At 60.8% G+C, this 112,124-nt stretch carries 113 protein-coding genes and 3 pseudogenes (2 of these 116 running past the window's edge); 58 read left to right on the top strand and 58 right to left on the bottom strand.

Features of this window, described 5'->3' with window-relative positions; all coding sequences use genetic code 11:
• From ACM6IK_RS23750 to ACM6IK_RS23735, 4 genes are all read right to left on the bottom strand, one after another.
• A protein-coding gene (locus ACM6IK_RS23750; RefSeq protein ID WP_414876252.1) for a DUF3995 domain-containing protein crosses the window boundary here: on the bottom strand, positions 1–42 show its beginning. 396 nt of this gene lie to the left of the window's left edge; only the first 42 of its 438 coding nucleotides appear in the window; the start codon lies at positions 40–42; the stop codon falls past the left edge of the window.
• A 116-nt stretch (positions 43–158) separates the two neighbouring features.
• Positions 159–1,172: an ABC transporter substrate-binding protein gene (locus ACM6IK_RS23745; RefSeq protein ID WP_414876251.1), complete on the bottom strand. Its 1,014-nt coding sequence runs from the start codon at positions 1,170–1,172 to the stop codon at positions 159–161.
• 118 nt (positions 1,173–1,290) lie between these two features.
• On the bottom strand, positions 1,291–1,494 hold the full coding sequence (locus ACM6IK_RS23740) for a hypothetical protein (protein WP_414876250.1): 204 nt from the start codon (positions 1,492–1,494) through the stop codon (positions 1,291–1,293).
• Entirely contained in the window at positions 1,494–1,964 is a 471-nt protein-coding gene (locus tag ACM6IK_RS23735) for a hypothetical protein (RefSeq protein ID WP_414876249.1), read from the bottom strand. The genes ACM6IK_RS23740 and ACM6IK_RS23735 overlap by 1 nt, the downstream gene beginning before the upstream one ends.
• Before the next feature lie 413 nt (positions 1,965–2,377).
• Here ACM6IK_RS23735 and ACM6IK_RS23730 point away from each other — a divergent pair, with 413 nt between their 5' ends.
• Both ACM6IK_RS23730 and ACM6IK_RS23725 read left to right on the top strand, forming a co-directional pair.
• The gene (locus tag ACM6IK_RS23730; protein WP_414876248.1) at positions 2,378–2,626 is read left to right on the top strand and encodes a hypothetical protein; all 249 of its coding nucleotides are present in this window, start codon (positions 2,378–2,380) and stop codon (positions 2,624–2,626) included.
• Positions 2,627–2,787: 161 nt separating this feature from the next.
• Positions 2,788–3,018, top strand: coding sequence for a hypothetical protein (locus ACM6IK_RS23725; protein WP_108217952.1), 231 nt, complete (start codon positions 2,788–2,790; stop codon positions 3,016–3,018).
• Positions 3,019–3,231: 213 nt separating this feature from the next.
• On the opposite strand, the gene ACM6IK_RS23720 is transcribed toward ACM6IK_RS23725, so the two are convergent.
• Both ACM6IK_RS23720 and ACM6IK_RS23715 read right to left on the bottom strand, forming a co-directional pair.
• The gene (locus tag ACM6IK_RS23720; protein WP_414876350.1) at positions 3,232–4,455 is read right to left on the bottom strand and encodes a methyl-accepting chemotaxis protein; all 1,224 of its coding nucleotides are present in this window, start codon (positions 4,453–4,455) and stop codon (positions 3,232–3,234) included.
• A 619-nt stretch (positions 4,456–5,074) separates the two neighbouring features.
• Positions 5,075–5,479: a TraR/DksA family transcriptional regulator gene (locus ACM6IK_RS23715; RefSeq protein ID WP_007907888.1), complete on the bottom strand. Its 405-nt coding sequence runs from the start codon at positions 5,477–5,479 to the stop codon at positions 5,075–5,077.
• 369 nt (positions 5,480–5,848) lie between these two features.
• Here ACM6IK_RS23715 and ACM6IK_RS23710 point away from each other — a divergent pair, with 369 nt between their 5' ends.
• The 3 genes from ACM6IK_RS23710 to ACM6IK_RS23700 all read left to right on the top strand — a co-directional run bounded on the left by ACM6IK_RS23710 (position 5,849) and on the right by ACM6IK_RS23700 (position 8,689).
• Complete coding sequence (locus tag ACM6IK_RS23710; protein WP_414876247.1) at positions 5,849–6,454, top strand: glutathione S-transferase; 606 nt, start codon at positions 5,849–5,851, stop codon at positions 6,452–6,454.
• Between the two features lie 179 nt (positions 6,455–6,633).
• Positions 6,634–7,317, top strand: coding sequence for a response regulator transcription factor (locus ACM6IK_RS23705; protein ID WP_414876246.1), 684 nt, complete (start codon positions 6,634–6,636; stop codon positions 7,315–7,317).
• Positions 7,295–8,689 (top strand): sensor histidine kinase, encoded by a 1,395-nt coding sequence (locus tag ACM6IK_RS23700; RefSeq protein WP_414876245.1) that lies wholly within the window; start codon positions 7,295–7,297, stop codon positions 8,687–8,689. The genes ACM6IK_RS23705 and ACM6IK_RS23700 overlap by 23 nt, the downstream gene beginning before the upstream one ends.
• 129 nt (positions 8,690–8,818) lie before the next feature.
• Here ACM6IK_RS23700 and ACM6IK_RS23695 read toward each other — a convergent pair whose 3' ends face one another.
• The 3 genes and pseudogenes from ACM6IK_RS23695 to ACM6IK_RS23685 form a co-directional block, all read right to left on the bottom strand.
• Positions 8,819–9,229, bottom strand: coding sequence for an SRPBCC family protein (locus tag ACM6IK_RS23695; protein WP_414876244.1), 411 nt, complete (start codon positions 9,227–9,229; stop codon positions 8,819–8,821).
• A gap of 29 nt (positions 9,230–9,258) precedes the next feature.
• The gene (locus ACM6IK_RS23690) at positions 9,259–10,056 is read right to left on the bottom strand and encodes an SDR family NAD(P)-dependent oxidoreductase (protein WP_414876243.1); all 798 of its coding nucleotides are present in this window, start codon (positions 10,054–10,056) and stop codon (positions 9,259–9,261) included.
• A 2-nt stretch (positions 10,057–10,058) separates the two neighbouring features.
• Positions 10,059–10,457 (bottom strand): annotated as a pseudogene (locus tag ACM6IK_RS23685) (aldo/keto reductase); the annotation flags it as partial.
• Positions 10,458–10,868: 411 nt separating this feature from the next.
• Between ACM6IK_RS23685 and ACM6IK_RS23680 the strand changes: the two are divergent.
• Positions 10,869–11,231 carry a DUF6124 family protein gene (locus tag ACM6IK_RS23680; protein WP_414876242.1) on the top strand — a complete coding sequence of 121 codons (363 nt, stop codon included), beginning with the start codon at positions 10,869–10,871 and terminating at the stop codon, positions 11,229–11,231.
• 177 nt (positions 11,232–11,408) lie between these two features.
• Positions 11,409–12,329 carry a LysR substrate-binding domain-containing protein gene (locus tag ACM6IK_RS23675; RefSeq protein ID WP_414876241.1) on the top strand — a complete coding sequence of 307 codons (921 nt, stop codon included), beginning with the start codon at positions 11,409–11,411 and terminating at the stop codon, positions 12,327–12,329.
• On the opposite strand, the gene ACM6IK_RS23670 is transcribed toward ACM6IK_RS23675, so the two are convergent.
• Together ACM6IK_RS23670 and ACM6IK_RS23665 are read right to left on the bottom strand one after the other, a co-directional pair.
• Positions 12,250–12,846: a DinB family protein gene (locus ACM6IK_RS23670; protein WP_414876240.1), complete on the bottom strand. Its 597-nt coding sequence runs from the start codon at positions 12,844–12,846 to the stop codon at positions 12,250–12,252. The genes ACM6IK_RS23675 and ACM6IK_RS23670 overlap by 80 nt on opposite strands.
• A 72-nt stretch (positions 12,847–12,918) precedes the next feature.
• Positions 12,919–14,028: an NAD(P)/FAD-dependent oxidoreductase gene (locus tag ACM6IK_RS23665; protein ID WP_414876239.1), complete on the bottom strand. Its 1,110-nt coding sequence runs from the start codon at positions 14,026–14,028 to the stop codon at positions 12,919–12,921.
• Between the two features lie 189 nt (positions 14,029–14,217).
• On the opposite strand from ACM6IK_RS23665, the gene ACM6IK_RS23660 reads away from it, so the two are divergent.
• A complete protein-coding gene (locus ACM6IK_RS23660) occupies positions 14,218–14,538 on the top strand; it encodes a DUF2388 domain-containing protein (RefSeq protein ID WP_414876238.1) in 321 nt (106 codons plus the stop codon).
• A 53-nt stretch (positions 14,539–14,591) separates the two neighbouring features.
• Here the strand turns inward: ACM6IK_RS23660 and ACM6IK_RS23655 are convergent, their stop codons facing one another.
• On the bottom strand, positions 14,592–15,524 hold the full coding sequence (locus tag ACM6IK_RS23655; RefSeq protein WP_414876237.1) for a pyridoxal-phosphate dependent enzyme: 933 nt from the start codon (positions 15,522–15,524) through the stop codon (positions 14,592–14,594).
• A 215-nt stretch (positions 15,525–15,739) separates the two neighbouring features.
• Between ACM6IK_RS23655 and ACM6IK_RS23650 the strand changes: the two genes are divergently transcribed.
• Positions 15,740–16,399 carry a methyltransferase family protein gene (locus tag ACM6IK_RS23650; RefSeq protein ID WP_414876236.1) on the top strand — a complete coding sequence of 220 codons (660 nt, stop codon included), beginning with the start codon at positions 15,740–15,742 and terminating at the stop codon, positions 16,397–16,399.
• 107 nt (positions 16,400–16,506) lie between these two features.
• Here the strand turns inward: ACM6IK_RS23650 and ACM6IK_RS23645 are convergent, their stop codons facing one another.
• From ACM6IK_RS23645 to ACM6IK_RS23625, 5 genes are all read right to left on the bottom strand, one after another.
• Positions 16,507–17,169 (bottom strand): HAD-IA family hydrolase, encoded by a 663-nt coding sequence (locus tag ACM6IK_RS23645; RefSeq protein WP_414876235.1) that lies wholly within the window; start codon positions 17,167–17,169, stop codon positions 16,507–16,509.
• A gap of 60 nt (positions 17,170–17,229) precedes the next feature.
• Positions 17,230–17,637, bottom strand: a complete 408-nt coding sequence (locus ACM6IK_RS23640) for a response regulator (protein WP_414876234.1) — start codon at positions 17,635–17,637, stop codon at positions 17,230–17,232.
• Between the two features lie 290 nt (positions 17,638–17,927).
• Positions 17,928–18,197 carry a pentapeptide MXKDX repeat protein gene (locus ACM6IK_RS23635; RefSeq protein ID WP_414876233.1) on the bottom strand — a complete coding sequence of 90 codons (270 nt, stop codon included), beginning with the start codon at positions 18,195–18,197 and terminating at the stop codon, positions 17,928–17,930.
• 53 nt (positions 18,198–18,250) lie between these two features.
• Complete coding sequence (locus tag ACM6IK_RS23630) at positions 18,251–19,036, bottom strand: molybdopterin-dependent oxidoreductase (RefSeq protein WP_414876232.1); 786 nt, start codon at positions 19,034–19,036, stop codon at positions 18,251–18,253.
• Positions 19,033–19,650, bottom strand: a complete 618-nt coding sequence (locus ACM6IK_RS23625; RefSeq protein ID WP_414876231.1) for a cytochrome b/b6 domain-containing protein — start codon at positions 19,648–19,650, stop codon at positions 19,033–19,035. The genes ACM6IK_RS23630 and ACM6IK_RS23625 overlap by 4 nt, the downstream gene beginning before the upstream one ends.
• A gap of 279 nt (positions 19,651–19,929) precedes the next feature.
• On the opposite strand from ACM6IK_RS23625, the gene ACM6IK_RS23620 reads away from it, so the two are divergent.
• Positions 19,930–20,871 (top strand): class I SAM-dependent methyltransferase, encoded by a 942-nt coding sequence (locus tag ACM6IK_RS23620; protein ID WP_414876230.1) that lies wholly within the window; start codon positions 19,930–19,932, stop codon positions 20,869–20,871.
• A gap of 46 nt (positions 20,872–20,917) precedes the next feature.
• On the opposite strand, the gene ACM6IK_RS23615 is transcribed toward ACM6IK_RS23620, so the two are convergent.
• Positions 20,918–23,614, bottom strand: a complete 2,697-nt coding sequence (locus tag ACM6IK_RS23615; protein WP_414876229.1) for an RHS repeat domain-containing protein — start codon at positions 23,612–23,614, stop codon at positions 20,918–20,920.
• A gap of 152 nt (positions 23,615–23,766) precedes the next feature.
• Here ACM6IK_RS23615 and ACM6IK_RS23610 point away from each other — a divergent pair.
• Positions 23,767–23,880 (top strand): annotated as a pseudogene (locus ACM6IK_RS23610) (ABC transporter permease); the annotation flags it as partial.
• Positions 23,881–24,349: 469 nt separating this feature from the next.
• Positions 24,350–24,706: a DUF6124 family protein gene (locus ACM6IK_RS23605; RefSeq protein WP_414876228.1), complete on the top strand. Its 357-nt coding sequence runs from the start codon at positions 24,350–24,352 to the stop codon at positions 24,704–24,706.
• 67 nt (positions 24,707–24,773) lie between these two features.
• Here the strand turns inward: ACM6IK_RS23605 and ACM6IK_RS23600 are convergent, their stop codons facing one another.
• Positions 24,774–25,547: a helix-turn-helix transcriptional regulator gene (locus ACM6IK_RS23600; protein ID WP_414876227.1), complete on the bottom strand. Its 774-nt coding sequence runs from the start codon at positions 25,545–25,547 to the stop codon at positions 24,774–24,776.
• Positions 25,548–25,657: 110 nt separating this feature from the next.
• On the opposite strand from ACM6IK_RS23600, the gene ACM6IK_RS23595 reads away from it, so the two are divergent.
• On the top strand, positions 25,658–26,761 hold the full coding sequence (locus ACM6IK_RS23595; RefSeq protein ID WP_414876226.1) for an extracellular solute-binding protein: 1,104 nt from the start codon (positions 25,658–25,660) through the stop codon (positions 26,759–26,761).
• Positions 26,762–26,832: 71 nt separating this feature from the next.
• Positions 26,833–27,963 (top strand): P1 family peptidase, encoded by a 1,131-nt coding sequence (locus ACM6IK_RS23590; protein WP_414876225.1) that lies wholly within the window; start codon positions 26,833–26,835, stop codon positions 27,961–27,963.
• A gap of 229 nt (positions 27,964–28,192) precedes the next feature.
• On the opposite strand, the gene ACM6IK_RS23585 is transcribed toward ACM6IK_RS23590, so the two are convergent.
• Complete coding sequence (locus ACM6IK_RS23585; RefSeq protein WP_414876224.1) at positions 28,193–28,915, bottom strand: GNAT family N-acetyltransferase; 723 nt, start codon at positions 28,913–28,915, stop codon at positions 28,193–28,195.
• Between the two features lie 507 nt (positions 28,916–29,422).
• Here ACM6IK_RS23585 and ACM6IK_RS23580 point away from each other — a divergent pair.
• Positions 29,423–32,821 carry an Ig-like domain-containing protein gene (locus tag ACM6IK_RS23580; protein WP_414876223.1) on the top strand — a complete coding sequence of 1,133 codons (3,399 nt, stop codon included), beginning with the start codon at positions 29,423–29,425 and terminating at the stop codon, positions 32,819–32,821.
• Positions 32,822–33,193: 372 nt separating this feature from the next.
• Here the strand turns inward: ACM6IK_RS23580 and ACM6IK_RS23575 are convergent, their stop codons facing one another.
• The 3 genes from ACM6IK_RS23575 to ACM6IK_RS23565 form a co-directional block, all read right to left on the bottom strand.
• Complete coding sequence (locus ACM6IK_RS23575) at positions 33,194–33,778, bottom strand: YceI family protein (RefSeq protein ID WP_414876222.1); 585 nt, start codon at positions 33,776–33,778, stop codon at positions 33,194–33,196.
• Positions 33,779–33,909: 131 nt separating this feature from the next.
• Positions 33,910–34,578 carry a phosphoribosyltransferase gene (locus ACM6IK_RS23570; RefSeq protein WP_414876221.1) on the bottom strand — a complete coding sequence of 223 codons (669 nt, stop codon included), beginning with the start codon at positions 34,576–34,578 and terminating at the stop codon, positions 33,910–33,912.
• 152 nt (positions 34,579–34,730) lie between these two features.
• Positions 34,731–36,089, bottom strand: coding sequence for an MATE family efflux transporter (locus ACM6IK_RS23565; RefSeq protein ID WP_414876220.1), 1,359 nt, complete (start codon positions 36,087–36,089; stop codon positions 34,731–34,733).
• 297 nt (positions 36,090–36,386) lie between these two features.
• Here ACM6IK_RS23565 and ACM6IK_RS23560 point away from each other — a divergent pair, with 297 nt between their 5' ends.
• The 7 genes and pseudogenes from ACM6IK_RS23560 (at position 36,387) to ACM6IK_RS23530 (ending at position 40,856) form a co-directional block, all read left to right on the top strand.
• Positions 36,387–36,659, top strand: a complete 273-nt coding sequence (locus tag ACM6IK_RS23560; RefSeq protein WP_353741162.1) for a hypothetical protein — start codon at positions 36,387–36,389, stop codon at positions 36,657–36,659.
• Positions 36,660–36,827: 168 nt separating this feature from the next.
• On the top strand, positions 36,828–36,965 hold the full coding sequence (locus ACM6IK_RS23555; protein ID WP_414876219.1) for a hypothetical protein: 138 nt from the start codon (positions 36,828–36,830) through the stop codon (positions 36,963–36,965).
• Between the two features lie 222 nt (positions 36,966–37,187).
• A pseudogene (locus ACM6IK_RS23550) lies at positions 37,188–37,451 on the top strand (methyl-accepting chemotaxis protein); the annotation flags it as partial.
• Positions 37,452–37,767: 316 nt separating this feature from the next.
• Positions 37,768–38,961, top strand: coding sequence for a Fic family protein (locus ACM6IK_RS23545; protein WP_414876218.1), 1,194 nt, complete (start codon positions 37,768–37,770; stop codon positions 38,959–38,961).
• Between the two features lie 127 nt (positions 38,962–39,088).
• On the top strand, positions 39,089–39,493 hold the full coding sequence (locus tag ACM6IK_RS23540; protein WP_414876217.1) for an antitoxin Xre-like helix-turn-helix domain-containing protein: 405 nt from the start codon (positions 39,089–39,091) through the stop codon (positions 39,491–39,493).
• Positions 39,487–40,179 carry an RES family NAD+ phosphorylase gene (locus tag ACM6IK_RS23535; protein WP_414876216.1) on the top strand — a complete coding sequence of 231 codons (693 nt, stop codon included), beginning with the start codon at positions 39,487–39,489 and terminating at the stop codon, positions 40,177–40,179. Before ACM6IK_RS23540 ends, ACM6IK_RS23535 begins: the two co-directional genes overlap by 7 nt.
• A 236-nt stretch (positions 40,180–40,415) precedes the next feature.
• Positions 40,416–40,856, top strand: coding sequence for a hypothetical protein (locus ACM6IK_RS23530; RefSeq protein WP_223547603.1), 441 nt, complete (start codon positions 40,416–40,418; stop codon positions 40,854–40,856).
• A gap of 69 nt (positions 40,857–40,925) precedes the next feature.
• Here ACM6IK_RS23530 and ACM6IK_RS23525 read toward each other — a convergent pair whose 3' ends face one another.
• The 4 genes from ACM6IK_RS23525 to ACM6IK_RS23510 all read right to left on the bottom strand — a co-directional run bounded on the left by ACM6IK_RS23525 (position 40,926) and on the right by ACM6IK_RS23510 (position 44,909).
• A complete protein-coding gene (locus ACM6IK_RS23525; protein WP_414876215.1) occupies positions 40,926–42,509 on the bottom strand; it encodes a DHA2 family efflux MFS transporter permease subunit in 1,584 nt (527 codons plus the stop codon).
• Positions 42,506–43,603 carry an HlyD family secretion protein gene (locus tag ACM6IK_RS23520; protein ID WP_414876214.1) on the bottom strand — a complete coding sequence of 366 codons (1,098 nt, stop codon included), beginning with the start codon at positions 43,601–43,603 and terminating at the stop codon, positions 42,506–42,508. The genes ACM6IK_RS23525 and ACM6IK_RS23520 overlap by 4 nt, the downstream gene beginning before the upstream one ends.
• Before the next feature lie 95 nt (positions 43,604–43,698).
• Positions 43,699–44,112 (bottom strand): cupin domain-containing protein, encoded by a 414-nt coding sequence (locus ACM6IK_RS23515; protein WP_414876213.1) that lies wholly within the window; start codon positions 44,110–44,112, stop codon positions 43,699–43,701.
• A 44-nt stretch (positions 44,113–44,156) separates the two neighbouring features.
• A complete protein-coding gene (locus ACM6IK_RS23510) occupies positions 44,157–44,909 on the bottom strand; it encodes an SDR family oxidoreductase (RefSeq protein WP_414876212.1) in 753 nt (250 codons plus the stop codon).
• A 261-nt stretch (positions 44,910–45,170) separates the two neighbouring features.
• Here ACM6IK_RS23510 and ACM6IK_RS23505 point away from each other — a divergent pair, with 261 nt between their 5' ends.
• The 7 genes from ACM6IK_RS23505 to ACM6IK_RS23475 all read left to right on the top strand — a co-directional run bounded on the left by ACM6IK_RS23505 (position 45,171) and on the right by ACM6IK_RS23475 (position 52,388).
• On the top strand, positions 45,171–46,760 hold the full coding sequence (locus ACM6IK_RS23505) for a winged helix-turn-helix domain-containing tetratricopeptide repeat protein (protein WP_414876349.1): 1,590 nt from the start codon (positions 45,171–45,173) through the stop codon (positions 46,758–46,760).
• 162 nt (positions 46,761–46,922) lie between these two features.
• A complete protein-coding gene (locus ACM6IK_RS23500; protein ID WP_414876211.1) occupies positions 46,923–48,296 on the top strand; it encodes a glutamine synthetase family protein in 1,374 nt (457 codons plus the stop codon).
• A 7-nt stretch (positions 48,297–48,303) separates the two neighbouring features.
• On the top strand, positions 48,304–49,695 hold the full coding sequence (locus ACM6IK_RS23495) for an aldehyde dehydrogenase family protein (protein WP_414876210.1): 1,392 nt from the start codon (positions 48,304–48,306) through the stop codon (positions 49,693–49,695).
• A 3-nt stretch (positions 49,696–49,698) separates the two neighbouring features.
• Positions 49,699–50,859 carry an iron-containing alcohol dehydrogenase gene (locus ACM6IK_RS23490; protein WP_414876209.1) on the top strand — a complete coding sequence of 387 codons (1,161 nt, stop codon included), beginning with the start codon at positions 49,699–49,701 and terminating at the stop codon, positions 50,857–50,859.
• Between the two features lie 79 nt (positions 50,860–50,938).
• The gene (locus ACM6IK_RS23485; RefSeq protein WP_414876208.1) at positions 50,939–51,229 is read left to right on the top strand and encodes a hypothetical protein; all 291 of its coding nucleotides are present in this window, start codon (positions 50,939–50,941) and stop codon (positions 51,227–51,229) included.
• A gap of 80 nt (positions 51,230–51,309) precedes the next feature.
• Complete coding sequence (locus ACM6IK_RS23480; protein WP_414876207.1) at positions 51,310–51,882, top strand: chorismate mutase; 573 nt, start codon at positions 51,310–51,312, stop codon at positions 51,880–51,882.
• A 77-nt stretch (positions 51,883–51,959) separates the two neighbouring features.
• Complete coding sequence (locus ACM6IK_RS23475; protein ID WP_414876206.1) at positions 51,960–52,388, top strand: nuclear transport factor 2 family protein; 429 nt, start codon at positions 51,960–51,962, stop codon at positions 52,386–52,388.
• Positions 52,389–52,773: 385 nt separating this feature from the next.
• Here ACM6IK_RS23475 and ACM6IK_RS23470 read toward each other — a convergent pair whose 3' ends face one another.
• The 6 genes from ACM6IK_RS23470 to ACM6IK_RS23445 all read right to left on the bottom strand — a co-directional run bounded on the left by ACM6IK_RS23470 (position 52,774) and on the right by ACM6IK_RS23445 (position 56,565).
• Positions 52,774–53,163, bottom strand: a complete 390-nt coding sequence (locus ACM6IK_RS23470; RefSeq protein ID WP_414876205.1) for a c-type cytochrome — start codon at positions 53,161–53,163, stop codon at positions 52,774–52,776.
• 193 nt (positions 53,164–53,356) lie between these two features.
• Complete coding sequence (locus tag ACM6IK_RS23465; RefSeq protein WP_414876204.1) at positions 53,357–53,752, bottom strand: DUF1801 domain-containing protein; 396 nt, start codon at positions 53,750–53,752, stop codon at positions 53,357–53,359.
• 62 nt (positions 53,753–53,814) lie between these two features.
• Positions 53,815–54,258, bottom strand: a complete 444-nt coding sequence (locus ACM6IK_RS23460; protein ID WP_414876203.1) for an arsenate reductase ArsC — start codon at positions 54,256–54,258, stop codon at positions 53,815–53,817.
• A gap of 23 nt (positions 54,259–54,281) precedes the next feature.
• Positions 54,282–55,211 carry a Ppx/GppA family phosphatase gene (locus tag ACM6IK_RS23455; protein ID WP_414876202.1) on the bottom strand — a complete coding sequence of 310 codons (930 nt, stop codon included), beginning with the start codon at positions 55,209–55,211 and terminating at the stop codon, positions 54,282–54,284.
• 285 nt (positions 55,212–55,496) lie between these two features.
• Positions 55,497–55,835, bottom strand: a complete 339-nt coding sequence (locus ACM6IK_RS23450; protein WP_414876201.1) for a hypothetical protein — start codon at positions 55,833–55,835, stop codon at positions 55,497–55,499.
• A gap of 67 nt (positions 55,836–55,902) precedes the next feature.
• Positions 55,903–56,565, bottom strand: a complete 663-nt coding sequence (locus tag ACM6IK_RS23445; RefSeq protein ID WP_414876200.1) for an ATPase — start codon at positions 56,563–56,565, stop codon at positions 55,903–55,905.
• Between the two features lie 230 nt (positions 56,566–56,795).
• On the opposite strand from ACM6IK_RS23445, the gene ACM6IK_RS23440 reads away from it, so the two are divergent.
• Positions 56,796–57,113, top strand: coding sequence for an NIPSNAP family protein (locus ACM6IK_RS23440; protein ID WP_414876199.1), 318 nt, complete (start codon positions 56,796–56,798; stop codon positions 57,111–57,113).
• A gap of 1 nt (position 57,114) precedes the next feature.
• Here ACM6IK_RS23440 and ACM6IK_RS23435 read toward each other — a convergent pair whose 3' ends face one another.
• From ACM6IK_RS23435 to speB, 5 genes are all read right to left on the bottom strand, one after another.
• Positions 57,115–57,573 carry a GNAT family N-acetyltransferase gene (locus tag ACM6IK_RS23435; protein ID WP_414876198.1) on the bottom strand — a complete coding sequence of 153 codons (459 nt, stop codon included), beginning with the start codon at positions 57,571–57,573 and terminating at the stop codon, positions 57,115–57,117.
• A gap of 210 nt (positions 57,574–57,783) precedes the next feature.
• A complete protein-coding gene (gene betA / locus ACM6IK_RS23430) occupies positions 57,784–59,472 on the bottom strand; it encodes a choline dehydrogenase (protein WP_414876348.1) in 1,689 nt (562 codons plus the stop codon).
• Positions 59,473–59,504: 32 nt separating this feature from the next.
• Positions 59,505–61,079 (bottom strand): purine-cytosine permease family protein, encoded by a 1,575-nt coding sequence (locus ACM6IK_RS23425; protein WP_414876197.1) that lies wholly within the window; start codon positions 61,077–61,079, stop codon positions 59,505–59,507.
• A gap of 264 nt (positions 61,080–61,343) precedes the next feature.
• Positions 61,344–62,855 carry an aldehyde dehydrogenase family protein gene (locus tag ACM6IK_RS23420; protein WP_414876196.1) on the bottom strand — a complete coding sequence of 504 codons (1,512 nt, stop codon included), beginning with the start codon at positions 62,853–62,855 and terminating at the stop codon, positions 61,344–61,346.
• Between the two features lie 55 nt (positions 62,856–62,910).
• A complete protein-coding gene (speB, locus tag ACM6IK_RS23415; protein ID WP_053164389.1) occupies positions 62,911–63,912 on the bottom strand; it encodes an agmatinase in 1,002 nt (333 codons plus the stop codon).
• Positions 63,913–64,063: 151 nt separating this feature from the next.
• On the opposite strand from speB, the gene ACM6IK_RS23410 reads away from it, so the two are divergent.
• The 7 genes from ACM6IK_RS23410 to ACM6IK_RS23380 all read left to right on the top strand — a co-directional run bounded on the left by ACM6IK_RS23410 (position 64,064) and on the right by ACM6IK_RS23380 (position 71,308).
• Positions 64,064–64,978, top strand: a complete 915-nt coding sequence (locus ACM6IK_RS23410; RefSeq protein ID WP_414876195.1) for a LysR family transcriptional regulator — start codon at positions 64,064–64,066, stop codon at positions 64,976–64,978.
• 68 nt (positions 64,979–65,046) lie between these two features.
• A complete protein-coding gene (locus tag ACM6IK_RS23405; RefSeq protein ID WP_414876194.1) occupies positions 65,047–66,555 on the top strand; it encodes a sigma-54-dependent transcriptional regulator in 1,509 nt (502 codons plus the stop codon).
• Between the two features lie 405 nt (positions 66,556–66,960).
• Positions 66,961–67,344, top strand: a complete 384-nt coding sequence (gene gcvH, locus ACM6IK_RS23400; protein WP_414876193.1) for a glycine cleavage system protein GcvH — start codon at positions 66,961–66,963, stop codon at positions 67,342–67,344.
• Positions 67,345–67,374: 30 nt separating this feature from the next.
• Positions 67,375–68,631 carry a serine hydroxymethyltransferase gene (glyA, locus tag ACM6IK_RS23395; protein WP_414876192.1) on the top strand — a complete coding sequence of 419 codons (1,257 nt, stop codon included), beginning with the start codon at positions 67,375–67,377 and terminating at the stop codon, positions 68,629–68,631.
• Positions 68,632–68,813: 182 nt separating this feature from the next.
• On the top strand, positions 68,814–69,803 hold the full coding sequence (lipA, locus tag ACM6IK_RS23390; RefSeq protein WP_414876191.1) for a lipoyl synthase: 990 nt from the start codon (positions 68,814–68,816) through the stop codon (positions 69,801–69,803).
• A gap of 33 nt (positions 69,804–69,836) precedes the next feature.
• Positions 69,837–70,595, top strand: a complete 759-nt coding sequence (locus ACM6IK_RS23385; protein WP_414876190.1) for a M15 family metallopeptidase — start codon at positions 69,837–69,839, stop codon at positions 70,593–70,595.
• Positions 70,592–71,308 carry a L,D-transpeptidase family protein gene (locus tag ACM6IK_RS23380; RefSeq protein ID WP_414876189.1) on the top strand — a complete coding sequence of 239 codons (717 nt, stop codon included), beginning with the start codon at positions 70,592–70,594 and terminating at the stop codon, positions 71,306–71,308. Before ACM6IK_RS23385 ends, ACM6IK_RS23380 begins: the two co-directional genes overlap by 4 nt.
• Positions 71,309–71,443: 135 nt before the next feature.
• Here ACM6IK_RS23380 and ACM6IK_RS23375 read toward each other — a convergent pair whose 3' ends face one another.
• The 7 genes from ACM6IK_RS23375 to ACM6IK_RS23345 all read right to left on the bottom strand — a co-directional run bounded on the left by ACM6IK_RS23375 (position 71,444) and on the right by ACM6IK_RS23345 (position 80,929).
• Positions 71,444–72,832, bottom strand: a complete 1,389-nt coding sequence (locus ACM6IK_RS23375; protein ID WP_414876188.1) for a purine-cytosine permease family protein — start codon at positions 72,830–72,832, stop codon at positions 71,444–71,446.
• A 46-nt stretch (positions 72,833–72,878) separates the two neighbouring features.
• Positions 72,879–73,619 (bottom strand): TorF family putative porin, encoded by a 741-nt coding sequence (locus tag ACM6IK_RS23370; protein WP_108217888.1) that lies wholly within the window; start codon positions 73,617–73,619, stop codon positions 72,879–72,881.
• Between the two features lie 109 nt (positions 73,620–73,728).
• Positions 73,729–75,468: an amidohydrolase gene (locus tag ACM6IK_RS23365; RefSeq protein WP_414876187.1), complete on the bottom strand. Its 1,740-nt coding sequence runs from the start codon at positions 75,466–75,468 to the stop codon at positions 73,729–73,731.
• 18 nt (positions 75,469–75,486) lie between these two features.
• Entirely contained in the window at positions 75,487–77,283 is a 1,797-nt protein-coding gene (locus ACM6IK_RS23360; RefSeq protein WP_414876347.1) for an amidohydrolase, read from the bottom strand.
• A 201-nt stretch (positions 77,284–77,484) separates the two neighbouring features.
• Positions 77,485–78,504 carry a helix-turn-helix transcriptional regulator gene (locus ACM6IK_RS23355; protein ID WP_414876346.1) on the bottom strand — a complete coding sequence of 340 codons (1,020 nt, stop codon included), beginning with the start codon at positions 78,502–78,504 and terminating at the stop codon, positions 77,485–77,487.
• Positions 78,505–78,605: 101 nt separating this feature from the next.
• Positions 78,606–79,433, bottom strand: a complete 828-nt coding sequence (locus tag ACM6IK_RS23350; protein ID WP_414876186.1) for a nitrilase family protein — start codon at positions 79,431–79,433, stop codon at positions 78,606–78,608.
• Positions 79,430–80,929, bottom strand: coding sequence for a purine-cytosine permease family protein (locus ACM6IK_RS23345; RefSeq protein WP_414876185.1), 1,500 nt, complete (start codon positions 80,927–80,929; stop codon positions 79,430–79,432). Before ACM6IK_RS23345 ends, ACM6IK_RS23350 begins: the two co-directional genes overlap by 4 nt.
• A gap of 200 nt (positions 80,930–81,129) precedes the next feature.
• Here ACM6IK_RS23345 and ACM6IK_RS23340 point away from each other — a divergent pair, with 200 nt between their 5' ends.
• Positions 81,130–82,032, top strand: coding sequence for a LysR family transcriptional regulator (locus tag ACM6IK_RS23340; RefSeq protein ID WP_414876184.1), 903 nt, complete (start codon positions 81,130–81,132; stop codon positions 82,030–82,032).
• Between the two features lie 493 nt (positions 82,033–82,525).
• On the opposite strand, the gene ACM6IK_RS23335 is transcribed toward ACM6IK_RS23340, so the two are convergent.
• Together ACM6IK_RS23335 and ggt are read right to left on the bottom strand one after the other, a co-directional pair.
• Complete coding sequence (locus ACM6IK_RS23335; protein ID WP_414876183.1) at positions 82,526–83,059, bottom strand: cysteine hydrolase family protein; 534 nt, start codon at positions 83,057–83,059, stop codon at positions 82,526–82,528.
• A 69-nt stretch (positions 83,060–83,128) separates the two neighbouring features.
• On the bottom strand, positions 83,129–84,856 hold the full coding sequence (ggt, locus tag ACM6IK_RS23330; RefSeq protein WP_414876182.1) for a gamma-glutamyltransferase: 1,728 nt from the start codon (positions 84,854–84,856) through the stop codon (positions 83,129–83,131).
• A gap of 136 nt (positions 84,857–84,992) precedes the next feature.
• On the opposite strand from ggt, the gene ACM6IK_RS23325 reads away from it, so the two are divergent.
• Positions 84,993–85,508, top strand: a complete 516-nt coding sequence (locus tag ACM6IK_RS23325) for a methylated-DNA--[protein]-cysteine S-methyltransferase (protein WP_414876181.1) — start codon at positions 84,993–84,995, stop codon at positions 85,506–85,508.
• 171 nt (positions 85,509–85,679) lie between these two features.
• On the opposite strand, the gene ACM6IK_RS23320 is transcribed toward ACM6IK_RS23325, so the two are convergent.
• Positions 85,680–86,273, bottom strand: a complete 594-nt coding sequence (locus tag ACM6IK_RS23320) for an NUDIX domain-containing protein (RefSeq protein ID WP_414876180.1) — start codon at positions 86,271–86,273, stop codon at positions 85,680–85,682.
• Positions 86,274–86,440: 167 nt separating this feature from the next.
• Here ACM6IK_RS23320 and ACM6IK_RS23315 point away from each other — a divergent pair, with 167 nt between their 5' ends.
• Positions 86,441–86,866 carry a GNAT family N-acetyltransferase gene (locus ACM6IK_RS23315; protein WP_414876179.1) on the top strand — a complete coding sequence of 142 codons (426 nt, stop codon included), beginning with the start codon at positions 86,441–86,443 and terminating at the stop codon, positions 86,864–86,866.
• 126 nt (positions 86,867–86,992) lie between these two features.
• Here the strand turns inward: ACM6IK_RS23315 and ACM6IK_RS23310 are convergent, their stop codons facing one another.
• Positions 86,993–87,343, bottom strand: coding sequence for a hypothetical protein (locus ACM6IK_RS23310; protein ID WP_414876178.1), 351 nt, complete (start codon positions 87,341–87,343; stop codon positions 86,993–86,995).
• Between the two features lie 148 nt (positions 87,344–87,491).
• Here ACM6IK_RS23310 and ACM6IK_RS23305 point away from each other — a divergent pair, with 148 nt between their 5' ends.
• From ACM6IK_RS23305 to ACM6IK_RS23270, 8 genes are all read left to right on the top strand, one after another.
• Entirely contained in the window at positions 87,492–87,740 is a 249-nt protein-coding gene (locus tag ACM6IK_RS23305; RefSeq protein ID WP_414876177.1) for a hypothetical protein, read from the top strand.
• Between the two features lie 20 nt (positions 87,741–87,760).
• Positions 87,761–88,111, top strand: a complete 351-nt coding sequence (locus tag ACM6IK_RS23300) for a DUF6388 family protein (protein WP_414876176.1) — start codon at positions 87,761–87,763, stop codon at positions 88,109–88,111.
• A gap of 184 nt (positions 88,112–88,295) precedes the next feature.
• Complete coding sequence (gene tusD, locus ACM6IK_RS23295; protein WP_414876345.1) at positions 88,296–88,688, top strand: sulfurtransferase complex subunit TusD; 393 nt, start codon at positions 88,296–88,298, stop codon at positions 88,686–88,688.
• Between the two features lies 1 nt (position 88,689).
• Entirely contained in the window at positions 88,690–89,052 is a 363-nt protein-coding gene (gene tusC / locus ACM6IK_RS23290; RefSeq protein WP_414876175.1) for a sulfurtransferase complex subunit TusC, read from the top strand.
• Positions 89,052–89,345 carry a sulfurtransferase complex subunit TusB gene (gene tusB / locus ACM6IK_RS23285; protein ID WP_223453995.1) on the top strand — a complete coding sequence of 98 codons (294 nt, stop codon included), beginning with the start codon at positions 89,052–89,054 and terminating at the stop codon, positions 89,343–89,345. Before tusC ends, tusB begins: the two co-directional genes overlap by 1 nt.
• Positions 89,342–89,677, top strand: a complete 336-nt coding sequence (locus tag ACM6IK_RS23280; RefSeq protein WP_046037873.1) for a TusE/DsrC/DsvC family sulfur relay protein — start codon at positions 89,342–89,344, stop codon at positions 89,675–89,677. The genes tusB and ACM6IK_RS23280 overlap by 4 nt, the downstream gene beginning before the upstream one ends.
• Positions 89,674–90,675, top strand: a complete 1,002-nt coding sequence (locus ACM6IK_RS23275; protein ID WP_414876174.1) for a glycosyl transferase family protein — start codon at positions 89,674–89,676, stop codon at positions 90,673–90,675. The genes ACM6IK_RS23280 and ACM6IK_RS23275 overlap by 4 nt, the downstream gene beginning before the upstream one ends.
• 91 nt (positions 90,676–90,766) lie before the next feature.
• The gene (locus ACM6IK_RS23270) at positions 90,767–91,768 is read left to right on the top strand and encodes a glutathione S-transferase family protein (protein WP_414876173.1); all 1,002 of its coding nucleotides are present in this window, start codon (positions 90,767–90,769) and stop codon (positions 91,766–91,768) included.
• Between the two features lie 115 nt (positions 91,769–91,883).
• On the opposite strand, the gene cysG is transcribed toward ACM6IK_RS23270, so the two are convergent.
• From cysG to ACM6IK_RS23240, 6 genes are all read right to left on the bottom strand, one after another.
• A complete protein-coding gene (cysG, locus tag ACM6IK_RS23265; RefSeq protein WP_414876172.1) occupies positions 91,884–93,278 on the bottom strand; it encodes a siroheme synthase CysG in 1,395 nt (464 codons plus the stop codon).
• The gene (gene serS, locus ACM6IK_RS23260; RefSeq protein WP_414876171.1) at positions 93,279–94,559 is read right to left on the bottom strand and encodes a serine--tRNA ligase; all 1,281 of its coding nucleotides are present in this window, start codon (positions 94,557–94,559) and stop codon (positions 93,279–93,281) included. It abuts the gene before it with no gap.
• A 16-nt stretch (positions 94,560–94,575) separates the two neighbouring features.
• Entirely contained in the window at positions 94,576–94,950 is a 375-nt protein-coding gene (gene crcB, locus ACM6IK_RS23255; protein WP_223461591.1) for a fluoride efflux transporter CrcB, read from the bottom strand.
• Positions 94,950–96,272, bottom strand: coding sequence for a replication-associated recombination protein A (locus ACM6IK_RS23250; RefSeq protein WP_223549777.1), 1,323 nt, complete (start codon positions 96,270–96,272; stop codon positions 94,950–94,952). The genes crcB and ACM6IK_RS23250 overlap by 1 nt, the downstream gene beginning before the upstream one ends.
• A gap of 174 nt (positions 96,273–96,446) precedes the next feature.
• Positions 96,447–97,070, bottom strand: coding sequence for an outer membrane lipoprotein chaperone LolA (lolA, locus tag ACM6IK_RS23245; RefSeq protein ID WP_414876170.1), 624 nt, complete (start codon positions 97,068–97,070; stop codon positions 96,447–96,449).
• 67 nt (positions 97,071–97,137) lie between these two features.
• Positions 97,138–99,549: a DNA translocase FtsK gene (locus ACM6IK_RS23240; RefSeq protein WP_414876169.1), complete on the bottom strand. Its 2,412-nt coding sequence runs from the start codon at positions 99,547–99,549 to the stop codon at positions 97,138–97,140.
• 306 nt (positions 99,550–99,855) lie between these two features.
• On the opposite strand from ACM6IK_RS23240, the gene trxB reads away from it, so the two are divergent.
• The 4 genes from trxB to infA all read left to right on the top strand — a co-directional run bounded on the left by trxB (position 99,856) and on the right by infA (position 102,652).
• Positions 99,856–100,815 carry a thioredoxin-disulfide reductase gene (gene trxB / locus ACM6IK_RS23235; RefSeq protein WP_414876168.1) on the top strand — a complete coding sequence of 320 codons (960 nt, stop codon included), beginning with the start codon at positions 99,856–99,858 and terminating at the stop codon, positions 100,813–100,815.
• Between the two features lie 62 nt (positions 100,816–100,877).
• Positions 100,878–101,558 (top strand): leucyl/phenylalanyl-tRNA--protein transferase, encoded by a 681-nt coding sequence (gene aat / locus ACM6IK_RS23230; RefSeq protein ID WP_414876167.1) that lies wholly within the window; start codon positions 100,878–100,880, stop codon positions 101,556–101,558.
• A gap of 56 nt (positions 101,559–101,614) precedes the next feature.
• Complete coding sequence (locus ACM6IK_RS23225; RefSeq protein WP_414876166.1) at positions 101,615–102,322, top strand: arginyltransferase; 708 nt, start codon at positions 101,615–101,617, stop codon at positions 102,320–102,322.
• 111 nt (positions 102,323–102,433) lie between these two features.
• Entirely contained in the window at positions 102,434–102,652 is a 219-nt protein-coding gene (infA, locus tag ACM6IK_RS23220; protein ID WP_002553999.1) for a translation initiation factor IF-1, read from the top strand.
• A 235-nt stretch (positions 102,653–102,887) separates the two neighbouring features.
• On the opposite strand, the gene clpA is transcribed toward infA, so the two are convergent.
• Both clpA and clpS read right to left on the bottom strand, forming a co-directional pair.
• Entirely contained in the window at positions 102,888–105,158 is a 2,271-nt protein-coding gene (gene clpA, locus ACM6IK_RS23215; RefSeq protein ID WP_414876165.1) for an ATP-dependent Clp protease ATP-binding subunit ClpA, read from the bottom strand.
• Between the two features lie 30 nt (positions 105,159–105,188).
• A complete protein-coding gene (gene clpS / locus ACM6IK_RS23210) occupies positions 105,189–105,551 on the bottom strand; it encodes an ATP-dependent Clp protease adapter ClpS (RefSeq protein ID WP_032829596.1) in 363 nt (120 codons plus the stop codon).
• A 224-nt stretch (positions 105,552–105,775) separates the two neighbouring features.
• Between clpS and cspD the strand changes: the two genes are divergently transcribed.
• Positions 105,776–106,030: a cold shock domain-containing protein CspD gene (gene cspD, locus ACM6IK_RS23205; RefSeq protein WP_108217859.1), complete on the top strand. Its 255-nt coding sequence runs from the start codon at positions 105,776–105,778 to the stop codon at positions 106,028–106,030.
• Positions 106,031–106,110: 80 nt separating this feature from the next.
• Here cspD and icd read toward each other — a convergent pair whose 3' ends face one another.
• Positions 106,111–107,367: an NADP-dependent isocitrate dehydrogenase gene (gene icd / locus ACM6IK_RS23200; protein ID WP_057399856.1), complete on the bottom strand. Its 1,257-nt coding sequence runs from the start codon at positions 107,365–107,367 to the stop codon at positions 106,111–106,113.
• On the opposite strand from icd, the gene ACM6IK_RS23195 reads away from it, so the two are divergent.
• The 5 genes from ACM6IK_RS23195 to hflD all read left to right on the top strand — a co-directional run.
• Positions 107,366–107,533, top strand: a complete 168-nt coding sequence (locus ACM6IK_RS23195; RefSeq protein ID WP_414876164.1) for a hypothetical protein — start codon at positions 107,366–107,368, stop codon at positions 107,531–107,533. The genes icd and ACM6IK_RS23195 overlap by 2 nt on opposite strands.
• Before the next feature lie 339 nt (positions 107,534–107,872).
• The gene (locus ACM6IK_RS23190; RefSeq protein WP_414876163.1) at positions 107,873–110,098 is read left to right on the top strand and encodes an NADP-dependent isocitrate dehydrogenase; all 2,226 of its coding nucleotides are present in this window, start codon (positions 107,873–107,875) and stop codon (positions 110,096–110,098) included.
• A 216-nt stretch (positions 110,099–110,314) separates the two neighbouring features.
• A complete protein-coding gene (locus ACM6IK_RS23185; protein WP_414876162.1) occupies positions 110,315–110,761 on the top strand; it encodes an NUDIX hydrolase in 447 nt (148 codons plus the stop codon).
• 59 nt (positions 110,762–110,820) lie between these two features.
• Positions 110,821–111,954 (top strand): tRNA 2-thiouridine(34) synthase MnmA, encoded by a 1,134-nt coding sequence (gene mnmA / locus ACM6IK_RS23180; RefSeq protein WP_414876161.1) that lies wholly within the window; start codon positions 110,821–110,823, stop codon positions 111,952–111,954.
• Positions 111,951–112,124, top strand: the start of a protein-coding gene (gene hflD, locus ACM6IK_RS23175; protein ID WP_108217855.1) for a high frequency lysogenization protein HflD. 450 nt of this gene lie beyond the right edge of the window; 174 of the gene's 624 nt are visible here — the first part of the coding sequence; its start codon is at positions 111,951–111,953; its stop codon lies beyond the right edge, outside the window. Before mnmA ends, hflD begins: the two co-directional genes overlap by 4 nt.

Raw genomic sequence — 112,124 nt, 5'->3', positions numbered from 1 at the left:
GGAGAAGATCGTCACCAGCGACTGAGCCAACAACAGGGTCATGGTTCAGAAATCCTTGAAAGGGATATGAACAGAACATTGTAGGAGCTGCCGCAGGCTGCGATCTTTTAATTTTGCTTTTTAAGACAAGATCAAAAGATCGCAGCCGGCGGCAGCGCCTACAGGGCGGCGGAGACTTTATCCGCCACGTCCTTGGGCAGCCAGGCCCTCCAGACGTCCGGATGAGCCTTCATGAACGCCTGCGCCGCCTGACGCGGCGGCGTATGTTTCTCGCTCATCTCGGCCAGCGCCTTGTTCAGCGGGTCGATCGGAAAGTCGACCTTGGCGAAGAACTCGGCAATCTGCGGATACTGCTTCTGGAAGGGAGTGGACACACCGATGGACAGTTTGGAGGCCAGGGAACGGGTCGGCTGTGGGTTGGGGTTGTCGGCGTCGGTCAAGGTCTTCCAGGCTTGCGCGTCGAACGGTGGCTCTTCGAGTTGAATCAGCTTGAAGCGGCCGAGCAACGGCGTGGGCGACCAGTAGTAAAACAGCACCGGCTTGCCACGATGAATGGACGAACTGATCTCGGCATCCAGTGCCGCACCCGAACCGCTGCGGAAGTTCACGTAGCTGTCGTCCAGTCCATACGCCTTGAGCTTCTGCTTGTTGACCACTTCCGAGGTCCAACCGATGGGGCTGTTGAGGAAACGCCCCTTGGTCGGGGCTTCCGGGTCCTTGAACACGTCTTTGTAACGCGGCAGGTCGCTGACGCTGCGCAGGTCCGGCGCCAGCGGCTTGATGCCCTTGGCCGGGTCGCCCTTGATCACATATTCCGGCACCCACCAGCCTTCGGTAGCGCCCTTGACCGTGTCGCCGAGGCTGACGACTTTGCCTTCGGCTTCTGCCTTGACCCACACAGGGCTGCGACCGGCCCACTCTTCGCCAATGACCTGGATGTCATTGTTGGCCAGGGCGGTTTCCAGGGTGATGGTGGTGCCCGGCAAGGTGTCGGTCGGCAGCCCATAGCCCTTCTCGACAATGATGCGCAGGACATCGGTAATCAGGCTGCCGCTTTCCCAGTTCAGGTCGGCGAAGTGGATCGGCGCCTGGGCGGCAAACACCGGAGCGGGTGTCGCCAGTAAACCGAAAGTGGCCAGGACCGCAGCCAGCAACCGTCGAAATCCGTTCATGCTTTTGCACCTCGTGCTGTTCACAGCAATAGCAGGATGGCCTGGCAGTAGACCGCGAAGCCTCTGAATACTCAGTCCAATGACTGTAGTAGAGGTTCCTGCTTTCGAGGTGTGTGGATCAGTTTTCGCAGGTTTGCTGCAAACTCATCAGCTCGCGCCTGACCATGCTGGCGTATGGCGCCGGTTGCAGTTGGTAAAGCTGTGACGCCACCCAATTCAGCCAGGCTCCTTGCAGAATGACCTTCTGCCCGAACAGCCGCCGCGCTTCGTCTTGAGCGCTGGCCAGGTTCTGTTCGTGGAAATCGGCGCGGGTCAGGGTCATCACTCGCTGGCCTTGAAGGTCACCAGCTCACCCTTGCGCCACTTGGCCGCTTTGGCGGTCACGGCTTTGAGGGTCTTGGTCAGGCCTTCTTGCAGCTGTTGATGGGCCGCAAACACCATCACCACGCTGTGACCTTCCTTGAACACTATCCCCTGACCGTCGGCCGTGGTCACGAAGGCGTAATCGCCAATTCCGTAAACCGTCAGTTTGATGTCGCGGAACTTGATGTCCAGCTTGCCGCCTTCACGACTGGGCAGCACGGACGCGCTGAAATGATCGCCGACCTTGAGTTTGAGTCCGGGCTTGTCGTCCACCACCAGGGCTGATTCGGTGTCGATTTCGGCAATGTAGATGCCTTCAGCGTTCTGTTCGGTCATGTAAACGAAACGTGACTGAAACTGCTTGACCAGCTTTGCGCGCAAATCACCCAGTACGAACAAAGCATGCATATCGAGATTACTTACTGCCAAGGAAACATCCCCACATCTGAAAAATGGTGCCGTACGCGAAAAATAAACGCACAGCCAAAAAAGCGGCAATGCCGAAGGTGTCGCCAAAGAACCCGGATTGAAGTCCTGAATGAGCTGTGCGCTCACTCATCACGAAGCTTGAGAAGACTACTGGAACGTCACCCGCGTCGTGCTGCCTGGTGTTCGTCACAGGCTGAAGGAAAACACCCTTCCTGCGGCCAGAAAATCATGGACTATCAACTTCGGGGAAAAATCTCATCAAGAAAAAATCTTTTCCTACATATCGTCCGCAAAAAATTGCATTAGATAAACATCAATCACCCACCAGTGGGGGTGATTCTAGAGCAGCGATGCTCTTGGAGACTAGCCAAAACGACGTACATACGTCGATAAAACCATGAAAAGGACTTCATATGTGCACGCTGACTCACTTTGCCTATCCCTTGGTGCCTGACACGCAAACACCACCGATCTCGCACCCGATACGCTTGCGCCCCCATGAACCGCGTCTCGATGCCCCAGCCCGTCCGCGATTTCAGGTGGTGATGGCAGGCATTGCCTTCTTTCATATCAAGGATATTTCGACAGGCTGCGTAAGAGGTTTCCGAGCGGATCATAATGAAGCCTGTGCCCTCGCCCGGCTTCTTGAATCACATTGTTGACATACCCGCCGCACACATCCCCATTGACGTTTCGTCTGCCCGCCGACTTATCTCAGCCGTCGACGGGCAACTACTGCCATACTGCCAGCCCAATAAAACGGATCCGCAAAAAATCGGGTTGCGTTGACAACAACATTGTATTTCCAGGGGAAGTCTGCAACGTGACGGAATTTGATATCGGCGAGTTTTTTATCCGGGGGGAAGCCAGAGAAATCGACGGTGAATTCCAGGCCGTGATTGTCATGCGAGCCAAACCACCGCTAAAGACCGTGACATATTACCAGGTCGAAAAAGATCGCTGGTTCAAAACCCCGGATGTCGCCGCCATTGCGGCCCAGGAATCGGCCAGGGAGCTGAAGGCGGCGGTCGATGCGGGCGCGCTGAAAGCCTGATTGTCGGGTTGGCGGTGCGCAACGACGCAGATTGGCAGGTACTCCGCTGCCAATCATGACCGCGATATCAACTTTGCCTTGCATGCTGACCCTCCCAACTTAATTAGCAACCTAATTAATAGGTATGCTAATTAGTTTTCCAGCGAGGAAACAGCGAAACCCTGCACAGGTTAATTGCAGAGTTCGTAACAATCGCCCGACAGCCCGGATTTTCTAGCGCGGTTTTTCCGGTTTGTAGCCCAGGCGTAAACCGCCCCAGTGCCGGCCCTTGAGCATGATCGGTACCGAGAGATCGTGCATCAACTCGCCGGTGTCGCGCGTATAGGTCTGCAGCAACACGGCCTTCTGATGGCTGCCACAGCGGATCCCTGTGCGGTCAGCGAACTTGCGTTTGGTCCGGTTCTGCAAGGCATCGACCTGCGCGTCCCCCGTCAACGGCTGACTGAACGCCTTGTTATGGGTCGGCACATAACCCTGCTGGGTGCAGGCGATGGCGAACACCAATCCTTCGTGACGCGGTAACAACGGTTCCTGGATCGTTGGCAGAACCTGATCGGTGTAGCGGTCGAAACGCGTCTGGTACTTGGCCGGGCTGGTATTGGGAATAGTCTGGTAATTGCGGTCGAACAGATCGTCGAGACTGATTCGACCGGCATCGATATCCGCCTCGAATCGCGCGGCAATCTGCGTAGCGCCATCGCGCGCCAGGTCATAGATCCGCTGGTGATAGTCATCCAGCCCCACCTCGGCAAGACGCTCGCTGATGGTTTCGGCCTGCCCTTCCATTTGCACTGCCGCATGGGCCAGGCGTTGAGTCTGCTGGTCGCTGACCGCCAGGTCGCTGCGCATCTGTTCGATGGCGTGGAACAGGCTGTCGAGTTGTTCACGGTTGGTGTCTGCCCCTTGGGCGATTTCCCCGACCTGGGACTCGACACTCGCCGCCAGACGGGCAATGTTCTCCAGGTGCTGCCCCGTCTGTTCGACCTGCTCGACACCGGTATCGAGGTCGCTGGACAGTTGGCGGATCTGCTCCACCACCTGCGCGGTGCGTTGCTGGATGTCGGCTACCATTTCGCCCACTTCGCCCGTGGCAGTCGCCGTGCGTGCGGCAAGCCCACGCACCTCGTCGGCCACCACTGCAAACCCGCGACCGTGCTCCCCCGCCCGCGCCGCTTCTATCGCTGCGTTCAACGCCAACAGGTTGGTCTGGCTGGCGATGGACTGAATCACCAGGGTCACGCGCTGGATATCATCGCTGCGCAGGCTCAAGGCTTCGATCAGTTCACGGCTGTTGTTGGCGCGCTGGCTGAGTTGATGCATGCGCGCAATGGACTCGATCAGTTGCGTACGCCCCACCGCGCCACTTTGATGAGCCTCGCTGGCAGCACTGAGCGCCTGGCGACTGAGCGTCGAGGTGGCCTGTTCGGTGGTGATCATGACCTCGGCGTTGCTGACGATCTGTGCCGCCGCCGCGAGCTGCGATTGCAGTTTGTCCGCCAGCTGCCGAACCGAGAACGCCACGCCAGCAGCTGACAGCGCGTTATGGCTGGTGGTGTAGGAAAGGTCGCGAGTCAACTCGCCGATGGCATCGGGGTTGGCGGGGCAAGCCGCCTGCGGGGTCGCGCGCGAACGCAGGCGAGGCAGCCAGACAATCAATATGGCCAGGGGCAGCCCAAGGTAGAGCGACCATCCGCCCAGCGTCATGCCACTTAACAACAGCATCAGGGCGATGCTTTGCAGCGTCGGTGTCAGCCAGCGGTTTTTCGGCAACAGCACGGGTGCGGGCACTGCCGCAACCAGAGACCCGTCTCTCGTCATCATCGTTACCCCGGAAAGCTTCTAATTGTTGTCTTCGCATTAAACGCCACTATAAAGCCATTATCCATGAGCCTTTAGTCGTGAGCGTTGCAGCAGATCAATAGAACAACCGGGAAATCGAAGACGGCAGAAAACGAAGATCGCAGCCTGCAACAGCGCCCTACTTCAATTGCGTAGGAGCTGCCGCAGGCTGCGATCTTTTCAAAGGCAGTCCATCTTGATGGACTGCCTCGCAGAATCAGGCCTGACGCTGGTGCTTGTCGATTTGCTCGTGACGCTCTTGAGCTTCGATGCAGTACTTGGTGGTCGGGCTGATCAGCAGGCGCTTGAGGCCAATCGCCTCGCCGCTGTCGTCGCACCAGCCAAAGCTGTCTTCCTTGATGCGCTCAAGGGCTTGTTCCAACTGAGGCAGCATGCGCTGGTCGCGATCGATCGCGTTCACCAGCCAGGTGCGCTCTTCTTCGACCGAAGCCGCGTCTGCCGGATCGGCCGGGGTGTCCAGGCTTTCGATGGCGATGCGGTTCTGTTCGATGCGCTCATGGGTTTCGACTTTCATGTTCTGCAACAGCTCGGAGAAAAAAGCATGTTGCTCGGCATTCATGTAGTCATCCGCCGGCATGGCCAGCAACTTGTCCTTTGTCATTGATATCTCTATAAAAAAACGTGCATTAAGGCGAATTAGGGAGCGTTCCGGCAGACCTGGGCAGGCCATCGGAAAGGCGCCGTTTGTTCCAAGCGCCACCCGGCACTCAATTTACGAGGGGCGGCAGTCTACGGCCGACTTGAGGCCTCAGCAACTGAAAAGACAGCGAATTTGTCCGACAAAGCCCTGAAAATGCTCTACCGCAAGCTTTGAGGTGGTAATCGGAGTGCGTTTATAGCAAGAAATTCAACCGAGCGGCTGTATATAGATGACAAACGGCCTGCACCGGGCATATTCACGGTCATTTGCAGGGCTGCGAACCTCAGCTAAGGTTGTCCCTCCCGAAATGGCCATATAAAGGAAAGGACCATGAAGCTGATCGGTATGCTGGATTCGCCCTATGTCAGGCGCGCCGCCATTTCTGCCAAATGCCTGGGAATCGCCCTGGAACACCGATCGGTCTCGGTGTTCCGCCACGTCGAACAATTCCAGCAGATCAACCCGGTGGTCAAGGCGCCCACGCTGGTGCTGGATGACGGTGAGGTGTTGATGGATTCGACGCTGATCATCGACTACCTGGAAACCCTGACCGATAACAGCCTGATGCCCGTCGAACCGGGTCAGCGTCTGCGCGCGTTACGCCTGATCGGCCTGGCGCTGGCCGCCAGCGAAAAGTCCGTGCAGCTTTACTACGAGCGCAGCTTGCGGCCGGCGGAGATTCAATTCGAGCCCTGGGTGCAGCGCGTCGAAGGACAGCTGACGGCGGCCTATTCGGCGCTGGAGCGGGAGCTGGAAAAACAGCCGCTGAAGACTGACGGTTCGATTGGGCAGGATGGCATTACCCTCGCCGTAGCCTGGAGCTTCACCAATCTGGTAGTGCCGGATCAGGTGAGTGCGGCGCAGTTTCCGCGGGTTGCAGCGTTTACTGCATATGCCGAGGGGCTTGAGGTGTTTGTGGATACACCGATCGAATAGCTGGATTCGCTTCGCCTGACCTGCCGTCTTCGCGAGCTTTTGCGGCGAACGGGTATGTTCAGCGGGATCGGCGCATTGACCGAACCCCGGAATTTCCATGAACTTTTATTTAGAAAGCCTGCGATCATTTCTTGGCAAAATGCCGCACAACGTTGTGAACATTTAATCAGGCCAGCCCTATGACCCGCATCTTGACCATCGAAGACGACGCCGTGACCGCCCGGGAAATTGTCGCCGAACTGAGTAGCCACGGCCTCGACGTCGACTGGGTCGACAATGGCCGTGAAGGGTTGGAACGTGCGGTCAGCGGCGACTATGACCTGATCACCCTCGACCGCATGCTGCCCGAGCTCGATGGCCTGGCGATCGTCACCACGTTGCGGACCATGGGCGTGACCACGCCGATCCTGATGATCAGCGCGCTGTCCGACGTCGATGAGCGCGTGCGCGGCTTGCGTGCCGGCGGCGACGACTACCTGACTAAACCCTTCGCCACCGATGAAATGGCTGCCCGGGTCGAAGTCCTGCTGCGCCGGCAGAATACCGTGACCGCCCGAGCCACCACGCTGCGGGTGGCGGATCTGGAACTGAACCTGATCAGCCATGAAGCCAGCCGCGACGGCCAACTGCTGACGCTATTGCCCACCGAATACAAACTGCTGGAATTCCTGATGCGCAATACCGGGCAAATCCTCTCGCGGATGATGATTTTCGAAGAAGTCTGGGGTTACCACTTCGACCCCGGCACCAACCTGATCGACGTCCACATCGGCCGTCTGCGCAAGAAGATCGACCCGCCTGGCAATGCCCCACTGATTCGGACCGTGCGAGGCTCGGGTTATGTCATTGCCGAACCCGTCTAAAGGCTGGCGCTCTTCCAGCAGCCGTTTGCTGGCGCTCTACAGTTCGCTGTTCGTGATCTGGAGCGGGATTCTCATGGGGGTCATGTACTACGAGGTTTCCGCTTACCTGGATAACCTGGCCAAGCATTCGCTGATGCAACGCCAGCACCTGTTTTCACGCTTCTCGGGCGAACAACTGGTGGACGCCCTCGCCGTCAGCATGACCTTCGATATCCGTGGCATCGACGCCTACGGCCTGTTCGATGCCCGGCACCGTTACCTCAGCGGCGCCCTGCGCTACATTCCGGACGGCTTGCCGCTCGATGGCAAGATCCACACGCTCAGCGACTGCGCCGAGTCCGACGACCCGACCCTGCCCAACGACAGCTGCGACGCCGTGGCGACCCAGACCCGCGACGGTTGGTGGCTGATTCTGGTTCGCGACAACGGCTCGCTGTTCGCCGTCACCCGGATCATCCTTCACGCCCTGTTCTGGGGTGTGACCCTGACCATCGTGCCGGGCATTGTCGGCTGGTCTTTGCTGCGGCGCCGGCCGTTGCGACGCATTCGCGGGATTCAGGCCAGTGCCGAAGCCATCGTCGCAGGCGATCTGAGCCGACGTTTGCCGCTGTCCAACCGGCGTGACGAACTGGACATGCTCGCCGCCATCGTCAACGCCATGCTCGAACGCATCGAGCGTTTGATGAACGAGGTCAAGGGCGTGTGCGACAACATCGCCCATGACCTGCGCACGCCCCTGACCCGTCTGCGTGCGCAGCTTTACCGCATGCAGCAGCAAGCCGGCGAAAGCTCGCCACAGGCCATGCAACTGGACCTGGTGCTGGCCGAGGCCGACACGTTGATGGCGCGTTTCCGTGGCTTGTTGCGGATTTCCGAACTGGAAGATCGCCAGCGTCGTTCCGGTTTCGTGCAACTGGACCCGGTGTCGTTGTTGCAAGAGCTGCATGAGTTCTATCTGCCCCTGGCGGAAGACGACGGCCTGGTGTTCCAACTGCACCTGCCCGCGTCATTGCCCCCCCTCCATGGCGACCGCGCACTGCTGTTCGAAGCCGTGGCGAACCTGCTCAGCAACTCGATCAAATTCACTCCGCCCGGTGGCGCGGTGATCTTGCGCGGGATCAATGCTGGCGGGCACACGCGGATCGAAGTGCTCGACTCCGGCCCGGGCATTCCCGAGGCGGAACGTGAAGCGGTGTTCCAGCGTTTCTACCGCGCCGAGGCGGGCAATCAAAAGAGCGGCTTCGGGCTAGGGCTGTCCATCGTCGCGGCGATTGTCAGCCTGCACGGGTTTACCCTGGAGGTGGGCACCAGCGAACTGGGTGGTGCGCGGCTGGTGCTCGATTGTCGGGAGAGTTTGATTCCTCAAGCCTGATACCGATCACCTGTAGGAGCGAGCCTGCTCGCGATGGACGTCAACGATAACGCGTGCAGTCTGATTCGACGCGTCGACCTTGCGTCCATCGCGAGCAGGCTCGCTCCTACAAGGGATTGCTGGTGTTTATCAAACCGGGTAATTGGCCCGCAACGCCTCAAGCCCCCCCTGATAGATGCCGTTAAACAACGCCTCCACTTCCTCGTTGCTCACACCCACCGGCTCGAACCGCCCGGACCAGGTCACCCGCGCGCCCTCGCCTTGCGCTTGAACCTTGATTGTCGCCAGATAACCAGTCGCCGGAAACGGTGCCTGTAAAATCGAGTAGCTGTAGGTTTTGCCGGCGTTGTCGAACACTTGCAAACGCTCGACCACCACCGTGCCATCGCTGGTTTCCAGCCGGCGTACCCGCCCGCCTTCACTGAGCTCGCTCTTGGGAATGAACGGCAGCCAATCCGGCAGCGAGTTGAAACCGCCAATCAATTGCCAGACCTGATCGGCCGAGGCCGGGACTTCGATAGTTGCTGATGCAGTTGCCATGTCGGGTGCTCTCTCAAAGTTTTTGGGGTTCAGATGGCCAGGCTGTCGACGACACCGCCGTCGACCCGCAAGGCAGCGCCGGTGGTGGCCGAGGATAACGGCGAAGCGATGTAGGCCACCAGATTGGCGACCTCCTCGACATCCGCTACGCGCTGGATGATCGACGTCGGCCGGGCCTTGCGCACGAACGCATCGGCTTCGTCCCGGGCGCTGCGTCCGGATTCGGCGGTGGCGTCCTTGAGCATGTCTTCCAGGCCATCGGTAAAGGTCGGGCCGGGCAGGATCGCATTGACCGTCACGCCGGTGCCGGCCAGGCGCTTGGCCAGGCCATGGGACACGGCCAGATTGGCGCTTTTGGTCACGCCATAGTTGATCATGTCCGCCGGGGTCGCCACGCCGGATTCCGAAGACAGGAAGATCACCCGCCCCCAACCCTGCTTGACCATGTCCGGCGTGTAATGCCGGGACAGGCGCACGCCGGAGATCACGTTGACCTCGTAGAAGCGTGTCCACTCACTGTCCGGCGCGTCGAAGAAATCCACGGTGTTGAAGATCCCGAGGTTGTTCACCAGGATGTCCGCCCGTGGTTCGGCGGCGAACAATATTTCGGCGCCTTCGGCGGTGCCGAGGTCGGCGGTCACGCCGCGCAATTGCGCGCCGGGTACGCGTTGGCGAATGCTCGCCAGCGCCTGCTCGACCTTAGCCGTGTCGCGGCCGATCACCACCACCGTGGCACCCGCCTCGGCCAGTGCCTGGCTGATGCCCAGGCCAATGCCGGCGGTGCTACCGCTGACGATTGCGAGTTTTCCGCTCAAATCAATCTTCATGTTCAAGCTCCAATGAGGGGCAAGGGTGCGCGCTCGGAAACCAGCTTTGCCTCACGCATCGCCTGCCAGAATGCAGCGGGAATTACCGCCGACAACGCGGCCACGTCTTCAGCGATCCGATCCGGGCGGCTGGAACCCGGAATCACTGCGGCCACTGCCGGGTTGGCCAACGAGAACTGCAATGCAGCGGCTTTGATGTCGACACCGTGGGCCGCTGCAATACGTTTGATCTGCTCGACCTTGTTGATGATCGCCGGGCTGGCCTTCTGGTATTCGAAGTGCACACCACCGGCGAGGATGCCCGAGCTGTACGGGCCACCGACCACGATTTCGACGTTCTGCGCCAGGGCCGCGTCCATCAAACGTTGCAAGGCGCGATCATGGTCGAGAAGAGTGTAGCGGCAGCATTTGTGCTCGCTGAAGATCCAGTGTGGGAGCAAGCTTGCTCACGATGGCGGCGCCTGTTTAAAGCGCATGTTTAACGGCTGTCAGCGTAACTTGATGAAAGCTACAACGCCTTGCGTCATTGCCTACGGGTACGCCAGAATCCGCCGGCTTACGCGTCTTGAGCCCGGGCATTATCGTTAGCCGGTCGCTGAAAAACAGCGATCGGGTTTGGTAGCCCGGACTAATTAGGCGCATAGCGCACCGTTTGCAGACCTTTCAGGTCTCTGTTTTATGGTGGCCATGCGCAGGGCTCTCTCGGGAGCGCCGGGTTCCTAATTACCGGTCTACCAACCCGCGTATGGCCGCCACCCCTCGTTTGGTAGCGAGGGCTGAAGGCTCCGTGATTTCAATTAGGAGTTCCATCAATGATCAAGCCCACACCCAATCCCCCGGAAACAAATCCAGCCTCCCCCTACGAAAGCCCCGATTCCAAGCAATTCCACGAAGCCGCCGAACGCGCCCTCAATCACTACTTAAACCCCGCCGCCAACATCATGGCCACGCCCCACAAACCGTCCACGATGTTCACTATCAACCCCGACATCGATACCGAAACCCTGCTGGCCCACGCCTGCGAATCACCGGCCTCGGCCAACGTCATGACCAACGATCTGGCGGGTTTTCTGGACGGATCGCACCGCAACACACTGCTGGGCATTGCACAGGTCATCATGCTGGGTGAGTTGGCGGTGAATCGGGCGCTGGATCGGCTCGATCCACCTGAATAAAGCACCGAACGCGTGGGAGCGAGCCTGCTCGCGATGAGGGAGTGTCAGTAAACGATGATGTGCCTGATACACCGCTATCGCGAGCAGGCTCACTCCCACAGGTCATCAGCGAATTCCAGGTTCCGCAGGGTTTGGTGCTTTACTGAAAAGACCCCCAACCCCAGCGAGCCCTCCACCATGAACCGCAACGACCTGCGCCGCGTGGACATGAACCTGCTGGTGATTTTCGAAACCCTGATGTTCGAGAAGAACCTGACCCGGGCCGGGGAAAAACTGTTCCTCGGCCAGCCCGCTGTCAGCGCGGCGCTGGCAAAGTTGCGCGATCTGTTCGACGACCCGTTGCTGGTGCGCAACGGACGCACCCTGGAGCCGACCCTGCGGGCATTGCAGATTCTCAAGGAATTGCAGCCGGCGATGGACACCATTTCCGGGGCAGTCAGCCGGGCCAAGGATTTCGAGCCCTCCACCAGTCGCGACGTGTTTCGAATCGGACTGTCCGACGACGCCGAGTTCGGGCTGTTTCCGCCGCTGCTCAAGCAGATTCGTGAAGAGGCGCAGAACGTTGTGGTGGTGGTGCGCCGAGTGAATTTCCTGCTGATGCCATCGATGCTGGCCAGCGGCGAGATTTCCGTCGGCATCAGCTACACCACCGAATTGCCAGCCAATGCCAAGCGCAAGAAGTTGCGCGACTTGAGTGTGAAGATCCTGCGTGGCGATGACCGCCCAGGCCCCTTGACCCTGGACGAGTTCTGCGAACGCCCTCACGCGCTGGTGTCGTTTTCCGGGGATCTGAGCGGCGCCATCGACAACGACCTGGCACGGATCGGCCGTTCGCGCCGAGTGGTGCTGGCGGTGCCGCAGTTCGCGGGGTTGCGGGCCTTGCTGGCGGGTACTGACATGCTCGCCACCGTGCCGGATTACGCAGCCAGTGCGTTGATCGAAGGCAGCAGTCAGCTGCGGGCAGACGACGCCCCGTTTGATATCAAGCTCTCCGAGCTGTCGATGGTCTGGAACGGGGTCAACGATAACGATCCGGCAGAACGCTGGTTGCGCTCGAAAATTGCACAGCACATGGCGGCGCCACTATCGGGGCATTGATCGACTGCAGGACTAACGACTCGGACTCGCGCAAATACACCGGCATGTCGGTCACCGGTGGCATGGCCGGAATCTCGAAGTACATCTGCACCACCCAGCCACGGTGATAGCTGGCGTGGTTGACCACGTGCATCAGCATCGCGCCGGCGCTCATGGTGCCGCTTTCACCCGAGACAAAGGTGAATTCCAGGAGCTTGTCCAGGGAGGCATCGGTTTGCCGGGCGCTCCAGTCGCAGTACCAGCGATCGATCTCTTTTTGCGCCATGCGCAGTTCGCACAGATCGGCATGCAGCAGGTCGTGTGAGGTCTTGAAGCCATGCCCCCGGCCTTCGAGGTGCGCCTGCCAGATGCAATCGACCACGTAGACATGATTGAGGGTGCCGATCATGTTTTTGAACACCGACACCCGTTCTTTTTTGACTTCCCCCGGAGGGAGCGCTGCGAGGCTGTCAAAAAGGCGCTGATTGGCCCAGCGTTTGTAATCGGCCAGCAGACAGGCAGTGCGTACGGTGATCATCAGAGTTCTCCGATGGCAGTAAGCGCATCCCCTAGCATAGACCCGATGACGGCAAAGCAGTGCCAGCCCTGATCATCGGTCGTCCAGGCGTTTTACTGCGTGTTCGGCGAGCGCCAGGCAACTGGTCAGCCCCGGTGATTCGATGCCGAACAGATTCACCAGCCCCGCCACCCCATGCTCGGCCCGACCGCTGATGAGAAAGTCGGCAGCCGGTTCAGTCGGCCCGCTGATTTTCGGGCGAATACCGCTGTAGGCCGGTTGCAGGCTGTTGTCCGGCAACCCCGGCCAATACCGGCGGATCGCCTGATAGAACCCTTCGGCCCGGCGGGGTTCGACGCGGTAGTCGATGTGTTCGACCCATTCGACATCCGGCCCGAAGCGCGCCTGCCCGCCCAGGTCGAGCGTCATGTGCACACCCAGTCCCGCACCCTCCGGGGCCGGATACACCAGGTGCCGAAACGGCGCCCGGCCGCTGAAACTGAAATAGCTGCCCTTGCACAAATGCGCCCGGGGAATGAATTGCCCAGGCAGACCAACGATAGCGCGCGCCACCTCGGGCGCGGACAGCCCCGCGCAGTTGATCAATTCGCGGCAACACAGGGTCATGGGTTCAATACCGCCCATGCGCAGCTCGAAGCCCTGCTCCATGCAACGGGCCGACAGCAGCGGTGTGCGCAAGGCCAGCGTCGCGGCGAACCGCTCGGCATCGCCCTGAAGCGCCAGCATCAGAGCGTGGGAGTCGACGATGCCGGTGGACGGCGACCACAGCGCCGCGACGCAGGACAACGCCGGTTCAAGCGCCCCGGCCTGTGCGCCATCCAGCCATTGCAGGTCATCGACACCATTGAGACGCCCCTGCGCCAACAGACGCTGCAAAGCCAAGCGCTGCGGCTCATCGGTGGCCACGATCAGCTTGCCGACGCGCCGGCAATCAATACCGTGCTCATCGCAATAAGCATAAAGACGCTGCTTGCCCTCCACGCACAACCGCGCCTTGAGGCTGCCGCCCGGGTAATAGATACCGGCGTGAATCACTTGCGAGTTACGCGAGCTGATGCCCGTGCCGATGCCCTCGCCCGCGTCAACCACCAGCACATCGCGCCCGCTCATGGCCAAAGCCCTGGCCACTGCCAATCCGACGACGCCAGCCCCGATCACCACGCTTTGAATATCGACGTTCAACGACCCTGCCCCCTCACACCCGTTCACGCTGCCGATAGTCGGTCAGGCTGGAGAAAATCGCCAGTGACAAGGCCATGAAGTCCCCGTCCATATGCACAGTCGGCAGTGCCAGGGAACTCTCGGCGATTGCCACGCATCCTAAATTATGTGGTATTTCCCTTATGCTCCATGCTGTTGGAGGACACCATCATGCGCCGCATGTTTATCCTTTCTTCCCTGCTACTTTGTTTGCCCGTCGGTTCCGCTCTGGCCAAAGTGGATGCTGGTGATGTCGCCACTTCCGCCGGGGTTTCCGCTTCGCTGTACTCAACGTTCAAAGACGACAAACTCATGATTCCCGCCCGGGATGACGCTTCCAGCTTCGTCGCCAGTGGCGGTGCGATTCGTGGTGCCTATCTGGAGGCACTGTTGAAAAAAGTCCGTCAGGACAATCCCGCCCTCAACAATGCAAGCGACGAAGACCTGGCCCGCGCCATCCTGGTCCAGGAAGGCGTTGCCGCCGATCACTGAAGATCGTCATCGCCAGTGGTGGGGCTTGTGACACCGGGATAGCGTTTGCGGCCCTACCTCGCGTGCGTGCCAGTGGACAAGCGTGCCCACCCGGCCACGAGTTGCGCGTTGATACTCACCCCGCCGCACACTACGATCACCACGTCATTGGCGTCGGCAATCGCCGGGTGATCCAGGTAGGCAATCGCCAATGAAACCCCGCATGCCGGTTCGACCAGCTGACGCAAATCATTGGCGTAACGCACCACGCCCATGATCGCCTCATCATCACTGAGCACCACGCACTCATGGGAGAAATCGCCGATGTGCCTGACCGGCCAGGCCGCCACTTGCGCGGCGCCCAGGGACGTGGCGACGGTGTCGATTTTCGGCAGTTTGACCGGGTGCCCGGCCGCCACCGCTGCGGCGAACGACGCCGCGCCTTCGGTTTCGCAGGCCACGATGCGGCAATCGGTGTGCCGATGACGAATCAGGCCGGTGAGCAGCCCCGCCAGCAAGCCACCGCCGCCCACCGAGGTCACCAGCACATCCACTGGCGGGCAGTCTTCAAGGATTTCATCGACCAGGGTGCTGTGCCCTTCCCACAACACCGGGTGGTCGAAGGCGGGCACGAATTCACTGCGTGGGTCCTGGGCGAGCTCCCGTGCCTGTAGATTGGCTTCGTCCCAGACCTTGCCGTGCACGATCACCTCGGCGCCGGTATTGCTGATCCGCGCCCGGGTGCTTAGCGGGGTGGTGTGCGGCACCACGATGCATGCCTTGAGCCCCAGGCATGCAGCGGCCATGGCCGTGGCCAGTCCCGCGTTACCGCCGGAGGGACAGACCACCTTGCGCTTGCCCTGCTGCGCCGCCCGGCTGCACAGCAACCCGATGCCGCGTATTTTGAACGAGCCGCCAGGTTGCAGATTTTCCAGTTTCAGCCAGATACGGCGGGTCGGAGTCGACAGACCAGGGTGCAGGATCAAAGGCGTGCGGATGTGAAGCATACAGGCTCCTGTTTCACGCCACCGGCTCGTCGAACTCGTGCGAGTCGGCGGTGAACGGTCCTCTCTGTCAAGCTTAGTTCACCAGGCCTGCGGGCGACCGTCCCGGCGGTCCGGCGCAGGTTGCGATCTTTTACCCATGGAAACTCGAAGGCCAAAGAACGATCAAAAGATCGCAGCCTACGGCAGCTCCTTGTAAGCCTGTTCGTGGAGGGATCATGAAAATTTCGGCCAAACTGGCATTTTTCGCCGTCGTCAGCACCCTCGCCTACCTCGCCCTGGCGATCTGGGGACTGGGTGGTTTCGCAGCCTATTTCAGCCACGGTTCACTGGTCGTCGTTGCCCTGGCCACTCTGATCATGGCTGTCGCTTCTCTGTTCACCGAGGTCAACCTGAGTTCGGGGGAACGCGAAGACCGGGCCAACCGCTGGGTCATTCCGGCCTTCGGCGTGATCGGCTTACTGAGCGGCTATGTACCGGCTTATACCGACCGCATCGATTTCTGGACGTTTGGCGGTGAAGGCGTGCGCTGGCTCGGCGCACTCTTGTTCGTTGTCGGCGGCGCGCTGCGGTTGTGGCCGGTGTTTGTGCTGGGCAAGCGCTTCAGCGGACTGGTGGCCATTCAGCCGGGGCATCGGCTGGTCACCGATGGTATCTACCGCAACCTGCGCAACCCCAGTTACCTGGGGATGATGGTCATCGGCATGGGTTGGGCATTGGCCTTTCGTTCTGGTGTCGGGCTGATACTGGTGGCGCTGACGCTGATCCCGCTGATCGCGCGCATTCACTCGGAAGAAGCCTTGCTCCGGGCGCAGTTCGGCAGCGAATACGAGGCCTATTGCGCCCGCTCCTGGCGGCTGATTCCCGGGCTTTACTGACAGGAACACTGTTCCCCTGTGGGAGCGGGCTTGCTCGCGAAAGCGGTTCATCATTCAACAAACATGTCGACTGAAAGGACGCTTTCGCGAGCAAGCCCGCTCCCACATTAGACTGCGTGCAGGCGTAGACCATCGGCATCCACCTGAACCCGGACCGATTCATAACTTGCCAACGTCGCATGCGGCGTCTCAACAGGCTGTTCATGAGTCGCCGTCACGATCATCAAATCCGCCCCCGCCGCCTCGGCCGCCAGAATCCCCACCGTGGCGTCTTCAAAAACCAGACATTGTGCAGGCTCGACCCCCAGGCGCCGGGCCGCGAGGCGGTAACCGGCGGGGTCCGGCTTGCCGGCAGTCACATCCTCGGCGGTGATCATGACGGCAGGCTCCGGAATCCCCGCCGCCGCCAACCGCCGCAACGCCAGTTCCCGCGGGGCGGAAGTGACGATGGCCCATTGGCTGGCAGGCAACGACCGCAAGAACTTCGCCGCGCCAGCCACTTCGAATACCCCGTCGACATCGTCGATTTCCGCTTCGGTAATCCATGCGGCTTCGGCCTCGGCATCCACCCCGGGCAAGCCCAGGCGCCTGATGGTGTCGACGGCGCGGGCGCCGTGGATGGAGGGCAGGAAGGTGTCGACATCGACGCCATGGCGCACCGCCCAGGTTGTCCAGACCCGCTCGGCGGCGGCAATGGATGTCAGCACGGTGCCATCCATGTCGAACAGAAAGGCACGGTAAGTCGAGTTGAATACAGAGTGATCGGACAAGAAAAAGAACCTCGCAGGTGCCGGACGGATTTGCCCGGCAATGTAACACCTGCGCGCAAGTCAGTTGAGTCGTTTGGACTTGAACGTCTGGCCCACGCAATCGAGCAGCCCGCCAATCATCCAGGGTTTCTTGATGAAGGAGACCTCATGCCGCACGCCTGCGCTTTCAGGGGTTTCGAAACCGGACATGATCATGATCGGCTTGTCCGGCCAGCGATCGCCGAACTGGTTCGCCAGGTCCGCGCCATTGAGCGTGCCGGGCATGGTGATGTCTGTCAGCAGCATGCCCACCTCCGGCGCATGCTGTTCCAGATAGTTCGCCGCTGCGTCCGCACTGATTTTCGGCTCGACGACAAACCCCTCCTCCTGAAGAATCTCACAGAGAAACTCCAGGATCATCGGGTCGTCCTCAACCACCAGAATCAACCCGCCAGGAAGATCTCCACCCGCCGTCGGTACTCGACTCATGACCGTGCTGCCCCCTGATAGCCTCAATGATTTCGCGGGCTCTGACCCGCTACCTTAAAGGTATGAGCAGCGGACTCAGCGGAAATTCATTTTTGATGCAACCAGGTGACCGGCATCAAGCGTACTGATCAATTTTGCCCATCAGGCGGCACGCTTTCCCTGAAGCCCTGCGGAAAAAACCTGTGGGAGCGAGCCTGCTCGCGATGGCGGCGGATCAGTCAACATCGATGTCGACTGTCAGGCCCTCATCGCGAGCAGGCTCGCTCCCACATGTACCGCGGTGGCTGGACTTACTGCGACATTTCGCTTTTTTTCATCGCATCCTTGGACATGGCGTCTTTTTTCATGCCGTCCTTGCTCATGGAGTCTTTGGACATGCTGTCTTTGGACATGGCGTCCTTGGACATGGAATCGGTCTTCTTCATCGCGTCTTTTTTCATCGCATCCTTGGACATCGAATCCTTGCTCATGCTGTCGTTGCTCATCGTGTCGGCTGCGAACACAGAGGCAGCGCCAACGGCCAGGCACATGGACAGAACTACAGTGGTCAACTTTTTCATGATGAAACTCCTCGAAGCGTGGGTTGTGGACGTATGAAATGGCCAGGCATCCATCAGCTGCCACCGAACCAGTTATAGCCCTGGTCTTCCCAGTAGCCGCCGCTGTAGGTGTTGCTGACGAAAATCGCCTGAATGTGTTTGGGGTTCTTGTAGCCAAGCTTGGTGGGCATGCGCAGCTTCATCGGGAAGCCGTATTCGCGCGGCAGCACCGCGCCGTCATACGTCAGCGTCAGCAGGGTTTGCGCGTGCAACGCGGTGGCCATGTCGATGCTGGTGTAGTAGTCGTCGGCGCATTTGAAACCGACGTATTTGGCATCGGTGTCAGCGCCGACTCGCTTGAGGAAGTCACTGAAGCGCACCCCACCCCAACGCCCGATGGCGCTCCAGCCTTCGACGCAAATGTGTCGGGTGATCTGCTCGGTCTGGGCCATGGCGCGCAGCTCTTCGAGGCGCCAGCTGCGTTTGTCGGCGACCAGACCGGTGATTTCCAGGCGATAGCCCTCCTCCTCCACCGTCGGCGCCTCGTCGATGCCGTAAAAGGCATTGAAGGGAAACGGCCGGGTGATCATCGACGCCGGATAGGTCGGCGCCATCGCATGGGGGTTGAACAGCCAGCCCTGCACCCGATCGTTGAATCGCGACATGGACGACAACGCAGTCTCGACGCTTTCGTTGTCGGTGATGTTGCAACCGGACAGCATGGCTACGCCTCCGAGGGTCAGGCCACGCAGCAGAAACGAGCGGCGCGAGCGGTCTTCGATTTGCGGGGCGAGGATCTTGCGGGCGTCGGCGAGGATCGAAGCCTCGTCCAGCCCGGGGACCTGAATGCGCTTTTTCATACCTGCTCCTTGCGGCCGACGATCATGGCCAACAGCGTTTTCGGAACCAGCGCGACCATCAGCAGATGCACTGCGACGAAGGCCACCAACAGCGCCATGGCGAAAAAGTGCACACGGCGCGCGCCTTCATAACCAAACAGCCATTCACGCAACAGCGGGAACTGCACCGACTTCCACAACACCAGCCCGGAGAGCACCAGCAGCGTGATGTCGACCATCACGAACAGGTAAGCCAGCCGTTGCACCTGGTTGTAATGACTGGGGTCGGCATGCCCGAGTTTTCCGCGCAAGGCGGCCCACAGGTCCTGCAGCACGCCTTTGGGTGAAACCGGGAAGAAACGCCGTTTCAGGCGTCCGCTGAACAGGTTGAAGGCCAGGTAGACCAAGCCGTTGATCGCCAGGAACCACATCGCCGCGAAATGCCATTGCAGCGCGCCACCGAGCCAGCCGCCGAGGGTGATCGACTTGGGAAAACTGAATTCATAGATCGGCGAAGCGTTGTAGATGCGCCAGCCGCTGGTGACCATCACCAGCACTGCCAGAGCGTTGAGCCAATGGGTCAGGCGTAGCCAGCGTGGATGAGTGGACGTGGGTGAAGCAGTGGTCTGCGACATGTCCGGCTCCGGTTTGTTGTTCGTTGGAGCCGAGTATGGGAGCGCGGAGATCGCCAAATCCTCACGTAAAGTTAAATTAAACGTGATAACTGCTCATTCACTACCGACCAAAACCCTGTAGGAGTGAGCCTGCTCGCGATGACGGTTCATCAGTCGACATCAATGTTGAATGACAGACCGCTATCGCGAGCAGGCTCACTCCTACAGGGTTCTGTGGTGGTCCGCCGGTTGCGCAATTATGGTTAAATGCCGCCCCCCACAAATGACCGACCCGACCCGATGAACCCTGAAGCCCTCGCCACCCTCAACCAGCACCTGCTGACCGCCCTGGCGGCCGCCCCCGCCGAAACCCGCCGCCTGTTCCACGGCCGTGGCCGCTGCTGGCCGGGGCTGGAACAAGTGACTGTGGACTGGTTGCAGGGCGTGGTGCTGGTGGCGCTGTTCAAGGAGCCGGATGCAGCGCAACTGGAAGACTTGAAACAGTTGCTGATGGCGATCACCCAGTCTGAACAGTGGGCAAAATCCGGTGCCCACACACTGCTGTTGCAACATCGCTACCTGCTGCAAAGCACCACCGAGTGGCTGCTCGGGGAAGAGATCGACGAACTGACGATCATCGAAGGCGGGTTGAAGTACCGGGTCGACCTGGGCCGCAAGCAGAACACCGGTCTGTTCCTCGACATGCGCTACGGCCGCGAGTGGGTCCGCGCCAATGCCGAGGACAAGCGGGTATTGAACCTGTTCGCTTACACCTGCGGTTTCTCGGTGGCCGCCATCGAAGGCGGCGCGAGCCACGTGGTCAACCTCGACATGTCGAGCCCCGCCTTGAACCGTGGCCGCGACAATCATCGGCTCAACGGCCACGACATGAGCAAGGTGAGTTTCCTCGGTCACGACCTGTTCAAATCCTGGGGGAAGGTGATTGGCAAGGGGCCGTACGACCTGGTGATCATCGACCCGCCGTCGTTCCAGAAAGGCAGCTTCCTGCTGACCAAGGATTACCAGCGTGTGCTGCGCCGGTTACCGGAATTGCTCAGCCCTCAAGGCACCGTATTGGCCTGCATGAACGACCCGGCGTTTGGTGCCGACTTCCTGATCGACGGCGTGACCCGTGAGGCGCCAAGCCTGCGGTTCGAGCAGCGGCTGGAGAATCCGCCGGAGTTTCCGGATGCTGATGTTGAATGTGGGTTGAAGGCGTTGGTGTTCAAGCTGGAAGGATGAGATTAATTCTGTCTATTGAGAGCTTGTTTACTAGGGGGGGGACTGATTAGCGTTTCATACCCGTTACCGATAAGTTGCGCGCAACTTGAAGTGGCTTGTTTTCAAGTTTTGAATTTACTCTGCGGCTCATTACCTGACCAACACCGCGAGCATCTACAATCGAAGCACGAATTGAGAACCTCACATCAACATAAAAATCAACTGCGCGAAAAAACTTTTCTCCATCTTCAATAAAATACGGTATCACTTCAGGATCCTGCCTAAAGCCTGTAGCGACAAGCTTGAAATCATCCATGATCCTTTTGGTTGACTTCCCATTAGGGGTTCCATTTAAAAAAACCTCCATCCTCTCTTCGGAAGTCCCTTCCGTCTCATGCATCACTCTGAGCGTGTCTTGATTGATGACATAATCTCTTTTCAAAACAAAAGGAAGAAATCCAAAAAAATCATTTTTCCGAGAAACAGCAGCGTACTGAAACTTCGCTACATCACTTGCAAAATACTCACGCGTTGCACTTTCCTTAAAGTTGTACTTCATAATCCATTCATACTTATCGTATAAATTCCTAAACTCATCTTCTTCACCATACACCGACTCAATTGCTCTCTCGCCATAATCAGATGAGTGCTGCATCTTATTAGCAACAAAATCGAGCCGTCTTTTTTCCTGCTCATCCGCAGGGTCATAACGCATATATAAATCAGGATCAAAATTTTTAGTTTCCTCTCCGGTAGCCACAATAACTCTGAAAGCAAACTTCCATAATTTTATGGCGTTTTCCCTGTCCAGGCCTTTCTGATCAAAAAATACTACCGGATTATTTTTTACCATCAGGTACCTGTTAGGTCCGGAAATATCACCCGCTGGATCCGGACAAATCCAGCGCTGCAACCACGGCGCGTAATACCGGTAGCCATAGTAATAAAGCCCGGTCGCATCCCGCTCCTTGCCCGAATAGCGAATGGTTTTGTACTGCGTCACCAATGCACTTCTACCCGCCCAGCACGCCGTACCGCCAAAGGGGTAATAGTGTTCCTGGGTCCGCACGCCCGCCTCATCGTCCAGCTCCAGGGTGCTGGAGCCGAGGTGGTCGCCGAGGCTGTAACGCAGTTGGTCACTGTGCGCACCTTCGGGCCAGTGCAGCGCCCGCACCTTGCTGCGCCCAGCCTCGAGGCTGATGACGTGATGCTCTTCGCCATCGGCCTGGCGGTGGATTTCCAGACCGGGGAGGTACCGGACTTCGGTGCGCAGGGTGCGGCCGCTGCTGTGGGTGAGTCCCGTTTTGCGCAAGCGATGACCGGGGTGGTCGTAGCGGTAGCACTCGTAGTCGTCGGGCTCGGTTTCGCGTTTCACCAAGGTGACTTGGTGTAGTTGATTGCGACTGTCCCAGAGCATGGCTTGCCCGCGTTGCAGTTCCAACTGGTTGCCGCAGGCATCGAAACCCGAGGCGATTTCAGACTCGCCTGGCAGCGAGCCGTCGCCCCGTTGCGCGAGGCTGCGGTTGCTTCGCGCCGAGGTGAACATCGAAAACCCCGGCGCGCCGCTGTGGTGGCGGGTGGTCAGGTTGCCGCTCCGGTCGTAGTCGAAGTGCTGGGTGTAATTGCGCCGTTGGTTGGGGTCCAGCGGCGTGGGCAACAGTGTCGGCAGAGCCGGGCCATGGCTCGGCTGGCTGACCTCCCAGCCCTGGGCTTCGACCAGTTGATAGAGGCTGTCGTAGCGGTAGCGGTTGATCGGGTCGATGCGCTGGTTGTTGAAATGGGTCACGGGCTGGGACCGGTCGTGCAGTTCGACGATGTTGCCCACCGGGTCGTAGACGTAGTGCAGGTCCTGCAAGGGCTTCTGGTTGCCGACTGCCGCCACCAGCCGGATCAGCCGTCCGTCATCGGCGGCGTACTCGGCGTGGGTCAACACACCATTGCCGGCGGTTTCCCGTTCGATCTGCTCCTGGGCGTTGTAGCGGATCTCGCTGACCAGGCGTTGTAGTCGCCTGCCCTCGCCGGCCATGTGCAGCCAGGCCTCACTCAACTTGCCGGCCACGTCGTAGCCAAAGGTTTTGACGTTGCCCATGGCATCGGTTTGCTGCTGAAGCTCGCCAGCAGGAGTCAAACCATGGCGGGTGATGAAGGACTGAGCTTCCAGATGCTCATCCCGCGCACCGGGTTCGACGGGCCAGTCGGGTGTTTCAAGTTCGAGGAGCAAGCGTTGCTCTTCAACCAGCGCTGAACCGGCGAGCCCGTAGTCGGCCACCCATTGCGTGCCGGCCGGATGGTCATGGCGGATCATCTGTCCGCACTGGTTGTGCGCTGCGTACGCGGGTTCGGAGCCGCCATAGGTCAAGCGTTCCACCACGCGAGTTCGTTCGCCCACGGCCTGTTCCGTGACGGTGACGGGCCGCTGTTGTTCGTCGAACACCGTGTGCCGCTGACTGCCTCGTGCATCCCAGAATGAACAGGGCGAACCCGCCTGATCCAGCACACTCAACTGCCACCCGGCATCGACGCTGTCCGTCAACAACGGTTGCCCGTTCAAGCCGTAGAGCGTGGTCAGGTTCGGCATCGGCGCCGTGCCCCACAACCGTGGGTCCCACGACTCGAACAACCGCCCCGCCGCGTCGAAGCGTTGCCGAGTGATGCGTGGATCAATCTCCGGGCTGTCGGGATGGCGGCAATAGCCGACGTTGCGAACCGCCAAGGCGCGCGGATCGATGACGGACAGCGTCGGGGTCGCGGTGTGGGGGGTCATTGCATTGGCGGTCCTTTGCGTTGATGGAGGACAGACTGGGCCCTTTTTGGCCGGGCCGAAACTGTAAGAAGTTACAGATCGACGCCTGTGAATTCGCCATCATCGGAGCGCCGCCCGGAGCAGGCTCGCTTCCACAATGAATCGTGTCGAATGGATATCAGTGGTTTGTCAGCCAGCTAATGCTGACGGTGGTTGTGCTGCTGGTGGTGTTGGTCGCGGTGATTCAGTTGGGGGGACCGGTTGGCGCGGGGGTGAACAAGCGCTAGCCCTGTAGGAGCGAGCCTGCTAGCGATGGAGGTCAACGATAACGCGGGAAACCAGATTCCCCGTGGCGCCCTCAGGTTTTTCGCGAGCAAGCTCGCTCCTACACGAGTGGCGATCTTGATGATATTTCTTACAGGAAAATCAGCGGTTTTGCAGGCCCGCTCCCTTTCTTTTGCAGGACATTTCCTAGATCATTTCGCTCGCTTGCGCCTGCCGAATTCCGTGGCTAGGCTCGGTCCGTCACTGCTCATCAGTGATCGGGTTTAGTAGCCCGGAACAATAGGCGCATAGCGATTCCATGCTCATGTCCGGTAATTTTTGCCGCATGCAGAATATGGTGGCTGTGCGTGGGGCACCTTCGGGTGCACCGGTTTTTCCTATTGACCGGCCTACTAACCTGCGTACAGCCGCCACCCAACCGTTTAGTAGGCGATAAGTGATGGCTCCCATGCAGAAATAGGAGTAACACTCATGAAAAAATCAGTACCCGATCCACCTCCCGAAAACCCTACCAACGAAACCGTCACCGACGATTTGCTCAGAGATCGTTCCGCGCTTTACCGAGCCATCGATTTCCACCTCACCGGCAAGCAACCCGCACCAACCGATGAAATGCGCTTCTACAACGTCAGCAAAGACGTGAGTTTTGAAGACACCCAGCTCTATGTCGCCGACCTGCTGCGCTGTGCGTCGGTCACGGCGTATCAGTGTGGCGATCAACTCAAGGGCGCCGACCGGGCGATGGTGTACTCGATCTGGCATTTGCTGGAGATTGCCAAGGCGATGGTGGATCACTCCATTGAGTGTTTGGGGATGAAAAAGGGCTGAGCAATCGGTTATCAGTGTTATCGCCATCGCGAGCCTGCTCACGATGGCTCGGGCCGCGGCTGACGGCTCAACGCGGCTTCAACACCAGCGCAAACAACTCGCCATGCCCGTTCACGTTGAGTTTGTGATAAAGGTTGCGCCGGTGCACTTTCACCGTCTCCGGGGAGATGCCCATTTGCTGGGCGATGGCCTTGCTGGAGAAGCCCTGGAGAATCAGGCGCGCGGTTTCGATCTCGCGCACTGTCAGGCGTGCGTCGAAGCGATCGAGCAAGGTCGCCAGATCACCCGCCGGAGGTTCGGCGACCGACCCTTGCGGCGGCAGCAAATCCAGGTGTCGGCGCATCGCCGCCAGCACCCAGTCACGCACGCAAACAAGGCGGCCCTGCTCCTCGAGACTGAAGCGCGTCGCACGCCCCAGGGACAGGCCGAGCACGGCGCCGTCGACGTTGACCATGAACTGCAACTCGTCCCCACCGACCACGGTGCTGAAGTAACTCAGGTAGTACTCGCTGTGCTGGAACTGGTCGGGGGCCACCGATTCGAGGCTGTGCAAGCCGTCGGCGATGCCGGCGCAGGCGGCTTGATAGAACGGGTCGAGCAGGTACATGCCAGCGCTGTAATCCGCCAGTTCTTCATGTTCGTCGGGGCTGCCCTTGGCATCGAAGTCAATCAGCAGGCGCGGCACATGGCCCGGGCGCATCAGCGCTACCAGCGCGTTGTCCATCGGCACCAGCAAGCGCAGGGTATCGACCAGCGCACGCCAGAAACTGTCCCGCCCCACTGCCGTAAAGACCCGCGCCAGCCCCTGGTGCACCGGCAACTCTTTCAACAACGCGTCCACGCACTACCCCTTTCGAGTAACCCATGATGGGAATGGGTGAAGGCCACCCCGGTCGATACGCTGCAAACTCCTGATTACCACCGGCCGCAACAGGCCAGGAGTGCCGCATCATGAGTCGTCACCGCTTGTATTTCAATCTGGGGTTTGGCGCCTGTCTGGCGGTTTCGCTGTCGGCTTTTGCGGTCGAAGCCCCGACCGTGCACGTGTACAACTGGTACGACTACATCGGCCCGACCACCCTGCAGGACTTCAAGCGTGACACCGGAATTGCGCCGGTCTACGACACCTTCGACAGCGCCGAAGTGCTCGAAGGCAAACTGCTCACCAGCCGCAGCGGCTACGACGTGGTGGTTGCCAGCAACTTCAGCTTGCCCACGCTGATCAAGGCCGGTGCCCTGGCGCCATTGCCCCGGGCGCAGATGCCGGACTTCAAGAACATGGACACCGAACTGCTGGCGAAACTGGCCAACAACGATCCGGGCAACCAGTACGCCGTGCCCTACCTGTGGGGCACCAACGGCATCGGCTACAACGTCGACAAAGTGCGCGCTGCGCTGGGTGACAAGGCGCCGGTGGATTCCTGGGATCTGGTGTTCAAGGAAGAGAACCTGGCCAAACTCGGCGAATGCGGCGTGGCCATGCTCGACTCGCCGTCGGAAATGCTGCCGGTCGCCCTGCACTACCTCGGCCTGCCGCCCAACAGCACCAACCCCGAGGACTACAAGAAGGCCGAAGCGCTGCTTCTGAAACTGCGCCCGCACATCGCCTACTTCAATTCGTCGAAGTTCATCAGCGACCTGTCCAACGGCAACATCTGCGTGGCGGTCGGCTGGTCCGGCGCGATGCTCGAAGCCAAGACCACCGCCGAACAGGCCGGCAACGGCGTGAGGATCGCCTACAGCCTGCCGAAGGAAGGTGCGCCGGTGTGGTTCGACACGCTGGTGCTGCTCAAGGACGCACCGCACCCGGAACAAGGATTGGCCTTCATCACCTACCTGATGCGCCCCGAAGTGATCGCCCCGGTCAGCGACCACCTCAACTACCCCAACGGCAACCGCAGCGCGACCACGCTGGTGGCCGAAGCGACCCGCAGCAACCCGGCCGTGTATCCGCCAGCCGAAGCCATGGCCACCCTGTTCACCCTCCAGCCCCTGCCGCCGGCCACCGAACGGGTGCGCACGCGGATCTGGAGCAAGGTCAAAAACGGTCAATAAATACACCGCATGCCCCTGTGGTGCCCAACAAATATTCTTTTTTCTGCCACGAATCGAAAATGAGAAAGCCCATGAAACCACGTGCCCGCGACCTGAACATCCAGTTCGGCCAACTGCAACCCGGACCGCTCAACGCCATCACCGACGTCCCCGGCGTGCGGGTCGGCCACAGCAATGTACGAGGACGCACTGCCACCGGCCGCGACATCCTCACCGGCGTCACCGTCATCGAACCGCGTGCCGGTTCCACCAGCCAGCAGCCGTGCTTTGCCGGCGTGCATGTGCTCAACGGCAACGGCGATGCCACGGGGCTGGAGTGGATTCGCGAAGCGGGCTTGCTGACCAGCCCCATCGCCTTCACCAACACCCACAGCCTGGGCGTGGTGCGCGATGCGCTGATCGTGCTCGACCGCGAGCAGCAACCGGCTGACGGGCGCCTCTACTGGAACATGCCGGTGGTGCTGGAAACCTTCGACGGCCTGCTCAACGATATCAACGGCTTTCACGTCAAGCCGGAACACGTGGCCCAGGCCATTCATTCGGCGGCGGGCGGCCCAGTGACCGAAGGCAATGTCGGCGGTGGCAGCGGCATGATCTGCCACGAATTCAAGGGAGGCATCGGCACCGCATCGCGACGCTTGAGCAGCGCCCAGGGTGGCTGGACGGTCGGCGCGATTGTCCAGGCCAACCATGGCATTCGCAATGAACTGCGCGTTGACGGGTATCCGGTCGGGCGTTACATGGAACAGGTCGATTCGCCGTTCCTCAAGGCCTCGCTGCCCCACCCGGGGATGGGCTCGATCGTGGTCTGCCTGGCCACCGATGCGCCGTTGCTGCCGCACCAGTGCACTCGCCTGGCCCAGCGCGCCAGCCTCGGCCTGGCCCGCACCGGCGGCGGCAATGAAGACCACAGCGGCGACATCTTCATCGCCTTCGCCACCGGCAATGAACACGTGCCGCCGGCCGCCTATGAGAGCAAGAAAGCACCGACCACCGTCAACCTGAGCATGGTCAACAACGATCACATCAGCGAGCTGTTCCTGGCCGCCACCGAAGCCGTGGAAGAAGCCATCATCAACGCCTTGCTCGCCGCCGACACTGCCGAAGGCAATGGGCATGGGGTACCGGGGCTGGATGTCGAAACCTTGCTCAAGGCGTTGCGTCGCGCCGGTTGGCCGGGGGATGCGACTAGCGGTACTTGAGTGCAACACTCGGTCTTTTTAGGATGAACTTGCGCAGCCGCTTGCTTGCTCAAGCCGCTGCGTAGGTGGTGAGTGCACTGAACTCCTACCAAGCTCACCGCCTGCTTCACGCGCATCTTGAGCCTCTCGGCTCCACTTCCTCCCCATCAAGAGCTTTGAGGCTCTTTTTTTACCTCTGAAAACCACATATTTCTCCTACAGGGGACTTTTGGTGTTTGGGCGAGTGCGGTCAGACCAGGCGTAACCGAGGGCCGGCGGCCGGTACGGCATCATCACCCAACCGTCCCCGCACACATTCATTGGCCTTGCGCGTCAACTGGTCCAGATGCCGGTCGCGCTGTTTTTCCGCGTCGGTCATGGCCCGCTTGCCATGCTTTTGCAGCAGATAGGTGTGAATCTGCCGCACTTCCAGCGAGCTGTAGATCGACGCCACATCCAGCAGCGCCATCAAGCCATCGGTGGCGTGGTCGCGGGTGTTCATCAACACCTGGGTCGCACGCACCCCCAGCACCTCAAAGCCCATCGCCTCGAAATACGGCACCTTGGCCACCGCGCAGGTCAGTTCGGCATGGGGATAGCGGCCGACCATTTCCCGCAGCATCCGCCGGGCCACGCCCTGGCGCCGATACTCGGCCTGCACCGCCATGTACGCGACGCCACACGCCTCGGGGTCGTCCTGCACCGGCAGGTACAGTACAAAGCCGATCACCTTTTGCGGATCGTCTTCGTCGGTGGCGACGATCAGCTCCACGGCAATGCCCTTTTCACCGTTCAGCGCCTCCAGATACAGGTGCACCTCATAGCCGATCGCGTATTGATAGAGGTTGTACAGCAGGTTGCTGGGCGGGATCGCGACCATGCTGATGTCGGTCAGGTTGTCGACCACCATCTGCAGGATCTGGCTATTGATGTGCTCGGGGCACGGGGTCTTGAAGTGGCTGATCAGGGGCATTGCGGTGACGGGCTCCGAGGGCAAGGGCCGCCTATCATAGCGCGCCTGACACCTGCGGTCCGAAGGGTGATGAACAGACATTCCCCATTCAGGCGCCATGAGCGTCGCCGGCGTTTGCTTTATGGCGGGTGGCGTTGCGTTTTCGAGGCTCGCAGCAGAGTCCGGCACACTTTGTGCTGGACTGACTGAGCTTTTCGTGAGCCGGCTCGTCCCCACAGAGGGACAACGGTTTGCCCACAACTGGTTTTTCTGTGGGATCGAGCCTGCTCGCGAGAGCGTCCACCATCACACCGGCCTGTGGTGTGAGTGGGGGGGAATGGGTGGGTGAAGCGCCCCCAACATTGAGGCTTCCCGCCCGCTGCTCCACTACGACCAAAGTCCAATCCATCAAGCGATTGATATCAAACAGCTATTTGCCTCCCCCCGGACTCCCCCGCGATTGGCGCACCTCTTGCATCGAGCGAATTGCGAGTATCAGCCACACCAGCGCGCGCCAAGGGAAACAAGATGAAAAACACACCAGACCTCAAGTCGCTCGGCTTTTTCCTGAAACCGAGTATCGCCGCTGTGATGCTGATCAACATCAGCCTCGGCACCGTCAATGCCGTGCCGCTGGATGACTTCGGCCCGCCCCCCCCGACGGACCCCTCGGCGTTTAGCAACCCGCCGGCCGACCTCGATGCCGCGGCGGCGGCCTTGCGGGCCATGCCACCCGTCTACCAGGGCGCCATCGCCCTGCCCAATGGCGCTTTTGGTGCCCGCCTCACCACGCCAACGACCGACAACGTGCTGCCGCCAGCCCTGCAGACATCCTTCAAAATCCCCACCAATGGCAAACCCAGCCCATTGTTCGGGGCCCAGCCGTACACGCAGCAACTGCTGCTGTTCGAAGAATTCGGCACGGAAAAACTCGACCCGACACTGCCGGCACCGCCCCTGACCTTCCCGGTTCCGCTCGTCGGCCCGGCGCCCACGCAGGACCCGAACAACATCGCCCGCAGCGGCCCTTCGCCCACGGCGCTGGTAGCCTTCATGCGCCAGCCGGGGCTGTTCCCGTTTCCGTCGCAATTTTCCAACGTGCTGGACCGCAACCCGTGGAAAGCGCAGATCGAAGCCTTCCTCAACCGCCATCCGGTCGGCTCGCCGGCCGAAGGCCGGCCGCCAGGAAAAGGCTGGTCGCACCAGCGCTGGAACGAATTCTTCCCGCAGGTCGGCTTCAAAACCGTACAAGCGGGTGCCCAGATCAACAGCGGCATGCGCGACCGCCGACAGTTGCACAACTACGCCGTCGGTGAGTTCGGGCCGGGCGGGCTGTACAACCAGACCTCGACTACCCCGGTCATTGCCGGCACCACCAAAGGCATCAATGTCCGTTTTCACCCCAACATGCCGATTCAGAACCACAAGGCGCTCTGGACCTTCGACGGCACCTTTCCACCAAAACTGTTGATGGTGCGTTACGGTCAAGCCGCGCTGATGCGCCACTACAACGCCCTGCCGATCGATCCGGCGGCCAACATGGGGTTTGGCCTGCACACCCTCACCACCCACGAACACAATGGCCACTCCCCGGCCGAAAGCGATGGGTTTTCCGGTGCGTTTTTCTTTCCGGGGCAGTACTACGACTATCGCTGGCCGATCCAGTTGGCCGGTTACGACACCATCAACACCAGCGCCCAGGATCCGCGCGCGGCGTTCCCCTGCGCCCCGGACGAAACCCTGTTCGTCAACGATGCCACCCCGGGCCTCAAGACGTGTAACAACGGCAGCATCAAGATCCGTGGCGACTGGCGCGAAACCATGAGCACCCACTGGTTCCATGACCACATGGTCGATTTCACCGCGCAGAACGTCTACAAGGGCAACGCGGTGATGATGAATTACTACAGCGCCCTGGATCGCGGTAACGAAGCCTTCGAAGACGGCGTCAACCTGCGCCTGCCCAGCGGCTCGGCATTGCCCTGGGGCAACCGCGACTACGATGTGAACCTGATGATTGCCGACAAGGCCTGGGATCAGAATGGCCAGCTGTGGTTCAACCCGTTCAACACCGACGGCTTCCTCGGCGATCAGGTCCTGGTCAACTGGCAGTACCAGCCGCGCCTGAACGTGCGGGCGCGCAGCTATCGCTTCCGCATCCTCAACGGCTCGGTATCGCGCTACTTCAGGATCGCGCTGGTGCGTGAAGTCGCCGGCACCGGCGGCGAATTCCCCGGCCCGGCAGGTTCCGGTCTGTCTTATAGCCGCGTGCCGTTCCACTTGATCGCCAACGACGGCAACCTGATGGAACACGCCGTGCCGTTCGACGGCAGCATGGACCTGGAAGGTGATGGCAACACTCAGAACCACAACGCCATCCTGCCCACCATAGGGATCGCCGAGCGTTACGACATCATCGTCAACTTCGCGAAAAACGGGATCAACACCGGCGACAAACTGTACTTCGTCAACCTGATGGAGCACCACGACGGCAAGGGGCCGGAGGCTACACTGCTGAGCCTGGCCGACGTGCTGTCCGGGACGTACAAGGCGGTGCTCCAGCTGGGCAGCAAAGGGCTGGAATGGACCGGCGGCGACCCGGGGGTGGGCAAGTTCATGCAAATGGTAGTCCAGCCTTATGCCGGCCAGGACGTGAGCATGAACCCCGCCGACTACGAACCCGCCAAACCGGGCAAGCCAGCCGGCAAGACCATGATCCCGCTGACCCTCAACCGTGACGATCCGGTGGTACAGGCCAAGCTCAAGGTGGCACGGCATCGCGAGTTCATCTTCGGCCGCTCCGACGGCACCGACGAAGCACCCTGGACGATCAAGACCGACGGTGGTCAATTCGGCTTCCCCATGGACCCTCGAATCATCAGCGCCGCTCCGCAACTGGCCAACGGCCCGACCCCTGCCGGGTTCTCCGGTGACGGCACCCTGGAAGTGTGGAGAATCAAGAGCGGCGGCAACGGTTGGAACCACCCGGTGCACGTGCACTTCGAAGAGGGGATCGTCCTCCACCGCGATGGCAACCCACCACCCGAATGGGAAAAATGGGCGCGCAAGGACGTCTATCGCATCGGCGAAGGCATCGACAGCTCGGTAGACGTGGAAATGGCGATCCATTTCCGGGAATTCGCCGGGACCTACATGGAGCACTGCCACAACACCCAGCACGAGGACACGTCCATGCTGCTGCGCTGGGATGTCGAGCACCCCGGCCAGTTCCAGTTGATGCCAGCGCCCCTGCCCGGCTGGGACGGCGTCACCTACGTCAACTCCTCCGCGCTGCCAACTTTCCGCACTGGCGATACCCGTGCCAATAACGATGGCGATAACCAAAAACCGATCGCCAACCCAGACAGCGCCATCAGCAGCACCGGCCAACCGGTGATCATCAACGTCCTGGCCAACGACTCCGACCCCGACGGTAACGTGCCACTCAAAGTGGTGGGGCTGGAGCAACCGAACTCCGGCACGGGCGTGGTCAGCACCGATGGTACGCGCGTGACCTACACACCACCGGCCACGGTCGCCGCGCCGTTCACCGCGACCTTTACCTATAAGGCAGCCGATGCCAAGGGCGCGGAGTCGGCATCGGCGACGGTGTCCGTGGCGGTCTCGGCAGCGGTCGTCGAGAACCTGATCGTCACCAGCGCTACCGTCACCGCTCGCAGCAATAGCCGCTGGTATTGGGTCCTGTCCGGCACCACCTCGCGTGGCACGGGCAACACCATCACGGCGACTGCCACGGTCACAACCGGTACGGCGAACCTTGGCACCGCCACCCTGACGCCTACGGCGACGGGCGCGCGCTGGAATATAGCGGTGACGACCGTCGGCAGTGGCCCGGCGCCCAACCCGACGGCGACCGTCAAATCAGCCTTCGGCAAAACCGTGACGGTGCCAATAGTGGCGCAGTAGAGCGGTTTGATCGGCGCCCGGTCCATGCAATGTGGATCGGGCGCTTTTTTTGTGCGGCGCTCCCACCATTGAATCGGCGTCGTACACAGATTTGGCATTCACCAAGGATCAATTGTAGGAGCGAGCCTGCTCGCGATGGCGGAGTGTCAGGCGACATCACTTCGACAGTTCTGCCGTCTTCGCGAGCAGGCTCGCTCCCACAGGGGATCTCCAGCGAGCAAAAATGCTGCGTACGACACCAATCAACTGTGGGAGCGAGCTTGCTCGCGATGACGGTGGGTCAGCCACTCGGATGTTGGATGTGCTGCCGCCATCGCGAGCAGACTCCCACAGGAGGAATGTCGTCGACCGGCAGTTAACGTTCAGCCCGTGTCACCGCTGCGGCGCCACCATCCGAAAGCGGATATTGATCTCATTGGACACCACACTGTCCGCCCACTCGCCCTCGCCGATCTTGAAGTCGTCACGCTTGAGCACCAGTTGGCCCTCGAAGATGCCAATGGAGCTCTCCGATTTCAGCAGCACCGGCACACTCACCTCCCGAGTGAGCCCCCGCAGGGACAGTTTTCCAGTGATGGTGTAGCGGTTATTGCCCTGGGCTTTGATGGAGGTCGACTCGAACGTCGCCACCGGATACTTCGCCGTGTCGAACCACGCCGGTTTTTGCAACTCGGTGTTGGCGTCGCTGCTGCCGGCGTCGATGCTGTTGAGGTCGATGGTCAGCGTGGCGTGGGCGGCGCCAGGGTTATCGGTGTCGAAGTCGAGATTGGCCTCGAACTTGCCGAAAGTGCCGTAGCTTCGCGAACCCATCTGCTGATAGGTGAAACTCAAGGTGCTGGCCTTGGCGTTCACTTTCTTGTATTCCACGGCTTCAGCGAACGGAGCCAGGCTGAACTGCACCAGGCTGAACATCAACGTACCGGCCAGAACGACGCAACGCGCGGATCGAAGGTTCATGGCACTCTCCGGGAGGGCTCCCGTCTTGAATTGGGGTGCCGCACAGGTCGGGTGGCATCAAAATGACTTAAGCAAACAACCGGCGTTTATTCCACCTCACGCGGTGATTTGCGACCACCTGCAGATGGCCGTCACCACTCCCCGCGCTGCCACGCCCGCTGCAACAGCTCGATCACCTCGGCATCCGAGGTCTGGGTAAAATCCATGTACCAATGCCCAATCGACGTGAACCATTCAGGCAGCAGCGGGCAGATCAGTTCATCCACCTCTCTGCTCAGCGCCTGCACCGTCTCGATCGGCGCCACCGGCACCGCCACCACGATGCGCGAAGGCGCCTGCACCCGCAGCGCCTGGATCGCCGCCCTCATTGAAGCGCCGGTGGCCAGGCCGTCGTCGATCAGGATCACCACCTGATCCTTGAGCAGCACCGGCGGCCGCGTACCGCGGTAGACCTTCTCGCGGCGCAACAGTTCGCGGCTTTCCCGTTCGACCACGGCGTCGAAAGCGGCGCGGTCGATCGGGTGCACCCGCAGCGCCTCTTCATTACGAATCTGGATACCGCCGCTGGCAATTGCGCCCATGGCGTACTCCGGGTGGGACGGCACGCCGAGCTTGCGCACCAACATCAGGTCCAGGCGAACCTTCAGCGCCGTGGCCACCTCATAAGCCACCGGCACACCGCCACGGGGCAAGGCCAGAACGATCACATCGGAGCGGTTAGCGTAAGGCAGCAGCGGCTCTACCAAACGCCGCCCGGCCGCTGGCCGGTCTTGCAGGATGGAATGGGACAAGGGGTTCATGTGAAAACCTCCCCAGGCAGGCATGCCTGTCGTGCACAAGTACTACGAACACCACTACCCTGTGGGAGCGAGCCTGCTCGCGAAAGCGTCAGCACAGTCAACATCTACACCACTGAACCACCACAATCGCGAACAGGCAATCAAAAAACCAACTAAACCAACCGCTCAATCTTCTGATGCTGCCACACCAGCTTGTAATACAGCGTCTGCAACACCAGCATCCCCAGATACGCCACCGGAAACGCCATCCACACCCCTTGCAGCCCGAACTTCGCATCCAGCAGATACGCCGCCGGCAACTGCACGCCCACCACGCACACAATGGAAATCGCCACCGGCACCATCACCGTACCGCTGGCGCGCATGATGCCGCCGATGATCGCCTGGAAGCCGAACACCAACAGGCTCCAGAGCATGATGTGCAACAGATGCCGGGCCATGGTCCGCGTTGCCTCTTCGGTGAGGAACGACGCCAGCAACCAGTGCGACAGCAAATACCCCAACACCACCAGACCACCGGTCAGGCACACATTGATCATCAGCCCGGTCTTCAAAATCGGTCCCATGCGCTCGATGCGCCCGGCCCCGATCGCCTGCGCCCCGAGGATCGACGCGGTGATTGCAATCGACAGCGCCGGGAACTGCACGTAATTGACGATCTGCGTCACCGCCCCGTAAGCCGCCGTCGCCTGGGAACCGTGCTGGTTCACCAGCGCCAGAATCACCAGCTCCGACAGCGACAACACCACCATCTGCAACCCGGTGGGCAAACCGATGCGCAGCACCTTGCCGAGAATCGCCACGTCCAGCTTCATCGCCGCAAAGAACTCGCGGTCAGGCGCCAGCGGATGGCCCTTGCCAAGCAAGCGCCACGCCAGCAACCCCATCGCCACCAGGTTACCCACCAACCCGGCAACCGCCGCGCTCTGAATCCCCATCGGCGCAAAACCCAACCACCCACGAATCAACGCCGGTGTCAGCGCCAACCCCACCATGGTCGACACCACCAGCGCCAACAACGGCGACAACGTATCGCTCACCCCGCGCAGCAACTGCGTGAACAGCACAAACACCAACAGCGACGGCATGATCCACAACATCACATGGGCATACGCCACCGCATCGTCCAGCACATCCGCCGGCGTCCCCAACCCCACCAACGCCGACCGCGCAAACACACTGCCCACCACCGCCGCCACCAACCCGATCAATACCCCCAACAACAACGTCGCCCCGGCAATCGCCTTCACCAGATGCGCCTCCCGCGCCCCCCACGCCTGCCCGATCAACACCCCCGCGCCAGCGCCAAGGCCGATCACCAGGGCGATGAAGAAAAACACGATGGGGAACATCCCCGACACCGCCGCCAGGGCTTGAGTGCCGAGCATCTGGCCGATGTAGATGCTGTTGACCGTGCCGGACATGGATTGCAGGAAGTTCGACAGGACCATAGGGGCGAGGAACAGGAGGTAGGTTTTCCAGAGGGGGCGTTGGGGGGTTGAGGTTTGCATTCGGGAAGGTCCATCTCGACGGTGAGAGCGATGATTAAGGATAGCGTTGGTGGCTGAAACCAAGGGGCGGTGAACATCTCAGGTCTGTGTTTATATTTCCAGCGACGGGAGGGGAAAGGTCTGAAGTTTCATCGTCAGAGGTCCTACACAAAGCTCGGAATCCCTCACCTTCCCGCGCTGATCCCGTGCGGCTTATAGTCGGCGCCGTCGCCCATTATGGCGATTCGGGTTTGGCGACCTGACAACAGAGAATGACCGGCTGACGGCCTTGAGCCCAACAAACAGAGATCATTCAAAATGAATCGATATATGCCTCTCACCGGAATCGACCTGATTCCGGCCTCCCTGCTCATCGACACCCAAGCCCCACTCGACGTCCTGCAAGCCATGGCGGATTACCGCATTCGTACGGTCACGCAGGTGCTGGAAAACATTGCCTACCGATCCGAACTCGGTTGCGACACGGTGGTGCTGGAGGACTTTTCCAAGTTGCTGGTCATTCCGTTGCGCGATGGGTGTGATTTGATGGATGTGATTGGGCGGCGGTTGCGGGCGCAGGCTGCGGAGTGAATGAAAACGGGCGCCTCATCAAGCGCCCGTTTTGTTTGCGCTGCGTACAGCGGGTTTTGGTCGCTCACAACACATTCCCCAAGTGCCAAACGACCCAGCCCACAGTCAATTAGCTAAACTTCATCAGTAAGCCACTTCGCGAATCCCTGAAAAATCAGGAGGCGAGCCATGAGCAAACAACCTCAACCCCAAAGCCGCTCCAACCCCCAGCCCAGATCCCGTCCGTTGGTGCCGAACCTGCCGAGCAAAAACACCGGCAAAAAGTCCGGTCGCTTGCGCAGCAACTATCCGCCGAAGAAATCGTAAGGACCTCGGGTGCACGACAGGCTTTGCAACGGAGCCTGTCGTACTCCCCGTCACTTCGGCATTACTTGCCTCTATATCGGACATTGTTTTTCCACAAGCGACGTCGTACCCGCCCGGAATGATGGCCAAGGGCTATGCCCCCCCCCCCCCCCACGACTTCTCGAATACACCTCGGCCATGCTGGCAATCGATTTGCCTCAATGGCTCAAGCGATAAAGGACCTGTGTCGAGGACAGTCAACTGGCGGCGGCGACGTTGCAGGCGGTGGGCAGCGACATCTCGCAGATCGATGAGCTCAATGGGCGAATTGTCACTACCACCCGCGAACAATCCATGGCGAGTTTCGAGATTGTCGGGCGCTTGCAGTCGGTGCAGAGCATTGCGCAGAACACGGCGGATGACGTGGAAACGCTGGCGCTGAGCAGTCGGCGCTTGCCGCCGATTGTCACTCGGCTGGATGCGTTGGGGCGGACGTTTCATCAGTGATGCGGCCGTGGGCGCGCGTTTATTCTCAATGGGGAAACGGAAGGCAACCCGCAGGCCGGGCAAGTTGCAGACGCTACTTGAGGGCGTCGCAGCGAAGTAATTGAATACGAACGCCTGATAGGCGCCCGATTTGTATTCGCTGGCCATTGGCATTTCAGAATCCTGGAGCCTTTCAAATAAATGTGTGAAATAAAATGTGAAGGGAGCTCAGTTAAAAAGCTTCATAAGCCCACATAAAGCCCAACAAAATAAGGCTTGTTAAACGATTACCTATGTGAAATAAAATGTGAAGATAACTCTGACGACAGGAACCGCCATGTCCTTAATCACATCGAAATCCTGGCTGGACCCTGTTCTTCCGGAGTCGTTGCCCCCATCGATCATTGACCTTGCGGATGCGTTGCCCAGAAAGACCCGGTTTCTAGCCGGGCGACTACCGCCTGAAACCGCCGCACGACTCGGCCGTCTCCTGCAAATCACCAATACGTACTACTCGAACCTGATCGAAGGGCAATACACCGAGCCTGCCGATATGCAGAAAGCACAAACAGCGCTGGTCAAAGATCGCAAGCGGCTCAAAAGCCTTGCAGTTGAACAAATGGCGGTGCAAGCCTTGTTTGAGCGGACGTTGCGCCAGCGAGGCCCCTTTACCTGGGGCGACATGTTCGCACCCGAGTTCGTGAGCGCCACTCATCACCGGCTTTTTCGCGGGGCCAGTGACGCAGAACGTACGCTGTCAGATGGCTCAATAATGCAGCCCGGCATACTTCGGTCGGTCACGGGTCAAAACGTGATCGTCGGCAATCATGATGCGCCGGACGCTTCAGCTGTCGAGGCGATGCTAAGACACCTTCAGTCAGGGTTTGGCCGGCAGACGGATCCTCGCCGTCAGCTGATTGCTTCGCTTGCCTACCACCATCGCCTCGCCTGGGTTCACCCTTTTACCGACGGCAATGGTCGAGTTGCTCGGCTAATCACTCATTTGCAATTGGTACACTTGGGGCTGGAGCCTACCCTCTGGTCACTGTCACGCGGCCTTGCACGTCGACATCAGGATTATTACAGCGCCCTGACCATGGCCGACCGCCCACGAGAAGGTGATTTGGACGGACGGGGTCAGCTATCCCAACGACGTTACTTCGAATTCATTGAGTTCATGTTGCAGGTGTGTCACGACCAGGTCGACTACATGATTGCCGCGGTGGACCCATCCCAATTGCGGGAGCGCGTGATACGCGCCTTTCGCTACAACGAGAGACTTCTACAACAAGGTATCCGCCCGGAAAGTGCACCCGCGATCATCGCGCTGATCACGCAGGGCAGTTTGCCGCGCAATGAAATCAAGACATTCACCGGCCTGACACCGCGCCCGGCAATCGACGAGTTATCCAGGCTTATAAAAGTCGGTCTGGTTGAAAGCCGGACGCCAAAATCCAGAGTCGTGACCCCCGGCCTGCCCGCCTGGTTTGCCCAGGATGTCTTTCCAGACCTGCATCGTCGGTTTCAGTAGCACATAGCCTCAGCAAGATAGCGGCTCTATTGCATTGGCACGCCAGGCCCACCCGTCGCACGAACATTGCTCTACAGATTCATTAAATCTACATTTGAATCTATAGATGCAACTCAAGGACACGAACATGGCCGTCCCACTGCAACCCCAATCCTTCAGCAAAAACCAGTGTGTCACCGGCCTGCGTGCCGCCGTGGGTATTCTGGAAAAGTGGAAAGCCACCAGCGACCAGGCCTGTCGCATCCTGCGTATTTCCCGCAGCACCTACACCCGCGCTCGTCAGCGTGACCCGGATTGGGCGGTGGCGCTGGATGCGGACCAGATGCAGCGCATCAGTTTTGTGCTGAACATTCACGCGACGTTGCGGCTGGTGTTCGACAACCCGGACAACGTCTACGGCTTTGCCTCGATGGCCAATGACAACGAGTTTTTCAACGGGCGTTCGCCGCTGGAGATCATGGCTCAGGGCGACATGATTGCGTTGTACGAAACTTTCCGCCGCATCGACATGCTGCGGGGTGCGCAATGGTGATGGCCAGTGAGCTGGCGGTGTTTGCCGGTCAGTCGTTGCAGGCTTATCGCCTGGTCAATTCGAAGTTTCCGCCGATTGCGTTGTTCGATGATGTGGCGGACGCGGATGAGTTCGAGCTGTTGTTCGAGATTCAGGCGCTGACCAATCCGCGGTTGAAGAATGAGCTGGGACAGCTTGAGTTGATTGCGCGCAGCGAGATTCCGTTCGGGATTGCGGGCTGCTCGTACGCCATTGCGCCCTTTACCCATGTCAACCCGGCGGGTTCGCGCTTCAGTGACGGCAGTTTTGGCGTGTTGTACCTGGCGGATTCGATGGAAGCGGCGCTGGCCGAGGTCCGGCATCACCAGGCGCTGTATTGGTCGAAGGTGCCGAGCCTGAACTATGAGCGGTTTGTGTTTCGGGGGTTGGCGTGTGCCTTTGGCGATGGCGGGATGAAGGACGCCACCGCCCTGCCGCTGACTGATCCGGTGTATGCACCGGACAATTACAGCGACGCCCGGCGCCTTGGCCTGGATGTTCGCAGGTCAGCTTGCCCGGGGCTGCGTTATCACTCGGTGCGCATGCCGGGCAGTCATTGTTGGGCGTTGATGACACCGAGGTCGGTGTCGTCGATCGTTCAAGCGGCGCATTACGAGATGGTCTGGAATGGGCAGATCACCAGTGTCAGCCAGATCAGTGAGGCTTGAGCCCCGTTGTCAGGCACATGAAAACCTGTGGGAGCGAGCTTGCTCGCGATGGCAGTCTCACATTCAACAGATGTGTCGATTGACACACAGCAATCGCGAGCAAGCTCGCTCCCACAGGGATCTGCGATCCATTGACTGCATCGATAGTCACCATCATTTCAATGAAGTTCTCTAAAAAAATCCCCGGCGTAACATCTGCTCCATACCAACCCATAACACCCCCGGAGCACACCATCATGAAACGCCAAACCCTCCTCAGCATCGCTTTCTCGGTTTTCGCAGTTAACGCTTTCGCCGCTACCTCTGCTCAACCTGTGGTCGCTGAAGGCGGCTCGGATCGTCTGATTGAAAGCCGTGTGGCCGAGGGTGGTTCCGATCGCCTGATCGAGAATCGTGTGGCTGAAGGTGGCTCCGATCGTTTGATCGAAAAACGCGTCGCTGCCGATGGTTCTGATCACCTGAATGGCAATCGTGTTGCTGCTGACGGCTCCGATCACCTGAATGGCAATCGTGTTGCTGCTGACGGCTCCGATCACCTGAATGGCAATCGTGTTGCTGCTGACGGCTCCGATCACCTGAATGGCAATCGTGTTGCTGCTGACGGCTCCGATCATCTGAATGGCAACCGCGTCGCCGAAGGCGGCTCCGACCGTCTGATCGAAAGCCGCGCTGTCTGAATGCAGTGCTTTACCGCAGGACTCAACGAAAAGCCCGGCCTCACCCGCCGGGCTTTTTCGTGCGGGTCATCAATTCGTCGGTTGTCCGTGCACTTTCGCGTGTCGCGAGAGACCGATCTTGATGCCGACCAGAATGGGCGCGGCAAAGACGAACAGCAGGGCCACGGCGAAGAACGCCGTATCGAAGGTCATCACCGTGGCCTGACCTGACACTGCTTTGCCCAGCAGGCTGGTAGCTGCCCGGCCAGCGGCCACCTGATCCATGCCCTTCCCCGCCAGCATCGCGGTGGTGGTCATCAGCCGTTCGATGACCGCATGCCCCCCAGGGGTGACGTTGGCGCCAAGGACCACGCCATTGCTGACAACCTGATGGTCGATCAAGGTCTGCAGCCCCGCGACGCCCATCAAGCCACCCAGTTGCCGCCCCGTATTGAACAGGCCGATGCCGCTGGCCAGGTTGCGGCTGTTGAGGTGACTGAAGGCGATCAGGGTGATCGACAGAAACAGGAAGCCAAGGCCCAGGCCGCGCAACAGGATGGCCGCCATCATGTCGCCGGCGCCGCTTTCGCTGGTGGAGCCGGACAGCATCCACATCGCCGCCATGATCAGCAGGATGCCCAAGGGCACGGTCGCCACCGGCGGCAGGCGGCGGACTTTGATCAACCAGGCAGCGATGAGCAACGAGCCGACAAAAAAACCGCCACTGGGCAACAGGAGCCAACCTGCATCGGTCGGTGTGAACGCGAGTACCGACAGGGCGAACGCCGGGATCAGGTAGGCGCTGCCGAACAGGGCGGCACCGGCGACGAAACTGACGATAAAGGCAAAGGTGAAATCGCTTGTTTTGAACAGGCTGAAATCGAGCAGCCCTTGGTCGTTGGCCAAGACCTGTTGGCCGAGAAAGGCCAGCAGCGCGGCACCGCCGAGCATCGTCAGTATCAGGATCCGCGGCTCCTCGAACCAATCCCAGCGGCTGCCCCGGCTGAGCACGTAGGTGAAACACAACAGCGCAGCACCGATCAGTGCACAGCCGAGCCAGTCAAACGAATGTTGCCGGACCCTGGCAGGCATGGGGTGGTCGGCGATGAGCAAGAGCCCCGTCGCCGCCAGGGCCAGCGGCACCACGCTGAAGAAAATCCAGGTCCAGGACTGGCTGTCGATCAACCACCCTTGCAGGGCCGGTGCGAGGGTCGCCGACGCGACCACGGCCGCCATGGCGAACAGGGCTTGCAGGATCGGCTGAAGGGCGCGTGGATAACCGCGAAAAATCAGCGCCTGACCCGCCACCAACAAAGTACCGCCAGCGAAGCCTTGCAGGATGCGCAGTGCGATCAGCAGTTCCAACCGGGCGGTAATGGCGGCCACGCAGCATGCCAGGCCCATGACCAGGGTGGCGTCGATGATCACGTTGCGCGCGGAAAACCGCTGCATCAGCCAAGGGGCAAGCATGAACCCGATCAGTTTGAACGCGATGTAGCCGACATCCAGCCAGGCGAACTCGTCAGGCGTGGCATAGGTGTCGCCGATGATGTCACTGCGGCCGAGGGCCAGCACGGTGCTGGCGATCGCTTCCGTCAACGTCGCCAGCACGATGCCCACCATGAGCAGGACGCCATTCGTTGCCCTGACGCGGCTCAGTCTGGCGCTTTTCATGAACCGGCCCCTTGCGCAACCTCCACCCGCGCGGACAGGCCCGGCACGATGCGCCCCGGCAGCGGATTGTGGGCCAGACGGATCTTCACCGGCACGCGCTGCACGACACGCACAAAGTTCCCGGTGGCGTTGTCGGGCGGCAGCAGGCTGAACGCCGAGCCACTGCCCGGTGCAAAACTGTCGACCACGCCATCGAGTGCCGCATCGGGGTAGCCATCGACCGTGACGCGCACGGACTGACCGGGGCGAATATGTTCAAGCTGGGTTTCCTTGAAGTTCGCCACCACCCACACATCGTTGACCGGCACGATATCGAGCAGGGAGACACCCGGCGTGACGAAACGACCGAGGCGAACCTGACGGTTGCCGACCACGCCATCCACCGGCGCGTGTACCACGGTGTGATCGAGATCGATCCGGGCGAGATCGCGCACGGCCTGTGCCTGGGTCACGGCGGCCACGGCAGCCTCGCGCTCGGCCACAAACACCGCGATGCGTTGCTGTTGCGCCTCGACCGTGGCCGAGGCGGCCGACACCGAGGCCACGGCTCTGGATTGCGCCGTGCCGGTTTCATCGACCAGGGCCTGGCTGACCGCATTGCTGACGATCAGTTTGCGGCTGCGGTCGTGGGTCTTGGCCGCCAGGCTCATGTCGGCGGTGGCCGAGCGCCTTTGTGCTTCGGCCTGCCTGATCAGCGCGTGCTGAAGCTGGATCTGTGCGTCGACATGGGTCAGGCGCGCCTGGGCGGCGCTGACATTGGCCTCGGCTTGCGCAAGTTTGGCGCGATAGTCGCGGTCATCGATACGAAACAGCACATCACCGGCACGCACGGCCTGGTTGTCCCGGACCTCGACCGCCGTGACATAGCCGGCCACCTTGGCGGCGAGCGAGGTGACATCCCCGCGGACATAGGCATTGTCGGTCGAGGTCACGCCATTGGAAAATGCCAGGGCTCCCCAAGCCGCCACGACCATCAAGGCCGCGACGCACAGCAACAGGCCGATGGTCTTGCGCTTGCTGCGCCGCACCACGACCACAGGCGTTGCGCTACTTGCGCCGGTGGCAATGGCGGCCTTGTCCTGGAGCGAGTTCATTTTTTGATTTCCTGTGCAGTGCCAAGAACCAGGCAGCCACTGGTCGGCAGGGTCTGCCGCCCAGCTGTCGAGCCTTCATGAGCGAGTTGATCGGCTCACTGTTTGATCGGTGTCACGAGCACATTTTCTTCGGTGTCGAGGACGAACACCGCCAACAGGCGCGCCGGTTGGGTGTCGCTGGCGTTGGCGCTGACCAGGTGCACGGAACCCGGCTCCTCTACGAAGTTTTCGCCGACCTTGTAGATCTTTTCCGGCTGGCCTTTGACCTGGATGCGAAACGCGCCCTCCAGCACCGTTGCATAGATGAAGGCGGTTTTCGGATGGGTGTGGGCCGGCGACGCTGCACCCGGCCCATACTCGACGACCACGCCCCTCATGCTCTTGCCAGGGATGTTGGGAATGGGACGGTCGAACACCACCGTCACCTTGCCGGGGGGCGGCTCGGCGGCCGATGCGGCGCTGATCGAGAGTGCTGCAAAGACAGCGGCCATTAGCAATCGGGTAACCATGGGGTTTCTCCTGGATGCGTAGGGAAATGCGAGGGTGCGAGCCGTTACTGCGCTGTCGACCGGGCCAGCCAGTCGTCGAAGCGGATCGTGCCCAGGCGTGCGTTCTTGCCGGTGACCAGCGATTGATCGTTGAGCACGGCGCCGAAGTAACGCGCGTGCACGTCCGGTACGACCTTGCGGTTGTCCTGCGTCGCTCGCAGAAAGCGCCTGGCCATCTCGTCGATCGGCATGGTTTCCGGGCCGCCGACTTCAACGGTGCCATTGACCGGTGCAGCCAGTACGACATCGGCCAACGCCGCCACCACGTCGTCGGACGCAATCGGCTGGATCAGCGCCGGCGAAGCATGAATTTCATCGCCAACGGTGAACGACTGGACAATGCCGCCGGCAAACTCGGAGAACTGCGTGGCACGCAAAATGGTGTAAGGCATGCCGGACGCCTTGATAAGGGCTTCCTGCGCGACCTTGGCTCGGAAATAGCCGGTATCGGGAAGCCGTTCGCTGCCGACAATCGACAGGGCAACATGATGACGGACCCCGGCAGCGGCTTCGGCGGCCAGCAGGTTACGGCTCGACGTTTCAAAGAAATCGAGAACGGCCTGGTCCTCCCACGACGGCGCGTTCGCCACGTCGACCACCACATCAGCGCCATCCATCGCGGCGGCCAGGCCTTCGCGGGTGATGCTGTTCACGCCCGTGCCGGGGCTAGCGGCGAACGCATCATGGCCGCGCTCGCGCAGGGTGTTCACAAGTTTCGATCCGATGAGGCCGGAGCCTCCGATGACGACGATCTTCATGACTTTTCTCCACTTGTCGACTGCAACCATTGCGTCGGTGTAGAGAAAGATTGCCTGCACCGGTGAGACAAGTCCTTGCGTCGGGCTTGGGTTTGCCTTGGCGAACGCTTGGATTTATGTCCAAAGCTGCTGACGTTCTTCCAGCCTCCCTTGCCGCTGACGGTGCAGCGGGTATCGAGCTGCCGTATCATCTGGCTCAATTACCAACCATCAGCCGCCTGGGACACGGAGTTGAGGGCGCTTCGCCAGGGGATGCACAACTTGCCATTCGCGTTTGAAGACTACGTACTCGATCAGGAGCGCCGGGAGCTGACCTTGCGCGGGCAGGTCGTGGCCGTCGGCCCGCAGGTCTTCGATCTGTTGCTGCTGTTCGTCAACAATCCCGATCGGGTCCTCAGCAAGGACGAATTGCTCAAGGCGGTGTGGAGCGGCCGGATCGTTTCCGAATCGACGATCACCAGCCACATCAATGCGGTGCGCAAGGCCATCGGTGATACCGGTGAAGAGCAGCGCCTGGTGCGCACCGTCGCCCGCAAGGGCTACCGCTTCGTTGGCCAGATCAACGGCAACATGACCGGGCAAGCGCGACAGCCTGACATCGATGAACGCTCGAGCGCTGCCCCGAAGCAAATCCCCTCCTCGACGCTCGTCCTGCCGGAAAAACCCTCGATTACCGTCCTGCCCTTCCAGAACCTGAGCGGCGATCCGGAGCAGGAATACTTCGCCGATGGCGTCGTGGAGGACATCATCGCCGCCCTGTCGCGTATTCGCTGGCTGTTCGTCATCGCGCGCAATTCGAGCTTCACCTACAAGGGCCAGGCGGTGGACGCCCAGGGCGTCGGCCAGGAGCTGGGCGTTCGCTACGTGCTCGAAGGCAGCGTGCGCAAGTGCGGGAACAGGCTGCGCATTACCGGGCAACTGATCGACGCGACGAGCGGGACGCACATCTGGGCGGAGCGCTTCGAAGGCCTGCTCGACGACATCTTCGAGCTGCAGGACCAAATCACCGAGAGCGTCGTCGGCGCGATCGCGCCGCAACTGGAACGGGCGGAAATCGAACGCGCCAAGCGCAAGCCGACGGAAAGCCTGGACGCCTACGACTACTATCTGCGCGGCATGGCAAAACTGCACAGCGGCAGCCAGGAAGCCATCGAGCAGGCGCTGCCGATGTTCTACCAGGCCATCGAACTCGATGCGGAGTTTGCCTCGGCCTATGGCATGGCCGCCTGGTGCCATTTCTGGCGCAAGCTCAATGGCTGGATGACCGACCGGCCTGCGGAAATCGCCGAGGGCATACGGCTGGCGCGTCTGGCGGTAACCCTTGGCCGCGATGATGCGGTTGCACTGACGCGCGGCGGACATGCCCTGAGCCATCTCGCCGGCGAAGTCGACGCCGGCATTGCACTGCTCGACCGGGCGCGCCTGCTCAATCCCAACCTCGCCCCCGCCTGGTTTCTGGGCGGTATCCTGCGGGCACTGCGCGGTGAAACAGACGCTGCCATCGAGCATTTGCAGCATGCCGTTCGCTTGAGTCCGCTGGATCCGGAAATGTTCAGGATGCAGGTCGGGATGGCGCTCGCGCATTTCTTCGCCGGGCACTTCGATGCTGCGGCGGACTGGGCGGAAAAGGCCCTGGGCAACCTGCCCAGCCTGCTGATCGCGGCGGCGCTGGTGGCGGCCAGTCATGCGCTCGGCGGTCGAATGGATAAAGCGAAGTGGGCGATGCAACGTCTGCAAAAGCTGGATTCGTCTTTGCGCCTGGGCACCCTCAAGGACTGGCTGCCCATTCAACGGCCCGAGGATTTCGCCCGTTTCGTCGATGGACTGCGGCTGGCGGGATTGCCCGAGTGAAGACGACGCCCCTGTAGGAGCGAGCTTGCTCCTACAGGGTAGGCTAAGCTTTGAGCAACTCGTTGCTCACGATGCTCGGTTCTGCAGGTTTTGGGTTTTTCTGGAGAGCGTCTGCAACAGCTATCCCAGACTGGCCCAAACCTTTCACGCAGGATTGCCGTGATGACCGAGCCCCTTCTCAGCTTTGATGCACTCAAGCGCGCCGCGGCTGCCGGCGAAATCGATACCGTACTGGTCTGCATGGTCGACATGCAGGGACGCCTGGTCGGCAAGCGCTTCCAGGTCGAGTTTTTCATCGACAGCGGCCACGAAGAAACCCACTGCTGCAACTACCTGTTGGCCGATGACATCGATATGGAACCGGTGCCGGGTTACGCCGCGGCCAGTTGGAGCAAGGGTTACGGCGATTTCGTGCTCAAGCCCGACATGTCCACCCTGCGGCGCGTGCCCTGGCTTGAATGCACGGCACTGGTGCTGTGCGACGTGCTCGATCATCACCATCGCCAGGACCTGCCCCACAGCCCTCGGGCGATTCTGAAAAAGCAGGTCGAGCGCCTGCGCGAGCGCGGCTATACCGGCATGTTTGCCTCGGAACTCGAGTTCTATCTGTTCGACGAGAGTTACGAGTCGATCCACGAGCGCAACTATCACAAACCGAAAACCGCCGGCCATTACATCGAGGATTACAACATCCTCCAGACCACCCGCGAAGAGCCGGTGCTGCGGGCGATTCGCAAGCATTTGCAGGCCTCGGGCATTCCCGTGGAAAACTCCAAGGGTGAATGGGGCCCGGGGCAGGAAGAGATCAACATCCGCTACGCCGATGCCATGACCATGGCCGACCACCACGTCATCATCAAGCACGCCTGCAAGGAGATCGCGCAGTTGCAGGGCAAGGCGATCACCTTCATGGCCAAGTGGCGCTACGACGCCGCAGGTTCCAGCAGCCATATCCATAATTCGTTGTGGGACAAGAACGCCAAAAAGCCGCTGTTCTTCGACGCCAAAGCCGAGTTCGGCATGTCGAAACTGATGCGGGCCTGGGTCGCCGGGCAGCTCAGGTACGCCAACGACATCACCTGTTTTCTCGCGCCCTATATCAACTCCTACAAGCGCTTCCAGGCTGGCACTTTTGCGCCGACGCGGGCGGTGTGGAGCCGCGACAATCGCACCGCCGGCTTTCGCCTGTGTGCCGAAGGCAGCAAGGCCATCCGCATCGAATGCCGCATCGGCGGTGCCGACCTCAACCCCTATCTGGCCTTCGCTGCGTTGATCGCGGCAGGTTTGGCGGGTATCGACGAGAAGCTCGACCTGGCGCCACCGTTCGAAGGCGACGCCTACCTCGATGAGCATTTGCCGGAAGTGTCCAAGACCCTGCGCGAGGCGAGCGCCGCCCTCAAAACCTCCAGTATGTTGCGCGAGGCGTTCGGCGATGAGGTGGTCGACCATTACGTGCACACCGCCGAGTGGGAGCAGAAGGAGTACGACCGGCGAATCACCGACTGGGAATTGCAGCGCGGTTTCGAGCGCTACTGAGAACATCATGACTGAAAAGGTACAACTGATCTCCCCGGTCGATGGCCGGGTGTACGTCGAACGCGAGGTGGCCGATGCGCAGCAGGTCGAGCAGGCACTGACGGCCGCTGCCAATGCACAGGCGTCATGGCAACGCCGCTCACTGAGCGAACGTGCGGCTTATTGCAGTGCCGCGGTGGACGCGATGCTGTCGATGCAGGCGGACATCGTGCCGGAGCTGGCCTGGCAGATGGGCCGCCCGGTGCGTTACGGCGCCGGCGAGCTGCGCGGTTTTGCCGAACGCGCCCGACACATGATCGCCATCGCTCCACGGGCCCTGGCCGCTGTAGAGCCTGCGCCCAAGGCGGGTTTTCGACGCTACATCAAACGCGAGCCGCTGGGCACGGTGCTGGTGGTCGCCCCGTGGAACTACCCCTACCTGACGGCGGTGAACACGATCATCCCGGCGTTGATGGCCGGCAACAGCGTGATCCTCAAGCACGCGTCGCAAACCCTGCTGGTGGGCGAGCGTTTCGCCGAGGCCATGCGTCGCGCAAAACTGCCCGAAGGGCTGTTCCAGAATCTGCTGCTCAATCATGTGTCGACCGGGGTGATCATTGCTGGCGGGCGCGTGCAGCAAGTGAACTTCACCGGTTCCGTGGAGGCCGGCAAAGTCATGGAAAGCGTCGCCAGCGGACGATTTATCGGCATGGGCCTGGAGCTTGGCGGAAAAGACCCGGCCTATGTCCGGGCAGACGCCAACCTTGAACAGGCGGTGGAAAATCTGGTGGACGGCAGCTTCTTCAATTCCGGGCAGAGTTGCTGTGCCGTGGAGCGCATTTATGTCGACCAGAAAATCTTCCCGGTGTTTGTCGAGCGCTTCGCCGAATTGACCCGCCAGTACGTACTGGGCAACCCGCTGGACGAAGCCACCACCCTCGGCCCGCTGGTGACACCGGGCGCCGCCTTTTTCGTTCGTGGCCAGATCGCCGAAGCGCTGGCCCAGGGCGCGACGGCGATGGTCGATCCGCAGGCATTTGCCGCCGACGTACCGGGCAGCGCCTACCTCGCGCCGCAGGTCCTGGTCGATGTCAGCCATCAAATGTCGGTCATGCGCGACGAAAGCTTTGGCCCGGTGGTCGGCATCATGCCGGTGACCAGCGATGAAGAAGCCATCGCCTTGATGAACGACAGCGAGTTCGGGCTCAGCGCTTCCATCTGGACCCGGGACCTCGCGGCGGCCGAACGCCTGGGCAACGAGATCGCCACCGGCACGGTTTTCATGAACCGCTGCGATTACCTGGACCCGGCTCTGGCCTGGACCGGCGTGAAAAACAGCGGGCGCGGCGTCACCCTGTCGCCACTGGGCTACGAGCACCTGACCCGCGCCAAATCCTTTCATCTGCGTCACGAGGTGTAGACCATGAACCTGACAGGAAACTGGAGCTACCCCACGAGCGTTCGGTTCGGTGTCGGGCGCATCGCCGAGCTGGCCGAGGTCTGTCGCAGCCAGGGCATCCAGCGCCCCTTGCTGGTGACCGACAGCGGCCTGGCGCGCGCGCCCATCACCACGGCGGCACTGGACGCGTTGCGCGCCGCCGGTCTTGGCGTGGCGCTGTTCTGTGATCTCAAACCCAACCCGGTGGAAGCCAACCTGGCCGGCGGGCTCGACGCCTGGCGTGCCGGCCAGCACGACGGCGTGATCGCGTTCGGCGGCGGCAGTGGCCTGGACATGGGCAAGCTGATTGCCTTCATGAGCGGCCAGACCCGCCCGGTCTGGGATTTCGAGGACATCGGCGACTACTGGACCCGCGCCGACGACAGCCGCATCGCCCCGATCATTGCCGTGCCGACTACGGCGGGAACCGGTTCCGAAGTCGGTCGTGCGGCGGTGATCATCGACGAGAGCACCCACACCAAACGCATCATCTTCCACCCGAAAATGATGCCGCGCGTGGTGATCAGCGATGCGGCCCTCACGGTCGGCATGCCCGCCAAGGTCACCGCCGGCACTGGCATGGACGCGTTATCCCATTGCCTGGAAGCCTACTGCGCCCCCGGTTTTCACCCCCTGGCCGATGGCATTGCCGTGGAAGGCATGCGCCTGGTGGCCAATTCGCTGGTGAAGGCGGTACACACGCCGTCGGACCTCGAGGCGCGCGCGCATATGCTCGCGGCGGCGGCGATGGGCGCCACGGCATTCCAGAAAGGCCTGGGCGGGATGCATGCGCTCTCGCATCCGGTGGGGGCGTTGTACGACACCCATCACGGCATGACCAATGCCACCTTCATGCCCTATGTCCTGCAGTTCAATCGCACGGCCATCGAGGAGCGCATCACCCGCCTGGCGGCGTACCTGCGCCTGCCCTCCCCCGGCTTCGACAGTTTCATGGCCTTCGTGCTCAAGCTGCGCAAGGACATCGGCGTACCCCATACCCTGGTTGAACTGGGCGTGGATGACCGGCAGGCCGACCTGATCGCCGACATGGCGATTGTCGACCCCTGCGCCGGCGGCAACCCGTTGCCATTGACCCGGGACGGTGTGGCAAGGATTTTCGACGCGGCATTTCACGGCCGCCTGTAGGAGCGAGCCTTATCAGCCGGGCTTTTTTGCACGCAGATGAATTATCCTGTGCCTCCCCGATTTCACCCCGGAGACACCTGTGTCCGCCCTCACCGCCCGCGAGGTTTACCAGCCGTTGCGCAATGCCGCCCAAGGCATTTGCACCTTCAAGCGAGTCGATGACGCTGGCGAGTCCGACCATGTACGGGTCGACATCGACGGCTGGCGCCTGACGCTCGACGTCGACGCTGGTCACTTGCGTCACTGCCTGCACGGCCAAAGCCCCGATGGCCGTGAATATGTGTTCGACAGCGGGCAACGCTTCGGTACCGACCCGGTCAGTTTGCTCAGCACCTGGGAGCTGGCGCAGATTGAACGGCTGCTGGCCTGAATCCTTCGCAAGCTGTCGTTCCCTGGCCGCACTTGTGATAAACAAGCCGGAGTGATTTCAGCGTCCAAGGAGGTTCTGCCATGCCCCGTTCCACTCGCTTGCCGTACTGGCTGGCCTGCACCCTGCTCGGCTCGTTCGCTGGCTGTGTGCAAGCGGACACTCCGCCCCCCGCGCCCGATGCCTTGCAACCCTTGCTAGCGACGATGAATGAGCGGTTGGACATCAGTGAGCGGGTGGCGCTGACCAAGTGGGACAGCGGCAAACCGGTCCAGGACAACGCCCGGGAAGCGCAAGTCATCGCCAACGCCCGCCAGCAAGCCACTCAGCGCCAGCTCGATCCCGACGATGTCGCCGACCTCATCGCCGCCCAGATCGAAGCCAGCAAATGGGTGCAATACGGCCGGCTCGCGCAATGGCAAGCGGAGCACAAGGCACCGGACACGCCACGGCCGGACCTCATTAACGACATCCGGCCCAAGCTCGACAAATTGCAAAACCTGCTGCTCCTGCAGTACGCCGATTTCCTACCCTACCGCAAAGACCCGAACTGCCCGCAATGGCTGGCCACCGAACGCTACGCGCTGATCAAGGATTACCTGCATGACCAGGCGATGATTCGTGCGACCGGGGAGCTGTGTATCGCTGGGCGATAACGTCAATGGGCGACGATGTCGCCAGGGTGATCGACCAACGCTTTCGCACCACCACAATAAAAAAACAGGAGTTGAAGATGTCCGAGCTGAACCTGAACCCCAATGTCGCAGCGTCCCTGAAGCAGTGGCACGGGATGATCGGCAACCGCGACTTGAGCGGCTTGCCTGAATTGCTCGATCCGCAGGCGGTGTTCCGTTCGCCGATGGCACACACGCCGTATCCCGGGGCGCCAGTGGTGGCGATGATCCTCAACACGGTCATGAACGTATTCGAGGAGTTTGCCTACCACCGCGAACTGGCGACGGCGGATGGCTTGAACGTGATCCTCGAATTCAGCGCCAGGGTCGGCGGGAAAGAGCTCAAGGGCATCGACATGATCCGCTTCAACGAACAGGGCAAGATTGTCGAGTTTGAAGTGATGGTGCGGCCGCTGAGTGGCTTGCAGGCGTTGGGTGAGGAAATGGGGCGGCGCCTTGGGGCTTATCTGAAGGCCAGCAAGGCCTGACTTATCTGACTCACCAAAAATCCCTGTGGAAGCGAGCTTGCTCGCGATGAGGGAGTGTCAGCCAACGTCTTGTTCACTGACCCACCGCTATCGCGAGCAAGCTCGCTCCCACAGTTGTTCTGCGTCCGGCGTTGCAGGCTCTGCAAACCATCAAATGGCCGGGTTCCTGTCTGAACTGATCAGCAGCGTATTTTTTTGTGGGAGCGAGCTTGCTCGCGATGAGGGAGTGTCAGCCAACGTCTTGTTCACTGACCCACCGCAATCGCGAGCAGGCTCGCTCCTACAAGTTTGTGTACAACCTGGAATCGTCACACCATCGGCGGAGATTACGTCGATGTCGAACTGCCCCCCTTGCGCTACGGGTAGAGTTCGGACGGCAGGTCGATCATTGCGCCGGGAAGGTTTGCAGGTAGGCGAGCAGGTCTTCGATTTTTTCCGGATCACTGAGGCCCCAGAAAATCATGCGGGTGCCGGGCACGACTTTCTTTGGCGCTTCGAGGTAGGCGATCAGGGTTTCGCGGTCCCAGACCAGATTGGCGGATTTCATCGCATCGGAATACACATAGTCCGTGGTGACGGCGGAGTGGCGACCGATCACGCCATTGAGTTGCGGGCCAAAGGAAGCACGGGCCGATTCGCCGATCTGATGGCAGCCGCTGCAGAGGCGCTTGAACAGTTTTTCCCCGGCCTGGACATCGCCTGCGGCAAGGGTGGGCGGGCTAAACAGGCCAACGGTGAGTGCCAGGGCGAGGGTCAGGGCAGCGATGTTCTTCATGTTCCGTTTCCAGTCGGGTGTTGCCGGACAGCTATTGGAACATGCAGGCCGGGGATATCCCAAGTGGTCAAATGGACGCAATCCCTGTGGGAGCGAGCTTGCTCGCGATGGCGCCGGGTCAGTCGACACATGCATTGCCTGGCAGCCCGCTATCGCGAGCAAGCTCGCTCCCACAGGGGTTCTGTGTACTGAGTTACTTTTTGGTTCGGGAGGTATTGAGCTCAATGGCTGCCTGAATCAACGCCGTCAGCGCCGTGCCATCGATCAGCTCACCCTCGCGGATATCGATGGCGCGCCGCGTGTTGCCTTCAAGGCTTGAGTTGAACAGCTCCGACGGATCGTCCAGCGAAGCGCCCTTGGCGAAGGTCATCTTCACCACTTGCTTGTAGGTTTCACCGGTGCAAATGATGCCGGCATGGGACCACACCGGCACGCCGCGCCACTTCCACTCTTCGATCACTTCGGGGTCGGCCTGGTGGATGATCTTGCGGACGTGGGCCAGGGTTTCGCCACGCCAGTCGGCCAGTTCCCGGATTCGCTCGTCGATCAGCGCCGAGGCTTCGCTTGAGTCAACCTTGTCCGTTTTCATCACTGTCTGCACCCTCATCATGATGGCTGTGACCGATGAGGGTAGACGGTGCTCGAAGGCTTTCAAGAGTCGCTGACTGACGGCGCCTGGGGCACGGGGCGGGTTTTCACGGTGACGAACATTTTGATGCGATCGCCGATTTCCTGGAGGGTATGGCGGAACGGGTCGTGCCTTTCGCTGGTGGTCGGGTCTTCGAAGCTCCAGACCATCACTTCACCGGTAAACGGCATGCGCGCGGCCTCTTCAGAGGACTTGTCGCACAGGGTGATGACGTAGTCGAATGCCTGGCCTTCGAAATCTTCGAGGGACTTGCTGCGCAAGCCGCTGGCATCGACACCGATGTGATCGAGGGATTCGAACGTGCGCGGGTCGATCTCGCTGGCCTCGAGCCCGGCACTGAAGGCCTGGAAATCGGCAGGATCGATATGGCGCAGCAGGGCTTCGGCCATGGGTGAGCGGACATCGTTTCTGGCGCAGACGAACAGCACGCGACGGGGGTCGGTCATGGGTTTACCTCGGCTGGCGGACTTTAGTGTTTGCTCATCAATCCATGCAGCACGCCAAACCGCAAACCCGGTTCCGACGCAATCATATGTGTGATGCCGAACACCTTGAACGCTGCCAGCATCAACACCAGGCCGCCGGGCAAAATGCTCAGGCGATGGGTGGGCAACCCCGCCAGCTTGAGGTGTTTCACATGTTTGACTTCCAGCAGGCGCAACGACAGGCGCAACAGGCCACCGTAGGTGATACCGCTCTGGTCGTCATCATTGAGGCCATTGGCCTTGAGCACCTTGGCCAGCATCCGCGCGGTCCCGGAAGAACCGATCGCCTGCTGCCAGCCCATGGTGCGGTAACGGCGGGCAATGCGTTCGAATTGCACGGTGGCCGCGCGTTCGGCCTCCAATAGCGCTTCGGCCACGATCCGTCCGCCGTGGAAGTAATGCGCACCGAAGGTGCCGCTGCCGATGGCAATGCTCTCGGTGACCAGCAGCTGGTCGCCACGGCCGATGATCATCTCCGTGGAGCCACCGCCGATATCCACCACCAGCCGCGCGGTTTGCGCCGGCAAGGTGTGGGCCACGCCGGCGTAGACCAGTTGCGCCTCTTCGTGACCGGAAATGACGTCGATGCGAAAGCCCAGGTGGCGCTCGGCACTGGCCAGGAACAGCGGCGCGTTGTCCGCTTCGCGCACGGCGCTGGTGGCCACCGCCCGCACGCGCCCGGCCTCGAAACCGCGCAGTTTCTTGCCGAATCGCGCCAGCGCCTGCCAGCCACGGTCCAGCGCCAACTCATCGAGCGCCCCGCCCTGCAGGCCTTCGGCCAGACGCACCGGCTCGCGCAGGGTCTTCACTTCCTGGATGACCATCTGCTGGTTCCGTCTCACCGACTGGCCAATCATCAGGCGAAACGCATTGGAGCCCAGGTCGATGGCGGCAAACAGTGGGGCGTCTTTCATAGGGAGTTCCTTGCACATTCATCTGCCGGCGGACTGGCGGCCGTCGGGCACTCAAGACGGATTGCGAGGATCTTGCCATTACTTCGATGACACCCAGATGACACCGCCTGGAGATCTGACCCACACCACAGTTAATCACTCGCAACAGGACTTTCGGCATCCGGATGAATGGCCATCAAGCCGTCATCGAAACGTCATGAACCGGGCGGCATAATCAAGTCATTCAATGCGTGCTTTAACTTTCTGCTGCCAATTCTGGTGGCTTTTTTTTGCCTGAAATTCTGCTTACAGACACTCCTGCGCCGCACGCTCGAACGTCGACGGCACGAACGCCGACGCCAGCAGCTTGCGCTCGTACAGGAACACCTTGCCGCCATTCGAGGCTTTGTAGGTTTCAAGCACGTTGTCCGCCGCCACTTTGCTCGATACGACGATCCGGTAGCTGCGTTGGGTTTGCGATACCGTGGGCGCCAGTGCATCGTCCTGCAACTTCGGCACCACGCAATGGGTGTACTCCTCGGGCGACTTTGACGTCTGCAAGGTCATGGTCGGATCGTTTGGCGTGGCACAACCGGCCAGCAGCAGTGAAGCGAAGGCCAGGGTCGGGGCAAGAAAAGTGCGCATGAATCAGGTCCTGAAAAGAAATCAACAGTGAATTGGGTTGCCCACCGGTCAATGGACGCAGGGCTAATTAATGGGTTGCTGCGGTCAATCCGGCGGTTACCAGCGCCTTCAACGACGCATCGAACTGTTTCAGCGCGGTCAGTTGCAGGTCGCGTTGCTGATCGATTTGCGCGGCGATCTCGGGGGCGGTCTTGTCATGTACCCACACCGACGGCAGTTGTTTTTCCACCGCGCCTTCGGCCTTGCCGATGTACTGCAGGCTGGCGTCGTAGAACCGCGCGGCGAAACGCGCCTCGACCCGATCGTTACGCTGGGTCAGCAACTGGTTGTGGGTGTCGAGCATCACCACTACATCCGGATGGGCCTGCACCAGGGCATCGAGGTTGTCGTAGACCGTTACCGACACAAAGGTGTGGTGCAACGAAGTCATCAGCCAGTCGATGGCCAGGTCCGGATCGGAGCTGTTGACGAACGCCCGGCGAATCCGCGCATCCAGTGCGTTTTTCGCGCCATTCACGGCCACCGAGTGGTATTGCTCAAGGTATTGCAGGTTTTCCACGGTGTTCTCGCTGTAGAGCACCCCCACCGTCTGCCCGTATTGCAATCCGCCCTGGCTCCCGGTGATGGGCGGCAGATGGCAGGCGCGTGCGTCCTCGGCATAGGCCGATGCGGTGGATGCAACACTGCCCAGCAACAGGGCAATCACAGCCAGTCGGGTCAAGATTCTCATCGCGCAGGTTCCTTGAGCAGCGTCTTCAATGCAGGCGATTTTCCGCCTTTGCGCAAAAAACAGAACTTGCGATTCCTGATGGTGACTATTGACTGAACCGATAGTGCGGGGGCGCCAGTGCATGCCTCTGGCGTAAACTTACCGGTCAATGTCGAACAAGCGCCTGTGCCGGGCGCCCACGGTTGATTACAGTGGCGCCTGCACTCCAAACCTGATCAAGGAACGAAACAATGGTGACCTGCTACCTCAAATACGTACTCGACCCCTACCAGCTCGACGCATTCGAGCACTACGGCAAGCTGTGGATGCCCCTGGTGGAAAAATTCGGCGGCCAGCACCACGGCTACTTCTTACCTTCGGAAGGCGCCAACAACATCGCCCTGGCGCTGTTCACCTTTCCGAGCCTGGCGGCGTACGAACATTACCGGCAGCAGTCGATGAACGATCCGGAGTGCATCGCTGCATTCAAGTACGCCGAAGAGCGGAAATTCATCCTCAGCTACGAGCGTTCGTTCATGCGGCCGGTGTTTGGCGAGCAGGATCGCTGAGTCAGTCTTTTTTCAGATCCAGGCAATAGGTGTAGTAGCCAGTGTCGCGCACCCAGCCCTGGGATTCATACAGGCGTTGCGCAGTGAAGTTGTCGGTGGCGGTTTCCAGGGTCATGCCTTTGCCGCCGGCCAGCTTCGCAAAATCCCGGGCGGTGTTCATCAGCAACTTACCGACCCCTTTGCCCCGGGCGGCGGGCGTGGTGAACAGATCACCGAGCAGCCAGGTGCGATGGGCATTGATCGAGGAGAAAGTCGGGAACAGTTGGACGAAGCCGAGGTTTTCACCGTCGCTGTCACGGGCAAGAAAAATCACCGATTCATCCCGGGCGAGTCGCTCGGCGATGAAGGCGCGCGATTGCGCAAGGTTCGACGGCTGCTGGTAGAACATCCGGTAGGCGTCAAACAAAGGGGTGATCTGATCGATGTGCGATGCGTCGGCGCGCAGGGCCTGAATAGCCATGAGGGTGCTCCATTGCGGTCTCAAGGAATTACAGACTAGCAATGGCGAAGGACCAGCGACGTAAAAAATTCTGAAAGCACCGAGATCTACTGTGGGAGCGAGCTTGCTCGCGATGGCGGCGTGTCAGTCAGCATTAATGTCGACTGATCCACCGTCATCGCGAGCAAGCTCGCTCCCACATAAGATTTCCACATTGGATTGCGGGAGCGGTCAGACCCGCACGTTACGCCCTGGCAAGGAGGTCCGCTGGCTGCTCTCCCAGCCCTCCACCAGCCCCACCGGCACATTCGCTGACGGCAGCATCTGCATCCCACGCACCAGATCCGAGGCGCGCTCGGCGAGCATGATGGTCGGCGCATTGAGGTTGCCGTTCGGCTCGGTCGGGAACACCGACGAATCGATCACCCGCAGACCGGCGATACCGCGCACACGCAACTCGGAATCGACCACCGCCATGTCGTCCTCGCCCATGCGGCACGAACCGCATGGATGGTAGGTGCTTTCCAGGTTGTCGCGCACGAAGGCGTCGAGGTCTTCATCGCTGGTCACCTGCGCGCCCGGGGCGATTTCGCCGTCGCGGAAGCGGTCCATGGCTTTCTGGCCGATGATCTCGCGGGTCAGGCGAATGCAGCGGCGGAAACCTTCGCGGTCCTCTTCCCGCTCCAGGTAGTTGAAGCGGATTTCCGGATGCTCGTAGGGGTCGGCCGAGCGCACCCGCACATAACCACGGCTTTTCGGCTTGTTCGGCCCGGTGAGCACCATGAAGCCGTGGCCCTTGATCGGCTTGTTGCCGTCGTAGCGCATCGCCGCCGGCAGAAAGTGGAACTGGATGTCCGGCCAGCGCAAGCCCTTCTCGGAGCGGATGAAACCACCGGCCTCGAAATGGTTGGTGGCGCCCAGGCCGTCCTTGAACAGCAGCCAGCGCAGACCGATCATCAGCTTGCTCAGCGGGTCCATCTTGCTGTTGAGGGTCACCGGCTCCTTGCAGCCGAACTGGATGTACACCTCGGCGTGATCCTGCAGGTTCTCCCCGACGCCCGGCAGGTCATGACGCACGCCGATCCCGGCCTTGCGCAGCACGTCCGCCGGGCCGATGCCCGAGCGTTGCAGCAGGTGCGGCGAACCGATCGGGCCGGACGAGATCAGCACTTCGCGGTTGCAATACACCTGGTGAGTCTGGCCACCGTGGTCATACATGACCCCCACCGCACGCTTACCTTCAAGAATGATCTGGCGGGTCATCGCATGGGTGATCACCGTCAGGTTCGGACGGCCCATGGCCGGACGCAGATAGGCGTTGGCCGTGGAGCAGCGCACGCCGTTCTTCACGGTCATGTGCATGGCACCGAAACCTTCCTGCATGTAGCCATTGCAGTCTTCGGTCTTGATGTAGCCCGCCTCCGCGCCGGCTTCGACCCAGGCACCGTACAGCGGGTTTTTCATGTGGTTGCCGTTGGTGGTGTGCAGCGGCCCGGTCTGCCCGCGATAGCTGTCGCCGCCCGACTCGTAGCTCTCGGCACGCTTGAAGTACGGCAGGCAGTTGCGATAGCCCCAGCCTTCGGCACCCAGGGATTCCCACTCGTCGAAGTCCAGCGCGTGGCCACGGATGTACACCAGGCCGTTGATCGAAGACGAACCGCCCAGCACCTTGCCCCGTGGGCAGTGAATGCGTCGGCCGTTGAGGTGGGTCTCCGGCTCGGTTTCGTAGCGCCAGTTGTACTTCTTGGTGTTCATCGGGATCGAGAATGCGCTCGGCATCTGGATCACGACGCTCTTGTCGCTGCCGCCGAACTCCAGGACCAGCACCGAGGTGGCCGGGTCTTCGCTCAGGCGGTTGGCCAACACACAACCTGCCGAGCCTGCGCCAATGATGATGTAGTCGTATTTTTGCGTAGCCATTTTTTGCGTGGTCATTCTTTGCGTGGTCATAGTTATCTCCCGACCGTCGATTCAGTGAATACCCGCAGTGGCTGCTGTTTGTGCGTCAGCGTGTCGCCGGTGGTGTATTGCGGGGAGTTTTTCTCGATCTGCTGGATCACCGCTTCTTCGCGTTTCAGATCAATCGAGCGGCTCAGCCAGTAGTACGCCACGCCCGATACGATCAACCCGACCAGCCAGGCGATGTCGATGCTACCCAGCGCCTTGGCGAGCGGGCCGACATACACTTCGCGCTGTTCAACGCCGTCGAAGATGTAGAAGAACGGGATCATCGAGACAAAACCGATGGCATAGGCGGCGATACCGCGCAGTCCCCAGCTGCCGTAGATGTTGCCGTGGGGCATGAAGAAGTGCGGGATGGCGTAGCGGCCCTTGCGCACGAAGAAGTAGTCAGTGAGGTTGACCGAGGTCCAGGGCACCAGGAAGTACAGCATCACCACCAGGTAGATCCCCAGCACCGACAGGCCTTTGCCCGAACTCTGGATGCTCAGGGCCACGCCCAGTTGCAGCAGGATCACGAAGCCGATGGCCAGGATGCGTGCCCTGCGGGTTGGTTCGATGTGCTTGATCGAGTCGACGCAGGTCAGCGTGGTCAGCTTGGCGCTGTAGATGTTCATCGCGATCACCGGCAGGAACGCCAGGATGGTGACCACCACCACCGCCGTGCCCACCAGCGGCGACACGGTGTTGCCGACTTGCCCCAGGGCCACCAGCACGTCAGTGGAGTGCAGGTGATCGGCCAGCCAGCCACCCACGGAAATCATCCACGCACCGGACAGCGACGCCCCGAGGAACACCACGGCAATCAGCTTGCCGCTGGAGGTGTTTTTCGGCAGGTAGCGCGAGTAGTCCGACACATAAGGCGCATAGGCGATGTTGTAGCTGGCGGCCGCTGCAAACTGCGCGATGAAACCGGTCCAGTTGAAACCCAGCGGCTCCCGGGCCACTTCGCCTTCCGCGAGTGCCGGCAGTACTGCATCCGGCACCCAGCCCATCACCACCGCCAAGGTCACCAGGCCATACAGCGGCAACGACAGGTACAACGCCCATTTGAAGCTGCGGTGCATCCAGTCATGACCAAGTATCGCCAGCACCGCCGCCGGGATGGTCACCGCCACCGCGATTACCGCGGGGTTGAACCCGAACAGCGTGTGCAGCCCCTGCATCATCAGCACCAGGTTGACGATGTTGAAGCCGGCGAATACGAACAGCGTGGCGAGCAGTACCAAAATCACCCCGCGATAGCCGAACTGCGCGCGGGACTGGATCATCTGCGGCAGGCCAAGGTGCGGGCCCTGGGAGCCGTGAAACGCCATGAACAGCGTGCCGAACATGATGCCCAGCGTACCGGCCAGCGTGGTCCAGAGCGCGGTCAGGCCGACGCTTGGGCCAACGAAGCCGATGGTCATGGTGAAGAAGGTGAAATTGCCGAGGAACCAGAACGGGCCCTGGCTCGACAGTTTGTCGGTGCGCTCGCTCTCGGGTATGAAGTCAATCGAGTGCCCCTCGACGACGGATTTTTCGTCGAGGCTGGACACGCTCGTGGCGGACTTGGCGTTAGTGTTCATGATGGACTCTTATTGTTGGAAGATCATGACGAGATAACCGCGTTCTTTCGGGTGAACGACTCCCGGGGGGCCTCCATGCCGTTCCCGAATTCAAAGGTGCAATTGCTTTCAACCTTGATGCAAAACCTGTGGGAGCGAGCTTGCTCGCGATAGCGGTAGGTCTGGCAACACAGATGTTGAATGTGCAACCGTCATCGCGAGCAAGCTCGCTCCCACAGGGATTGCATTGTTCCTTGTCTTATCTGATCAGCATCAGCATCAGCATCAGCCCGGCAGCGTGATCCACACCGCCTTGGTTTCGAGCAGGTAATCGAGCTGCTCGGCGCCCAGGTCCTTGCCGAACCCGGACTGCTTGTAGCCACCGAACGGCATCGACGGATCGAGGGTGCCGTGGGCGTTGACATAGACCGAGCCTGCTTTCAAGCGTGGAATCAGACTGTGCACCTTGCCCAGGTCGTTGGAATACAGTGCCGCCGCCAAACCGTAGGGCGAGTCATTGGCCAGGGCCAGCGCCTCTTCCTCGTCGTCGAACGATGCGGTGACCAGCACCGGGCCGAAGATCTCTTCCTGGACAATACGCATATCGTTGCGGCAATTGGCGAAGATGGTCGGCTCAACGAAGAAGCCAGGGCCATCGATCGGTTGGCCGCCGTAGACCAGCTCGGCGCCTTCGGCCTTGCCGGTCTCGATGTATTCGGTCACACGCTGCTTTTGCAGGGCCGAAACCAGCGGGCCGATGAAGCAGTCCGGGTCCAGGCCCGGGGCCATTTTCAGGGTGCGTGTGTAGGCGATCAGCTCACGCAGGAATTCGTCGTAGACGCTGCTATGAATATAGGCCCGTGTACCGGCGTCGCATACCTGCCCGGAGTTGAAAAACACCCCATTGGCGACCGCTTGGGCGGCGGCCGGGATGTCGGCGTCGGCGCAGACGATGACCGGTGATTTACCACCGAGTTCGAGGGTCAGGCGCTTCATGTCATCCAGCGCTGCACGACCGACAGTCTGGCCGACCGGGGTCGAGCCGGTGAAGGTCAGTTTGTCGATACCGGGGTGGGTGGCCATGGCCGCACCGACCACGCTGCCACGCCCGGTAACGATGTTGATCACGCCGTCGGGGATGCCCGCTTCCTGCACCAGTTCAGCAAAACGCAGGGCCGACAACGAAGTCAGTTCGGCGGGCTTGACCACCACGGTGCAACCGGTCGCCAGCGCCGCGCCAAGCTTCCAGGCCATGGTTTGCAGCGGGAAGTTCCACGGCACGATGGCGCCGACCACGCCGACCGCTTCCTTGCGGGTATAGGCCAGGTAATTGCCCGGCAGCGAAGGTTCGACGGTACGGCCGTGCAGCTTGGTGGCCCAGCCGGCGAAGTAACGCAGGGTATCGACGGTGCCCTGGATGTCCACGTCCTTGGCGAAGGCAACCGATTTGCCCATGTCGATCGATTCGATTTCCGCCAGCTCCGCGGCGTTCTGCTCGATCAGGTCGGCCAGGCGTTGCATCATGCGCTCGCGCTCGGCCGGTTTGGCCTGGCGCCAGGCGCCGCCGTCGAACTGGGCGCGTGCAGCTTGCACGGCGCGGTCCAGGTCATCGGTAGTGCCCATGGGAATGCGGGTGATCAGGCCTTCGGTCGAGGGTTCTATAACATCGGAGGTCTGGCCGTCGCTGGCTTCGACCCAGGCGCCGCCGATGAACATTTTCTGGACCTTGCTGAGGAAGGTCTGGGTGGCTTCGCTGACGCCGAATTTTTGCAGGTAACTTTTGACGATCGTGTCCATTTTTGTTCTCTCTGCCCGGCAGTCAGAACCTGCCGGGCTTTTGTGGTTTCGATGATCAGGCTGGAGTCGATTCGCTCTCGGCGGCGGCCCGCACCTTGCCTCGCTCGTGGAAGATGAAACCGATGCTGTTGAGCAGCAGTTGCGCGGCGAGGATCGAGGTCATGCCGGTCGGGTCGTAGACCGGTGCAACCTCCACCAGGTCCATGCCGACGATATTGCCTTTGCTGCGCTTGGCCAGGGCCTGGATGATTTCCAGCACTTCGTAGTAGAGGAAGCCGCCGTGGCTCGGGGTGCCGGTGCCGGGGGCGATGGACGGGTCGAAACCGTCGATGTCGATGGTGATGTAGTAGTTGATGTTCTGCGGGATCAGCGCCAGCACACCCTCGACGCCAAGGCGACGCACGTCACGCACCGAGAGGATTTTCGAGCCGGCTTCGTGGGCCGCTTCGTAATCGTCGCGGTTGGACGACGACACGTTGCGAATGCCCATCTGGGTCATGCCGACGATGTGGTTCATTTCCGAGGCGCGGCGCAGCGGGTTGCCGTGGCCGTAGCGCACGCCGTGGCGTTCGTCGACGAAATCCAGGTGCGCATCGAAGTGAATGATGTGGATCGGACCGCGGCCTTCGAAGGCCTTGATCACTGGCGCGTGTACCGAGTGGTCGCCGCCGAGCACCACCGGCATCACGCCGGCATCGAGGATCTTGCGCACGGCGTATTCGGTGTTCTTGTTGCTGGTGACCATGTCGGTGTGGACGATGTCGGCATCACCGACGTCGACCATGCGCACGTCCGATGCGGTGAGGTACATCACGTCATCTTCGTGGTCGTAGGCGCCGGCGTGGCCGAAGGAAAACAGCGTCGATGCTTCGCGAATCCCGCGTGGCCCGAAGCGTGCACCGGAGCGCCACTGGGTGCCCATGTCGTTGGGCACGCCGAGCACCGCGACGTCGGCATCCAGGGCATCCCAATCGGTGCACACCGGGGATTTGCCAAAGGTGCAATGACCCACGAATGGCAGGTTCAGGCGACCGGATTCATAACCGTTGTTCGACATTTCTAGCCTCTCCACTTCTTGTTATCGGCTTGACGGACTGCAAGGCGACCGCCGTTGGAAAGACTATGGGCGCAGGTTTTCGTGGAAAAAATGCTAAACATCAGATACTCATATCGGCATTCCCGATGCATCCACAGGCCGGAGGTTCAAGATGATCCAGCTGCACGATGTCGACCTGAAACTGCTCAGGGTGTTTGCCACGATTGTCCGCTGCGGCGGTTTTTCGGCCGCACAGGCAGCGCTCAATGCCGGGCAATCGACCATCAGCGAACAGATGACCCACCTTGAAACCCGCCTGGGGGTCAAACTCTGCCAGCGCGGGCGCAGTGGCTTCCGCCTGACCGAACAAGGGGTGGCCATCCATGAAGCCACCCAGCGCCTGCTGTCGGCGGTGGAAAATTTCTGCATGGACGCCGACGTGCTCAAGCAGCACATCAGCGGCAAGCTCAACCTGGGGATCATCGACACCACGATCACCGACCCCGATTCGCCGATCCCGCGCACTACCCAGCGCTTCGTTTCGCGGGGGCATGACGTGCACCTGAACGTGTACGTCGGCACCCCGGCGGAACTTGAAGAACGGGTGCTCGACGGTCGCCTGCACCTGGCCATCGGGCACTTCCCGATCCATGTGCCGGGGTTGCTGCAATCGCCGCTGTACCAGGAAGCCCTGGGCTTGTATTGCGGGCGGCGTCACCCGTTGTATGGCAGCCACGCCGAAGGTGAGGAGCTGCTCGAAGAGGTCGCTGCCGGGCGCATCGTCGTGCGCGGCTACATGCAGCAATACGACCTCGAACACCTGGGCGTGAGCAAGGCGGCCGCCACCGTGGACAACATCGAAGCCACGGCGATCCTGATCATTTCCGGCGCCTACCTGGGTTTTCTGCCGGAGCACTTCGCCGCCCAGTGGGTCAAGAGCGGCGAGATGCACCAGTTGGCCCCGGGGAGTTTGCGTTTGAAATCGCCGTTCGATGTGATCACCCGGCGTGGTACGGCACCGCCACCGATCCTGCAAGCGTTCCTTGAAGACCTGGCCGCCAGCACCCGTAAAACCGGCAAGCCGTGATGCGACACTCGCCAAATTCAAATTTTGCCGGGCATACTGATTCGGTTCGCCAACCTTGCAGGTCCGTCATGCGCATCCACGTCACTTTCATCGACCGCGTCGGCATCACCCAGGAAGTGCTGGCCCTGCTCGGTGGTCGCAGTTTCAACCTGGACGCAGTGGAGATGGTGCCGCCGAACGTCTACATCGATGCGCCGACCCTCGGTGCCGAAGTGCTGGAAGAGTTGCGCGAGGCGCTTTTCGGTGTGCACGGCGTGCAGGCCGTGACCCTGGTCGACATCCTTCCGGGGCAACGGCGGCGCCTGCAACTGGACGCCTTGCTGGCCGCCAGTTCCGATCCGGTGCTGGCGGTGGATGATCGCGGCCATGTGTTGCTGGCCAACCCGGCGCTGATCGCCCTCTGCGGCCGCGAACCGGCTGGTGAGTCGCTGACCACGCTGTTCGACGATGCCGATTTGCAGCGCACCCTGATCGCTCAGCATTTCCGCCTGCCGATGCACGAGGTCAGCCTCGGCGGCCAGACGCTGCTGCTCGACGCGATGCCGATCACCGACGCCGGCGCCCTGCTCACCCTGTATCAACCCAATCGCATTGGCGAGCGTCTGTCGGCGCTGCACCATGACCATGCCGAAGGCTTCGATGCGCTGCTCGGCGAATCGCCACCGATCCGTGCGCTCAAGGCCCGCGCCCAACGGGTGGCCGCCCTCGATGCGCCGCTGTTGATCCAGGGTGAAACCGGCACCGGCAAGGAGCTGGTGGCCCGCGCCTGCCATGCCATCAGCCCCCGGCACGATGCGCCGTTTCTCGCCCTGAACTGCGCGGCACTGCCGGAGAGCCTCGCCGAAAGCGAGCTGTTCGGCTACGCCCCCGGCGCCTTCACCGGCGCGCAACGGGGCGGCAAGCTCGGCCTGCTGGAACTGGCCGATCAGGGCACGGTATTCCTCGATGAAGTGGGGGAAATGTCGCCCTATCTGCAAGCCAAGTTGCTGCGTTTTTTGAGCGATGGCTGTTTCCGCCGGGTCGGTGGCGACAAGGAAGTGCGGGTCAATGTGCGGGTGCTCAGCGCCACCCACCGTGACCTGGAAAAAATGGTCGCCGAAGGGCGTTTTCGCGAAGACCTGTTCTACCGTCTCAACGTGCTCAACCTGCAAGTGCCGCCGCTGCGCGAGCGCGGTCACGACATCCTGCTGATGGCCAATCACTTCATGCAGCAGGCCTGTGCGCAGATCCAGCGACCGGCGTGTCGTTTGGCACCGAGCACCTTCAGCGCCCTGCTCGGCAACCGCTGGCCGGGCAACGTGCGGCAACTGCAAAACGTGATCTTTCGCGCGGCGGCGATTTGCGAAAACCCGCTGGTGGACATCGATGACCTGGACATTGCGCGCACGGCGGTAGAGCGGCAAAACGACGGCGAAGTCGGCAGCCTGGAAGAGGCGGTTGGCGACTTTGAGAAGAACCTGCTGGAACAGCTGTATCGCAGCTATCCGTCCAGCCGGTTGCTGGCGGCGCGGTTGCAGACTTCCCATAGCGCGATTGCGATTCGCTTGCGCAAGTATGGGATTCCCAGCAAGACCTGAGCTATCTGTCGGAACACATTTTCACCGACAACACATTCCCCTGTGGGAGCGAGCTTGCTCGCGATGAGGCCGTGTCAGTCGATATCAATTTTGCCTGTCACACCGCAATCGCGAGCAAGCTCGCTCCCACAGGGGATCAGTGTTGTTGCTGAATTCTTTGTCTGCAAATCGATACAGCGTAGCGAAATCAAGACAAAACCTTTCCCATCCCGCATTTACGGCGTCTGCGCCCACAGCCCTGCTTGTCTGTACTGATTTCAATACGGATGAAATCTCTCGCACTTCACATAATCACGCCAAACCATTGATTTAAAACAACTAATAAACCTTGGCACCGCCCTTGCTATCACTCCTGCAACCCAGCTCGTCGCCCCGCCACGAGCCTAAAAACAATAAGGAGTTGATATGAGCGAATTGCGTTTTACCGTCGATCACGAATGGTTGCGCCTTGAGAGCAACGGCCTGGTCACCGTCGGCATCACCGAGTTTGCCCAGCAGGCGCTGGGGGATGTGGTGTTTGTTCAGGTACCTGAATTGGGCACTTTCGACGCAAGCGCTGAAGTGTCGGTACTGGAATCGGTGAAAGCCGCCAGCAGTATCGGCATGCCGCTGGACGGTGAAGTGGTCGAGATCAACACGACACTGGAGAGCACCCCGGAACTGGTCAACGAAGACCCATTGGGCGAAGGCTGGTTCTTTCGCTTCAAACCGGTCGATGCCTTGGCGTTGAGCGATCTGCTGGATCAAGACGCCTACGAACGCCTGACCGCAGAACACGCCGACGCTTGAAGCCCAAACCTTCCACACAAGGACCACACCATGTTCAGCAAGCACGACCAGATCAAAGGCTATGACGACGAACTGCTGGCGGCGATGAACGCCGAGGATGCGCGGCAGGAACACCACATCGAACTGATCGCCTCGGAAAACTACACCAGCCAGCGGGTGATGGAGGCACAAGGCAGCGGCCTGACCAACAAGTACGCCGAAGGGTATCCGGGCAAGCGTTACTACGGCGGCTGCGAGCACGTCGATGTGGTCGAGCAACTGGCCATCGACCGCGCCAAACAACTGTTCGGTGCCGATTATGCCAACGTCCAGCCGCACTCCGGCAGCCAGGCCAACGCGGCGGTTTACCTGGCCCTGCTGCAAGCCGGCGACACCATCCTCGGCATGAGCCTGGCCCACGGCGGTCACCTGACCCACGGCGCTAAAGTGTCGTCCTCGGGCAAGCTGTACAACGCCGTGCAGTACGGCATCGACACCAACACCGGCCTGATCGATTACGACGAAGTCGAGCGCCTGGCCGTCGAGCACCAGCCGAAGATGATCATCGCCGGATTCTCGGCCTATTCGAAGACCCTGGACTTCCCGCGCTTCCGCCAGATCGCCGACAAGGTCGGTGCGCTGCTGTTCGTCGACATGGCCCACGTCGCCGGCCTGGTGGCGACCGGTCTGTACCCGAACCCGCTGCCCTACGCCGACGTGGTCACCACCACCACGCACAAGACCCTGCGCGGTCCGCGTGGTGGTCTGATTCTGGCCAAGGCCAACCCGGAGCTGGAGAAGAAGCTCAATGCCGCGGTATTCCCCGGCGGTCAGGGTGGCCCGCTGATGCACGTGATCGCCGCCAAGGCCGTGTGCTTCAAGGAAGCGCTGGAGCCGGCGTTCAAGACCTATCAGGCGCAAGTGATCCGCAACGCCCAGGCCATGGCGCAGGTATTTATCGAACGCGGTTACGACGTGGTGTCCGGCGGCACCGACAACCACCTGTTTCTGGTCAGCCTGATCCGCCAGGGCCTGACCGGCAAGGACGCCGACGCCGCTCTCGGGCGTGCCGGCATCACCGTGAACAAGAACGCCGTGCCCAACGATCCGCAATCGCCGTTCGTGACCTCGGGCTTGCGCATCGGTACGCCGGCGATCACCAGCCGTGGCTTCAAGGAAGCGCAGAGCATTGCCCTGGCTGGATGGATTTGCGACATCCTCGATCACCTCGGCGATGCCGATATCGAGGCCAATGTCGCGCGCCAGGCGGCCGCCCTGTGCGCCGACTTCCCGGTTTACCGCGACTGAGCACACACAACAAAAACCCTGTGGGGAAAACCCTGTGGGAGCGAGCTTGCTCCGGGCGGCGTTCCGACGATGAGGCCAGTACATCCAGCATTGATGTTGAATGTAAGTCCGCCATCGCGAGCAAGCTCGCTCCCACAGGGGTCTCCCACAGGTTCAGTACCCTGCTGCACAAGGAAAGCATCATGAATGCCATTGTCGAATCAACCGGCAAGAGCCCGGCCAAAGTGGAGGTCGGCACCAAACTGCGCGGTGCGGAAAAGGTCGCGCGGATTCCGGTGAAGATCATTCCCACGGATGAATTCCCGCGCAAACCCGACTGGATTCGCGTGCGCATGCCGATCTCTCCCGAGGTCGACCGCATCAAGCAACTGCTGCGCAAGCACAAGCTGCACAGTGTCTGCGAAGAAGCCTCGTGCCCGAACCTCGGTGAATGTTTCTCCGGTGGCACCGCGACCTTCATGATCATGGGCGACATCTGCACCCGGCGCTGCCCGTTCTGCGATGTCGGCCATGGCCGCCCCAAACCACTGGACACCAACGAGCCAATGAACCTGGCCGTGGCCATCGCCGAACTGCGCCTGAAGTACGTGGTGATCACCTCGGTGGACCGCGACGATTTGCGCGACGGCGGCGCCCAACACTTCGTCGATTGCCTGCGGGAAATCCGCAAGCTGTCGCCCGGTGTGCAACTGGAAACCCTGGTGCCGGATTATCGTGGCCGCATGGACGTGGCCCTGGCGATCACCGCCAACGAGCCACCGGATGTGTTCAACCACAACCTGGAAACCGTACCGCGCCTGTACAAGGCCGCGCGGCCGGGGTCGGACTTCGAGTGGTCGCTGGACCTGCTGCAGAAATTCAAGCAATCGGTGCCGCATGTGCCGACCAAGTCCGGCCTGATGCTGGGCCTGGGCGAAACCGACGAGGAAGTCATCGAGGTCATGCAGCGCATGCGCGAGCACGAGATCGACATGCTGACCCTCGGCCAATACCTGCAACCCTCGCGCAACCACTTGCCGGTGCAGCGCTTCGTGCACCCGGACACCTTTGCCTGGTTCGCCGAGGAAGGTACACGCATGGGTTTCAAGAACGTGGCGTCCGGGCCGCTGGTGCGGTCGTCCTATCACGCCGATCAACAACTTCATGGAGGTACGGACGGTTTCAAGCCATGATGGAATGACTGGTCATGCATGGAGCCGTTCCCGATGTCGCGTTCACCCTGCCTGTTGTTGCTGTGCCTGAGCCTTGCAACGCCGTGCATGGCCGACGAGCCGAAACCCGGGCACATGGTGTATGTGCACAGTGTCGCCCCGGGTATCGAGCAGGACATCCGCTACGCCAGCGCGCACAATTTCACCGGGCACCCGCTCGACGGCTACCAGGCGGCAGAGTGTCTGCTGTCGCAGGACGCTGCAAAGGCATTGGCCCGAGTGCAAAGCGCACTGCAAGCCGAAGGCTACGGCTTGAAAGTATTCGACTGCTATCGCCCGACCCGCGCGGTGGCGGACATGGGCCGCTTCGCCAGCGAACCCGGCGACCCGCTCAAGACCGAATTCTATCCACGGGTCGACAAGCAAAACTTCTGGCGCCTGGGTTATGTGGCCCGGGTGTCCAATCACTCCCGGGGCAACACCGTCGACCTGACCCTGACCGGCCCCGATGCCCTGCCTGCCGATACCTGGACGCCTTCGGTCACGCCAGTGGATTGCACGGCGCCTTATGGCGAGCGCTGGCACGACGGCGCGCTCGACATGGGCACCGGTTTCGATTGCTTCGATGAGCGGGCGCACACCGACTCGGCACTGATCAACGCCACGGCCAAAGCCAATCGCCAGCGCCTGACCAGTGCCATGGCCAAGGAAGGTTTTGTGGGTTATTCGGCCGAGTGGTGGCACTTCACGTACAGCGGGAATCCGCAGAAGCCGGACGTCATGGACTTCCCCATCACGCCGCTTGCACCATGAACATTCCGCTCAAAACCCTGTTGGTAGCGTTTTTTCCGCTGGCCGCAATGGCCCAGGGACTCGATGGCAGCGACCAACTGATCGTGGTCACCAGTAAAAGCTGGGATGACATCCAGGGTACTGCCCAGCGCTATGAACGGCGCGGGCAGACCTTCCAGAAATTCGAAGCGCCCTTCGCAGTGGTGCTCGGCAAGAACGGCTTGGGCTGGGGCAAGGGGCTGCTCGATATCGGGCAGCCTGAAGGGCCGGTCAAACAGGAAGGCGACGGCAAGGCGCCGGCTGGAATGTTCAAGCTGGGCACAGCGTTTGGCTACGAGCCTTCGGCCGAAACCCGCCTGCCTTATCTCCCGTTGACGCCAACCATCGAATGCGTGGATGACAGCCAGTCCACGCGTTACAACGAACTGGTCGACGCAGCGGTCGTGGAAAAAGGCTGGAGCAGCTCCGAACGGATGCGCCGCTCGGATGAGCTGTACCGCCAAGGCATCGTCATCCAGCACAACACCCCGGCCACGCCCGCTGCCGGGTCATGCATTTTCTTCCACATCTGGCGCAGCCCCACGGCGCCAACCCGTGGCTGTACGGCCATGGACCCGGCGAACATTGCGCGGTTGCTCGACTGGCTGGACCCGGGCAAATCCCCGGTGCTGGTGCAACTGCCGCAAGCGCAGTACGAGCGGTTGCGTGAGCGCTGGAAACTGCCGAAGCGCTAACTGGTAAACGCTGAACCTGTGGCGAGGGGGCTTGCCCCCGTTGGGGCGCGAAGCGGCCCTAAAAGATGGGCCTGCTGCGCAGTCCAACGGGGCGATGCGGCGTTCCGACAAGCCCCCTCGCCACAAATACGGGTATTAACCCCGCTCAACCACCACCGCACTCATCGACGGCTTGGCCAGCGCGTAATAGATAACCCCCGGCACCAACAGCCCGACGATCCAGGAAATATCCACCCCGCCCAGTTGCGCAACCATCGGCCCGGAGTAGAAATGGGTATCGACAAAGGGCAACTGGATCAACACGCCGATCACGTACACGCTGACCCCCAGCACGTTCCAGCGACCATAGCGCCCGTTCGGGTCGGACAGCGCAGGAATGTCGTAACGCTCCTTGTTGATGAAGTAGTAATCCACCAGGTTGATCGCGCTCCACGGGGTGAAGAACGTCAGCAAAAACAGGATGAAGTACTTGAACGAGTTGAGGAACGAGTACTGCCCCAGCAATGCCAGCGTGGTGGACGCCGCGACGATCAGCAGCACGAACAGCATGCGCTGGCGGGCGGTGATTTCCAGGCGACGACGAAAGCCACTGATGATGGTGGCGATGCACATGAAACTGCCGTAGGCGTTGAGGGTGGATACCGTGACCTTGCCGAAGACAATGCTCAGGTACAGCAAGGACGCGATCACCCCGGTGCTGCCCAGGCCGACAATGGTCGCCACTTCGTGCCCACGGAAATTGGCCCCGGCCAGTGCGGCGGCGAACACCCCCAGCACCATCGAAGTCTGCGCTCCCAGCACCGTGCCGAGGCCGACAGCGGCGAAGGTTTTCCACGACGAAGTCTTGCTCGGCAGGTAGCGCGAGTAGTCCGCCACGTAGGGGCCGAAAGCGATCTGCCAGGACGCCGAGAGCGACACCGCCAGCAGGAAGGTGCTCCAGCCAAAATGACGATTGTCGAGCAGCAGGCCGATGTCGTTGAGGGTCATCAACCGGGTGAACAGGTACGCGAAGGCGATGATGCCCAGCACGCTGGCCACCCGCCCGACCAGGTGAATCACCCGATACCCGAAGATCGTCAGGAACGCGATGCACGCGGCGAAAATCAGGATGCCGGTGCTGTCGCTGACACTGATCAATTGCGCGATCGCCTGCCCCGACAACACCGCGCCGGTGGCGCTGAAACCCAGGTACATCAGGCACACCAGGACAATCGGAATCGCCGCGCCATACACCCCGAACTGCACTCGGCTGGAGATCATCTGCGGTAAGCCTAGCTTCGGCCCTTGCGCCGCGTGCAGCGCCACCACGGCACCGCCCAGCACTTGCCCGATCAGCAAGCCGATCAGTGACCAGAACACATCGCCACCGAGCACCACGGCCAGGGCGCCGGTGACGATGGCGGTGATCTGCAGGTTGGCGCCAAGCCACAGGGTGAACTGGCTGTAGAGACTGCCGTGGCGCTCAGCCTCGGGAATGAAATCGATCGAGCGGGTCTCGATCAGGGGACTGCGTTGCGCACTCATGACGGTGTTTCCTTTGAGGAACTGTTTTTGTTGTCAGGGACGAAATTCAAAAAGCTTTGGTTGCGCTGGCTACAACCGTCGCCGAGCAGAGGTCGTCATAGCCGTACCAACTGCTGCACTCGCTTTTCGACAAGTCGGTGTCGACATAGCTCAGCCCCCAGGTGACGCCGACAAAGTCGCGGGTCAGCTTGGCTTCCCACTCGTAGTAAGACTCACGACTATCGCCATTGGCGGACCAGAACGCGGGGTCATTCACATCGTTGCGCCCAAAGCGCAAGTCCAGGCCGACTTCGGCCGGCAAGTCGATTTTGTAGCCCAGGTAGGTGTAAAGGGTGTCCTGGTCCTCGCCGAAGAAGTTCGGCGTGTCCTTGGAGTAATAGGCACCCAGCTTCACGCCGTACAGGTCGAGGACGGCGTAGACCTCGCTGAGGTTGAATTCGGAGTTCTTCGGGTAGTCGTACTTGATGTAGCCCAGATCGAGGCTGATTGCGTCGGTCGCCTGCCAGTAGTAACCGGCGTAGTACTCACGCTCCTGGCGGGTGTCGAAACCACCGCCGAAATCGACGTTGGAGGTCCAGGCGCCGATGTACAGGCCGCTGCTGTGCAGCAGCGTCGCGCCGCCCTGCACCGCCGGATCGCCCTGGGTTTGCGAGATGCCCCGGGTACGGTAGTCGCTGACGACGCCCAGGGTCATGTCCAGGCTGAAATCATCGTTGAGGGTCAGGGCCTGGCTGGTCAGGGGGATCAATGCCAGTGTCGCGAGGGTCAATGCTGAAAATGCGTTCATACAGTTCTCTTGTTGTTATGGCGTACGGTGAATTCCAGGCATGGCGATGCCCGGCCCCTCGCGCTACGAGGGGCTGGCGGTTTTTTTGCGTGTGTCGGGTGTACGCAGGTCAGGACGCGGGGGCGTAGACCTGCTTGCCGGCGAAGAAGGTGTTCAGGACTTTGGTTTCGAACAGGTCGTCATCACTGACCTTGAACACATCACGGTCGAGGATGATCAGGTCGGCCTGCTTGCCCGGTGCCAGCGAACCGATCTGCTGCTCCAGGCGCAGGGTTTTCGCCGCGTTGAGGGTGTAGGCATAGAACATGGTCTGGCGGTCGATGCTTTCCTTGGCATTGAGTACGCCCAATGGCCCTTTGCGCGTGCTGGCCTGGGCAATGGCGTTGAACGGATTGGCGCTCGACACCGGCCAGTCGCTGCCACCGGCAATCGTCGCGCCGGCGTTATGCAGGGACCGCGCGGGATACTGGTAGCCGTAGGCAAAGGCGCTGATGTAAGGCTTGACCAGTTCGACGGTGTAGGACTCGCCGGTGGCCCACAGCAGTTGCATCGAGGCAATCACGCCCAGTTCTTTGAAGCGTGGAAACTCCTTGGGATTGACCAGTTGCAGGTGCGCGATGCTGTGGGGCACGGGCGGCGGGCTCAGCTTGCGCGCATAGGCCACGCCATTGAGCGCTTCACGCACCGCGCGGTCACCGACGGCATGCATGTGTACGATCCAGCCACGCTTTTCCGCCGCCACCACCAGTTCACCGAAGTGCGCCGGGTCGGTCAGCAACTGACCATTTTTATGGCTGTTCTTGAACGGCACGATGACCGCGGCGGTCTGCCCCGGGAATTCGAGAATGCCGTCGACAAACACCTTGATGCCGGGGAACGTCAGGTTAGGCACGCCCTCGAATTGCTTCATCACCGTGGCGATCACTTCCAGGTCGGCGGGTTTGCTCTTCGGGTTGGTGACCATCAACGCGGCGACGTGGGCGCTGAGTTCGCCGTTCTGCGCCAGTTCCTTGTACAGCGGCAGCACGCCGACACTTTCGGCGGTGGCATGGAAATCGAACAGCGAATCTTCACTGCCGCCGTTCGCCGCCGCGTCCATCCAGGCCGTGACGCCGTATTGATTGTTGATCTTCACCGCCTCGCGAGCAGCCTTGAGCATGGCTTCCGGGCTGGCCGCCGGAATACCGTTGCGCACCACGTCCCAGCGGGATTCGGCGAAGTAGCCGTTCGGCGTGAAGTCTGCTTCATGGCCGATGTAGCCGCGTTCTTTCTCCGGCAGGCTTTTCACCAGTGCCGCGTCGATCTTCAGACGCTTGAGCATCGCGGTGTTGGCCCAACCGGTGTGGCCGTCGATGCCGCTGAAGACGATGGGCTGATCGGCCCAGCGTCCCTGGTTGAACAGCTTGCCCAGTTCACGACTCTTTTCCCAGTAGGCCGAACTGACCCCGGCCACGCTGATCACATCACCGGACCGGGCACGTCCGGCCTTGTCCTCGTCGATCAACCATTGCTCCAGTTCCGGCAAGGCTTTGACCTCGTCCAGCAGGTTGGCCTTCATGCTGTCGAACGCCGCCACCACCGGGTGGCTGTGGGTGTCGATCATGCCCGGCATCAACACCTTGCCGGCCAGGTCGATGCGTTGGGTCTTGGCGTCGGCCAGGGCATTGATTTCGGCATCGCTGCCCACTTTCAGAATCTTGCCGTCTTGCACCGCAACAGCCTGCACCAGCGCCTGGCCGGGTTCGGCGGTAAAGACCTTGCCGTTGAACAACACAAGGTCAGCGGCGGCCATCGCTTGTACCGAGGACAAAGCCAGCGCGGCGGCTAACAGGTTTGGAATGAATCGCATCGGAACGCTCTCTGGTTTTTATTGGGCGGATCGGGAAGTGACGACTTGGGAAGCAACCTGCGGCGCCAGCCCAAGGAACGGCGCCTTGGCCCACACGACCTTGCCGCCGACCAGCGTCAGCAGCACGTCGTTGCGGCCCAGTTCCTCCTCGGGCACCTGCATGAAGTTCTTGTCGAGCACGATCAGGTCAGCGAACTTGCCGACTTCGACCGAACCCAGCACCGCGTCCAGCTTCAGCTGTTCGGCGGAACTGAGGGTGATGCTGCGCAGCGCTTCGGCTCGCGACAGCGCCGGATCGGTGTTGAGTCGCCCGGCATACTTGGGGCCATAGCTGTGCGGATTGGTGGGGTCGCCGGAACGGGTGACACCGACTTTCAACGCCAGGAACTCATCGAGGGGATCGACCGGCCAGTCGCTGCCAAACGCTACTCGGCCGCCGGCATGGGCGATGCTGCCCGAGGGTTCCATGCGCGCAAAACGCGCGGCACCGAGGTGATCACGGGTGCCGTCTACCGTGGACGGTGCCTGCTGCGCCCACTGGAACGACATGGTCGCGGTCACGTCCAGTGCCTTGAAACGTGAATAGTCGGCAGGGTCGACCGACTCGGCGTGCGCGATGGCCGGGCGGAAATCAGTACCGGGCAGTTCCTTGCGCACATAGGCGACGCTGTCCAGTGCATCGCGCACCGCGCGCTCGCCGGTTGCGTGCAGGTGCGGATCGAGACCGGCCTTGACCGCTTGCAGCAACAATGGATTGAGCACTGACGGCGGGAAGTACAGTTCGCCCAGGTTCTTGCCCGGCGTCCACTTCGGCGCCTGGTCGGTGCCGCTGTTGTGCAGGTACGGGGTCAACATGGCGCCGGTGTCCGCCGGGGCATTGATGATGCCGTCCATGAACAGTTTGACGTGACGCATGTTCACGCCCGGTGCGACGTTCATGTCGCCCTGGTCATAGGTGCTGGCCAGGGCCTTGGCCTCGGCGATGGTTTTCACCGGGTCGGCGGCAGCGGCGGCCGGGTCCAGTTTGATCGCCAGCAAGGCCCGGGCGGTCAGCTCGCCGGTTTTTTGCAGGCTGGTGAAGGCCTTACCGTTTTCCGGGCCGGACAGCGCATCGAAGAAACTGGTGATGCCTTGCTGGCGCATGGCGTCGAGGGCTGCGCGAACCTGATTGAGTTTTTCCGCGTCGGTGGCAGGCGGCACCACGGCGGCCAACGATTCGGCGGCGCCGTCTTCACAGATGCCGTTTGGATTGCCGGCGCTGTCACGTCGGTATTTGCCATCTTCGGGGTCGGCGGTGTTCTTGTTGATCCCGGCCAGCTCCAGGCCGCGAGAGTTGGTCAGCACGGTGTGGAAATCGGTGGAGCGCACCTGGATCGGGCGCTTCGTATTGAGCGCGTCCAGGGTCGATTTGTCGGCGTCGCCATCGAGCCCGGTCATGCCGATGCGATCCCAACTGCCCACTTCCAGCCACACATCCGGCCCCTTGTCCTTGTCGGCATCGAGGCAGGCCTGGATGCTCGCCTGAAACTGCGCGCGGGTCAGGGTCTGGTATTTCAGGTCGCACAAGGTCATGGCCCGACCGCCATCCCCCGGGTGCATGTGCGCATCGACGAAGCCCGGCATCAGCATGCGCCCGGCCAGGTCGATCAGTTGTGTTTGCTTGCCGATGTAGCCGTCGACCCCGGCATCGCTGCCGACATAGACGATCTTGCCGCCCGAAATGGCAATGGCCTGCTGTATGGAATTCTGGCCATCGACGGTGTAGACGTAGCCATTGCGCATGACCGTGTCGGCGGGTGTCGCCGCCAACGCCATGCCGGAAAATGCCGTCGTCGCCGCAACGGCGACAAAAAGCCTGGAAAGTCTCAAATGCCTCACCCCTGTTCTTATTGTTTTGAAGCGGCCCGAAGCGATTGCGCCAGCCCCTGATAGACAGGGCCTACCCTATAGGGCGCAGCGTTCGAATGGACCTCTGCAAATGAGGAGGGGTCAGGCAAATAGTTGAAACGGCTGTGGTTAATCCCGGCGCACGGACTCCGTCAAAGCATTCGGTGAACGCAGGACAGAACCCAGCTCCACCTTGCTTTTCACACCGAGCTGCAAGTAGCAATTGCGCAAGTACGTACGCACGGTTGCCGGGCTCAAAGCGAGCATTTTGGCGATCTCCTTGTAGGAGTGGCCGGCCGCGAACAGCATCGCCGCCGTGCGTTCCCGTGGTGCCAGGCCATCTCCGCCTGATGGCGCATCGAGGGAAAGGATGACGTGTTCGGCGTTAGGGGTGAGGGTCAGGGCGCAACGGCCCAGACGAATCACACAGGGCGCCTTCGGCAGCTGCACGATCACCTCGTCCGGCAGCATTGAACCGCTCCAGCCGGGCAGTTCGCGTTGAATGGCGGCGCACAACCTGGCACCTACATACAGCAGGCTGCCGTCCATGCGCGCCACGCCAGAATCACTCGCGCCGTTTTCACTATCGAAGCGAATCATGTCTTGCACCTGGAACCGCCACAGCTGGAACAGGTGATCGCAAAACGCCGAAAACAGCTCGGCTTCGTTCTCCTCGAACGCCTGCTCATCCAGGCCACGGTAGAGACAGACGAAAAACATCAGGCCGCTTTCGGGCAGCTCGTAGGTGATGCTCATCAAGTGGTAGAGATCGTAGCGCCGGGCAAAATCGTTGACCGCCTCGCACGGGTCGTTGAAACCCTTGTCGCGCACCACCTCGCCGGGGCGGGTCAGCGTGGCATGGGAGAACTGATCGTTGGCCGCCACCGGATGCCACTCGGCGGCAAAGGATTCGGGGAGATTGATGCTGCCATGCATCCAGCTCTGGGGGGGCACATCAGGACCTGGCGTCGACATCTCGCCCCACCAGGCAGACGCGAAGGGCACCAGGGGACCGAATGCCCGCAGGCCATCGGCGATGAACCGCGACGCCCCGCTCTCCCGCGCCAGCCGGCCAAGGTGCAATACGCAATGATTGAACGCCTTCAGCGTGGTCAGCGACGTATCGTCGACTTTCTTTCCCTCCTCCATCATGGCGATCCCGTTCACTGCATGGTCTGTTGTTTCGACGATGCCATAGGGCCGGGAATGGCGTCCAGTTCGCCGTGACATCAGCGGTTACAAACAGCCGCTCAACCGTACAACTGCGGCCTGCGGTCCCGATGCAAGTCATTACGCGCGCTGATGCGTTTGTTGCGCGCTTCTGCGAGGTTCAGGGTGGCCAGTAACATCTGCTCGCCACCCTGCTCCGCCGGCCCGGCCAACGGGTAGCCGTCGGCATCGACGATGACCGAACCCTGGACCCAGCCGACCCCACGTTCATGGCCATAACGATCGCAGGCGGCGATGAACATGCGGTTGACCGAGGCGTTGGCCTGCACCCGCAGCACTTCGGCCGGGCGCTCGGTCTGCGGCCGCGGACCGTCGGGCCAGTTGACCGGCGCGCACAACAGATCGGCCCCGGCCAGCGCCGGTAGACGCACCCACTCGGGGAATTCCAGGTCGTAGCAAATCAGCATGCCGAAGCGTCCATGCACCGTTTCGACCACCGGCGGTGGCGCATCGCCGGCCGTGAAGATGTCCTTCTCGGCATCCCACAGATGCGCCTTGCGGTACACCGCGCGCAGGCCGTTGGCGTCTATCATCGCCGCGCTGTTGGCCAGCTCATCACCGGGCAGGCGCTCGCAGAATCCGCCGACGATCACCAGGTTCAGCTCACGGGCCAACACCTGCCAAAGCTGCAATGCCGGGCCATCAGTGGTTTCCGCCAGCGACAGCGCCTCAAAGCGGTCGGTGAACAGGTAACCGCTCTGCACCAGCTCGGGCAGCACCACGACCTGGGCGCCCTGTAAGGCTGCCTGGCGAATCGCACGTTCGGTGAGCGTGCGGTTGTAGGCCAGGTCGCCGATTTTCGGTGCCAGTTGGCAACAGGCGACCACGGTATTTTTTACACGGCTCAACGCCCTGCCTCCGCAGATGAATGGGTCATGGCGACGATGTCGCTTTCACTCAGCGCATCGATCACCCGGCGTTCGGCGGCCAGATCAAGCGAGCGACTGAGCAGGTAATAGGTCAGGCCCGAAACCACCAGGCCCACCAGCCAGGCGATGTCCACGCCTTCCAGCACCCGCGCCAGCGGGCCAACGAAAACCTCTTTGCCGGCGGCGGCATCGAAGATGTAGAAGAACGGCACCATGGCGGCGAAGCCGATCAGGTACGAGACGATGCCGCGAAATTGCCAGGCGCCGTAGATGCCCTTCGGCGTGAAGAAGTGCGGGATCGCATAACGGCCCTTGCGCACGAAGAAGTAGTCCACCAGGTTGACGGCGGTCCACGGCACGAGGAAGTACAGCAACAGCACCAGGAAGGTGTTCAACAGCGCGATGCCGTCACCTTTGATCGACAGCACGCAGGTCAACACAATGACGCTGATCACACTGATCGACAGCACACGGGCACGGGGTGTCGGGGTGATTTTTTTGATCGAGTCGACACCGGTCAGCAGTGTCAGCATGGCGCTGTAGGTGTTGAGCGCGATGATCGGCAGGAAACCCGCCACCGAGACGATCACCAGCAGATTGCCCAGCCCCGGCACCATCGAGGAGCCGACCTGATTCAGCGCCACCAGCGCATCCGCCGCTTTCAGCTCCTGCGCCAGCCAGGCACCGAGGCCGATCATCCAGCTGCCGGACAACGAGGCGCCGATGAACACCGCCGCGATCAGTTTCGCCCGGCTGGTGTTTTTCGGCAGGTAACGGGAATAGTCAGACACGTAGGGCGCATAGGAGATGTTGTAGCTGGCACCGATGGCGAACAGCGTGGCGAAGGCCACCCAGTTGAAGCCCAGGTCGGTCGCCGGCGTGACGCCTTCCTGACCCGCACCGAACATCAGGGCGATGGTCACCAGTGCGTACAGCGGCAAGGTCGCCAGCAAGGCCCACTTGAAGGCCTTGTGCATCAAGTCGTGGCCGTAGATCGACAACAGCGCGCCGATCAGCACCACGGCCACGGCGACAAGGGTCGGATCAATACCGAACACATGTTCAAGGCCGTTCATGATCAGCGAAATGTTCACCACGTTGAAACCGACGAACACAAACATCGTCGCCATCAGCGCCAGGATCACCCCGCGATAGCCGAACTGGGCGCGGGACTGGATCATCTGCGGCAGGCCCATTTCCGGGCCCTGGGAGCCGTGGAACGCCATGAAGATGGTGCCGAACATGATGCCCAGGGCACCGGCGAGCATGGTCCACAGCGCCGACAAGCCGAGGCTCGGGCCGACAAAGCCGATGGAGATGGTGAAGAAGTGGAAGTTGCCGAGAAACCAGAATGGCCCCTGGCTGCTGAGTTTGGCGTGACGTTCGTTTTCCGGGATGTAGTCGATGGAGTGGCCTTCGATGGCCAACCCGCCGCTCGCCTCGGTGGCGTGCGCAGACACTGGGGAACCTGACATACGATTGTTCCTATGCTGTTGATTGTTATTTTTGTGGGTACAGCGCTCGCTACGACGTCCAGATCAGGTGAAACTCCAGAAATAAGCTGACGATGACGCTGGTTTCACAGCAATGTAGGGCGTGAGTTCCGGCAATAAAATATCGCAGGCACACTGTTCACATAGATCAGTATCTATGTAAGCGAGAATCGGGAGCCCCCATGCTGGGAACTGTAACGGAGCTGGATCTGCGTCTGATCCGGGTATTTCTGACCGTCGTCGAGGCGGGCGGCATCTCGGCGGCGCAAACCGCCCTCAACACCACGCAACCCACGATCAGCGCGCAGTTGGCGACGCTGGAAGCGCGGGTCGGTTTCCGTCTGTGCGAACGCGGGCGCGGCGGGTTTTCGGTAACGCCCAAAGGCACTCAGTTCATCGAGGCGGCCCGGCGCTTGCTGGCGGCGGCCGAAGGTTTCCGGGTCGAGGTGCAACACATCAACCGCAAAGTCTCGGGCAGCATCAACATCGGCCTGCTGGGGCAAATCGACCCGGTGGCGAACAAGAAAATCGGCCAGGCCATTGCCCGTTTGCGGGCGCGACACGAGGGGCTGTACTTCCATTTCACCGAACTGTCGTCGTCGCTGCTGGAAGAAAAAATCATCAACGGCCATATCGACCTGGCCATCGGTTACTTCTGGCATCGCTTGCCCGGCATCGATTATTTCCCGCTGTTCCCGGAAACCCAGATTGCCTACTGCGCGCCCTCGCATCCGCTGTTCGGGCAAGTCGGTGCACTGACCCGGGAGGATGTCAGCGGGTTTGACTGGGTCTGGCCGAGCCATCCACTGCCGGAAATGCCGGCCCCCACGTCCATCGAACGCCTGACCGTGCTCACCGACAGCATGGACGGCGCGGCCCTGCTGATCCTGTCCGGCCAGCACCTGGGGTTTCTGCCGCAGCACTACGCGACCCGTCATGAACAACTGGGGCAGTTGCATCCGCTGAATCCGGACCTGTTGCGCTATGAGGTGAGCTTTCATGCGGCCGTGCGGCATTCGGCGCGGCAGCGGGACCTGGTGAGTGCATTCCTGAATGAGCTGACGGAGATTTTCGGAGCGGTTTAGGTCCTGTGTGAGCGGTGGGTCAGCCAACCCGGTGCCGGCTGTAACGACGCCATCGCGAGCAAGCTCGCTCCCACAGGGGTTGGTGGGTGTACGCGACATCTGCAAGCGACCGAAATTACTGTGGGAGCGAGCTTGCTCGCGATAGCGGTGGGTCAGACGATATCAATGTTGAATGTGCTGGCCTCATCGCGAGCAGGCTCGCTCCCACAGGGGTTGGTGGGTGTACGCGACATCTGCAAGCGACCGAAATTACTGTGGGAGCGAGCTTGCTCGCGATGGCGGTGGGTCAGACGATATCAATGTTGAATGTGCTGGCCTCATCGCGAGCAAGCTCGCTCCCACAGGGGGTGGTGGGTGTACGCAAAATCTGCAAGCGACCGAAATTACTGTGGGAGCGAGCTTGCTCGCGATGGCGGTGGGTCAGACGATATCAATGTTGAATGTGCTGGCCTCATCGCGAGCAGGCTCGCTCCCACAGGGAAACAGGGTGGTTTCAGAAATGGATGTCTTTGGCCGGTATCACATCGATCCGCGCCACGGAACCGGTCAGGTGCGCCAGGTCCTTGTTGTGCTCGGCAATGATGTCTTCGGCGTTGAGGTTGCCGTTGTCGACGGTGGAATGGGCGTCGCCCGCCAGCACCACGTCGTAGCCCAGTTTCAGCGCCTGGCGCACGGTGGCATTGACGCAGTAATCAGTCTGCAGGCCGCAGATGACCAGGCGCTCGAAGTCCTCTTCCGGTAACAGTTTTTGCAGATTGGTCTGGTAGAACGAGTCCCCGGTGGTCTTGCGCACGCGATGGTCCTTGGGCGAGGTTTGCAGCCCTTCGGCCAGTTGCCAGCCGGCAGCGCCATGCGCCAGCGGGCTGCCGGTTTCTTCGTGCTGGATCAGTACCACGGGCGCTCCCGCCTTGCGCGCCCGGGCAGAAAGGTCATTGATGGTGTCGATAACCCGTCCGATCTCGAAACACTCATATTCACCGGAACACAAAGCCTGTTGAACGTCGATGATTAACAACGCAGTGGTCATGATGTCCTTCCTTGATATGCCGAGTGATCAGGGGACGAACATAAGCTCGTCCCCCTCCAGACACAACCCTCAATAACCCAGCGACAACCCGGTGTTACGCCGTGGGTCATTCGCCCCGTAGAAACGGTTCTTGCCGACCGGTTTGCCGCCCAGGGATGGCGCGCCGACCAGGATCGCCGCCAGGTGGTTGGGATCCTGTGGACCGGCGAACTTGTGCCCCCAGCTTTCGAGGATTTTCACCGTGTCCGGGCTGGTGGTGAAAGCTTCCAGGTTGGTTTCCTCCGGCAGCCACTGCTGGTGGAACCGCGGTGCATCCACCGCTTCCTGGATGTTCATGCCGTAGTCGATCACGTTGAGCATGGTCTGCAAGGTCGCGGTGATGATCCGGCTGCCACCCGGCGTACCGACCACCATCACCACTTTGCCGTCCTTGGTGACGATGGTCGGGCTCATGGACGACAACGGCGCCTTGCCGGGCGCGATGGCGTTGGCCTCGCCCTGCACCAGGCCGTACATGTTCGGCACGCCGATTTTCGAGGTGAAGTCGTCCATTTCATCGTTGAGGATGACCCCGGTCTTGCTCGCCATCACGCCGGCACCGAACCAGTCGTTGAGGGTATAGGTCACCGACACCGCGTTACCCCATTTGTCGACGATGGAGTAATGGGTGGTGTTGTTGCCTTCATGGGGCGCTACACCGGGCTTGAGTTCGCTGGATACCGCGGCTTTTTGTGGTTTGATCGCTTCGCGCAGCTTGGTCGCGTAGTTCTTGTCCAGCAGATGGGCAATCGGGTTCTTCACGAAATCCGGGTCACCCAGGTAGCTGTTGCGGTCCACATAGGCGTGGCGCATCGCTTCGATCTGATAGTGCATGCCCTGGGCCGAGTGGTAGCCCAGATCCTTCATCGGATAGCCTTCGAGGATGTTCATGATCTCGCAGATCACCACGCCGCCGGAGCTCGGCGGCGGTGCCGAGACCACGTGGTAGCCACGGTAGTCGCACTCGATGGGCGCCAGTTCGCGGGTCTTGTATTTGTCGAGGTCGGCCTGGGTGATGATGCCCTTGTTGGCCTGGCTTGAGGTGACGATGGCATCGGCCACCCAACCTTTATAGAAACCGTCGGTGCCTTTCTCGGAGATCTCCCGCAGGGTCTTGCTCAGGTCCTTTTGCACCAGTTTCTGGCCGACCTGCATCGGCTCGCCTTTGCTCAGGAAGATCGAGCCGGAATCCTTCATGTCCTTTTTGAACATGTCGGTGGCGTAGTCCAGCAGATCGACGTCGCCCTGCTCCAGCACAAAGCCGTCTTCAGCCAGCTTGATGGCCGGGGCGATGATTTCCTTGCGCGGTTTGGTGCCGTATTTGGACAGCGCCAGTTCCATGCCCGAAACGGTGCCCGGCACGCCCACGGCCAGGTGGCCACGGGTACTCAGATCGGGAACGACGTTGCCCTCCTTGTCCAGGTACATGTTGGCGGTAGCGGCCAGCGGGGCTTTTTCACGGAAGTCGAGGAAGGTCTTGCGCCCGTCCGCCAGTTGAATGGTCATGAAACCGCCGCCGCCGAGGTTGCCTGCCGCGGGGTACACCACCGCCAGTGCATAGCCGACCGCGACCGCCGCATCCACGGCGTTGCCGCCTTTCTTCAGCACATCTACGCCCACATGGCTGGCCAGGTGCTGGGCCGTGACCACCATGCCGTTTTCCCCGGTAGCCGGAGCCACAGAGGCGGCGTGAGCAGTCAGGCAGCTGAGTGCCAATGAGGTCGCAATCAGCGACTTGGCAAAAGGTTCGTACTTCATCAGTCGGTCTCTTCTTGTTATTGAACAGGGGAACGTTTCGAAAACCGTAGGCAAGTATGGTCGGGTTTACGTATTGCGCCTCCCCGTCGAGGCAGTATCCTTAACGCCTGTTCAGCAATTTTGCGCGAGCCCTGGCATGACCTATACCTGCACCACCGTGGCTTCACCCGTGGGCCAGTTGAAGCTGGTGGCGAACGGCTCGCGACTGGCGGCCATCCTCTGGGAAAACGACAAACCCGGCCGGGTGCGCCTCGGTCCGATGAACGAAGCGCCGGACAACCCGATCCTGGTGCGCACGGCTGCGCAGTTGCGAGAATATTTTTCCGGCACTCGCGATCGCTTCGAACTGGAACTGGATTTTGCCGGTACGGAATTTCAGAAGAAGGTCTGGACGGCGCTGCTGACCATCCCGTTCGGCGAGACCCGCAGCTACAGCCAGATCGCCGAACAGATCGGCAACCCGGCGGCGGTCAGGGCGGTGGGTGCGGCGAATGGCAAGAACCCGATCTCGATCGTGGCGCCGTGTCACCGGGTGATTGGTGCGTCGGGCAAGCTCACCGGGTTTGCCGGGGGGCTTGAGGCGAAGGAGTTGTTGCTGACGCTCGAAGGTGGTGAGTGGTCAGGGGCGAGCCGTATGGATGACCTGTTTTAACGGAACACCGCTTTTGTGGCGAGGGGGCTTGCCCCCGTTGGACCGCGAAGCGGTCCCAAATCCATACATCCCCTGTATTCCAGAAAGGTCGCGTTCTCCGTTTTTTACGACTGCTACGCAGCCGGACGGGGGCAAGCCCCCTCGCCACAAGGGAATGTCTGCACCATAGAGTCAGGTTGGGGCGAAGAGGTTTTTCATCGCCGCATACTGCAACAGCATGATGGTCTTGGCGTCGCAGATTTCGCCACGGTAAAACGCTTCAAGCGCATCCTCGAACGCCCACTCCAGCACTTCCAGCTCTTCGGTTTCCGCCTCCAGCCCGCCGCCGGCGCTGACTTTCGAGGTCGCATCGTATTCAGCGATGAAAAAGTGCAGCTTTTCCGTCACCGAACCCGGGCTCATGTAGGCCTCGAACACCTTCTGCACATGGTGCACGCGGTAACCGGTCTCTTCCTCGGCTTCATCGCGGATGCGGTCTTCAGGCGCCGCGCCTTCCAGCAGCCCCGCCGCCACTTCGATCAACAGGCCATCGTGACCATTGACGAACACCGGCAAGCGAAACTGCCGGGTCAGTACCACGGTTTTCTTTTTGCGGTTGTACAAGAGAATCGCCACGCCGTTGCCCCGGTCGTAGACCTCCCGCGTCTGGCGTTGCCACTCGCCGTTATTGCGGCGGTAATCGAAGGTGACTTTCCTGAGCAGGTACCAGTCGTGGGACAACACCTGAGACTCAAGGATGTTGACTCGCTCGGCTGTGTTCGACATGACAACGCGTCCTGTTATTAGTCTGAGGGTCCACATGTTAAGTGAAAACGGACGGCCTTTGCCCCCCTCAGGCAAGCTGCGCGTTGGCGACGGTTCAACTTTTCCGGGGATGGAACAATCGCTGCGACCGGGATAGGCTGCGGTTTCAATGCCATATGGATATAGCCATGAACCTGCGTATCGAACTGTCGCAAAACCCCACGGAAGAACAACGCCTGGCCATCCTCCAGCCATTGCGCGCGTACAACGGCTCGAAAGCCGAAGGCAACGTGCCTGAGCACATCGCCTTGCTGGTGCGCGACGACAACGACGAGATCCTTGGCGGCCTGCATGGCCGATTGTTTTACCAGTGGCTGTACATCGACTTGCTGGTGGTGCCGGAACAGGCCCGGGGACAGGGCCTGGGTTCGAAACTGATGCAGATGGCCGAGGACCTGGCGCGGGAACGACGCTGCGTCGGGCTGTGGCTCGACACCTTTGAATTCCAGGCGCCGGACTTCTACAAGAAATGCGGCTACAGCGAGATCGGCCACATTGCCGATTACCCGCCGGGGCACAAGCACTTCTTCTTCCAGAAGCGCCTGAATTACTGACTCGACACAAAACCTGTGGGAGCGAGCTTGCTCGCGATGGCGTCAGGTCAGTCGACATCTATGTTGAAGACATTCCGCTATCGCGAGCAAGCTCGCTCCCACAGGGGGGTTGCGCTAGCCATCAGATCACAGGCAAGTCGCCAACGCCGCCAACCGGCGCTTGGCCACGAAGTCGTCCTTCTGTGCGTAGTAGCTCAACACCGTGCCTGAGGCATCGGTGGTCACGTCGACGAAAGACTCCGCCGAACGGGTGTAAACGGTCGTGCCGCCCTTATCCCCTGGTTGCAAATAGGCAGCGGCATCGACGCCGAACACGGCCTCGTCCTGCCAGGAAAACTGCACGCACTGGGCGACGTCTTTGGCCGGTTTTTCCGAGTTCAGGGTCTTGTATGGGGCCTTGGTGCGGGCGTCGTTCATCGCCGAGCCGGCGCATCCCGCCAGCAACGTCACGGCCAGCGCCACCATCAGAATTCGCATTGCATTCACTCATCAGGAAAAAGCGGACTTTATCACCCTGGCAGGCCGTATCGTTCTGCTTTACTGCATTTATACCGCGACAGCGCGCAACGATTCGCGCACCCTGTCGCGCCAATAACGCCGCATCGCCCCCCTGACTGGAAATCTGATGACACCTAATGCCGAGTTCTACAAACCGAGCACTGAATATGCCGACAAGCTGATCAGCCAGATCGGTCAGACGCCTTCCTGGATCGCCAAGAGAATCGGCGTCACCGACAAGCGGATTCGCTACATCCTCGACGGCGAAAGAACCGTCAAAGGCGAAACCACGCCGATCCAGATGACCTACACCGAACAGTTTGCCCTCGAATGCCTGGCAGCTGCGGCCAAGGCCAGCAAGAAGCAGTCTTTGTAACCCCCACTCAAGGAGTGACCATGGCGGCAACCGAGCAACAATATGAACAGGCACTGAAGCGGTTTCTCGACGAACGCCCCGAGTTGCGCCACGACCTCGATCATCTCAACCCGTTGCTGGCCCAGGTCAAGGGCGAAACCCCGGCGCAGTACCGTGACGAACGCTTGCATGAGGCCTTCGAAGCCGAGGCAGAACGGCTAGGATTGTTCGCCTGGGAACTGACCCTCAAATTGACCGCCGCCACCCCTCTGGACTATGAGGCCCAGCGCCTTGAAGTACACCGAGAAGTCGCGGAAATGGCCGGGATGGATTGGCTGGAGTATTGCGACCTGTACGGGATAGAACCGCAACCGCGTTCAAGTCCGCACTGAGCGGTGTCCTCCAGGCCGTCATCGCGGGCAAGCCCGCTCCCACAGTTGATCGTGTTTATCTGGAAAGACTCGGTCCCCTGTGGGAGCGGGCTTGCCCGCGAAGAGGCCCGCACAGACAACATCACTTTAGCCGCCCCGCCGATAAAGCATTATCATGGCCGCAGTTTCGCTGATCGAGTGCACCATGAAGTTCGCCATCGCCGTGTTTTGTGCCGCCCATGCGCCCTCCTCGCGCCGCGCCTTGCTGTTCGCCCAAGCGGCGCTGGCCGGCGGGCATGAGATTGTCCGGCTGTTTTTCTACCAGGATGGCGTCTACAACGCGTCCGGCAGCGTGGTCACGCCCCAGGATGAACTGGACTTGCCCAGGCACTGGCGCACCTTTGTCAGCGACCATCGACTCGATGGCGTGGTGTGCATCGCCGCCGCGCTGCGTCGTGGCGTGTTGAACGAGGAAGAGGCCAGGCGCTATCAGCGCGAGGCGGTTGCCGTCGGTGCACCGTGGGAGTTGTCCGGCCTGGGCCAATTGCATGATGCAACGCAGGATGCCGACCGCTTGATCTGTTTCGGAGGCGCATGACATGGCCAAATCCTTGTTGATCATCAGCCGCCAGTCGCCCTGGTCCGGCCCGGGCGCGCGGGAAGCACTGGATATCGTGCTGGCCGGGGGTGCCTTCGATCTGCCGATTGGCCTGTTGTTTCTCGATGACGGCGTATTCCAGCTGGCCGCCGGTCAGAACGCCAAGGCCTTGCAACAGAAAGACCTGAGCGCCAATCTGCAAGCCCTGCCGATGTTCGGTGTCGAGGAACTGTTCGCCTGCGGCGACAGCATCACCCAGCGCGGCCTCGACCCCAGCGGCCTGTCGCTGGAAGAAGCCCAGGTGTTGGCCACCCATGAAATCACCGCCCTCATTGACCGTTACGACCAGGTGATCACCCTCTGATGTCGACTTTGCATGTGTTGTCTCATTCCCCGTTCGGCGACGAACGCCTGACCAGTTGCCTGCGCGTGATCGGGGCCAACGACGGGTTGCTGCTGTCCGGAGATGCCGCCTATGCGTTGCAGCCAGGCACCGCACCGTTCACGACACTCAGCGCACGCGGCCTGAAGCTGTTCGTCCTGGCTGAAGATGCCCAGGCCCGTGCGCTTGCGGTTCCAGACTGGGCCCGCGCCATCGATTACCCGGCCTTCGTCGAACTGTCGATTCACTACGACAAGGTCAACAGTTGGCTATGAATGCATTGACGGTCGGCGCCCGCGCCATCGAACTGGACAAGGACGGTTTCCTGGTCGAACTGAGTGACTGGTCAGCCGATGTCGCCAGCGCCCTGGCGGCTGCCGAAGACATTGAGTTGACGCCCGAACACTGGGAAGTCCTCGAATTGCTGCGCAGTTTCTACGCCGAGTTCCAGCTGTCGCCGGCCACCCGTCCGCTGATCAAGTACACCGCCCTGAAACTCGGCCCGGAAAAAGGCAACAGCCTGCACCTGAACCGACTGTTCAAAGGCACTCCCGCCAAACTCGCCGCGAAACTGGCGGGCCTGCCCAAACCGACGAATTGCTTATGACTGATTACCCAGCATTGACACTCGAAACACCCGCCGAGCATCCGTTCGCCCAGTTCGTGCGGATCCTTGGCAAAGGCAAACGCGGCGCCCGTGACCTGACCCGGGTCGAGGCCCGCGAGGCCATGGGCATGGTGCTCGATGAAAAGATCGAGCAAACCCAACTCGGCGCATTCCTGATGCTGTTGCGGCACAAGGAAGAAAGCGCGCAAGAGATGGCGGGCTTCACCGAGGCCTTGCGCGAACGCCTGAATCCTCCGGCGCTGGCGGTGGATCTGGATTGGCCGACCTACGCCGGCAAAAAACGCCATCTGCCGTGGTATCTGCTGGCCGCGAAGTGCCTGGCGCAAAACGGCGTGCGGATTTTCATGCACGGCGGCGGTGCCCACACGGCCGGCCGCTTGTACAGCGAGCAACTGCTGGGCGAATTGAACATCCCGCTGTGCCGCAACTGGCAACAGGTCGGCTCGGCACTGGATAACGGCGGGCTGGCGTTCATGCCACTGATGGACTGGGCGCCACAACTGCAACGCATGATCGACCTGCGCAACACCCTGGGCCTGCGCTCGCCAATCCACTCGCTGGCGCGGATTCTCAATCCGCTGGGCGCGCGTTGCGGCCTGCAGAGCATTTTCCACCCTGGCTATCAGGCCGTGCATCGCGACGCCAGTGGACTGCTCGGTGATACCGCCATCGTGATCAAGGGCGATGGCGGCGAAATCGAGATCAACCCGGACGCCGACAGTCACCTGTACGGTACGAGCGGGGGCGAGAGCTGGGATGAGGAATGGCCGCAGCTGTCCGCGCAGCGTCACGTCAAACCCGCATCGCTCGATCCCGAGCACTTGAAAGCGGTGTGGCGTGGCGACGCGGTCGACAGCTACCCGCAAATGGCCCTGATCTCGACCATGGCCTTGGCCCTGCGTGGCCTGGGCCAGAGCCGCGAACAGGCCTTCGAAACCGCTGAAAAATACTGGGCCGCGCGGGACAAATCGATTTAATCGATAATTTACGCCCGATCTTTGCGCTTTTTGTTCGAACTCATCGGAATAGACTCAACCCCAACGATTATGGGTTTCGGGAGTCTTGAACATGGGTTTGTTAGTGGATGGCCGCTGGCAGGACAAGTGGTACGAAAGCAGCAAGGACGGTGCGTTCCAGCGTGAACAGGCGCAGCGTCGCAACTGGTTGACCGCTGACGGAAAGCCCGGACCGACCGGCGTCGGCGGTTTTGCGGCCGAACCGGGGCGCTATCACCTGTACGTGTCCCTGGCCTGTCCGTGGGCCCATCGCACGCTGATCCTGCGTAAACTCAAAGGCCTCGAAAACCTGATCGACGTTTCGGTGGTCAGTTGGTTGATGCTGGAAAACGGCTGGACCTTCGACCAGAACCTGGGTTCGACCGGCGACAAGCTCGATCACTTCGACTTCATGCACCAGCGCTACACCGCCGACACCGCCGACTACACCGGCCGCGTCACCGTACCGGTACTGTGGGACAAACAGCAAAAGCGCATCGTCAGCAATGAATCATCGGAAATCATCCGCATGTTCAATAGTGCCTTCGACGATTTGACCGGTAACGACCTGGACTTCTACCCGGCGCCGCTGGGCGGTGAGATCGATGCGTTGAACGAGCGGATTTATCCGGCGGTGAACAATGGCGTGTACCGCGCCGGGTTTGCCACATCACAACTGGCTTATGAAGAAGCGTTCGATGATGTGTTTGCCGAGCTGGACCGACTGGAGCTGCTGCTGGGTGCCAACCGTTACCTGGCGGGCGAGTACCTGACCGAAGCGGACATTCGCCTGTTCACCACGCTGATTCGCTTCGATGCGGTGTACTACGGGCACTTCAAGTGCAACCTGCGGCGGATTGCCGATTATCCGAATCTGTCGAACTGGCTACGCGAGATCTATCAGTGGCCGGGGGTGGCCGAGACGGTGGACTTCACCCACATCAAGAACCACTACTACGCCAGCCACCGCACCATCAACCCGACGGGTGTGGTGCCGAAAGGGCCGGCCCAGGACTTCACCGCGGCCCATGATCGGGAGCGGTTGAGCGGGAAAGGGGTTTGGCGCAAGGCCTGAGCACTTCAGTGTCATTGAAGGCCCCATCGCGAGCAGGCTCGCTCCCACATTGGATCTGTGTCGCACACAAATCCCTGTGGGAGCGAGCCTGCTCGCGAAGGGGGCAACTCGATCTTCAGACCTGCCCCTGAGCCCCTTCAAACCACGCCAGTTTCTCGCGCAGTTGCACCACTTCACCCACGATCACCAATGTCGGCGCATGCACTTCATGCTCCGCCACCAGTCGTGGCAGGTCCGCCAGGGTGCCGGTAAACACTCGCTGATTGACCGTGGTGCCCTGCTGGATCAACGCTGCCGGGGTATCGGCACCGCGACCATGCTTGATCAACTGCTCGCAGATGATCGGCAAGCCCACCAGCCCCATGTAGAACACCAGGGTTTGCGCCGGGGCCACCAGATCAGCCCAGGGCAAATCGGTGGAGCCGTCCTTCAGGTGCCCGGTGACAAAGCGTACCGACTGCGCATAATCGCGGTGAGTCAGCGGAATCCCGGCGTAGGCCGCACAACCGCTGGCCGCCGTGATCCCCGGCACGACCTGGAACGGGATGCCCTGGGCCGCCAGCTCTTCGATCTCTTCACCACCACGACCGAAGATGAACGGGTCACCGCCCTTCAATCGCACCACACGCTTGCCTTGCCTGGCCAGATCCACCAATTGCTGGTTGATCTGATCCTGTGGCACCGCGTGATCGGCACGGCGCTTGCCGACGTAAACCCGCTCGGCGTCGCGACGGCACAGTTCGATAATCGCCGGCGCCACCAGGCGGTCGTACAGCACCACGTCGGCTTGCTGCATCAGACGCAGTGCCTTGAACGTCAGCAGATCGGGGTCACCCGGCCCCGCGCCCACCAGATAGACCTCACCGGTAGCCACTGGTGCTTCGCCATCGATTTTCGCCTGCAACAACCGCTCGGCTTCACCGCCCTGTCCGGCCAGTTGCCGGTCGGCAATCGGGCCCTGGAAAACATCTTCCCAGAACGCCCGACGCTGCTGCACATCGGGAAACAGGCCTTTGACCTGATGACGGAAACGCGCCGCCAGACCAGCCAGGTGACCGTAGGTGGAAGGAATCCAGGTTTCGATCCTGGCGCGGATCAAGCGTGCCAGCACCGGCGCATCGCCGCCGCTGGACACTGCAATGATCAGCGGAGAACGGTCGACGATGGCCGGGAAGATCACGCTGCACAGGGCCGGCGCGTCCACCACGTTGACCGGCACGCAACGCCGATGGGCATCGGCGGAGACTTGTGCGTTCAGCGCCTCGTCGTCGGTGGCGGCAATGATCAGCCCGCAACCGTCCAGGTCCGTTTCGGCGTAGCCACGCAACAGGCACTCGCCACCGCTGCCGGCAACCAGTTCGCGCAGTTGTGCTTCGATTTCAGGTGCAACCACCCGCAGCAGCGCACCGGCATCGGCCAGCAGACGGGATTTGCGCAAGGCAATCTCCCCCCCACCGACGACCAACACACGACTGCCGCGAAGGTTGTGAAACAGCGGCAGATACTTCATTTAGCCGATGACCTCAAGGCCGCCCATGTACGGCTTCAGCACGTCCGGTACGCGGATCGAACCGTCAGCCTGCTGGTAGTTTTCCAGCACCGCGACCAGGGTACGACCCACGGCCAGGCCGGAGCCGTTCAGGGTGTGCACCAGTTCCGGCTTGCCGGTTTCCGGGTTGCGGAAACGCGCTTGCATGCGACGGGCCTGGAAGTCGCCGCAGTTGGAGCACGACGAGATTTCGCGGTACTTGTCCTGGCTCGGGATCCACACTTCCAGGTCGTAGGTCTTGACCGCGCTGAAGCCCATGTCGCCGGTGCACAACGCCAGGGTGCGGTAAGGCAGTTCCAGCAGTTGCAGGACTTTCTCGGCGTTGGCGGTCAGGCCTTCCAGCGCTTGCATCGACTGCGACGGCTCGACGATCTGCACCATCTCGACTTTGTCGAACTGGTGCTGGCGGATCATGCCGCGGGTGTCGCGACCCGATGCGCCGGCTTCACTGCGGAAGCACGGCGTGTGGGCGACGAATTTGATCGGCAGCAGTTTCGAGTCGACGATTTCGCCGGCGACGATGTTGGTCAGCGACACTTCGGCGGTCGGGATCAGGTACAGATCAGCCTCGCCTTCGCGCGCGATCTTGAACAGGTCTTCTTCGAACTTCGGCAACTGACCGGTGCCTTGCAGCGCTGGGGCCTGGACCAGATAAGGCGTGTAGGCCTCTTCGTAGCCGTGCTCGGTGACGTGCAGGTTGATCATGAACTGCGCCAGGGCACGGTGCAGACGGGCAATCGGACCGCGCAGCAGGGCAAAACGGGCGCCGGACAGCTTGGCGGCGGTTTCGAAGTCCAGCCAGCCGAACTTCTCGCCCAGGGCCACGTGGTCCTGAACCGGGAAATCGAAGGCCGTCGGCGTGCCCCAGCGGCGCACTTCGACGTTGCCGTCTTCGTCTTCGCCGACCGGCACGGATTCGTGCGGCAAGTTAGGAATACCCAGCAGGATCGAGTCCAGCTCGCTCTGGATCGCGTCCAGTTCGACTTTGCCAGTGCTCAATTCGCCCGCCATGCGCTCGACGTCCGCCATCAGCGGCGCGATGTCCTCACCGCGCTGCTTGGCCTGACCGATGGATTTGGAACGCGCATTACGTTCAGCCTGCAGTGCTTCGGTGCGGGTCTGGACGGTCTTGCGCTGTTCTTCCAGCGCTTCGATGCGCGCAACATCCAGGGCATAGCCACGGGATGCCAGGCGGTCCGCTACGTCCTGAAGGTTGCTACGTAACAGTTTGGAATCGAGCATGTCGGTTTCTCGTTTATCAAAGTTTGGTCAAGGACAGGCCGGCCCAGGTGGCAAGCAGCCCGCCGAATACGCTGAGCGCCGCATAGCCCAGGGCCAGCGGCACCTGCCCGCTTTCCAGCAGGCGCACCGTATCCAGTGAAAAGGATGAAAAAGTCGTCAGCCCCCCGAGGAAGCCAACGATCAACCCGGCGCGAATCTCAAAAGGCACCTCCGGGCGTATCAAAAACAGACCGTATAGAACACCGATCAGCAAACAGCCCACGATATTAACGGCCAGCGTCGCGGTATAGAAGTGCCGTGGCCAATTCGCGTTGATCCAGTTGCCCGCGGCAAAGCGCAACAGAGTGCCGGCCATCCCGCCGACGGAAACCGCAACGATCGCTGGAAGCACTATTTTCTCCGCTGCCGGGGGCTTGAACGGTCGAGTTTCGCCAGGTGATTGAGCTTTTCGCCGATCTTCAATTCCAGGCCACGGGGCACGGGCTGATAGAACGGGATCGGGTCGAGTTCTTCCGGGAAATAGTCTTCTCCGGCAGCGTAGGCATCCGGCTCATCGTGGGCATAACGGTATTCATCGCCGTAGCCCAGTTGTTTCATAAGCTTGGTCGGCGCGTTGCGCAGGTGCAGCGGCACTTCCAGCGAGCCGTGTTCGGCGGCGGCGCGCAGTGCGGTCTTGAAGCCCATGTACACCGCGTTGCTTTTCGGCGCGCAAGCCAGATAGGTGATGGCCTGGGCCACTGCCAGTTCGCCTTCGGGGCTGCCGAGGCGCTCCTGCACTTCCCAGGCCGCCAGGCACAGGCTCAGGGCGCGCGGGTCGGCATTGCCGATGTCTTCGCTGGCCATGCGCACCACGCGCCGGGCCAGGTACAACGGGTCGCAACCGCCGTCGATCATTCGCGCAAACCAGTACAGCGCTCCATCGGGGTTGGAGCCACGCACCGATTTATGCAACGCGGAGATCTGGTCATAGAACGCTTCGCCGCCCTTGTCGAACCGCCGGCGAGTATCGCCGAGCAGGCTTTGCAGCAGATCAGTGCCGATCTCGCTGTTGTCCTCGGCCAGGTCCGAGGCGTTTTCCAGCAAGTTGAGCAAACGCCGACCGTCGCCATCGGCGGCCGACAGCAGCATCTGGAAGCCTTCGTCGCTGAGGGTCAGGTTGCGCTTGCCCAGGCCACGCTCTTCGGTCAGTGCGCGCTGTACCAGTTTGCGCAGGGCCGCTTCGTCGAGGCTCTTGAGCACATAGACGCGCGCCCGGGAGAGCAAGGCGTTGTTGAGTTCGAACGAGGGGTTTTCCGTGGTCGCGCCGATGAAAATCAGCGTGCCGTCCTCGACATAGGGCAGAAAAGCATCCTGTTGGGACTTGTTGAAGCGATGCACTTCGTCGACGAACAGGATGGTACGGCGGCCGTACTGCGCCGCCTGCTGCTTGGCGATTTCCACCGCCTGACGGATCTCCTTGACCCCGGCCAGCACCGCCGAGACCGTTTCGAAGTGCGCATCCGAAACTTCCGCGAGCAACCGCGCCAGGGTGGTTTTGCCCACGCCCGGCGGGCCCCAGAAAATCATCGAATGCAGGGCACCCTGCTCCAGCGCTTCGCGCAAGGGCTTGCCGCGAGCGAGCACGTGTTCCTGACCGACGTACTCGTCCAGGTTGGCCGCGCGCAGACGGGCGGCCAAGGGCTGGGCAATGGGGGTGCTGCGAAACAGGTCCATGACGTACTGTTAAAACCTCGGGTTATTTAATACCTGCGCCAAAACGCTGACCCTGTGGGAGCGAGCTTGCTCCGGGCGGCGCTCCGACGATTACGACATCACATTCAACATCTATGTCGACTGACCCGACGCTATCGCGAGCAAGCTCGCTCCCACAGGTTTTGAGTCAGCCGGTTATTCCTGAATTACATCGGCCCCCTTGGGGATGTCGAACTTGAACTTGGACGCTGGCACTGCTTCGTTGGCCTTCACCCCGGTGAACAGGATATTGGTCCGCTGGCCGACGCTGTCGATCAGTTGCATGTCGTTGAGCAGACCGTTGCGGAACGACAGACGCAGGTTGTCGAACAGAGTGTCCTTGGTTTTCGGCTTCAAGGTGAAGTCGATCACGCCACCCGCCTCTTTCGCGGTGATGTCGAAACTCTGGCTGATCTTCGACACGTCACCGGACAACAGCAGAGCCGGGGTCTGGGTCAGACGCTCGTCCAGCTTCTTGATCGTCGCCTGCTCCAGATCCGGATCCCACAGAGTGACTTTCTTGCCGTCGGATACCATGGTCTGCTCGGCCGGCGCATTAGTGTGCCAGTAGAACAGGCCCGGGCGCTGCAGTGTCATGTCGCCGCTGGTTTCCTGTAACTGGGTGCCGCTGCCGTCGAGGGTCAGCTGCGAAAAGTTGGCCGTCAACGTCTTGGATTTTTCCAGCAGTTGGGTCAAGCGCGCCACGTCCTTGTCATCGGCGTTAGCCTGGAGCGTGGTCAAAGCCAGTACCGGCAGCAACAGCATGCGGATCAGACGCATGGGAGTCCTCATAACATTCGTGGGAGTGCGGGCGACGCCAATGGGCGCCACCCCTTTCATGCTCGGGTCAGTCGCGCACCGGGCCCGGGGCCAGGACTTCACGCGAACCGTTGGTGTTCATGGACGTCACGACCCCGGCCATTTCCATGGCTTCAATCATGCGCGCGGCGCGGTTGTAGCCGATCTTCAGCTTGCGCTGAACCGCGGAAATGGAGGCGCGACGGCTTTCCAGCACGAACTGCACGGCTTCATCGTACAGCGCGTCGGCCTCGGGATCGTCACCGTCGCCGCCACCGCTGCTGCCTTCGAAGCCACTGCCCGCCTCTTCGACACCATTGAGGATGTCGTCGTTGTATTCCGGCGCGCCCCGCAGCTTCCAGGCTTCCACCACGCGGTGAACCTCATCGTCGGACACGAATGCACCGTGCACACGAATCGGCAGGCTGGTGCCCGGCGGCATGTACAACATGTCACCGTGGCCCAGCAGCTGTTCGGCACCGCCCTGGTCGATGATGGTCCGCGAGTCGATCTTGCTCGATACCTGGAACGCCATGCGGGTCGGAATGTTGGCCTTGATCAGACCGGTGATCACGTCTACCGACGGACGCTGGGTCGCAAGAATCAGGTGGATACCGGCCGCCCGCGCCTTCTGGGCGATACGGGCGATCAGTTCTTCAACCTTTTTGCCGACGATCATCATCATGTCGGCGAATTCGTCGACCACCACCACGATCGTCGGCAGCTTTTGCAGGAGCGGCGCTTCGTCGTGGATGCTTTCGCGCTTGTACAGCGGATCGCTCAACGGCTCGCCGGCGTCCTGCGCCTCCTTGACCTTGGCGTTGAAGCCCGACAGGTTTCGCACCCCCATCTTGGCCATCAGCTTGTAGCGCCGCTCCATTTCGGCGACGCTCCAGCGCAGAGCGTTGGCGGCGTCCTTCATGTCGGTGACCACCGGGCACAGCAGGTGCGGAATGCCTTCGTAGATCGACAGTTCGAGCATTTTCGGGTCGATCATGATCAGCTTGGCGTCTTCCGGGCCGGACTTGAACAGGATCGACAAAATCATCGCGTTCACACCCACCGACTTACCGGAACCGGTGGTACCGGCCACCAGCAAGTGCGGCATTTTCGCCAGGTCAGTGATGACCGGCTTGCCGCCGATGTCATGGCCCAGGGCCAGGGTGACCGGGGATTTGAAGTTGTCGTACTCGGGGGTCGACAACACCTCGGAGAAACGCACGATCTGCCGGTCTTCGTTGGGAATCTCGATACCGACCGTGGTCTTGCCAGGAATCACTTCCACCACGCGCACGCTGGTCACGGCCAGGGAACGGGCCAGGTCTTTGGCCAGGTTGGAAATGCGGCTGACCTTGACGCCGGCCGCCGGCTGGATTTCGTAACGGGTAATCACCGGACCCGGGTGAATCGAATCCACCGTGACTTCAACGCCGAATTCCTTGAGCTTGATTTCCAGCAGGTGGCCAACCGCCGCGAGGGATTCAGGCGAGTAATTGAGTTGTTTCTTTTCCGCGGGATCGAGAATCGAGATTGGCGGCAAGGTGCCTTCCACGGCACTGTCGACGAACAGCGGCGCCTGTTTCTCTTTTTCGACACGTTTGCTCGGCGCGACGGGCTTTGGCGGCGCGGGCGCAATCACCGGCGGCACCTGTTTCTCGCGCTCGGACATGTGCTTGCTCAGGGCTTGCTCACGCTCGATCAGGCGTTCCTTGACCTTGGCTTGCTCGCGTTTGTCGGTGACGGTCGGCGCAACCACCTCATCCATGCGGTCGTCGACTTCACGCAGCTGGGCGACCAGCCGTTTGCGCTCGGTACGGGCCGCCCACCAGCGATTGGCCGCGCCCTGGAACAGTTCGAACAGGTCGAGGGTGATCTTGCCGGTGATGTCCATGACTTTGAACCACGACAGGTCGGTAAACACGGTCAGACCGAACAGGAACAGCGCGATGAACAGCAGCGTGCTGCCCTGGATATTCAGGGCGTTCCTGGCCAGGTCGCCGAGGCTTTCGCCCAGCGCACCGCCCGCACCGGCCGGCAAACCGGTCGCGGCATGAAAATGGATATGAGCCAGAGCGGCACCCGACAGCACCAGGAACACCAGGCCGATCAGGCGCCAGGAGAACAGCCAGCCGCTCCACTGCCACGGTTCGTGACGCTGGCGGAAGATCTGGTACGCCTTGATGGCCAGCAGCAAAGGGAAGATGTAGGCGAAGTAACCCAGCACCATGAACAGGATGTCGGCGCTGTAGGAGCCCGCTGGACCGCCGAAGTTTTGCACATCGTCGATCTTGCTGTTATGACTCCAGCCCGGATCGTCCTTGCCATAGGTCAACAAGGCCATCATCAGGAACAGGCACAAGGCACCGATGGCGATCAGCGCACCTTCCTTGAGTCGGTAGTGCAAGTGCTGGCGCCAGAGCGGAACGACGGCTGGTTTAGGTGCTGCGGTGGATTTCTTCAAAACGCTTCTTTTCCTGCGCCAATGGCGCGTCCATCTGGTGAATGTCTATAAAAACTGCCAAAAAACTACCCAATCCAGGCAGGTAAAAAAGTTAACACGCGTAACCGGGACTACTTTTAACACTGCGCCCCGGCTTTTATAAACACGGCGCGCACTGAATATAGGTAACACGCAGGGCATTGTACGGGTTTGTACGCACGACGCCATGCTTGAGCCCCTTGGGTGTAGCATAGTCAACAGCACATGACATGCCGTTCAATTTGAGCATGCATTCTCTTTTGTGACAAAGGCTTATGAGGTGTTTTTATGAGCGAAGCGAAGCATTCACGCCTGATTATCCTGGGCTCCGGCCCCGCCGGTTACAGCGCAGCCGTTTATGCCGCCCGCGCCAACCTCAAGCCCGTTGTCATTACCGGCATACAGGCAGGTGGCCAGCTCACCACCACCGTCGAGGTGGATAACTGGCCAGGCGACGTCGAAGGCCTGACCGGACCGGTGCTGATGGACCGCATGCAAAAACACGCCGAGCGCTTTGCCACCGAGATCATTTACGACCACATCCATACCGCCAAGTTGCAACAACGGCCGTTCGAACTGATCGGCGATGGCGCAACTTACACCTGCGACGCACTGATCATTGCCACCGGCGCTTCTGCGCAATACCTGGGGCTGCCGTCGGAAGAAAGGTTCGCTGGCAAAGGGGTTTCAGCATGCGCGACCTGTGATGGATTTTTCTATCGCAATCAAGTGGTTGCGGTGGTCGGCGGCGGTAATACCGCGGTCGAGGAAGCTTTGTACCTGTCGAACATCGCCAAGGAAGTGCACCTGATCCATCGGCGCGACAAGCTGCGCTCGGAGAAGATCCTCCAGGACAAACTCTTCGAAAAGGCCGCCAACGGCAATGTACGCCTGCACTGGAACCAGAATCTGGATGAAGTGCTCGGCGATGCCAGCGGCGTGACCGGCGCCCGCCTGCGGGACAGCCACACCGGCGAAACCAGAGAACTGCCACTGGCCGGGGTGTTTATCGCCATCGGCCATAAACCCAACACCGACCTGTTCACAGGCCAACTGGAGATGCGCGACGGGTATCTGCTGGTCAAGGGTGGCAGCGAAGGCGATGCCACCGCTACGGCGATTGCAGGTGTATTTGCCGCCGGCGATGTGGCCGACCACGTTTATCGCCAGGCCGTTACGTCTGCCGGGGCCGGTTGCATGGCGGCGCTGGACGCCGAAAAATACCTCGACGACATTCCTGTCGTTTGAAGGCAAACTTTACGGCGGGCCAACACCCGCCACTGCCCTCCCCTTCTGCAAGCCCGGATGCCATGCTGACTTGGTTACAACGCAACACCCTGCATTTCCCACCGCTGGAAAAGGCCATGCGCGACCCCAACGGGCTTCTGGCTGCCGGTGGCGATCTGTCCGCCGATCGGCTGATCCTGGCCTATCGCCACGGCTGCTTTCCGTGGTTTTCCGAAGGCCAGCCGATTCTCTGGTGGTCGCCGGATCCGCGCACGGTTTTGTTTCCCGACGAACTGCACGTCTCGCGCAGCCTGAACAAACTGCTGCGCCAGCAACGCTATCAAGTGACCTTTGACCAGGACTTCGCCGCCGTCATACGTGCCTGTGCAGCCCCCCGGGAGTACGCCGACGGCACCTGGATCACCGAAGCCATGCAGGACGCCTACATCGAGCTGCACAGGCGTGGACACGCGCACTCGGTGGAAGTGTGGGACGGGGATGAACTGGTCGGCGGGTTGTATGGCCTGGCAATGGGCCAGCTGTTTTTCGGCGAGTCCATGTTCAGCCTCGCTGACAACGCCTCTAAATTCGGTTTTGCCACACTGGTGCGGCATCTGAAAGACTCGGGCTTCGCGCTGATCGATTGCCAGATGCCTACCGACCACCTGCACAGCCTGGGCGCCCGGGCGATTGCGCGCCGCGAGTTTGCCGATTATCTGGCCAGGCACCTTGACCAACCCAACACCGCCACCTGGGTTTGCTGAGCGACTTTTGCCCGTGTGGCTTACACTTATTCAAAAGCACTATCCGAGGGTTGATCATGACCGAGTTGGCGCGTTTGAAGTTCTATGCCACTCAGCCGCACTCTTGCAGTTATCTGCCCGATGAGCAGGCCACAACCCTGTTCCTCGACCCTAGTCAGCCCATGGATGTGCATGTCTATGCAGACCTGTCGGAGATGGGGTTTCGTCGCAGTGGCGACCATCTCTACCGACCGCATTGCCAGAACTGCAATGCCTGCGTTCCGGCGCGTATTCCCGTGGGACAGTTCACACCCAACCGGCAACAGAAACGCATCTTCAAGCGCAACGCGGATTTGCAGGTGCGCCCCGCCAAGCCCCGCTTCAACGAAGAGTACTTCGACCTTTACCAGCGCTATATCGAACAGCGTCACGCCGATGGCGACATGTACCCGCCAAGTCGCGACCAGTTTTCGACATTCCTGGTGCGGGACCTGCCGTTTTCGCGTTTTTATGAGTTTCGCCTGAACGGCCGGCTGCTGGCCGTCGCCGTCACCGATTTACTGCCGAACGGTCTTTCGGCGGTCTACACCTTCTACGAGCCCGCCGAAGAGCGTCGCAGCCTTGGGCGCTACGCAATCCTCTGGCAAATCGCCGAGGCCGGCCGGCTGGGGCTGGAGGCGGTCTACCTCGGCTACTGGATCAAAAACTGCAAAAAGATGAACTACAAGACTCAATATCGCCCCATTGAGTTGCTGATTAATCAGCGCTGGGTGGTTCTAAACTAGAGCCAGCCCTAAACCCCTTGGCTTAAACCCCACTTTTCGGGCACAATGCACGCCGCTTTTGCCTGGCGCAGTTGCACCGGGCCATTCATTGGACACCGAGGGCTTTACTGCATGTCGAAAGAAGACAGCTTCGAAATGGAAGGCACTGTCGTCGACACCCTGCCCAACACCATGTTTCGTGTGGAGTTGGAAAATGGGCACGTCGTAACCGCGCACATCTCCGGCAAGATGCGCAAGAATTACATCCGTATTCTTACCGGCGACAAAGTGCGCGTCGAGCTGACGCCCTATGACTTGAGCAAAGGGCGCATCACTTACCGCGCTCGCTAATCAGGTCAATACAAGACGCCCGGCTTATGCCGGGCGTTTTTGTTTGTCTGCGATTAGCGACCACAACACAAAACCCTGTGGGAGCGAGCTTGCTCGCGATGGCGTCAGCTGATCCAACATTGATGCAAGCTGATGCACCGCTATCGCGAGCAAGCTCGCTCCCACAGGTTTTGATGTGCATTTTGCAGACAACAAAAAAGCGCCTCTCGGCGCCTTTTTGTTTTGCTTCTGAACGTCAGGCCATTTCGGCCGTGGTCTCGAACTCGAAGGTCAGCTCGCCGTCCTTGATGTCGATGTGCACCACACCGCCATGTTCGGCCAGTTCGCCAAAGAGAATCTCCTCCGCCAGCGGACGCTTGATCTTGTCCTGGATCAGGCGAGCCATTGGGCGAGCACCCATCGCCGCGTCGTAACCACTTTCGGCCAGCCAGCTGCGGGCTGCATCGGTGACTTCCAGCAACACACGCTTGTCTTCCAACTGCGCCTGAAGCTCGGTAAGGAACTTGTCCACCACGCTCTTGATGACCTCATGACTGAGGCGACCAAACTGGATGATGGTGTCCAGACGATTGCGGAATTCCGGCGTGAAGCTCTTCTTGATCACTTCCATCGCATCGGAAGAGTGATCCTGATAGGTGAAGCCGATCGAAGCGCGGGCTGCAGTCTCGGCACCGGCGTTGGTCGTCATGATGACGATCACGTTACGGAAATCCGCCTTGCGCCCATTGTTATCGGTCAACGTACCGTGATCCATGACCTGCAACAGCAGGTTGAAGACTTCCGGATGCGCCTTCTCGATCTCATCGAGCAACAGCACACAGTGTGGCTGCTTGGTGATGGCTTCGGTCAGCAGACCACCCTGATCGAACCCGACATACCCTGGAGGCGCACCGATCAGACGCGATACGGTGTGGCGCTCCATGTATTCGGACATGTCGAAGCGAATCAGCTCGACGCCCAACGCCTTGGCCAACTGACGTGCCGCTTCGGTTTTACCGACACCGGTCGGCCCTGCGAACAGGAACGAACCGACAGGCTTGTCAGGGGATTTGAGGCCGGCACGGGACAGTTTGATCGCGGTAGCCAGCGAATCGATCGCGGCATCCTGACCGAACACGGTCAATTTCAGGTCACGCTCGAGGTTACGCAGCAGCTCTTTATCGGAGCTGGTGACGTGTTTTGGCGGAATCCGTGCAATCTTCGCAACGATGTCCTCGACCTGAGGCACTTCGATGCGTTTAACGCGCATTTCCACCGGCTGCAGACGCTGATAGGCACCCGCCTCATCAATGACATCGATGGCCTTGTCCGGCATGTGCCGATCATTGATGTAACGCGAAGCCAGCTCGGCAGCCGCGCGCAGGGCTTCATCACTGTATTCGATATTGTGATGAAGCTCGAAACGCCCCTTCAGCCCGCGCAGAATGCCAATGGTGTCTTCCACGGAAGGCTCCGACACATCGACCTTCTGGAAGCGCCGGGCCAAGGCACGGTCCTTCTCGAAGATGCCGCGGAACTCCTGGAAGGTGGTCGAACCGATGCAACGGATATCACCGGACGACAGCAGCGGCTTGAGCAGGTTCGAGGCATCCATGACACCACCGGACGCGGCACCCGCACCAATGATGGTGTGGATCTCGTCGATGAACAGGATCGCCTGTGGACGTTTTTTCAGCTCATTGAGCAACGCCTTGAAGCGCTTCTCGAAATCGCCACGATACTTGGTACCGGCCAGCAAGGCACCCAGGTCAAGGGAGTAAACCACGCTGCTGGCCAGCAGGTCCGGCACCTGGTTGTCGACAATGCGTTTGGCCAGGCCTTCGGCAATCGCGGTTTTACCCACGCCCGCCTCGCCCACCAGCAGCGGATTGTTTTTGCGCCGACGCGCGAGGATCTGCGCGACACGCTCGACCTCCAGCTCACGCCCCACCAACGGATCGATACGACCCTGGCGCGCCAGCTCATTGAGGTTGCTGGCATAAGCATCCAGGGGATTACCCGAGGAAGAAGACTCACCACCCTCGTCGTCCTGCATATCTTGCTCACCTTCAGAGTGATCGCCATGCCCCGGCACCTTGGAAATGCCGTGGGCGATGTAGTTGACGACATCTATACGGGCAACGCTCTGCTGTTTCAGCAGGAACACTGCCTGACTCTCTTGCTCACTGAAGATCGCGACCAGCACGTTGGCACCGGTCACTTCGCGTTTGCCCGAGCTCTGTACGTGAAACACAGCACGCTGCAGGACACGCTGGAAGCCCAGGGTTGGCTGGGTTTCGCGATCCTCGTCATGCACGGGGATCAATGGCGTGGTGGAGTCGATGAACTCCTGCAGGTCATGCTTGAGTTTGTCGAGGTTTGCGCCACATGCACGCAAAACGGTGGCGGCAGCCTCATTGTCCAATAGGGCCAGCAAGAGGTGTTCGACGGTCATGAATTCATGACGCTTCGAACGGGCTTCCTTGAAGGCAAGATTGAGGGTGACTTCGAGCTCGCGGTTTAACATAGCTTCACCTCATACCCAAGTGGTCGGCGATTAACCGTCCTTCTCGATTTCACAGAGTAGCGGATGCTGGCTTTCCCTGGCGTACTGGTTGACCTGCATGGCCTTGGTCTCGGCGATGTCGCGGGTAAACACTCCACATACTGCCCGCCCTTCTGTGTGGACGGCCAGCATGACCTTGGTCGCCAGCTCGCGATTCAGGTTAAAAAACACCTCGAGCACTTCGACGACGAAATCCATCGGTGTGTAGTCATCGTTGAACAAAACCACCTTGTACATCGGCGGCGCCTGTAGTGCAGGCTTTGCCTCCTGAACAGCAATGCCCGTGGAATCGTCGTCGTGTAAATCAGGGCGATCCTGATTGAATGTTAGTCGAATCTGGCTGATTGCATGCATGGAAAGAAAGGTTCGTCAGTTGTTCAAATACAGTGGTGGGGGCGGCTATCAGCGTTTTCAACTCCGACTGCCCGGTCAGCTTGACTATCGGCAAAACGGTGTTACAAACAATAGAGCCCACAGTGGGTAAAAAAGGTCCGCGGAGTCAATCTTATTTACAGATTCGACTGCGGATGTACTGGATGATACTCCAGTGATGGAGTCTGTTGCAGAGGGAGTTGGGTATGGCTGTCGGCAAGGTGAAGTGGTTCAACAACGCCAAGGGTTACGGATTCATCAACGAGGAAGGCAAGACAGAAGATCTGTTTGCCCACTACTCAGCCATTAAAATGGATGGTTATAAAACCCTGAAAGCCGGGCAAGCTGTCGTATTCGACATCATCCAGGGCCCCAAAGGCCTGCACGCGGTCAACATCGGCAACCCTGTGGATGCTTCGAAGGCCACCACACCCATCATTGAACAGACCGTTACGGTTTAACGCCGCACCGTCAACCCGCCATAAAAAAACCGCCTGACTCAAATACTTGAATCAGGCGGTTTTTGTGTGCCTGCGTTTTCTTACATGTGCGAGATCAGCGCATCACCAAAACCGGAAGACGACACCAGCTTCGCACCTTCCATCAGACGTTCGAAGTCATAGGTCACGGTCTTGGCGGAAATCGCGCCGTTGGTGCCCTTGATGATCAGGTCGGCGGCTTCGGTCCAGCCCATGTGGCGCAGCATCATCTCAGCGGAGAGGATCAGCGAGCCCGGGTTGACCTGGTCCTTGCCGGCGTACTTCGGTGCCGTACCGTGGGTGGCCTCGAACATGGCCACGGTGTCGGACAGGTTGGCACCCGGCGCGATACCGATACCGCCCACTTCCGCCGCCAGGGCGTCGGAGAGGTAGTCGCCGTTCAGGTTCAGGGTCGCGATCACATCGTACTCGGCCGGGCGCAGCAGGATCTGCTGGAGCATGGCGTCGGCAATGGCATCCTTGACGACAACGTTCTTGCCGGTTTTCGGGTTCTTGAACTGCATCCACGGACCGCCGTCGAGCAGGGTCGCGCCGAACTCTTCAGCCGCCACTTCGTAGGCCCATTCCTTGAAGGCACCTTCGGTGAACTTCATGATGTTGCCCTTGTGCACGATGGTCAGCGAATCGCGGTCGTTGTCGACCACATATTGCAGGGCCTTGCGCGCCAGACGCTTGGTGCCTTGCAGGGATACCGGCTTGACGCCGATGCCGCAGTTCTCGTCGAAACGGATCTTGGTCACGCCCATTTCTTCTTTGAGGAACTTGATGACCTTGGTGGCTTCCGGCGTACCGGCCTTCCACTCGATGCCGGCGTAGATGTCTTCGGAGTTCTCGCGGAAGATGGTCATGTCGACATCGCCTGGCTTCTTGACCGGGCTAGGCACGCCTTCGAACCAGCGCACCGGGCGCAGGCAGACGTACAGGTCGAGTTGCTGACGCAGGGCCACGTTCAGGGAACGGATGCCGCCACCGACCGGCGTGGTCAGCGGGCCCTTGATGGAAACCACGTAGTCCTTGACCGCGTCCAGGGTTTCCTGAGGCAGCCAGGTGTCCTGATCGTAAACCTGAGTCGCTTTCTCCCCGGCGTACACTTCCATCCAGGAAATCTTGCGCTCGCCACCGTAAGCCTTCTTAACAGCAGCATCGACAACCTTGATCATGACCGGGCTGATGTCGACCCCAATGCCGTCGCCTTCGATGAAGGGGATGATCGGGTTATTAGGAACATTGAGAGAATGGTCTGCATTGACGGTGATTTTGTCGCCGACGGCTGGAACCTGAATCTTCTTGTAACCCATGCTGAACTCCATTGATTGGATTGAACATCTGGCTTGGTTCGAGCGTAACCCAGTTGAATCGGCGCGCAAACCCTATGTTCCGCCCATCTGTGGCAAAGCCTTGCATCTGGCGAGCTACAAGCCTGAAAGCAAAGGGAAAAGCGCCAAACTCAAGCACGACGAGTGACCTTACGCCCTGTTCGCCCCTGCGACCTTTAGACCAATGGACGACATTCGTTGCGTATGAACCATCAGCAGATTGCCAGCTACCTATGTATAATGCCGCCGCTGACCAAAGGGTCACGACGGGTAAAACAGCCTGCCGCTTGATGAAAAGCGACGGGCGTTTGCGCCCAAAGCCGGCCTGTTATCGCAGTCCGGCCACTTGACGCCCTACTGATGCACCCAACATCACAGCAACGAAACCTCGATATTCGGCTCATGGATGACTTTGAACGAACGCGCTTACCCGGCGCCCTCGAGTTTCTGCGCACGCTTTAGCAAAGAAGAGAGAGTTAATCCGAATATGCCCACCCGCTCGAAGATCATCTATACCTTCACCGACGAAGCTCCTGCCCTCGCCACCTATTCACTGTTGCCTATCGTAGAGGCGTTCACCGCCTCGGCTGATATCGCCGTTGAAACCCGCGATATCTCTCTTGCAGGGCGCATCCTGGCCAGCTTCCCCGAGCAACTGGGCGACAAAGCCGTAGCCGACCACCTCGCCGAACTGGGCGCCCTGGCCGTTACGCCTGAAGCCAACATCATCAAATTGCCGAACATCAGCGCCTCGGTTCCACAACTGCAAGCCGCGATCAAAGAGCTGCAAGCCCAGGGCTTTGCACTGCCGGACTACCCTGAGACCGTCACCAGCGACGCCGACAAAGAAGCCAAGGCGCGTTACGACAAGATCAAGGGCAGCGCCGTGAACCCGGTTCTGCGTGAAGGCAACTCCGACCGTCGCGCGCCGCTGTCGGTCAAGAACTACGCACGCAAGCACCCGCACAAAATGGGCGCGTGGGCCAAGGACTCCAAGTCCCACATCGCGCACATGAACACCGGCGATTTCTACGGCAGCGAAAAAGCCGCCCTGATCGACGCCGCTGACGCCGTGAAAATCGAACTGATCGCTCAAGACGGCACCGCCACCGTCCTGAAAGAAAAGACCAGCGTACAAGCCGGTGAGATCCTCGATTGCGCGGTATTGAGCAAAAACGCCCTGCGCAGCTTCATCGCGGCCGAAATCGAAGACGCCAAGGCACAAGGCGTGTTGCTGTCGGTTCACTTGAAAGCCACCATGATGAAGGTCTCCGACCCGATCATGTTCGGCCAGATCGTTGCCGAGTTCTATAAAGACGCACTGACCAAGCACGCTGACGTGCTGGCACAGATCGGCTTCAACCTGAACAACGGCATCGGCGACTTGTACGCTCGCATCAAGGCCCTGCCTGCTGAACAGCAAGCAGCCATCGAAGCTGACATCCAGGCGGTCTACGCCGCTCGCCCTTCCCTGGCGATGGTCAACTCCGACAAAGGCATCACCAACCTGCACGTACCGAGCGACGTGATCGTCGACGCCTCGATGCCGGCAATGATCCGTGACTCCGGTAAAATGTGGGGCACCGACGGCCAGCTGCACGACACCAAGGCCGTGATCCCGGATCGCTGCTACGCCACCATCTACCAGGCTGTGATCGAAGATTGCAAAGCCAACGGTGCGTTCGATCCGACCACCATGGGCAGCGTGCCGAACGTTGGCCTGATGGCGAAGAAAGCCGAAGAGTACGGCTCCCACGACAAGACTTTCCAGATCAAGGCTGACGGCGTGGTTCGCGTCACCGACAGCAAGGGCACCCTGCTGATGGAACAGGCTGTTGAAGCCGGCGACATCTTCCGCATGTGCCAGACCAAAGACGCACCGGTCCAGGACTGGGTCAAACTGGCCGTCAACCGTGCTCGCGCAAGCGCGACCCCGGCGATCTTCTGGCTGGACCCGATGCGCGCCCACGACGGCGTGGTGATCGAGAAAGTTCAGGCTTACCTGAAGGATCACGACACTGCCGGTCTGGACATCCAGATCATGGCCCCGGTCGACGCGATGAAGTACACCCTGCAGCGCACCCGCGAAGGCAAAGACACCATTTCGGTGACCGGCAACGTACTGCGTGACTACCTGACCGACCTGTTCCCGATCATGGAACTGGGCACCAGCGCCAAGATGCTGTCGATCGTGCCGCTGATGAACGGCGGTGGCCTGTTCGAAACCGGCGCTGGCGGTTCGGCTCCGAAGCACGTTCAGCAACTGCTGGAAGAAAACTTCCTGCGCTGGGATTCGCTGGGTGAATTCCTGGCCCTGGCCGCGTCCCTGGAACACCTGGGCGTGACCTACAACAATCCCAAGGCGCTGGTGCTGGCCAAGACCCTGGACCAGGCCACCGGCCAGTTCCTGGACAACAACAAGTCGCCATCGCGCAAAGTCGGCAACATCGACAACCGTGGCAGCCACTTCTACCTGGCACTGTACTGGGCTCAAGCCCTGGCTGCCCAGACCGAAGACGCTGCACTGCAAGCGCAGTTCGCGACCCTGGCCAAGACCCTGACCGAGAACGAGGCGACCATCGTTGCCGAACTCAACGCCGTTCAGGGCAAGCCAGTAGACATCGGCGGTTACTACCACGCCGACGCCGAGCTGATCAGCAAGGCCATGCGCCCAAGCGCAACCTTCAACGCGGCGGTAGCTGCGCTGGTGTAAGGTTGTAAGGGAACATCACAAACCCCGGCCTTGTGCCGGGGTTTGTGTTTTCCGGGCCTCACACAATACCGAATAAACACACAGACCCTGTGGGAGCGAGCTTGCTCGCGATAGCGGTATATCATCCAACACCCATGGTGACTGACTCGCCGCCATCGCGAGCAAGCTCGCTCCCACAGGGGTAGTGTTTCAACATTCAAATTCGAGGGAAAACTGATGGACTGGAAACCCCACATCACCGTCGCCACCATTGTCGAAGACAACGGCCGTTTCCTGATGGTCGAGGAACTCAAGCACGGACGGGTGGTGCTCAACCAACCCGCCGGTCATCTGGACCCGAACGAAACCCTGACCGAAGCCGCCGTACGCGAAACCCTCGAGGAAACCGGCTGGGACGTCGAAGCAACCGGCGTACTGGGCATCTACCTTTACACCGCCCCGAGCAACGGCGTGACGTACCAGCGGGTCTGCTTCATCGCCAAACCACTGAAACACCACGCGGATTATCAACTGGACGACGGCATCGTCGGCGCCAAGTGGTTGACCCGCGAGGAGTTAATCGAGCAGCGCGACAACTGGCGCAGCGAGCTGATCATCCGCTGCATCGACGACTATCTGGCAGGCATTCGCTTCAGCCTTGAACTGATCCGTCCTTCTCTTTAGCCATGCGGCCCCGAGCCTGATAGAATCGCGTCCTTTTTCAAGACACCCATTGAATCCCTATGCGTGATCCAGCCCCTTCTGACACACAAAAGAAGCGCGTCATTGTCGGCATGTCCGGCGGCGTGGACTCCTCCGTTTCCGCCCTCCTGCTGATCGAGCAGGGCTATGAGGTGGAAGGCCTGTTCATGAAGAACTGGGAAGAGGACGATGGAACCGAATACTGCACCGCCATGGATGACCTGGCGGACGCCCAGGCTGTGTGCGACAAGATTGGCATCAAGCTGCACACCGCCAACTTCGCCGCCGAGTACTGGGACAACGTGTTCGAGCATTTCCTGGCCGAATACAAGGCCGGACGCACGCCGAACCCGGACATCCTGTGCAACCGTGAAATCAAGTTCAAGGCGTTCCTCGACTACGCCATGATGCTCGGCGCCGACCTGATCGCCACCGGTCACTACGTGCGTCGCCGCGACATCGACGGCCGCACCGAACTGCTCAAGGGCCTGGACCCGAACAAGGACCAGAGCTACTTCCTGCACGCCGTCGGCGGCGAACAGATCGCCAAGACCCTGTTCCCGGTCGGCGAGCTGGAAAAACCGCAAGTGCGCGCCATTGCCGAGAAATACGAGCTGGCGACCGCGAAGAAAAAGGATTCCACCGGGATCTGCTTTATCGGCGAGCGCCGCTTCAGCGACTTCCTCAAGCAGTACCTGCCAGCGCAACCGGGCGAGATCAAGACCACCGAAGGTGAAGTCATCGGCCATCACCACGGCCTGATGTACCACACCATCGGCCAGCGCCAGGGCCTGGGCATTGGCGGACTGAAAGATGCCAGCGATGAGCCGTGGTACGTGCTGATCAAGGACCTGGAACACAACGAGCTTATCGTTGGCCAGGGCAACGATCATCCGTGGTTGTTCTCCCGCGCCCTGCTCGCTTCCGATATCTACTGGGTCAACCCGATCGATCTGAGCCAGCCACGCAAGCTGACCGCCAAGGTTCGTTATCGCCAGAGCGACCAGCCGTGCATCCTGGAAAAAACCGCCACGGGTTATCGCGCAACCTTCGATGATCCGCAACGCGCGGTCACTCCGGGCCAGTCCGTGGTGTTCTACGACGGTGAAATCTGCCTCGGCGGCGGCGTGATTGAAGTAGCGCAGCCGTGGACGAGCAAGGGCCAGGCCCTATGAACCCGATTCAGGAGCAACTGACAGCACTGGGCGGTGTGTTTCTCGCCGCCGTGCTGGTGGACAGGATTGCCAAGTCTGGCCAGACCAACGAAGCCGGACTGACCTGCATGCTCGGTAGCCTGCTGATCCGCGACCCCAAGGACACCCTGGAAGTCTACGGCGGCGACGAC

The sequence above is a fragment of the Pseudomonas sp. IT-196MI5 genome, from assembly GCF_949767415.1.
Taxonomy (GTDB): Bacteria; Pseudomonadota; Gammaproteobacteria; order Pseudomonadales; family Pseudomonadaceae; genus Aquipseudomonas.
Note: the sequence above shows the minus strand (reverse complement) of the source record. Positions and strands in the feature narration are given on the sequence as shown.

Coding starts and splice junctions, on each gene's coding strand:
- ACM6IK_RS23745 (WP_414876251.1), bottom strand. CDS start 1,172: ATGAACGGATTTCGACGGTTGCTGGCTGCGGTCCTGGCCACTTTCGGT.
- ACM6IK_RS23740 (WP_414876250.1), bottom strand. CDS start 1,494: ATGACCCTGACCCGCGCCGATTTCCACGAACAGAACCTGGCCAGCGCT.
- ACM6IK_RS23730 (WP_414876248.1), top strand. CDS start 2,378: ATGTGCACGCTGACTCACTTTGCCTATCCCTTGGTGCCTGACACGCAA.
- ACM6IK_RS23720 (WP_414876350.1), bottom strand. CDS start 4,455: ATGATCACCACCGAACAGGCCACCTCGACGCTCAGTCGCCAGGCGCTC.
- ACM6IK_RS23715 (WP_007907888.1), bottom strand. CDS start 5,479: ATGACAAAGGACAAGTTGCTGGCCATGCCGGCGGATGACTACATGAAT.
- ACM6IK_RS23710 (WP_414876247.1), top strand. CDS start 5,849: ATGAAGCTGATCGGTATGCTGGATTCGCCCTATGTCAGGCGCGCCGCC.
- ACM6IK_RS23705 (WP_414876246.1), top strand. CDS start 6,634: ATGACCCGCATCTTGACCATCGAAGACGACGCCGTGACCGCCCGGGAA.
- ACM6IK_RS23700 (WP_414876245.1), top strand. CDS start 7,295: ATGTCATTGCCGAACCCGTCTAAAGGCTGGCGCTCTTCCAGCAGCCGT.
- ACM6IK_RS23695 (WP_414876244.1), bottom strand. CDS start 9,229: ATGGCAACTGCATCAGCAACTATCGAAGTCCCGGCCTCGGCCGATCAG.
- ACM6IK_RS23690 (WP_414876243.1), bottom strand. CDS start 10,056: ATGAAGATTGATTTGAGCGGAAAACTCGCAATCGTCAGCGGTAGCACC.
- ACM6IK_RS23680 (WP_414876242.1), top strand. CDS start 10,869: ATGATCAAGCCCACACCCAATCCCCCGGAAACAAATCCAGCCTCCCCC.
- ACM6IK_RS23675 (WP_414876241.1), top strand. CDS start 11,409: ATGAACCGCAACGACCTGCGCCGCGTGGACATGAACCTGCTGGTGATT.
- ACM6IK_RS23670 (WP_414876240.1), bottom strand. CDS start 12,846: ATGATCACCGTACGCACTGCCTGTCTGCTGGCCGATTACAAACGCTGG.
- ACM6IK_RS23660 (WP_414876238.1), top strand. CDS start 14,218: ATGCGCCGCATGTTTATCCTTTCTTCCCTGCTACTTTGTTTGCCCGTC.
- ACM6IK_RS23655 (WP_414876237.1), bottom strand. CDS start 15,524: ATGCTTCACATCCGCACGCCTTTGATCCTGCACCCTGGTCTGTCGACT.
- ACM6IK_RS23650 (WP_414876236.1), top strand. CDS start 15,740: ATGAAAATTTCGGCCAAACTGGCATTTTTCGCCGTCGTCAGCACCCTC.
- ACM6IK_RS23640 (WP_414876234.1), bottom strand. CDS start 17,637: ATGAGTCGAGTACCGACGGCGGGTGGAGATCTTCCTGGCGGGTTGATT.
- ACM6IK_RS23635 (WP_414876233.1), bottom strand. CDS start 18,197: ATGAAAAAGTTGACCACTGTAGTTCTGTCCATGTGCCTGGCCGTTGGC.
- ACM6IK_RS23630 (WP_414876232.1), bottom strand. CDS start 19,036: ATGAAAAAGCGCATTCAGGTCCCCGGGCTGGACGAGGCTTCGATCCTC.
- ACM6IK_RS23625 (WP_414876231.1), bottom strand. CDS start 19,650: ATGTCGCAGACCACTGCTTCACCCACGTCCACTCATCCACGCTGGCTA.
- ACM6IK_RS23620 (WP_414876230.1), top strand. CDS start 19,930: ATGAACCCTGAAGCCCTCGCCACCCTCAACCAGCACCTGCTGACCGCC.
- ACM6IK_RS23615 (WP_414876229.1), bottom strand. CDS start 23,614: ATGACCCCCCACACCGCGACCCCGACGCTGTCCGTCATCGATCCGCGC.
- ACM6IK_RS23605 (WP_414876228.1), top strand. CDS start 24,350: ATGAAAAAATCAGTACCCGATCCACCTCCCGAAAACCCTACCAACGAA.
- ACM6IK_RS23595 (WP_414876226.1), top strand. CDS start 25,658: ATGAGTCGTCACCGCTTGTATTTCAATCTGGGGTTTGGCGCCTGTCTG.
- ACM6IK_RS23590 (WP_414876225.1), top strand. CDS start 26,833: ATGAAACCACGTGCCCGCGACCTGAACATCCAGTTCGGCCAACTGCAA.
- ACM6IK_RS23585 (WP_414876224.1), bottom strand. CDS start 28,915: ATGCCCCTGATCAGCCACTTCAAGACCCCGTGCCCCGAGCACATCAAT.
- ACM6IK_RS23580 (WP_414876223.1), top strand. CDS start 29,423: ATGAAAAACACACCAGACCTCAAGTCGCTCGGCTTTTTCCTGAAACCG.
- ACM6IK_RS23575 (WP_414876222.1), bottom strand. CDS start 33,778: ATGAACCTTCGATCCGCGCGTTGCGTCGTTCTGGCCGGTACGTTGATG.
- ACM6IK_RS23570 (WP_414876221.1), bottom strand. CDS start 34,578: ATGAACCCCTTGTCCCATTCCATCCTGCAAGACCGGCCAGCGGCCGGG.
- ACM6IK_RS23565 (WP_414876220.1), bottom strand. CDS start 36,089: ATGCAAACCTCAACCCCCCAACGCCCCCTCTGGAAAACCTACCTCCTG.
- ACM6IK_RS23560 (WP_353741162.1), top strand. CDS start 36,387: ATGAATCGATATATGCCTCTCACCGGAATCGACCTGATTCCGGCCTCC.
- ACM6IK_RS23555 (WP_414876219.1), top strand. CDS start 36,828: ATGAGCAAACAACCTCAACCCCAAAGCCGCTCCAACCCCCAGCCCAGA.
- ACM6IK_RS23545 (WP_414876218.1), top strand. CDS start 37,768: ATGTCCTTAATCACATCGAAATCCTGGCTGGACCCTGTTCTTCCGGAG.
- ACM6IK_RS23540 (WP_414876217.1), top strand. CDS start 39,089: ATGGCCGTCCCACTGCAACCCCAATCCTTCAGCAAAAACCAGTGTGTC.
- ACM6IK_RS23535 (WP_414876216.1), top strand. CDS start 39,487: ATGGTGATGGCCAGTGAGCTGGCGGTGTTTGCCGGTCAGTCGTTGCAG.
- ACM6IK_RS23530 (WP_223547603.1), top strand. CDS start 40,416: ATGAAACGCCAAACCCTCCTCAGCATCGCTTTCTCGGTTTTCGCAGTT.
- ACM6IK_RS23525 (WP_414876215.1), bottom strand. CDS start 42,509: ATGAAAAGCGCCAGACTGAGCCGCGTCAGGGCAACGAATGGCGTCCTG.
- ACM6IK_RS23520 (WP_414876214.1), bottom strand. CDS start 43,603: ATGAACTCGCTCCAGGACAAGGCCGCCATTGCCACCGGCGCAAGTAGC.
- ACM6IK_RS23515 (WP_414876213.1), bottom strand. CDS start 44,112: ATGGTTACCCGATTGCTAATGGCCGCTGTCTTTGCAGCACTCTCGATC.
- ACM6IK_RS23510 (WP_414876212.1), bottom strand. CDS start 44,909: ATGAAGATCGTCGTCATCGGAGGCTCCGGCCTCATCGGATCGAAACTT.
- ACM6IK_RS23500 (WP_414876211.1), top strand. CDS start 46,923: ATGACCGAGCCCCTTCTCAGCTTTGATGCACTCAAGCGCGCCGCGGCT.
- ACM6IK_RS23495 (WP_414876210.1), top strand. CDS start 48,304: ATGACTGAAAAGGTACAACTGATCTCCCCGGTCGATGGCCGGGTGTAC.
- ACM6IK_RS23490 (WP_414876209.1), top strand. CDS start 49,699: ATGAACCTGACAGGAAACTGGAGCTACCCCACGAGCGTTCGGTTCGGT.
- ACM6IK_RS23480 (WP_414876207.1), top strand. CDS start 51,310: ATGCCCCGTTCCACTCGCTTGCCGTACTGGCTGGCCTGCACCCTGCTC.
- ACM6IK_RS23475 (WP_414876206.1), top strand. CDS start 51,960: ATGTCCGAGCTGAACCTGAACCCCAATGTCGCAGCGTCCCTGAAGCAG.
- ACM6IK_RS23470 (WP_414876205.1), bottom strand. CDS start 53,163: ATGAAGAACATCGCTGCCCTGACCCTCGCCCTGGCACTCACCGTTGGC.
- ACM6IK_RS23465 (WP_414876204.1), bottom strand. CDS start 53,752: ATGAAAACGGACAAGGTTGACTCAAGCGAAGCCTCGGCGCTGATCGAC.
- ACM6IK_RS23460 (WP_414876203.1), bottom strand. CDS start 54,258: ATGACCGACCCCCGTCGCGTGCTGTTCGTCTGCGCCAGAAACGATGTC.
- ACM6IK_RS23455 (WP_414876202.1), bottom strand. CDS start 55,211: ATGAAAGACGCCCCACTGTTTGCCGCCATCGACCTGGGCTCCAATGCG.
- ACM6IK_RS23450 (WP_414876201.1), bottom strand. CDS start 55,835: ATGCGCACTTTTCTTGCCCCGACCCTGGCCTTCGCTTCACTGCTGCTG.
- ACM6IK_RS23445 (WP_414876200.1), bottom strand. CDS start 56,565: ATGAGAATCTTGACCCGACTGGCTGTGATTGCCCTGTTGCTGGGCAGT.
- ACM6IK_RS23440 (WP_414876199.1), top strand. CDS start 56,796: ATGGTGACCTGCTACCTCAAATACGTACTCGACCCCTACCAGCTCGAC.
- ACM6IK_RS23435 (WP_414876198.1), bottom strand. CDS start 57,573: ATGGCTATTCAGGCCCTGCGCGCCGACGCATCGCACATCGATCAGATC.
- betA (WP_414876348.1), bottom strand. CDS start 59,472: ATGGCTACGCAAAAATACGACTACATCATCATTGGCGCAGGCTCGGCA.
- ACM6IK_RS23425 (WP_414876197.1), bottom strand. CDS start 61,079: ATGAACACTAACGCCAAGTCCGCCACGAGCGTGTCCAGCCTCGACGAA.
- ACM6IK_RS23420 (WP_414876196.1), bottom strand. CDS start 62,855: ATGGACACGATCGTCAAAAGTTACCTGCAAAAATTCGGCGTCAGCGAA.
- speB (WP_053164389.1), bottom strand. CDS start 63,912: ATGTCGAACAACGGTTATGAATCCGGTCGCCTGAACCTGCCATTCGTG.
- ACM6IK_RS23410 (WP_414876195.1), top strand. CDS start 64,064: ATGATCCAGCTGCACGATGTCGACCTGAAACTGCTCAGGGTGTTTGCC.
- ACM6IK_RS23405 (WP_414876194.1), top strand. CDS start 65,047: ATGCGCATCCACGTCACTTTCATCGACCGCGTCGGCATCACCCAGGAA.
- gcvH (WP_414876193.1), top strand. CDS start 66,961: ATGAGCGAATTGCGTTTTACCGTCGATCACGAATGGTTGCGCCTTGAG.
- glyA (WP_414876192.1), top strand. CDS start 67,375: ATGTTCAGCAAGCACGACCAGATCAAAGGCTATGACGACGAACTGCTG.
- lipA (WP_414876191.1), top strand. CDS start 68,814: ATGAATGCCATTGTCGAATCAACCGGCAAGAGCCCGGCCAAAGTGGAG.
- ACM6IK_RS23385 (WP_414876190.1), top strand. CDS start 69,837: ATGTCGCGTTCACCCTGCCTGTTGTTGCTGTGCCTGAGCCTTGCAACG.
- ACM6IK_RS23380 (WP_414876189.1), top strand. CDS start 70,592: ATGAACATTCCGCTCAAAACCCTGTTGGTAGCGTTTTTTCCGCTGGCC.
- ACM6IK_RS23375 (WP_414876188.1), bottom strand. CDS start 72,832: ATGAGTGCGCAACGCAGTCCCCTGATCGAGACCCGCTCGATCGATTTC.
- ACM6IK_RS23370 (WP_108217888.1), bottom strand. CDS start 73,619: ATGAACGCATTTTCAGCATTGACCCTCGCGACACTGGCATTGATCCCC.
- ACM6IK_RS23365 (WP_414876187.1), bottom strand. CDS start 75,468: ATGCGATTCATTCCAAACCTGTTAGCCGCCGCGCTGGCTTTGTCCTCG.
- ACM6IK_RS23360 (WP_414876347.1), bottom strand. CDS start 77,283: ATGGCGTTGGCGGCGACACCCGCCGACACGGTCATGCGCAATGGCTAC.
- ACM6IK_RS23355 (WP_414876346.1), bottom strand. CDS start 78,504: ATGGAGGAGGGAAAGAAAGTCGACGATACGTCGCTGACCACGCTGAAG.
- ACM6IK_RS23345 (WP_414876185.1), bottom strand. CDS start 80,929: ATGTCAGGTTCCCCAGTGTCTGCGCACGCCACCGAGGCGAGCGGCGGG.
- ACM6IK_RS23340 (WP_414876184.1), top strand. CDS start 81,130: ATGCTGGGAACTGTAACGGAGCTGGATCTGCGTCTGATCCGGGTATTT.
- ACM6IK_RS23335 (WP_414876183.1), bottom strand. CDS start 83,059: ATGACCACTGCGTTGTTAATCATCGACGTTCAACAGGCTTTGTGTTCC.
- ggt (WP_414876182.1), bottom strand. CDS start 84,856: ATGAAGTACGAACCTTTTGCCAAGTCGCTGATTGCGACCTCATTGGCA.
- ACM6IK_RS23325 (WP_414876181.1), top strand. CDS start 84,993: ATGACCTATACCTGCACCACCGTGGCTTCACCCGTGGGCCAGTTGAAG.
- ACM6IK_RS23320 (WP_414876180.1), bottom strand. CDS start 86,273: ATGTCGAACACAGCCGAGCGAGTCAACATCCTTGAGTCTCAGGTGTTG.
- ACM6IK_RS23315 (WP_414876179.1), top strand. CDS start 86,441: ATGAACCTGCGTATCGAACTGTCGCAAAACCCCACGGAAGAACAACGC.
- ACM6IK_RS23310 (WP_414876178.1), bottom strand. CDS start 87,343: ATGCGAATTCTGATGGTGGCGCTGGCCGTGACGTTGCTGGCGGGATGC.
- ACM6IK_RS23305 (WP_414876177.1), top strand. CDS start 87,492: ATGACACCTAATGCCGAGTTCTACAAACCGAGCACTGAATATGCCGAC.
- ACM6IK_RS23300 (WP_414876176.1), top strand. CDS start 87,761: ATGGCGGCAACCGAGCAACAATATGAACAGGCACTGAAGCGGTTTCTC.
- tusD (WP_414876345.1), top strand. CDS start 88,296: ATGAAGTTCGCCATCGCCGTGTTTTGTGCCGCCCATGCGCCCTCCTCG.
- tusC (WP_414876175.1), top strand. CDS start 88,690: ATGGCCAAATCCTTGTTGATCATCAGCCGCCAGTCGCCCTGGTCCGGC.
- tusB (WP_223453995.1), top strand. CDS start 89,052: ATGTCGACTTTGCATGTGTTGTCTCATTCCCCGTTCGGCGACGAACGC.
- ACM6IK_RS23280 (WP_046037873.1), top strand. CDS start 89,342: ATGAATGCATTGACGGTCGGCGCCCGCGCCATCGAACTGGACAAGGAC.
- ACM6IK_RS23275 (WP_414876174.1), top strand. CDS start 89,674: ATGACTGATTACCCAGCATTGACACTCGAAACACCCGCCGAGCATCCG.
- ACM6IK_RS23270 (WP_414876173.1), top strand. CDS start 90,767: ATGGGTTTGTTAGTGGATGGCCGCTGGCAGGACAAGTGGTACGAAAGC.
- cysG (WP_414876172.1), bottom strand. CDS start 93,278: ATGAAGTATCTGCCGCTGTTTCACAACCTTCGCGGCAGTCGTGTGTTG.
- serS (WP_414876171.1), bottom strand. CDS start 94,559: ATGCTCGATTCCAAACTGTTACGTAGCAACCTTCAGGACGTAGCGGAC.
- ACM6IK_RS23250 (WP_223549777.1), bottom strand. CDS start 96,272: ATGGACCTGTTTCGCAGCACCCCCATTGCCCAGCCCTTGGCCGCCCGT.
- lolA (WP_414876170.1), bottom strand. CDS start 97,070: ATGCGTCTGATCCGCATGCTGTTGCTGCCGGTACTGGCTTTGACCACG.
- trxB (WP_414876168.1), top strand. CDS start 99,856: ATGAGCGAAGCGAAGCATTCACGCCTGATTATCCTGGGCTCCGGCCCC.
- aat (WP_414876167.1), top strand. CDS start 100,878: ATGCTGACTTGGTTACAACGCAACACCCTGCATTTCCCACCGCTGGAA.
- ACM6IK_RS23225 (WP_414876166.1), top strand. CDS start 101,615: ATGACCGAGTTGGCGCGTTTGAAGTTCTATGCCACTCAGCCGCACTCT.
- infA (WP_002553999.1), top strand. CDS start 102,434: ATGTCGAAAGAAGACAGCTTCGAAATGGAAGGCACTGTCGTCGACACC.
- clpA (WP_414876165.1), bottom strand. CDS start 105,158: ATGTTAAACCGCGAGCTCGAAGTCACCCTCAATCTTGCCTTCAAGGAA.
- clpS (WP_032829596.1), bottom strand. CDS start 105,551: ATGCATGCAATCAGCCAGATTCGACTAACATTCAATCAGGATCGCCCT.
- cspD (WP_108217859.1), top strand. CDS start 105,776: ATGGCTGTCGGCAAGGTGAAGTGGTTCAACAACGCCAAGGGTTACGGA.
- ACM6IK_RS23195 (WP_414876164.1), top strand. CDS start 107,366: ATGCTGAACTCCATTGATTGGATTGAACATCTGGCTTGGTTCGAGCGT.
- icd (WP_057399856.1), bottom strand. CDS start 107,367: ATGGGTTACAAGAAGATTCAGGTTCCAGCCGTCGGCGACAAAATCACC.
- ACM6IK_RS23190 (WP_414876163.1), top strand. CDS start 107,873: ATGCCCACCCGCTCGAAGATCATCTATACCTTCACCGACGAAGCTCCT.
- ACM6IK_RS23185 (WP_414876162.1), top strand. CDS start 110,315: ATGGACTGGAAACCCCACATCACCGTCGCCACCATTGTCGAAGACAAC.
- mnmA (WP_414876161.1), top strand. CDS start 110,821: ATGCGTGATCCAGCCCCTTCTGACACACAAAAGAAGCGCGTCATTGTC.